The 114,167-nt window shown below is 66.5% G+C and carries 103 protein-coding genes, 2 pseudogenes and 1 riboswitch (1 of these 106 running past the window's edge); of the genes and pseudogenes, 67 read left to right on the top strand and 38 right to left on the bottom strand.

Annotated features, from left to right (window positions below):
* Positions 1–123, bottom strand: the 5' portion of a protein-coding gene (gene secG, locus VAE54_RS09250; protein ID WP_322801671.1) for a preprotein translocase subunit SecG. The gene continues 114 nt to the left of window position 1, outside the view; 123 of the gene's 237 nt are visible here — the first part of the coding sequence; it begins with the start codon at positions 121–123; its stop codon lies beyond the left edge, outside the window.
* 488 nt (positions 124–611) lie between these two features.
* On the opposite strand from secG, the gene VAE54_RS09245 reads away from it, so the two are divergent.
* Both VAE54_RS09245 and moaA read left to right on the top strand, forming a co-directional pair.
* The gene (locus VAE54_RS09245; protein ID WP_322801670.1) at positions 612–1,853 is read left to right on the top strand and encodes an MFS transporter; all 1,242 of its coding nucleotides are present in this window, start codon (positions 612–614) and stop codon (positions 1,851–1,853) included.
* A gap of 209 nt (positions 1,854–2,062) precedes the next feature.
* Positions 2,063–3,043 (top strand): GTP 3',8-cyclase MoaA, encoded by a 981-nt coding sequence (gene moaA / locus VAE54_RS09240; RefSeq protein WP_322801669.1) that lies wholly within the window; start codon positions 2,063–2,065, stop codon positions 3,041–3,043.
* Positions 3,044–3,100: 57 nt separating this feature from the next.
* Here the strand turns inward: moaA and VAE54_RS09235 are convergent, their stop codons facing one another.
* A complete protein-coding gene (locus VAE54_RS09235; RefSeq protein WP_322801668.1) occupies positions 3,101–5,269 on the bottom strand; it encodes a glycosyltransferase family 39 protein in 2,169 nt (722 codons plus the stop codon).
* A gap of 14 nt (positions 5,270–5,283) precedes the next feature.
* Positions 5,284–6,450, bottom strand: a complete 1,167-nt coding sequence (locus tag VAE54_RS09230; RefSeq protein WP_322801667.1) for a glycosyltransferase — start codon at positions 6,448–6,450, stop codon at positions 5,284–5,286.
* Between the two features lie 210 nt (positions 6,451–6,660).
* Here VAE54_RS09230 and VAE54_RS09225 point away from each other — a divergent pair, with 210 nt between their 5' ends.
* From VAE54_RS09225 to VAE54_RS09200, 6 genes are all read left to right on the top strand, one after another.
* Complete coding sequence (locus VAE54_RS09225) at positions 6,661–7,344, top strand: glycosyltransferase family 2 protein (RefSeq protein ID WP_322801666.1); 684 nt, start codon at positions 6,661–6,663, stop codon at positions 7,342–7,344.
* Between the two features lie 3 nt (positions 7,345–7,347).
* Positions 7,348–7,959, top strand: a complete 612-nt coding sequence (locus VAE54_RS09220) for a sigma-70 family RNA polymerase sigma factor (RefSeq protein WP_322801665.1) — start codon at positions 7,348–7,350, stop codon at positions 7,957–7,959.
* A 116-nt stretch (positions 7,960–8,075) separates the two neighbouring features.
* Complete coding sequence (locus VAE54_RS09215) at positions 8,076–8,708, top strand: zf-HC2 domain-containing protein (RefSeq protein WP_322801664.1); 633 nt, start codon at positions 8,076–8,078, stop codon at positions 8,706–8,708.
* 160 nt (positions 8,709–8,868) lie between these two features.
* Complete coding sequence (locus VAE54_RS09210) at positions 8,869–9,519, top strand: HAD family phosphatase (RefSeq protein ID WP_322801663.1); 651 nt, start codon at positions 8,869–8,871, stop codon at positions 9,517–9,519.
* Entirely contained in the window at positions 9,494–9,721 is a 228-nt protein-coding gene (locus tag VAE54_RS09205) for a DUF951 domain-containing protein (protein WP_322801662.1), read from the top strand. The genes VAE54_RS09210 and VAE54_RS09205 overlap by 26 nt, the downstream gene beginning before the upstream one ends.
* Positions 9,722–9,795: 74 nt before the next feature.
* Positions 9,796–12,036, top strand: a complete 2,241-nt coding sequence (locus tag VAE54_RS09200) for a parallel beta-helix domain-containing protein (RefSeq protein ID WP_322801661.1) — start codon at positions 9,796–9,798, stop codon at positions 12,034–12,036.
* A gap of 161 nt (positions 12,037–12,197) precedes the next feature.
* On the opposite strand, the gene VAE54_RS09195 is transcribed toward VAE54_RS09200, so the two are convergent.
* From VAE54_RS09195 to VAE54_RS09145, 11 genes are all read right to left on the bottom strand, one after another.
* Entirely contained in the window at positions 12,198–13,784 is a 1,587-nt protein-coding gene (locus VAE54_RS09195) for a glycosyltransferase family 39 protein (RefSeq protein WP_322801660.1), read from the bottom strand.
* On the bottom strand, positions 13,775–14,992 hold the full coding sequence (amrB, locus tag VAE54_RS09190; protein WP_322801659.1) for an AmmeMemoRadiSam system protein B: 1,218 nt from the start codon (positions 14,990–14,992) through the stop codon (positions 13,775–13,777). Before amrB ends, VAE54_RS09195 begins: the two co-directional genes overlap by 10 nt.
* Before the next feature lie 54 nt (positions 14,993–15,046).
* Positions 15,047–17,032 carry a molybdopterin biosynthesis protein gene (locus VAE54_RS09185; RefSeq protein ID WP_322801658.1) on the bottom strand — a complete coding sequence of 662 codons (1,986 nt, stop codon included), beginning with the start codon at positions 17,030–17,032 and terminating at the stop codon, positions 15,047–15,049.
* Between the two features lie 46 nt (positions 17,033–17,078).
* Positions 17,079–18,308: a 23S rRNA (uracil(1939)-C(5))-methyltransferase RlmD gene (gene rlmD, locus VAE54_RS09180; RefSeq protein ID WP_322801657.1), complete on the bottom strand. Its 1,230-nt coding sequence runs from the start codon at positions 18,306–18,308 to the stop codon at positions 17,079–17,081.
* Between the two features lie 131 nt (positions 18,309–18,439).
* On the bottom strand, positions 18,440–19,234 hold the full coding sequence (locus tag VAE54_RS09175; protein WP_416223792.1) for a TrmH family RNA methyltransferase: 795 nt from the start codon (positions 19,232–19,234) through the stop codon (positions 18,440–18,442).
* A gap of 156 nt (positions 19,235–19,390) precedes the next feature.
* The gene (rplT, locus tag VAE54_RS09170) at positions 19,391–19,753 is read right to left on the bottom strand and encodes a 50S ribosomal protein L20 (RefSeq protein WP_295452854.1); all 363 of its coding nucleotides are present in this window, start codon (positions 19,751–19,753) and stop codon (positions 19,391–19,393) included.
* Between the two features lie 247 nt (positions 19,754–20,000).
* On the bottom strand, positions 20,001–20,213 hold the full coding sequence (locus tag VAE54_RS09165) for a bL35 family ribosomal protein (protein WP_322801655.1): 213 nt from the start codon (positions 20,211–20,213) through the stop codon (positions 20,001–20,003).
* The gene (gene infC / locus VAE54_RS09160; protein WP_322801702.1) at positions 20,179–20,781 is read right to left on the bottom strand and encodes a translation initiation factor IF-3; all 603 of its coding nucleotides are present in this window, start codon (positions 20,779–20,781) and stop codon (positions 20,179–20,181) included. Before infC ends, VAE54_RS09165 begins: the two co-directional genes overlap by 35 nt.
* A 285-nt stretch (positions 20,782–21,066) precedes the next feature.
* Positions 21,067–21,309: a DUF2007 domain-containing protein gene (locus VAE54_RS09155; RefSeq protein ID WP_322801654.1), complete on the bottom strand. Its 243-nt coding sequence runs from the start codon at positions 21,307–21,309 to the stop codon at positions 21,067–21,069.
* A 66-nt stretch (positions 21,310–21,375) separates the two neighbouring features.
* The gene (locus VAE54_RS09150) at positions 21,376–21,702 is read right to left on the bottom strand and encodes a YtxH domain-containing protein (RefSeq protein ID WP_322801653.1); all 327 of its coding nucleotides are present in this window, start codon (positions 21,700–21,702) and stop codon (positions 21,376–21,378) included.
* A 62-nt stretch (positions 21,703–21,764) separates the two neighbouring features.
* Positions 21,765–22,154, bottom strand: a complete 390-nt coding sequence (locus VAE54_RS09145) for a hypothetical protein (protein WP_322801652.1) — start codon at positions 22,152–22,154, stop codon at positions 21,765–21,767.
* A 674-nt stretch (positions 22,155–22,828) separates the two neighbouring features.
* Between VAE54_RS09145 and rpoC the strand changes: the two genes are divergently transcribed.
* The 3 genes from rpoC to VAE54_RS09130 all read left to right on the top strand — a co-directional run bounded on the left by rpoC (position 22,829) and on the right by VAE54_RS09130 (position 30,881).
* Positions 22,829–27,082 (top strand): DNA-directed RNA polymerase subunit beta', encoded by a 4,254-nt coding sequence (gene rpoC / locus VAE54_RS09140; protein ID WP_322801651.1) that lies wholly within the window; start codon positions 22,829–22,831, stop codon positions 27,080–27,082.
* Between the two features lie 182 nt (positions 27,083–27,264).
* Positions 27,265–30,171 (top strand): helicase C-terminal domain-containing protein, encoded by a 2,907-nt coding sequence (locus tag VAE54_RS09135; protein WP_322801650.1) that lies wholly within the window; start codon positions 27,265–27,267, stop codon positions 30,169–30,171.
* 104 nt (positions 30,172–30,275) lie between these two features.
* On the top strand, positions 30,276–30,881 hold the full coding sequence (locus VAE54_RS09130) for a macro domain-containing protein (RefSeq protein WP_322801649.1): 606 nt from the start codon (positions 30,276–30,278) through the stop codon (positions 30,879–30,881).
* Between the two features lie 80 nt (positions 30,882–30,961).
* Here VAE54_RS09130 and argF read toward each other — a convergent pair whose 3' ends face one another.
* The 7 genes and pseudogenes from argF to rfbD all read right to left on the bottom strand — a co-directional run bounded on the left by argF (position 30,962) and on the right by rfbD (position 35,835).
* Positions 30,962–31,891 carry an ornithine carbamoyltransferase gene (gene argF, locus VAE54_RS09125; RefSeq protein ID WP_322801648.1) on the bottom strand — a complete coding sequence of 310 codons (930 nt, stop codon included), beginning with the start codon at positions 31,889–31,891 and terminating at the stop codon, positions 30,962–30,964.
* A 119-nt stretch (positions 31,892–32,010) separates the two neighbouring features.
* Positions 32,011–32,202 carry a hypothetical protein gene (locus VAE54_RS09120; RefSeq protein WP_322801647.1) on the bottom strand — a complete coding sequence of 64 codons (192 nt, stop codon included), beginning with the start codon at positions 32,200–32,202 and terminating at the stop codon, positions 32,011–32,013.
* Positions 32,199–32,342 (bottom strand): annotated as a pseudogene (locus VAE54_RS14625) (hypothetical protein); the annotation flags it as partial. The gene VAE54_RS09120 and the pseudogene VAE54_RS14625, both read right to left, overlap by 4 nt.
* A 15-nt stretch (positions 32,343–32,357) precedes the next feature.
* Positions 32,358–32,507: a hypothetical protein gene (locus tag VAE54_RS09115; protein WP_322801646.1), complete on the bottom strand. Its 150-nt coding sequence runs from the start codon at positions 32,505–32,507 to the stop codon at positions 32,358–32,360.
* A gap of 11 nt (positions 32,508–32,518) precedes the next feature.
* On the bottom strand, positions 32,519–33,922 hold the full coding sequence (locus VAE54_RS09110; protein ID WP_322801645.1) for a hypothetical protein: 1,404 nt from the start codon (positions 33,920–33,922) through the stop codon (positions 32,519–32,521).
* 114 nt (positions 33,923–34,036) lie between these two features.
* Positions 34,037–34,990 carry a glycosyltransferase family 2 protein gene (locus VAE54_RS09105; protein WP_322801644.1) on the bottom strand — a complete coding sequence of 318 codons (954 nt, stop codon included), beginning with the start codon at positions 34,988–34,990 and terminating at the stop codon, positions 34,037–34,039.
* Entirely contained in the window at positions 34,987–35,835 is an 849-nt protein-coding gene (gene rfbD, locus VAE54_RS09100; protein ID WP_322801643.1) for a dTDP-4-dehydrorhamnose reductase, read from the bottom strand. The genes VAE54_RS09105 and rfbD overlap by 4 nt, the downstream gene beginning before the upstream one ends.
* A gap of 211 nt (positions 35,836–36,046) precedes the next feature.
* Between rfbD and VAE54_RS09095 the strand changes: the two genes are divergently transcribed.
* Positions 36,047–36,466, top strand: a complete 420-nt coding sequence (locus VAE54_RS09095) for a DUF393 domain-containing protein (RefSeq protein ID WP_322801642.1) — start codon at positions 36,047–36,049, stop codon at positions 36,464–36,466.
* Positions 36,467–36,623: 157 nt separating this feature from the next.
* Here VAE54_RS09095 and thrC read toward each other — a convergent pair whose 3' ends face one another.
* The gene (thrC, locus tag VAE54_RS09090; RefSeq protein WP_322801641.1) at positions 36,624–37,898 is read right to left on the bottom strand and encodes a threonine synthase; all 1,275 of its coding nucleotides are present in this window, start codon (positions 37,896–37,898) and stop codon (positions 36,624–36,626) included.
* 208 nt (positions 37,899–38,106) lie between these two features.
* On the opposite strand from thrC, the gene VAE54_RS09085 reads away from it, so the two are divergent.
* From VAE54_RS09085 to paaD, 13 genes and pseudogenes are all read left to right on the top strand, one after another.
* Positions 38,107–38,352: a hypothetical protein gene (locus VAE54_RS09085; RefSeq protein ID WP_322801640.1), complete on the top strand. Its 246-nt coding sequence runs from the start codon at positions 38,107–38,109 to the stop codon at positions 38,350–38,352.
* A gap of 12 nt (positions 38,353–38,364) precedes the next feature.
* Positions 38,365–38,730, top strand: a pseudogene (locus VAE54_RS09080) (DsbA family protein); the annotation flags it as partial.
* A 51-nt stretch (positions 38,731–38,781) separates the two neighbouring features.
* Entirely contained in the window at positions 38,782–39,321 is a 540-nt protein-coding gene (locus tag VAE54_RS09075) for a peptidylprolyl isomerase (RefSeq protein ID WP_322801701.1), read from the top strand.
* 146 nt (positions 39,322–39,467) lie between these two features.
* The gene (locus VAE54_RS09070; protein WP_322801639.1) at positions 39,468–40,676 is read left to right on the top strand and encodes a PrsW family glutamic-type intramembrane protease; all 1,209 of its coding nucleotides are present in this window, start codon (positions 39,468–39,470) and stop codon (positions 40,674–40,676) included.
* 5 nt (positions 40,677–40,681) lie between these two features.
* Positions 40,682–42,034, top strand: a complete 1,353-nt coding sequence (locus tag VAE54_RS09065; RefSeq protein ID WP_322801638.1) for an MFS transporter — start codon at positions 40,682–40,684, stop codon at positions 42,032–42,034.
* A 111-nt stretch (positions 42,035–42,145) separates the two neighbouring features.
* The gene (locus VAE54_RS09060; protein ID WP_322801637.1) at positions 42,146–42,934 is read left to right on the top strand and encodes an alpha/beta hydrolase; all 789 of its coding nucleotides are present in this window, start codon (positions 42,146–42,148) and stop codon (positions 42,932–42,934) included.
* A gap of 34 nt (positions 42,935–42,968) precedes the next feature.
* Positions 42,969–43,349: a holo-ACP synthase gene (acpS, locus tag VAE54_RS09055; protein WP_322801636.1), complete on the top strand. Its 381-nt coding sequence runs from the start codon at positions 42,969–42,971 to the stop codon at positions 43,347–43,349.
* 24 nt (positions 43,350–43,373) lie between these two features.
* Entirely contained in the window at positions 43,374–44,339 is a 966-nt protein-coding gene (gene hutG / locus VAE54_RS09050) for a formimidoylglutamase (protein WP_322801635.1), read from the top strand.
* 117 nt (positions 44,340–44,456) lie between these two features.
* On the top strand, positions 44,457–45,065 hold the full coding sequence (locus VAE54_RS09045; protein ID WP_322801634.1) for a TetR/AcrR family transcriptional regulator: 609 nt from the start codon (positions 44,457–44,459) through the stop codon (positions 45,063–45,065).
* Positions 45,066–45,092: 27 nt separating this feature from the next.
* Positions 45,093–46,124 carry a 1,2-phenylacetyl-CoA epoxidase subunit PaaA gene (gene paaA, locus VAE54_RS09040; protein WP_322801633.1) on the top strand — a complete coding sequence of 344 codons (1,032 nt, stop codon included), beginning with the start codon at positions 45,093–45,095 and terminating at the stop codon, positions 46,122–46,124.
* Positions 46,096–46,419: a 1,2-phenylacetyl-CoA epoxidase subunit PaaB gene (gene paaB / locus VAE54_RS09035; RefSeq protein WP_322801632.1), complete on the top strand. Its 324-nt coding sequence runs from the start codon at positions 46,096–46,098 to the stop codon at positions 46,417–46,419. The genes paaA and paaB overlap by 29 nt, the downstream gene beginning before the upstream one ends.
* Positions 46,391–47,185, top strand: a complete 795-nt coding sequence (gene paaC, locus VAE54_RS09030) for a 1,2-phenylacetyl-CoA epoxidase subunit PaaC (protein ID WP_322801631.1) — start codon at positions 46,391–46,393, stop codon at positions 47,183–47,185. The genes paaB and paaC overlap by 29 nt, the downstream gene beginning before the upstream one ends.
* Entirely contained in the window at positions 47,182–47,676 is a 495-nt protein-coding gene (paaD, locus tag VAE54_RS09025) for a 1,2-phenylacetyl-CoA epoxidase subunit PaaD (RefSeq protein ID WP_322801630.1), read from the top strand. The genes paaC and paaD overlap by 4 nt, the downstream gene beginning before the upstream one ends.
* A 94-nt stretch (positions 47,677–47,770) precedes the next feature.
* Here the strand turns inward: paaD and cytX are convergent, their stop codons facing one another.
* Positions 47,771–49,081: a putative hydroxymethylpyrimidine transporter CytX gene (cytX, locus tag VAE54_RS09020; RefSeq protein WP_322801629.1), complete on the bottom strand. Its 1,311-nt coding sequence runs from the start codon at positions 49,079–49,081 to the stop codon at positions 47,771–47,773.
* 79 nt (positions 49,082–49,160) lie between these two features.
* Positions 49,161–49,291: riboswitch (TPP riboswitch) on the bottom strand.
* 188 nt (positions 49,292–49,479) lie between these two features.
* Positions 49,480–50,583, bottom strand: a complete 1,104-nt coding sequence (locus VAE54_RS09015; protein WP_322801628.1) for a Xaa-Pro peptidase family protein — start codon at positions 50,581–50,583, stop codon at positions 49,480–49,482.
* A gap of 289 nt (positions 50,584–50,872) precedes the next feature.
* On the opposite strand from VAE54_RS09015, the gene VAE54_RS09010 reads away from it, so the two are divergent.
* From VAE54_RS09010 to prmA, 7 genes are all read left to right on the top strand, one after another.
* Complete coding sequence (locus VAE54_RS09010) at positions 50,873–51,943, top strand: amidohydrolase family protein (protein ID WP_322801627.1); 1,071 nt, start codon at positions 50,873–50,875, stop codon at positions 51,941–51,943.
* A 140-nt stretch (positions 51,944–52,083) separates the two neighbouring features.
* Positions 52,084–53,001 (top strand): aspartate carbamoyltransferase, encoded by a 918-nt coding sequence (gene pyrB, locus VAE54_RS09005; RefSeq protein WP_416223793.1) that lies wholly within the window; start codon positions 52,084–52,086, stop codon positions 52,999–53,001.
* 15 nt (positions 53,002–53,016) lie between these two features.
* Complete coding sequence (pyrF, locus tag VAE54_RS09000; protein WP_322801625.1) at positions 53,017–54,411, top strand: orotidine-5'-phosphate decarboxylase; 1,395 nt, start codon at positions 53,017–53,019, stop codon at positions 54,409–54,411.
* Between the two features lie 85 nt (positions 54,412–54,496).
* Positions 54,497–55,459: a dihydroorotate dehydrogenase gene (locus VAE54_RS08995; protein WP_322801624.1), complete on the top strand. Its 963-nt coding sequence runs from the start codon at positions 54,497–54,499 to the stop codon at positions 55,457–55,459.
* A 79-nt stretch (positions 55,460–55,538) separates the two neighbouring features.
* Positions 55,539–56,144: a nucleotide exchange factor GrpE gene (locus VAE54_RS08990; protein ID WP_322801623.1), complete on the top strand. Its 606-nt coding sequence runs from the start codon at positions 55,539–55,541 to the stop codon at positions 56,142–56,144.
* Between the two features lie 46 nt (positions 56,145–56,190).
* The gene (gene dnaJ / locus VAE54_RS08985; protein WP_322801622.1) at positions 56,191–57,315 is read left to right on the top strand and encodes a molecular chaperone DnaJ; all 1,125 of its coding nucleotides are present in this window, start codon (positions 56,191–56,193) and stop codon (positions 57,313–57,315) included.
* 49 nt (positions 57,316–57,364) lie between these two features.
* On the top strand, positions 57,365–58,285 hold the full coding sequence (gene prmA, locus VAE54_RS08980) for a 50S ribosomal protein L11 methyltransferase (protein ID WP_322801621.1): 921 nt from the start codon (positions 57,365–57,367) through the stop codon (positions 58,283–58,285).
* Here the strand turns inward: prmA and VAE54_RS08975 are convergent, their stop codons facing one another.
* Positions 58,286–58,447 (bottom strand): hypothetical protein, encoded by a 162-nt coding sequence (locus VAE54_RS08975; protein WP_322801620.1) that lies wholly within the window; start codon positions 58,445–58,447, stop codon positions 58,286–58,288.
* Positions 58,448–58,509: 62 nt separating this feature from the next.
* Here VAE54_RS08975 and VAE54_RS08970 point away from each other — a divergent pair, with 62 nt between their 5' ends.
* Positions 58,510–59,247, top strand: a complete 738-nt coding sequence (locus tag VAE54_RS08970; RefSeq protein WP_322801619.1) for a class I SAM-dependent methyltransferase — start codon at positions 58,510–58,512, stop codon at positions 59,245–59,247.
* 557 nt (positions 59,248–59,804) lie between these two features.
* Here the strand turns inward: VAE54_RS08970 and VAE54_RS08965 are convergent.
* Positions 59,805–61,598 carry a GAF domain-containing sensor histidine kinase gene (locus VAE54_RS08965; RefSeq protein ID WP_322801618.1) on the bottom strand — a complete coding sequence of 598 codons (1,794 nt, stop codon included), beginning with the start codon at positions 61,596–61,598 and terminating at the stop codon, positions 59,805–59,807.
* A gap of 359 nt (positions 61,599–61,957) precedes the next feature.
* On the opposite strand from VAE54_RS08965, the gene ppc reads away from it, so the two are divergent.
* A complete protein-coding gene (ppc, locus tag VAE54_RS08960) occupies positions 61,958–64,687 on the top strand; it encodes a phosphoenolpyruvate carboxylase (protein WP_322801617.1) in 2,730 nt (909 codons plus the stop codon).
* 49 nt (positions 64,688–64,736) lie between these two features.
* On the opposite strand, the gene ade is transcribed toward ppc, so the two are convergent.
* On the bottom strand, positions 64,737–66,449 hold the full coding sequence (gene ade / locus VAE54_RS08955; protein ID WP_322801616.1) for an adenine deaminase: 1,713 nt from the start codon (positions 66,447–66,449) through the stop codon (positions 64,737–64,739).
* Positions 66,450–66,904: 455 nt separating this feature from the next.
* Here ade and hemA point away from each other — a divergent pair, with 455 nt between their 5' ends.
* The 10 genes from hemA to hemH are packed head-to-tail and all read left to right on the top strand — an operon-like array spanning position 66,905 to position 77,452.
* Positions 66,905–68,176, top strand: coding sequence for a glutamyl-tRNA reductase (gene hemA, locus VAE54_RS08950; RefSeq protein WP_322801615.1), 1,272 nt, complete (start codon positions 66,905–66,907; stop codon positions 68,174–68,176).
* A gap of 52 nt (positions 68,177–68,228) precedes the next feature.
* Positions 68,229–69,137 (top strand): hydroxymethylbilane synthase, encoded by a 909-nt coding sequence (hemC, locus tag VAE54_RS08945; RefSeq protein WP_322801614.1) that lies wholly within the window; start codon positions 68,229–68,231, stop codon positions 69,135–69,137.
* Positions 69,134–69,925 carry a uroporphyrinogen-III synthase gene (locus VAE54_RS08940; protein WP_322801613.1) on the top strand — a complete coding sequence of 264 codons (792 nt, stop codon included), beginning with the start codon at positions 69,134–69,136 and terminating at the stop codon, positions 69,923–69,925. Before hemC ends, VAE54_RS08940 begins: the two co-directional genes overlap by 4 nt.
* A 10-nt stretch (positions 69,926–69,935) precedes the next feature.
* The gene (hemB, locus tag VAE54_RS08935; protein ID WP_322801612.1) at positions 69,936–70,934 is read left to right on the top strand and encodes a porphobilinogen synthase; all 999 of its coding nucleotides are present in this window, start codon (positions 69,936–69,938) and stop codon (positions 70,932–70,934) included.
* 45 nt (positions 70,935–70,979) lie between these two features.
* Positions 70,980–71,660: a chlorite dismutase family protein gene (locus VAE54_RS08930; RefSeq protein WP_322801611.1), complete on the top strand. Its 681-nt coding sequence runs from the start codon at positions 70,980–70,982 to the stop codon at positions 71,658–71,660.
* Between the two features lie 13 nt (positions 71,661–71,673).
* Positions 71,674–72,702: a radical SAM protein gene (locus tag VAE54_RS08925; RefSeq protein ID WP_322801610.1), complete on the top strand. Its 1,029-nt coding sequence runs from the start codon at positions 71,674–71,676 to the stop codon at positions 72,700–72,702.
* 10 nt (positions 72,703–72,712) lie between these two features.
* Entirely contained in the window at positions 72,713–74,008 is a 1,296-nt protein-coding gene (hemL, locus tag VAE54_RS08920) for a glutamate-1-semialdehyde 2,1-aminomutase (RefSeq protein ID WP_322801609.1), read from the top strand.
* Positions 73,995–75,047, top strand: coding sequence for a uroporphyrinogen decarboxylase (gene hemE, locus VAE54_RS08915; protein ID WP_322801608.1), 1,053 nt, complete (start codon positions 73,995–73,997; stop codon positions 75,045–75,047). Before hemL ends, hemE begins: the two co-directional genes overlap by 14 nt.
* A gap of 16 nt (positions 75,048–75,063) precedes the next feature.
* On the top strand, positions 75,064–76,518 hold the full coding sequence (hemG, locus tag VAE54_RS08910; protein WP_322801607.1) for a protoporphyrinogen oxidase: 1,455 nt from the start codon (positions 75,064–75,066) through the stop codon (positions 76,516–76,518).
* A 10-nt stretch (positions 76,519–76,528) separates the two neighbouring features.
* Positions 76,529–77,452, top strand: a complete 924-nt coding sequence (gene hemH / locus VAE54_RS08905; protein ID WP_322801606.1) for a ferrochelatase — start codon at positions 76,529–76,531, stop codon at positions 77,450–77,452.
* Positions 77,453–77,462: 10 nt separating this feature from the next.
* Here the strand turns inward: hemH and VAE54_RS08900 are convergent, their stop codons facing one another.
* Positions 77,463–78,230, bottom strand: a complete 768-nt coding sequence (locus VAE54_RS08900; protein ID WP_322801605.1) for a tetratricopeptide repeat protein — start codon at positions 78,228–78,230, stop codon at positions 77,463–77,465.
* Positions 78,227–78,883, bottom strand: a complete 657-nt coding sequence (locus VAE54_RS08895; RefSeq protein ID WP_322801604.1) for an MBL fold metallo-hydrolase — start codon at positions 78,881–78,883, stop codon at positions 78,227–78,229. The genes VAE54_RS08900 and VAE54_RS08895 overlap by 4 nt, the downstream gene beginning before the upstream one ends.
* A 233-nt stretch (positions 78,884–79,116) precedes the next feature.
* Here VAE54_RS08895 and pdhA point away from each other — a divergent pair, with 233 nt between their 5' ends.
* The 3 genes from pdhA to VAE54_RS08880 all read left to right on the top strand — a co-directional run bounded on the left by pdhA (position 79,117) and on the right by VAE54_RS08880 (position 82,573).
* Positions 79,117–80,184, top strand: a complete 1,068-nt coding sequence (gene pdhA, locus VAE54_RS08890) for a pyruvate dehydrogenase (acetyl-transferring) E1 component subunit alpha (protein WP_322801603.1) — start codon at positions 79,117–79,119, stop codon at positions 80,182–80,184.
* A 96-nt stretch (positions 80,185–80,280) separates the two neighbouring features.
* Positions 80,281–81,252: an alpha-ketoacid dehydrogenase subunit beta gene (locus tag VAE54_RS08885; RefSeq protein WP_322801602.1), complete on the top strand. Its 972-nt coding sequence runs from the start codon at positions 80,281–80,283 to the stop codon at positions 81,250–81,252.
* 58 nt (positions 81,253–81,310) lie between these two features.
* Positions 81,311–82,573: a dihydrolipoamide acetyltransferase family protein gene (locus VAE54_RS08880; protein ID WP_322801601.1), complete on the top strand. Its 1,263-nt coding sequence runs from the start codon at positions 81,311–81,313 to the stop codon at positions 82,571–82,573.
* A gap of 330 nt (positions 82,574–82,903) precedes the next feature.
* Here VAE54_RS08880 and VAE54_RS08875 read toward each other — a convergent pair whose 3' ends face one another.
* The 9 genes from VAE54_RS08875 to VAE54_RS08835 form a co-directional block, all read right to left on the bottom strand.
* Positions 82,904–83,635, bottom strand: a complete 732-nt coding sequence (locus VAE54_RS08875) for a hypothetical protein (protein WP_322801600.1) — start codon at positions 83,633–83,635, stop codon at positions 82,904–82,906.
* A gap of 22 nt (positions 83,636–83,657) precedes the next feature.
* On the bottom strand, positions 83,658–84,377 hold the full coding sequence (rph, locus tag VAE54_RS08870; protein ID WP_322801599.1) for a ribonuclease PH: 720 nt from the start codon (positions 84,375–84,377) through the stop codon (positions 83,658–83,660).
* 70 nt (positions 84,378–84,447) lie between these two features.
* Positions 84,448–85,767 carry a hemolysin family protein gene (locus tag VAE54_RS08865; RefSeq protein WP_322801598.1) on the bottom strand — a complete coding sequence of 440 codons (1,320 nt, stop codon included), beginning with the start codon at positions 85,765–85,767 and terminating at the stop codon, positions 84,448–84,450.
* A gap of 283 nt (positions 85,768–86,050) precedes the next feature.
* Positions 86,051–86,899 (bottom strand): ABC transporter permease, encoded by an 849-nt coding sequence (locus tag VAE54_RS08860; protein WP_322801597.1) that lies wholly within the window; start codon positions 86,897–86,899, stop codon positions 86,051–86,053.
* Positions 86,899–87,717, bottom strand: a complete 819-nt coding sequence (locus VAE54_RS08855; protein ID WP_322801596.1) for an ABC transporter permease — start codon at positions 87,715–87,717, stop codon at positions 86,899–86,901. The genes VAE54_RS08860 and VAE54_RS08855 overlap by 1 nt, the downstream gene beginning before the upstream one ends.
* Entirely contained in the window at positions 87,714–88,727 is a 1,014-nt protein-coding gene (locus VAE54_RS08850; RefSeq protein ID WP_322801595.1) for an ABC transporter ATP-binding protein, read from the bottom strand. Before VAE54_RS08850 ends, VAE54_RS08855 begins: the two co-directional genes overlap by 4 nt.
* Before the next feature lie 659 nt (positions 88,728–89,386).
* Positions 89,387–90,355 (bottom strand): lipoyl synthase, encoded by a 969-nt coding sequence (gene lipA / locus VAE54_RS08845; RefSeq protein ID WP_322801594.1) that lies wholly within the window; start codon positions 90,353–90,355, stop codon positions 89,387–89,389.
* 89 nt (positions 90,356–90,444) lie between these two features.
* On the bottom strand, positions 90,445–92,670 hold the full coding sequence (metE, locus tag VAE54_RS08840; RefSeq protein ID WP_322801593.1) for a 5-methyltetrahydropteroyltriglutamate--homocysteine S-methyltransferase: 2,226 nt from the start codon (positions 92,668–92,670) through the stop codon (positions 90,445–90,447).
* A 56-nt stretch (positions 92,671–92,726) separates the two neighbouring features.
* Complete coding sequence (locus VAE54_RS08835; protein ID WP_322801592.1) at positions 92,727–93,323, bottom strand: sulfite oxidase-like oxidoreductase; 597 nt, start codon at positions 93,321–93,323, stop codon at positions 92,727–92,729.
* A 138-nt stretch (positions 93,324–93,461) separates the two neighbouring features.
* Between VAE54_RS08835 and VAE54_RS08830 the strand changes: the two genes are divergently transcribed.
* From VAE54_RS08830 to VAE54_RS08735, 20 genes are all read left to right on the top strand, one after another.
* Positions 93,462–94,289, top strand: a complete 828-nt coding sequence (locus tag VAE54_RS08830; RefSeq protein WP_322801591.1) for a DUF92 domain-containing protein — start codon at positions 93,462–93,464, stop codon at positions 94,287–94,289.
* A 76-nt stretch (positions 94,290–94,365) separates the two neighbouring features.
* Entirely contained in the window at positions 94,366–94,863 is a 498-nt protein-coding gene (locus VAE54_RS08825) for a hypothetical protein (RefSeq protein WP_322801590.1), read from the top strand.
* Between the two features lie 41 nt (positions 94,864–94,904).
* The gene (gene recN / locus VAE54_RS08820; protein WP_322801589.1) at positions 94,905–96,665 is read left to right on the top strand and encodes a DNA repair protein RecN; all 1,761 of its coding nucleotides are present in this window, start codon (positions 94,905–94,907) and stop codon (positions 96,663–96,665) included.
* Positions 96,666–96,929: 264 nt separating this feature from the next.
* The gene (locus VAE54_RS08815) at positions 96,930–97,343 is read left to right on the top strand and encodes a Fur family transcriptional regulator (RefSeq protein ID WP_322801588.1); all 414 of its coding nucleotides are present in this window, start codon (positions 96,930–96,932) and stop codon (positions 97,341–97,343) included.
* Positions 97,344–97,358: 15 nt separating this feature from the next.
* Complete coding sequence (locus VAE54_RS08810; protein ID WP_322801587.1) at positions 97,359–98,324, top strand: metal ABC transporter substrate-binding protein; 966 nt, start codon at positions 97,359–97,361, stop codon at positions 98,322–98,324.
* A gap of 34 nt (positions 98,325–98,358) precedes the next feature.
* A complete protein-coding gene (locus tag VAE54_RS08805; RefSeq protein WP_322801586.1) occupies positions 98,359–99,192 on the top strand; it encodes a metal ABC transporter ATP-binding protein in 834 nt (277 codons plus the stop codon).
* 3 nt (positions 99,193–99,195) lie between these two features.
* Complete coding sequence (locus VAE54_RS08800) at positions 99,196–100,044, top strand: metal ABC transporter permease (RefSeq protein WP_322801585.1); 849 nt, start codon at positions 99,196–99,198, stop codon at positions 100,042–100,044.
* Positions 100,045–100,106: 62 nt separating this feature from the next.
* Positions 100,107–100,805: a response regulator transcription factor gene (locus VAE54_RS08795; protein ID WP_322801584.1), complete on the top strand. Its 699-nt coding sequence runs from the start codon at positions 100,107–100,109 to the stop codon at positions 100,803–100,805.
* Between the two features lie 188 nt (positions 100,806–100,993).
* Positions 100,994–101,236 (top strand): FitA-like ribbon-helix-helix domain-containing protein, encoded by a 243-nt coding sequence (locus VAE54_RS08790; RefSeq protein ID WP_322801583.1) that lies wholly within the window; start codon positions 100,994–100,996, stop codon positions 101,234–101,236.
* Positions 101,237–101,332: 96 nt separating this feature from the next.
* Positions 101,333–101,638: a type II toxin-antitoxin system VapC family toxin gene (locus VAE54_RS08785; protein ID WP_416223791.1), complete on the top strand. Its 306-nt coding sequence runs from the start codon at positions 101,333–101,335 to the stop codon at positions 101,636–101,638.
* 633 nt (positions 101,639–102,271) lie between these two features.
* Entirely contained in the window at positions 102,272–103,087 is an 816-nt protein-coding gene (locus VAE54_RS08780) for a PDZ domain-containing protein (RefSeq protein WP_322801582.1), read from the top strand.
* Between the two features lie 35 nt (positions 103,088–103,122).
* A complete protein-coding gene (locus VAE54_RS08775; RefSeq protein ID WP_322801581.1) occupies positions 103,123–104,703 on the top strand; it encodes a HAMP domain-containing sensor histidine kinase in 1,581 nt (526 codons plus the stop codon).
* Between the two features lie 191 nt (positions 104,704–104,894).
* On the top strand, positions 104,895–106,298 hold the full coding sequence (locus tag VAE54_RS08770) for an efflux RND transporter periplasmic adaptor subunit (RefSeq protein ID WP_322801580.1): 1,404 nt from the start codon (positions 104,895–104,897) through the stop codon (positions 106,296–106,298).
* 95 nt (positions 106,299–106,393) lie between these two features.
* Complete coding sequence (locus tag VAE54_RS08765) at positions 106,394–107,635, top strand: ABC transporter permease (protein WP_322801579.1); 1,242 nt, start codon at positions 106,394–106,396, stop codon at positions 107,633–107,635.
* 123 nt (positions 107,636–107,758) lie between these two features.
* Complete coding sequence (locus VAE54_RS08760; protein WP_322801578.1) at positions 107,759–108,475, top strand: ABC transporter ATP-binding protein; 717 nt, start codon at positions 107,759–107,761, stop codon at positions 108,473–108,475.
* Positions 108,476–108,486: 11 nt separating this feature from the next.
* The gene (locus tag VAE54_RS08755) at positions 108,487–108,903 is read left to right on the top strand and encodes a class I SAM-dependent methyltransferase (RefSeq protein WP_322801577.1); all 417 of its coding nucleotides are present in this window, start codon (positions 108,487–108,489) and stop codon (positions 108,901–108,903) included.
* Positions 108,904–108,986: 83 nt separating this feature from the next.
* Entirely contained in the window at positions 108,987–109,718 is a 732-nt protein-coding gene (locus tag VAE54_RS08750) for a YceI family protein (protein ID WP_322801576.1), read from the top strand.
* A gap of 540 nt (positions 109,719–110,258) precedes the next feature.
* Positions 110,259–111,407 carry a hypothetical protein gene (locus VAE54_RS08745; protein WP_322801575.1) on the top strand — a complete coding sequence of 383 codons (1,149 nt, stop codon included), beginning with the start codon at positions 110,259–110,261 and terminating at the stop codon, positions 111,405–111,407.
* On the top strand, positions 111,352–112,110 hold the full coding sequence (locus VAE54_RS08740) for a hypothetical protein (RefSeq protein WP_322801574.1): 759 nt from the start codon (positions 111,352–111,354) through the stop codon (positions 112,108–112,110). Before VAE54_RS08745 ends, VAE54_RS08740 begins: the two co-directional genes overlap by 56 nt.
* Before the next feature lie 384 nt (positions 112,111–112,494).
* On the top strand, positions 112,495–113,847 hold the full coding sequence (locus VAE54_RS08735) for a hypothetical protein (protein ID WP_322801573.1): 1,353 nt from the start codon (positions 112,495–112,497) through the stop codon (positions 113,845–113,847).
* Positions 113,848–114,167: the final 320 nt, after the last annotated feature.

The following is a 114,167-nucleotide window of genomic DNA, read 5'->3' as shown; positions in this document are numbered from 1 at the left end:
GGGCACTCCCACATCGCCCAATCCAAAGACCCCTCCCAGCTGGGAGGATCCGGCCTGAAGCAGGATGATGGCGATCAATGCGATCGCCAGCAGGATCTGAGCGATATTCAGGGCAGTGATCACGCTCCTTTCCTCCGAGCGGAGTTCCTGTTCATGATAACGCAATTCTCCTCTGTGCGCCGGACAGTTGCTTGGTCCGGTCAGGAGTTCGTAATGCCGGCTGGCCCGGATTCCGGCAAGAGAGGATGTTTCCTTCCTCAGCCCCGTAGGCTGTGAAAATGGGGAGAGAAAGGATGGGGGTGAGGAGACCGTTGAAGGCAGCCGACCTCTACTTAAAAAAACATTATACCCGAGCAGTTGCTTCTTTGTCATGATGCGGGACGAGGATCCGCTTATGCCGTTCTTACAGAGGCCCCGTAAGATTGGACGATGGCCCCCGGAGGATAGCAAGCTGGAAGGCTGCGTCTGGGAACCCGGCCTCCCCTGCCGCGCCCTGGATGAGTAGCGCCCCGGATGGTTGTTCCCTGGTCGGTGGGACCCCGTCGTTCTCTCCAGGGGTGGTCCGCGCCACTCCTTCATTCCATACCTGTCTCTTCGAAGGAGGGAGAGGGATGCGGACGTTACAACGATCCCTTTCCATGCGGAATGTCCGGCTCTTCCTCATCGCCCTGGCGCTGCACGGGTTGAGCAGCGCCATTTATGGGCTCTGGTTGAATCTGCACCTGCTGGATCTGGGGTATCCCCGGGGGCTCATGGGCGCGTTGAACGCCCTGCCTTCGGCCATCGCCCTGGGGATCGGCCTGCCAGCCGGATGGTGGACGGATCGCATCGGCCGCCGGCCGATGCTGATTCTGGGGAGCCTAATGATGGCGATCGGGACCGTGGGGGTGGGTCTGGGGATCTCTCCGGTATGGGTCGGCGTAGGGGTCGGCCTCATTGGAGCCGGATACAACCTGTTCTTCATCGCCTACGCACCGTTTCTGGCTGAAAACGCATCCGGAGCGGAGCGCACCCAGTTATTCGCCCTTGCCTCCGCTGTCCTGTTCTGGGCAGGCTTCGTGGGCGAGGGGATCGGCAGCGTGCTACCGGATCTGTTCCGGGCCTTCTCGCCCCTGGGCCCCACGATCTACGCCGGGCCGATCCTGTTCTCCGCCCTTCTGGACTTCCTGGCTGCCCTTCCGCTTCTTGGGATCCGGGAAGCTCCGCGCCGGTCGCAGGGGAATCCAACCATGGGATGGCCCAAACAGGCCCTGTGGATTCCAGCGCTTCCGATGGCTTTCCCTAATCTTATGCTGGGGATCGGCGCGGCGCTGAGCATTCCTTTTTTGAACGTTTACTTCCATGAGCGTTATCGGCTGGATGATTCCATGCTGGGCGTTTTATTCGCGTTGACCTCGGCGTTCACCGGATTGGCTACGCTCCTTGCCCCGCGGATCGCCCGATGGATCGGCCGGATCGCCACTGTCGCGCTGACCCAGGGGCTATCCATCGGGTTCCTGGTCGGCATGGCCCTTACGGATCAGGCTGCCCTGGCCGCGCTGGCCATGGTGTTACGGGGAGCGTTGATGAACATGGCTTCTCCCCTCTACACGGAGTTCTGCATGGAGCAGGTCCCGGCCGCGGGACGGGCCGCGGTGAGCGGGATCCTGAACCTGACCTGGGAAGCGGGATGGATGATCGGGGCGGCGCTCTCGGGTTTCCTGCAGCAACAATACGGGCTGGCTTCGATGCTCCTCGCTACGGCTGTGTTCTACGGGGTGGGAACTCTCTATCAATATCTGGCTTTCGCTTCCCGGGATCGGGTGGAGGTCGCTTATGCTCAGAGGGCTGTCCGACAGCAGGTCTCCTGCTGAGCCGGAGCCGGCCATGGAAGGTGTCCCCCACGCCTCCCGGAAGGAGAACATGGGAAGCGCGATCGGCTTCCCGGTGGATCGGAGCGGCGTCGCTCCGAGGAGAGCACCCAATTTTGGACATGCTCGGGGTCGCTGCCGTAAAATGTCCCTGAGGTGTTTCGGCATCGTGGGTTCAGAGCTGTTTCTGGACCCCGGCGAAGGGGGCCCGAATGGTGTTCGATCAATTCGGACGGCATATCCGATACCTGCGGATCTCCCTGACGGATCGCTGCAATCTCCGCTGTGTTTACTGTATGCCAGAGAAGATGGTCTTTCTCCCCCGCGAGGAGCTCCTCACGGATGAGGAACTGATCCGATTGACCCGCCTCTTCGCGGAACTGGGTTTCGACAAGATCCGCCTGACCGGTGGCGAACCGACGGTTCGCCCGAACCTCGTGGAGCTGGTTGCCCGGATGGCGGCCCTCCCCGGGATCCGGGAGATTTCCATGACCACCAATGGCCTGCGCCTGAAGGCCCTCGCGGAGCCCCTGGCTCGGGCGGGCCTGAAGCGGGTGAACGTCAGCCTGGATACCCTGGACCCGGAGAAGTTCCGACGGATCACCCGATGGGGCCGGCTGGAGGAGGTCTGGGAGGGCATCCTCGCCGCGGAGGCGGCCGGGCTCACCCCGATCAAGCTGAACGCCGTGGTGGTGCGGGGCTACAACGATCAGGACCTGGTGGCTCTCGCCGCCCTGACCCTCACCCGTCCCTGGCAGGTCCGTTTCATCGAGGTAATGCCTTTCGCCGACGTCGCCCCCTTCGCCCAGCAGGTGGTGGTCCCCACAGCGGAGATGATCCGGATCCTGGAAGGGGAATTCGGTCCCCTGGAGCCGGTCAACGATGGCCATCTGGACGGCGAGGCGCGGGTGTATCGAATTCGGGGCGCGGTGGGATCGGTAGGCTTCATCAGCCCGGTCAGCGAACCCTTCTGTGCCCAGTGCAATCGGGTTCGTCTCACGGCGGAAGGTCGGCTTCGTCTGTGTCTGCTGCGGGACGACGAGGTGGATCTGCGGGAACCGTTGCGCAGCGGCGCGAGCGATGAGGAGCTGAAAGCGCGGATCCGATCCGCCATCTGGCGCAAGCCGTGGGGCCATGGCCTTCCCGACGGGGTTATCCCCATGGCCCGGGTGATGAGCCAGATCGGGGGATGAAATCTGAATGAGCCGGCCGTGCTTCGTCCGGTTACGAGTTCAGGATACGGGTTGCCTTCACGGTTTGACCTCCACGGTAATCACGGATTGCCATTGCAACGGAAGGCCTTCTCCTCCCCCTAACGCGACCTCCAGCGCATAACGGCCGGGCGTGCATGGCATCTGGATGCGATAGCGCCCGCGCCATCGTTCCCCGGGACCCCAGGCCCGGTCGGGATGGGCGGGGTTCCATGGTTCCGTGATGACCATCTCTCCGATGCGGAGGCTCACCCGGTTCGAGGCCGGATGTCCTTCCACTCGCCACCACAGCGCCAGGGTGAGGGGCTGGCACGCCCGGGGCTCCCCCTCGAGGTCCACATGGGTGAGCGCCAGGCCAGGCCATTGCGCTCGTGGAGGACCTTCCCATCGGGGATCCGTATATGGCCTCTCCGGAGGCGAGAGGTCCACCGGATTCAGCTGCGCGGCCAGCCACACCCGATCGCCCTGATACACCACGAGACGGGGCCGATAGCGGCCCGGTGGAGTGCCTGCCTGCGCCTCGACAGCATACCGCGTGAGAACGACCCGTGGCCACGGCCATCGGGCGGTGTCCCATGTCTCACCCCCCAGCGCGCCATCCCATTGCCCCCACAGGGTGCCGTTTTCCTGTTCCAGTCGGAGGGAGACCCGGAGTCCGGGGGGGAGGGGCCCCCTGGTCTGCCATCCGGCGATCACGAAAAGGGGGCGATCCGCCGGCAGCGCTCCTCCCGGAAGGCCATACCCCAGCCAGATCAGGTGAGGGCCAATCGGCTGGCCCGGATGGCCGAAAAGGGCCCGGGGGTCCTTGGGCAGCGGGCGAAATTCCCCCCATATGAAATGCCGGACCCGGATCCCGCCGGCAAACGTGAAGGTCTCGATCTCATCGCCGATCCAGTCGAGGGCGGCGGCGGTGACCTGGGCCGGATCGTTGATCTCGTCGCCCCACTGCACCAGCCATGCCCCATGCACTCCCCTGAGCGCTTGGTTCAGAACCGGCGCCACCGCTTCGTAATCCAGCACATACCGCACATCCGCCACCGGGATCGCCGGCAATGGAATGGGCTTGGTCGTGGCCGCGTAAACCTGATAGGCCGGGAGCGCGAATCCGCTGGTCAGTATCACGACCTCCTGAGACCCCTTACGGGCCTCCACTGTCCGAACCGCGCTTCGCCAGTCGTCCTTGACCTGCTCCGGATGGCCCAGGGTCCAGCTCAAGGCCGGCAGGACGAAGAGCCCCCATGCCGCCAGGGCGGGCAGGAGAGCCCCCCGCGCGCGTTGAAACCCATCGGCCCAGCCCAGCGCCACCGGCAGCCAGAACCCGATGGCGGCGCCGATGAAGTAGTGGGGATGGAACTTGGGGCTTCCATACAGAAGGCCCAGGCCCACGGTTAAGGGGAAGAGGCCGAGGGCCAGAAATATGGAACGCGCCGCTCGCCGGCGAAGCCCGTGGATCAGCCCGATCCCAGCGATGCCCGCGCCCGCGATCAACCCTGGGATCCAGGGGAATCGATCCGGGGGAACGAACCCGGCCATCCGGGCCTGCAGGCCCTGGGCCTGCCAGAGGACCGTCAGGGTCCGCCCCAGATCGAGGGTTCCTGGCCAGAACGCCCCCTGCGTCCGCCCCACCCACAGCGCGTGGACTGCGCCGGGGACCGCTCCCAGGAGAAGGGCCACCGCCCAGGGGATCCAGGCGGATCCCCATCGGAGCCCGAGGAGCAGGATCCCCGGGATCATCCAGAGCATCGCATAGTGCGTGTAGGTCCCGACCAGGGCGGCGAACAGGGTCAGGCGCATGGAGCCCCGGGCCATCCCGTAAAGGGCCAGGGCGGTCCAGAACCCCAGCGCCGCATACATCCGCGCCTCCCGCGATTCCCAGATCCAGAACGGGAGGGTGGCGGCCAGGCCCAGCGCGGTGATCCGGGCCATCGGTGAACGCCCGATCCGTGCGGCAGTGGCGGCGAACATCACCACCGTCAGTGTTCCGGCCATTGCGGAGGGGAAGCGGACAGCGAACTCAGAAGATGAGCCGAGGGCCATCCAGAGCCGGAGCGTTAGATAGAAAAGGGGGGGGTGGGCCTCCTTGGGTTGCCAGATCTGATGACGGGCCAGGTCGATGCTGAAGGCCTCATCATACCACAGGCTGGCGGCGCCCAGCCGGTAAACCCGCAGGCCGAACGCCAGCCCGATCAGGGTCAGAGATAGGGCCATCCACTCCTCTCGTTTCATCTTTGTGACTTCACGCTCAGGGATTGGAAGACCCTTTCCACCTCAGCGGCAATTCGTTCCCAGGCGAACCGCTCCGCCAGCATCCGCGCGCCGCGCTCCAGCCGAAGGCGCAACGCGGGATCCTCCAGGACACGCCGGATGGCGTGGGCCAGCGCTCCGGGATCTTCTGGAGGGGTCAAGAGGATCGGATCTCCGGTCTGGAGCTCCGGGATCGGGACGCGGGGGAAGGTGCTGATCACGGCCCGCCCGTGGGCCAGGGCGGCCATCAGCGTCCCCCGCCGGAAGGAAATCCCATCGCGATACGGCAACGCGCAGAGATCCACCGCTGCGAAGGCGAGGGAGATCTCCCCGGGCGGTCGGTAACCGGTCTCCCAGACGCGTCCCTCCAGCCCCAGCTCGCGGATCCGTCGGTGGCACCAGGCTGCGTAATCCCGCTGGGAAGGATCGCTGGGCGCCACCGTCGCGCCGATGTGCACCAGGCCGACGGCCATCCCTTCTCGCGCAAGCATAGCGATGGCCTCCAGCAAAACATCGAAGCCCTTCGATGGATGCAGGAAGCCGAAAAAGCCCACCAGGGGGAGATCCTCCGGGAGCCCCAGGTGCGTCCGGGCGGTTCGAGGGGGTGGGAGATCAGACGGGGGGGTGATGTTGCTTCCGATGGGGATGCGCCAGAGGGAGCGGATCCCAGCGGCGCGCAGGGCCGCTTCATCCTCGTGGTTGGTGACGATCACCCCATCCGCCCGGCGGGCCAGGAAGCGGATGCTCCACGTTCGCAGCGGGCCGGCCTTCGGGAAGAGATAAGGGACACGCAGATCATGGAAAGTGACCACGATGGGGATCTTCCCCAGCCAGAGCCGTGCGATCGCCGGCCAGAGGTTCATCGCCCCGCCCAGCCCATAGGCTGCCGCCTGATACTGGAGCAGAACGCCGTCTGGCTGCCAGGCGCGCAGCGAGCGTCCCAGCGTGAACCAGGCCCGGGCATCCCAGCGTCGAACGACCCGGAAGACCGGGAAGGGGGAGGCGTCCTCCCCTTCCCCCCGGCGATCGGTCCATACCGCCACGGCATGGCCCCGGGCCTGCATAGCTCGAGCCAGTTCGCGGGTGTAATCGCCGACGCCCCCGGGAAGGGGCGGATACTCGCCGGTGATCAGCGCCAGCCGCAAAAGTCTCCTCCTGATCTGGAAGCTTTCCGGGAAGCTACACACCCGGGCATAGAAAGCCCTTCCACACCAGATATAATAGGATTCACATCTGGTTGGGCCTCGGATTCAAAGGATGGGGCGGCCCTCTGATTTCCAGAGGGGCTTTGGAGGACTATAGCAGGCGCCCCAGGTTTCCATGCATGGAACGAAACCCGGAGGAGCAAACAGGCCATGCGGCTTTCCGTGATCATCCCAGTATATAACGAGCGGGCCACGATCCGGGAGATCCTCAGACAGGTGCGGGCAGTTGGCCTGGCGGATGAGATCATCGTGGTGGACGACGGCTCCACGGATGGGACACGGGAGATCCTGGAGGAAGAAGCCCGGAGTGGGGACATCCGGGTGATCTACCACGAGCGGAACATGGGGAAAGGGGCGGCGGTGCGCACCGGCATCGCCCACGCTACCGGAGACATCCTTCTGATCCAGGACGCTGATCTGGAATACGATCCGCGGGATTATCCGCGCCTGATCCGCCCCATCCTGGAGGGGCGGGCCTCGGTCGTTTACGGATCCCGCTTCCTGGGACCTCGCAAAGCCATGCTCTTCTGGCATATGATCGGCAATAAGTTCCTGACCCTGGTCACCAACCTGCTTTACGACGCGATCCTGAGCGACATGGAGACCGGCTACAAGGTGTTCCGGGCGGAGGTGGTGCGGGGCATCCCGCTGCACGCCCGGGGGTTTGAATTCGAGCCGGAGATCACGGCCAAAATCCTCAAGCGGGGCTATCGGATCTTTGAGGTGCCCATCTCTTACTACGGGCGGGAGTTCCGGGAAGGAAAGAAAATCCGCCCCATCCGCGATGGGCTCAAGGCCTTGTGGACCCTGATCAAGTATCGGTTCGTCGATTGACCCATGAGCTTGTCTGCCCCGTCTCCCGATGAGCTGCGCCTGATTGAGGCGGCCCGGTCCGGCGACCTGGAAGCGTTCAATGAGCTGATCCGCCGCTACCAGGATCGCCTCTATCATGTCGCCTATCGCATCATGGGCGATCACGATTCGGCCGCCGATGCGATGCAGGAGGCGCTGATCGCCGCTTTTCGGGGGATCCGGGGGTTCCGCGGCGGCTCCTTTCTGGCGTGGCTCACTCGCATCGTCACCAACGCGTGTTACGATGAGCTGCGCCGCCGTCGTCGCCGGCCTCAGTCCTCCCTGGAAGCGCTGTTCGTGGTGGATCAGGGGCCGGAAGCGGAGATGCTCCTTCCCCCGGTAGAGGGGCCGGAATTTTACGCGGAGCGCCAGGAGCTGGCCGACTGGATCCATCGCGCCATCCAGAGCCTCCCGGAAGATCAGCGGGTGGTCCTGGTGCTTGCGGACATGGAAGGGTATTCCTACGAGGAGATCGCGGAGATCCTCCGGGTGCCGCTGGGAACTATCAAATCCCGTCTGAGCCGGGCCCGCGCACGGGTCCGGGATTTCCTGCTGGCCCGCCGGGAACTTTTCCCCGGGACGATACGTCCCTCTTAGAGGGTTGATAGCGACTCCGCCTTTCTGGTCGTGAGGCCGGAGGACTTTCGGGCGGGTTGGGGCGTCGAAGACGCCTCCTCGCCTCTTGGAGATCTCAATTCTCAGCGTGGTTCAGCATGCCGTTCTTCCAGCTGAAAGCGGACGAACATCAGTGGGTTCAGGATCGGCTTTCCCTGTATCTGGATGACCGCCTTGAACCCGAAGAACGGGCGCGGGTGGAAGCGCATCTGCGCGGATGTGAAACATGCGCCCGATCGTGGGAAACCCTCCGCTGGACGGTTCAGGCGATCCGGGCGCTGCCGCCCGTGCGAGCGCCCCGTTCCTTTGCGATCCGGCCAGAGCAGGTCGCCTCTGCGTCCCCTGGGGCCGGCTGGCTCCGGCGAGCGGCGTGGGCGATGGCCGCGGCGCTGATCCTGGTTCTGGGTCTGGATCTCGCCCTGTCGCGGGGGGCCGCAGGGCCTCAACCGGCGATGGCGCCTGCTGGCGCCCCAGCGACCGAGGCGGAGCGACAGGCGCTGCGGGCGCTGAAAGATCATACGTTCACTCCCTCCCCGGCGCCGATGTTCGGTCTGATCGTTCCCCAGCCGACCCCAACGGAGACGGCCGAGCGCCGGCCCGGGGCTGAGGAAGCTCCGCCGCCGGCTCCAGCACCCCCGCTTCCCCCATTGCGGATCCTCGAGTTCCTTCTCCTGCTGGGCGCGATCGGGTCCCTGGCGCTGGATCGATGGCGCAGCGGGCGGCTCCGTTAGCCAGGAACCCGGTTGCCGCTTCCCGACGAGAAGGAGTATGCTGAGTTTTGCGTCCTCCACCGCAAACCCGCGCAGGCCATTCAACGGGGGTGGAAAGGCGCGCGATCCTCATCGGGCGTATATCCGCCGTCGGAAGTCTTCCCATGGAGGCACATCCCGGATGCAGCGTGCGGTGATCGTAGACTTCGGAGGCGTGCTGGTGCGCAGCGAGGATCCTTCCCCCCGGGAGGCGCTGGCCCGGGAGCTCGGGCTGGCCGTGGAGGATCTGGAGCGGCTGATCTTCGCCAGCGATCTCTCCCTGCGAGCCCAGCGGGGGGAGCTCCCGGAACCGGAGTTCTGGAAAGCGATCGGGGAACGGTTGGGGATCCGATCCCCGGAGAAGATCCAGCAGGTGCGTCAGCGATTCTTCGCCGGAGATCGCCTGAATGCGCCCCTGGTCGAGGCGCTGCGCCAGTGGAAAGGCCAGGTCGCCCTGGGCCTGATCAGCAACGCCTGGTCTGGATTGCGGGAGGTCCTGAGGCACCTGGGCCTGCTGGACCTTTTCGATGCGGTGGTGATCTCCGCCGAAGTTGGGCTGCTCAAGCCGGACCCCCGCATCTACCTTCTGGCTCTGGAGCGCCTGAGGGTCCCACCCCAAGCCACGGCTTTCGTGGATGATCTGCCGGAAAATGTGCAGGCCGCCCGCGCGCTGGGCCTTTGCGGGATCCATTTCCGCGACACGCGGGAGGCTTTGCAACGGTTGCAGGAATGGTTGAACGGATGGCGTCCCATGGAGGAGAGGGATCATGCCGCTGGAGATCCATCTGGATGATGTGGTGCAGCTCCGCAAGCCCCATCCATGCGGGGGGACGGAGTGGCAGGTCGTCCGGGTGGGAGCGGACATCGGGATCCGTTGCCTGACCTGCGGCCGCCGGGTGTTGCTGCCGCGCCGGGAATTCGAACGCCGGGTGCGACGGATCGTCCGCTGCACCCGTCCTCCTCCCACGCTGTCTTCCTCTTCCCCGGATCGCTGAAAAGAGGCCGATCCCACGGGATGATCTGCACGGCCCGATCGGGAATCCCTGCAGGACGAAGAGGAGGGGTGATCATGAAACGCATCGGACTTTACCTGGGTGGTGGGGTGCTGCTGGTTCTGGCTCTGCTGTTCCTCATCGCGGCCTTCTGGCCGGTCCCCCCGGATTTGCCCCCAGGTGGCCTCTCCGATGGGATGCCGGGCGCCACCGGGGCGCTCCGGCGCCCCTTCCCCCCGATGCCGGTTCCCCCGGATAACCCCCAGACTCCGGAGAAGGCGGAGCTGGGCCGCTTGCTGTTCTATGACCCTCTTCTCTCGGGGGATAACCGTCGATCCTGCGCCACCTGCCATCATCCCGATCTCGGATTCACGGATGGGAAGGGACGCTCCATCGGTGCCGACGGCCAGCCCATGCGCCGGGGCGCCCCCACCCTGTGGAATGTGGGCTACCTCAGGCGGCTGTTCTGGGATGGCCGGGCTTCCTCTCTGGAAGAGGCGGCCCGCATGTCCCTGACGGATCCCCAGGAGATGGCGGAACAGCCGGACCGACTGGTTCAGGAGCTCCGGGCGATCCCGGAGTATCGGGAGCGGTTCGACCGGGCCTTTGGGGGGCGGGATGGCTCGGCGGTGACCTTTGAGAACATCGCGAAGGCCATCGCGGCCTTCGAGCGCACCCTGGTCAGCCGGAACGCTCCCTTCGATCGTTTCGCGGCAGGCGATGAGGGGGCGCTCACGCCGGCCCAGCGCCGCGGCCTGAACCTGTTCCGTTCCGGGCGCACCCGGTGCTTTGAATGCCACACCCTCCCCCTGTTCGGCTCCTCGGACTTCCGGGTGATCGGGGTGCCGGATCTCCCTGGGATGCCGGCGGATCGCGGGCGGGCGGAGATCACCGGCTCGCCCCGGGATGAGCGGGCTTTCAAGGTGCCGACCCTGCGCAACGTCGCCCTGACCGCTCCCTATATGCATAACGGGGCCTTCGCCACCCTTGAGGAAGTGATCGATTTCTACAAAGACGGCGGCGGCCGCGGGCGGGGGATGGATCTCCCCAACCTCGACGCCAAGATCCAGCCGTTCCGCTTAAGCCCCGAGGAGCGGGCGGATCTGGTGGCGTTCCTCTACGCGCTGACGGATGAATCCGCCCTTCCGCCGGTTCCCGAGGCCGTGCCCTCGGGCCTGCCGGTGGTCTCCCGTCTGGAGAACCCGGCGCGAGCGATCGCGGCCCGTTTCAACACCGGCATGGCAGGCTCTTCAGAGCCGCACCGCGAACCCCGGACCTGGATGGTGCGTCCCGGGGAATCGATCCAGGCCGTGCTCGATCAAACCGGGCCAGGGGATACGGTCCTGATCGAGCCGGGTCTTTATCACGAGGCCCTGGTGGTGGAGACGGAGAACCTCACCCTGCGGGGGATCTCGCGGGATGGCCAGCGGCCGATCCTGGACGGACGGGGCACACTGGGGGATGGCATCATCGCCACCCGGGATGGCTTTACCGTGGAGAACCTGATCGTGCGCAACTACACCAACAACGGGATCGTGGTGCCGGGGGCGCGGGGGATCGTGATCCGGGATGTGGTGACGGAGAACACGGGCGCCTACGGTGTGTATCCCGTCGGGAGCGAGGATATCCTCGTCGAGCGGGTGGTGGCCACCGGGGCGTGGGACACCGGCATCTACATCGGCCAATCCCGCAACGGCATCATTCGCGATAGCGAGGCCTATGGCAACGTCAGCGGCATTGAGGTGGAGAACTCGGTGGCCATCACGGTGGAGAACAATTACGCCCACGACAACACCGCCGGCGTCCTGGTCTTCGTCCTCCCCAACCTCGAATCCAAAGTGGGCTCCCATAACCGGATCGTCGGCAATCGCATCATCCGGAACAACGGGCCCAACTTCGCGAAACCGGGCGCGATTGTGGGGAACGTGCCCTCAGGGACCGGGATCCTGATCATGGCAGCGGATGAGACCGAGGTGACCGGCAACGAGATCCGGGACAACGCTTCCGTGGGCATCGCCGTGGTTGGGCTATACCAGGTTTTCCCGAAGGGAACGGTTTTCGATGTCGGTGCTATCCCCGAGCGGAACTGGATTCACGACAATATCCTGGCGAACAACGGCTGGAGCCCGGATCCCAAAGTGCGGGCGGCGGGGTTGCCGGGGGCCGACCTGCTCTGGGATACGAGCGGCTGGGACAATCTGTGGCGGCAGCCTGGTGCCCGCGCCTTCCCTCCGCTACTCCCCGGGCCGGACTGGCCCTGGCCGTTCCGCCGCGCCTACTGGCGGTCGCTCCAGTTGCTGATTCGGTTGCTGGGATGAGGTGATCCTCCGTCGCTGGATGCGCGGATCAGTTGGTCGATGGGAGTGATGGAATGTGAGCCACTCAGGTAGCCTGCGCTCCGTGGAAGCCCTGCCAGGGGATCCGCGCGCGAGCGGAGGGGCCACCGGGAATGGACTTGGGGGAAAAGGCCATGGGATCTTTACGGGAGCGCATACCGCCGCACTTCCACCTGCTGGAACACCCAGCGCCCGGTCAGCCGGCCGTGGGCGTCCAGCCAGCGTCGGACCAGGTCCCGATCGTCCCACATCGAAGCTTCCGAATAAATCAGCCAGACCACTTTCCGGCCCTGCACCAGGGCCGCCATCCGGGACGCCACCTCCGCTTCCCTCAGCAGATACCCCCCTTCGGGGGTCCGGAAGTTGGTGGCCGGTGCCCATACCCCTTCGTAAGGCTGGCGGAAATAATAGTCGAACACATGCTGGATGTAGCCGATGTGGAACAGGATGAGCTCCCCCGGGCGGTAACCCGCGGCCACGATGCGCGCTGCCGACCGAAAATCCGACTTGATGGGTATGGCGGCCTGCGCCCACAGGCCCATCGTCATGGGGGCCAGAACGAGGGCCAGGGCCATCGCCCGCTTGACGCGACCCGGGATCCGCTCCCAGCCGATCGCCGCCAGAGCGAACCAGGCGGGCATGGCCGCGATGAGATAGCGCTCCACGAAGAGCGGACGGCAGAGGGAGAGCAGGGAAAGCAAGGCCCACGGACCCAACGCCCACAGTATCAGCACGCCGCGCACCCGCCTGGATACCCGGCCCGCCAGGACCCCCAGGATCATCCATACGCTCAGGGGAAGAAGCCCCCAACCCGGGAACCCACCCCACACCCCGACCGCTGCCCCCCAAGCCAGCATCCCCAGCCCATCCCACGGGGCCACCCGCGGAAAGCCGGTCTCCCCGCAGATCGGGCGGATCCCTCCATCCCACTGGAGCACCTGATGGATCTGCCAGCGCAGCAGGGGAAGATCCGCGATCAGCAACAGGAGACCGGCTGCTGCTGCGCCGGTCAGCGCTTTCCAGGGCCATCCTTTTCGGATCCCGATTAGCGCGAGGAAGGCGGGGAGGAACATGGCGAAGAGGATATGGCTGTAAAGCCCCAGGAGCAGCCAGAGGGCGGCCTCCACCCATCCCAGCGGATCCCGACGGGCGGCCTCCTGGGCGCCCCAGGCAGCCAGGAAGAGGAGCACCAGGAGGGCATACATCTTGGCCTCCTGGCCATACCAGACCAGGAAGGGCGCCGTCGCCAGGAACCATGCGGTGAGCCGCGCGGCAGGGGCCGGCAGGTATCGGCGGAAGAGGGCAAACCCCAGGGCCACCGCCAGGGTTCCCAGCCAGACCGATGGGAACCGGAGGGCGAATTCCGAATCGCCGGCCAGGCGAACCCATTGGAAGAGCCCGATGAAATAGAGCGGCCCATTGAAGCCCGGTCGAGTCAATATCGCGGCCAGCCGTTCCCATCCCGCCCGATCCCCCTGCCGGAAGGCCTCCGCGATCTCCCTCGAGAGATCCCGCCCGAACCGCAGGGCATCCACCTCGTCTCGCCAGAGGGACTGGGCAGTCAGGGAACCCGCCCGTAACGCAAAGGCGAGGAGAACCAGGAGCAGCATGCGGGGATCCGGGCGCCGGCGGGAGGGCCGGAGGAGGGCCTGGAGCATCCGCCCGAGGCCGAAGCTGAGCCCCATGCCGGCCAGGAACGGGAAAAGGGAAACCTCAATGCTCATCGCCATATGAGGCCGCAGATGGAAACCACCGAAGTGCCCTGCTCATCCGCCGGGCAGAGGGCGTAATCGACCTTCTCCCCTGTGGTGGGCTCCAGGATACGCAGGGCGAGGTAGATCGGGGAGACTCCGCACACGTTGTTGCGGTCTTTGGTCCGCCGGATCTCCTCGAAGAAACCCGCAGCGTCCCCGGCGGCCATGCGTTCGATCAGGGCCTCGTCGTCCGCCTTCAGGCGAGCCTGCCCTGGAAGATCCAGCGGGCGGCCGCCGAAAGCCGGGCCGACATGCGCCAGATCCCCCGCGGCCACGATCACCGCCCGGCGTCCGGCGATGGCGGCGCGCATGGTCTCAATGAAACGGGCGATCACCGGATCGGAGATCGGATCCCGGTCTTCCTGGATGAAAGACATCAGGGGGCCGCAGAGGATGGGCACTGTTTCCACCGGTTTCCCCTCGCGTGTCGCATGCAGCCACACGGCGGCCAGCTCGATGGAGTGTTCCCCCCGGTGGCGGAGCTCGCCGGCGAAGGCGGCTTCCTCCCCCAGCGCCTGAGCCAGGGCCTCCACGATCGACTGGGCCGTGGGGAGCACGCCGAAGGGCGTGGCGTAATGTTGACGGGTCAGCGTGATCGATCGGTCCTCCCCGTAATGATCCGTCCCCAGGATGATCGCCAGGTCCGCCTCGCGCACAAACGGGGCGGCCCGCCGCCAGACCCGGGCATAAACCCGCCCGCCCCGCGCATAATCGATGTGGGGGCTCACCAGTCCGCGTCCATCCTCCTCGGGATCCTCTCCCGGGGCTTCCTCTTCGAAACGACGGAACAGCTGGCGCAGGGCCGTCGGGTCCTCTGGATAGACCTCCTCCGCGAGCATGGGCGGGCGGAAGGGGGCCCGGCGATAGATTTCCAGAGCCCGGGCCTGGGCTTCCCGGAACCGTTCGTTCTCCAGCAGGCACAATTCATCCAGGGTGGCGATCAGTGAGCGAAGGGCCTCCTCGTCTACTCGAACGCCGTAGCGCACCATCAACGCCGCGCGAATGGCTCGCAGATCCCGCGTGCCGTCACACAGAGCCAGCACCGGCGCCAGGGGTTGCGGGATCATCACCATCTGTTCCGAGAGCCGGAGGGGATCTCGCACCACCACATACCGGCGGCCATTGCGAACGATCGGGCGCAGATCCACCGGGCGAAGCCGGGGATACCGTGTCGGATCGCCCATGATGATCCTCCTTCTAACCGCAGGGAGTTGCCCCGCCGGGCTCCAGATGATCGATTACGATCCAGCGAATCGGGCCACTTCCCGTCCCATTTCCCGGACATCATACCCGGGCAGGGCGGCCACCGCGGCCTGGAAACGGGCCTCGTGCAGGAGTTCCAGCACCGGCTGGAGCCAGGGATCCTCATAGAGGGCCAGCGGGATTACCAGGTCGTAACGCTCGAGGGCCAGGGGGATGAACTCAAGCCCCATCGCCGCGGCCGCCGCGCGGATCCCCAGGCCGACATCTGCCCGGCCGCTGGCGACCGCCGCTGCTACGGCCAGATGGGTGAGCTCCTCCCGTTCGTAGCCCGGGATCGCCCGGGGGTCGATGCCCAGACGCTGGAGGTGATAATCCAGGAGGATCCGAGTTCCCGCTCCCCGCTGGCGGTTCACGAACCGCACATCCGGCCGGGCGAGATCCCGCAGATCCCGGATCCCCTTGGGGTTTCCCCGAGCGACGATCAGACCCTGCTCCCGGTGCGCCAGGGTGACCACTGCCACCGGGATCCCCGCGAGATATCGGCGGACATAGGGCAAATTATATTCGCCGCTTTCGGGATCCAGCAGGTGGGACCCGGCCAGATGGCATTCTCCTCGACGGAGGGCGATCAGGCCTCCCAGACTGCCCGCGTTCGCGCTCTGGAGCCTCCGGCCGGGATACCGTTCCGCCAGAAACTGGGCCATCAGATCCAGGGCCATATCATGGCTGCCGATGGCCAGGACGGTGCCTTCGATCTCCTCTATGCGGGTGTAAAGTTCAATGGAAACCACCTGGCCCTGATCATATCCTTCCACGAATCGGGGGATCCGCAGGATCCCATCCGCTCGCACTAGCGAGGACAGGACTCCTGCTCCGCGGGGGAGGGGCGCCGCCACATAGCGCTCGCCCACCCGTCCCACGGTCACCCGAACCCACTCCTCATCTCCCAGCGGGGAGAGCAGCTTGCGGGTGAGCACGGCGGAAAGGCGCGGTCGCCGCGAGGGCGGGCGGCCCAGCCAGCGGGCGAGCAGCGGTTCCACGAAGATCTCCCCGGTCAGGGCTGCGGAGACCGGGAACCCTGGAACCCCAATGACTGGGATGGACCGCCCATCCACCTGGAGCATTCCCAGGATCACCGGGTGGCCTGGGCGCACCGCCACCCCGTGGACCAGGAGGGTGCCCAGGGTGGAGACGACCCGGGCGGTGAAATCCTCGCGCCCCGCGGAGGAGCCAGCGTTGATGAGGACCAGATCATGGGTGCGAGCCGCTTCCTGGGTGGCTTCGAGGAGACGTTCGAAGTCGTCGGGGATGATCGGGAAACGGGTGGCGAGCCCGCCCCACTCGCGGATCTGAGCGGACAGCACCAGGGAGTTGAACTCGATGATCTCCCCCGGCCGCACCCCTCGCGTCGCCGCCTGTTCGGGGGGGATCAGCTCCGTCCCGGTGGGCAGGATCGCCACCCGGGGCTGACGGCGCACGCAGACATCCGCATAACCACATGCTGCAATGACGCCCAGATCCACGGGCCGCAGACGATGGTTGGCGGGCAGCACCAGCTCGGCCGCGGCGATATCCTCAGCGACCGGGCGGACATTGGCCCAGGGGGCGACCGGTTGATACAGGGTGATTTGAGTGGCCCGCTCAGGGGCTTCTGCGTCGAATTGCACCTGCTCCACCGGGACCACCGCGTCCGCCCAGGGCGGAAGGGGATCCCCGGTATCCACATAACAGGCTCCCCCCCCGGCATCGGCCGGGTGGACGAGCAACACCCGCGGCTGAGTTTCGGTGGCGCCTATCGTATCCTGAGCGCGGAGGGCGAACCCATCCATCGCCGCAGCCGGATAGGGAGGGACTGACAGCCGGGCCCAGATGGGTTCCGCCGTGATCCGCCCCAGCGCCTGATCCAGGGGAACCCGCTCCCCTGGGAACGGCCCATCCAGGCCGGCCTCTGTCAGCGCTCGAAGGAAGCGCGCCCAGGCTTCCTCCAGAGGGATATCTTCCAGATAGATCCGACGGCCCATCGGGGAACCCCCGGAGGGAATCCAAACCAGAAAGTATTTTATCCGCTCACTCCCCTTTCTCGAACAGCGATACGGTCTCAATGTGATAGGTTTGTGGGAACATATCGAACGGCTGCACTTCTCGCAATTGGTAACCTGCATCAAGGATCCGGCGGGCGTCGCGGGCCAGGGTGGCGGGATCGCAGGAAACGTAGATCCAGCGCCGGGGCGCCAGCCGCAGGAGGGCCTCCAGGGCCTCCCGGGAGCATCCGGTTCGGGGGGGATCTACCACCAGGACTTCGAAGGGCTCCTCCAGTGTCGGCGCGACCGCCTCCACGGTCCCGGCCCGGATCTCGACGTGGGGGAACCGGGCCAGGTTATGCTGGGCGTCGGCTACGGCTGCCGGATGCGCTTCGATGCCGACCACCCGTCGGGCGAAAGGCGCCAGGTGCGCCGTGAACAGCCCGACCCCGCAATAGGCATCCAGGACGGCCTCTGTCCCATGCAGATCGGCCCACTCCACTACCCGATGGACGATTTGTTCCGCTATCGCGGTGTTGGTCTGGAAGAAGCTGGAGGCCGAGATGCGGAAGAGGAAACCGCCTACCTCTTCTGTGAGATAGTCCAACCCGATCAGCGGGATGATCCGCTCGTCCTCGGTGAGCAGGACCAGGGAGACCCGCAGGTCGGTCTCCAGGACGGGCAGCTCATCCCCCTCGGTTTCGAAGATCACCATTCGATCCCCGGTGCGAACGCCGCAGCGCAGCGTGAGCCGCCGCAGGGCCAGCCCCTCGATGTCCAGGGCCTCATACAGTTCCTGGAGCATCGGATGGGCGATCCAGCAGCGGGTGATGGGGACCACCCGATGGGAGCGCATGGCCTGAAAGCCCAGGCGGCCATCGGGGGTTACAGAAAACTGGACCTGATTGCGATAACCCAGAGGATCGGGGCTGGGGATGGTGGGACGCACCGGCGGGTCCTCGATCTTCCCGATCCGGCGCAGCTGATCCCGAACGATCTCTGCCTTAAATTGCAGCTGGGCCTCGTAGCTCATATGCTGGAGATGACAGCCGCCGCATTCCCCGAAATGGGGGCAGGGGGGCTCCCTTCGCGCCGGGGAGGGGGAGATCACCTCCCGGATCCGCCCCCGGGCGTAGGAGCCCCGATCTTCCACCACTTCGATGTCCACGGTCTCCCCCGGGATGCCGAAGGGAACAAACACCACCTTGCCCTCATGACGGCCGATGGCCTCGCCCCCATGAGCCATTTGTTCCAGAATCAAGCGAATCCGGCTCATTTCTCTTCTCAGCTGGATTTTCCCCGGACGGTCAAGCGGGCCCTTGCAGGCGGCCCGCCTGGCCCTTCACGCCTCCGGATAGGACCTGGGAGAAAAGGAGATTCCGCCTTCCACGGTGCAGGGCCGGCGGGTCATGGGATCCATCCCCGCTGGCGGGCAACCTCATAGAGGAGAAGGGCCGCGGCGACGGCGACGTTGAGGGACTCCATCCCCCGCGCCATCGGGATCCGCACGGTGCGATGGGACAGATGTTGCGCCTCCGGCCCGGGGCCTGCCGCTTCACCCCCCAGGATCAGCGTCACGGGCTCCCGCCAGTCGACCTCCAGGTAGGTGTGCGTGCCTCCGGGTGTCGCGAGCCAGATGGTGGTGCCCTTCACGAGAGAAGGGATTTCCGTCCAGGAGGCCGGGCGCACGGGCAGAACGAAATGGGCGCCCGCGGCCGCCCGCACCGCCTTCGGATGCCACGGATCGGCGGTTCCCGGCGGGATGATCATCCCTTCCGCTCCCGCCGCCGCCGCGCTGCGCAACACAGCGCCCACATTCCCGGGCTCCTGAACCCGATCGAGGAGGACCAGGAAGGTCGGCGAGGCGGGCCAGGGAAGTTCCGGGATCGGCGCTACGGCGATCACCCCCTGGGGGGTCTCCGCCTCCGTGCACATCCGAAGGATCGCGGGGGTGACCTCATAACAGGGTACCCCGGCTGCCTGAAGGCGGGCCAGGGTCTCCTGAGCGCGGGGGGTGGGATCCGCATAGAACGCGAAAAGGAGGCGGTATTCCGGATGATGGGCGTTGAAATGCAGGGCCTCGTCGATCAGGCGCGGGCTTTCCAGAACCATCTGCCGGTAGACGCGACGAGCTTTCCGCTGTTCCAGGAGCGCCCGCACCCGCTTGACCTTCTCATTGGAGGGACTGGTGATCCGGAGCATATGGAAATTGGATAAGACTCCTCCGCCGGGCTTTCCGGCCCTCCTCCGCTGGTGAGAAGGCGATGATGAGACGAAAGGAACACCCTGGAAGGCATGGCAGAGCGCCGGGGTTGCTCCATCCTCCCCCCGAAGCTTTCGGCAGGGGAATCCGAACCCTCAGGCAAGGCCCAGCGCCTGACGAGCGGTTTCGACCAGCCGGGCGAAGGCGGCCGCATCCCGGACGGCCAGATCCGCCAGGATCTTGCGATTGATGGCGATCCCGGCGGCCCGCAGCCCAGCCATCAACCGGCTGTAGGAGAGGCCGTTCTGACGGGCTGCGGCATTGATCCGCATAATCCAGAGGCGGCGGAAATCCCGTTTGCGCTCCCGCCGATGGCGATAGGCGTAAGCGAGGGATTTAATCATCGCCTCGTGAGCTCGCCGGTAATGCCGGCTGCGGGATCCCCGCTGGCCTTCCACCATCTTCAGAACCTTCTTGTGTCGACGGCGATTCGTGACGCTGCTTTTCACACGAGTCATCGCAACTTCCCCCTATATGCGCGAAAAGATATCCGGCTGAGCGTAGGGTGCCGGAGACACCCCCACCGGAATTCAGGACTGGCGCGGCTGTGCTCCCATATTTGGGAGATGAGGCACTCTCTCCCCAAAAGACCTCACCAATAGACTAGTGACGCGACTTCCACTTCATCGGGAAAGCTGGGGCGCCCCGTTCAGCAGCGCCCCAGCCCGTAAATCTCTTCGCTGAAGGATGGAACAACTGGCCCCATTAATCTTTCTTGTCCAGATAGGGGGCCAGCCGCTTCACCTGCTTATAAACGAAGGGCTCGGTCACGGTGAGCATCTCATCGTAGAGCCGCTTGGTGCGTTTGGCGCGCTTGCGCCGCAGGTGGCTGCGGCCGATCTTCGCGCGCACCAGCTTCCCGCTCCCGGTATAGCGAAGCCGCTTAGCGGTCGCCTTGTGGGTCCGAATCTTGGGCACCTTCGATCACCTCCGGGCTGGATTCCGCTTTCCGTTCCGCCGGCTGCCCTCCCTTCCGACGCAGGGGGGCCAGCACCATCACCATGCTCTGGCCCTCCATACTGGGTGGGGTCTCCACCATTCCCACATCGGCCACCTGCTCCGCGAAACGCTGGAGCATCTCCGTGGCCAGCTGCAGGTGCATCATCTCGCGCCCCCGCATCCGAACCTGGACCTTGACCTTGTTGCCATCGTTGAGAAAACGCCGGGCATCCCGCACCTTGAATCCAACATGGTGGGGATCCGTGGTGGGCCGCAGGCGGATCTCTTTCACGACAATCTGTTTCAGCGCCTTACGGGCCTCCCGTTCTTTCTTCGCCTGCTCGTAGAGGAACTTGCCGTAATCCATGATGCGGCAGACCGGCGGGTCGGCCTGGGGGGCGACCTCCACCAGATCCAGGCCATACTGGCGCGCCGCAGCGAGCGCCTCCATCAAGGAAACCACACCGATCTGCTTTCCATCCGGGCCGATCAACCGGACCTGGCGCGCCCGGATTGCCTCATTGACACGATATTTCCGCGCGGAAATATGCTCCTCCTTCCTGGGAGAGGATGTCGGAGAAGATCATAACATGGGGCCGCCTGAACGTCAACCCGGAAATCCCAGCGAGGCTTTTCCATAGGGTTCAGGGCTTGCACGTTCGCGGTTCGGCTTGGATAGGGACTTTGAGGTCATGGAGATTTGGAGTTGCCCATGGAGGATTTGACGCAAGGCTTCGGGGGGCCAAAGGAAGCACACAGGGGCGCTCCCCTTGACCCCCAGGGAGAAGGGGATTCGCTCTTTCGCAGCTCCGTCGGGCTCCCAGGCTCTTGGCTAATCGGGTCGATCGGAGAGGGGAGGGAGAGATCCTGGCGACAGCAGCTCTCGGGCCTGCTCCGCCCACTCGGTCGGGACCAGGACCTCGACCCGATGGAAGGTGGACGCGATCAGCGTATGAATAGCTTCGTAGCGAAGCCGGGCGGGGATTCCTTCCTGCTCCAGTCGGGCCTGCACCATCTGGCCCTCGATCAGGTTCCCCGCCTCATAGACCAGCACCCAATCCTCCGTTGAGCCCAATCGCGCGCTCCTTCAGGATGCGGTTCCCTCTGTGGACGATTCGCCGGTGGCTGGAGGCGTGGCGCCTTAACGCTGGGCCATCATTTGCTCAAATCGGGCCCGGCTTTCCTCCAGCCATTTGCGAAGCTCCTCCGCGCGGCGGCGCGCTTCCGCCGCGGCCTCCTCCGCCCGTCGGCGGGCCTCCATCAGTGCAGCCTCCGCCTGGGAACGGGCCTGCGTCGTCAGTTCCTCTGCGTGCGTTTTCAGTTCAATCCCCCGTTCTTGCAGCAGCCGTCGGGTCTCCTCGCCTGAGCGGGGCGCAAACAGCAAGGCCGCCACGGCGCCCACCAGGGCCCCGGTCAGGAACCCGGCCAGAAAAGCCCCGAACGCTCCACCCTGCTCCCGCTCCGCCATAAGTCACCTCCATCATCATAAAGATTGGGGGCTTGATCGTTAACCTCATCCTTGCCATCCCATCAATTCGATCGGCCGCGCAGCAGGCGGATCAGCGTTCGCAGCGCATGAGCGACGCCAGCCGCCACACTGGCCGCTTCAATGGTCGGACGGGCCAGACGCCGGCCCAGGAAGGCGCTGGTCCCATATACGGTATCGACCGTCTCCCGGGCGCGCTGGAGGATTGGCTGGACCTCCTGCTCCAACCAATCGACGAGGCGGATGAGACGGTAAATCAGAACGATTGTCACAGCGCCAAGCAGAATCAACTGGAAGGTGAGGGCGATGATCAAAATATCCCGCAGGACCGCGGCGATGGCCGGGTGCATGTAAAGAAAGACTAGGAAGGCCACAAACAGGGCTATGGCCACCAGACCCAGCAGGATCCAGCCGATGGGAGGCCAGCGACGCATCGGAAGCCTCGGTTCTCCGATTTGCGGATGCCAAAGCCGCTCCCCTCCCATTATAACGGAAGTCGCGCCCGGCTGGACCCTAAAAGATATTTCCTCACATTGCCGCTGAAGCGGCCCCCGCTGGTCACGAGGGACACCTCCTCGGGCAGGCGGTGCTTCCGCACCAGCCTTCCGCTACACCGGTGGGCGATTCGGATCCCTCCATACCCGCCGGGCGGGAAGGGGCGTAAATTTGACAAAACCCCCCCTTCCCGCTATAGTGAGAAACAGCCCTCATGAAGACCCAGTTCCTGTGCGAACCCTGTTGGAGAGGATCCAATCCCTGGCTTGGAAGCGTCAGGGGGGGATCTTTTGTTGTCTTTTATAAGGAAGAGCTATCGAGGATCGCCTCTTTTTGATCCAGCCAGGGCGGAGAATCCCATCTTCCCATTGTATGGAAATCATGGTGTGATCTGGACGCATGATCCCCATTCCAATCCCGCTCGGTTTTCATGGTCATCGAGAGGTGGGAAGATTTTGCCTGCATTTGGCCGACGGTCATGGCTTTTGATCGTCTTCCTGCGGTCTTCTGGACAGGAGATCAAGATGGAGGAATGGGTAGCCTGGCCGCTCCACCCCTGAATTCGCTGTTGAAGCTGAAATAGGGATGCGACTTGTCCTCAGAGGAGGCACCTGTGGAGGCTAAGGAATTTCGCGCCCTGCGGATCTCGCTGGCATCGCCAGAGCAAATCCTCTCCTGGTCCTACGGCGAGGTGACCAAGCCGGAGACCATCAACTATCGCCGGTTGCGGCCGGAGAAGGATGGTCTGTTCTGTGAGGTGATCTTCGGTCCCACCCGGGATTATCAATGCTACTGCGGCAAGTATAAAGGTCCCCGTTATAAGGGCATTGTCTGCGAGAAATGCGGCGTGGAGGTAACCCGCGCGACAGTGCGCCGCGAGCGGATGGGGCATATTACGCTGGCCGCCCCGGTGGCCCACATCTGGTATACCCGTCGCGTTCCCTCTTACCTGGGGTTGCTGCTTGACATCTCCCGCCGTAACCTGGATCGGGTTCTTTATTTCGCCCAGTATGTGATTACCTTCGTTGACGAGGAGGCCCGGCAGCGGGCTCTGAAGCGCCTGGAGGAGGACTTCGAACGCGAACGCCGCGCCATTGAAGCGAAATACCAGAAAGAAATCGAGGTGCTCCTCTCAAAGGTTCAGAAGCTGGAGGAGCGGGAGCGGCAGAAGCTGGCGGATCGGGAAGCACGCATTGAGGAGAAATGGGATGCCGAAGTAGAAGCACTCATGCGGGAAGCGCAGCGCACTCAGGCCCGGCTGGAGGAACGGCTGGGCAAGACGATCCGCGCTCCTGTTGTCTTCGAGCCTACCGGCGAGGTGATTGCGGACGCCGGGGAGACGGTGACCCGGGAGCATCTGGCTGTCCTGAAGCGGATCCTGGAGGAGCAGCTGAACCGGATTAAGGAGAAGGAGGCGGCGGAGCGCTCCCGGGCTCTGGCGAAAACGGAGGAAACCCTGAAGGCCCTGCGGGAGGCCGCGGAGGAGAAGATCGCTGCTTTGAAGGATCAGGCCGCCCGTGAGGTGGAGGCCCTGCGTCAGCGGGTTCAAGCGGAGCGCGATGAGCTGGTGAGCCTCGCCCCCCTCCAGTTCTTGGGGGAGAACAAGTACCGCGAGTTGAAGAGCAAGTGGGGCCAGGTCTTCAAGGCGGAGATGGGGGCGGAGGCTTTCCTGGAGATCCTGCAGCGCCTGGATCTGGAGCAGATGGCCAAGGAGCTGTGGCAGGAGATCCGGCAGGCCAAATCCAAGCAGCGTCGCAAAAAGGCCATCAAGCGCCTTCAGATTGTCCGCGCCTTCCTGCGAAGCGGCAACCGTCCCGAGTGGATGATCCTGAGGGTCCTGCCGGTCCTCCCGCCGGATTTGCGGCCCATGGTTCAGCTGGACGGCGGGCGCTTTGCCACGTCGGATCTGAACGACCTCTACCGCCGGGTGATCAACCGGAACAACCGTCTGAAGCGCCTGCTGGAGCTGGGTGCCCCTGATGTCATCATCCGCAATGAGAAGCGTATGCTCCAGGAGGCGGTGGATGCCCTCATTGACAACTCGCAGCGGGGCAAGGCGATGTCCCGCCGCGGGCGTCGCGAGCTGAAATCCCTCAGCGATATGCTGCGGGGGAAGAAGGGGCGTTTCCGCCGGAACCTGCTGGGCAAGCGGGTGGATTACTCCGGGCGTTCGGTGATCGTGGTGGGGCCGCAGCTGAAGCTCCACCAGTGCGGTCTCCCCAAGTCCATGGCTCTGGAGCTCTACAAGCCGTTCGTGATCGCCAAGCTCATCCAGTATAACTATGCGGCCAACATCAAGGGCGCCCGACGGCTGATCGAGCGCCAGCGGCCGGAGGTCTGGGAGGTGTTGGAGGAGGCGATCAAGGAACGGCCGGTGCTCCTCAACCGGGCTCCCACCCTCCACCGCCTGGGGATCCAGGCGTTCGAACCGGTGCTGGTGGAGGGCAAGGCGATCCAGATCCACCCGCTGGTGTGTGCGGCCTTCAATGCCGACTTCGACGGGGACCAGATGGCTGTCCACGTCCCGCTTTCCGATATGGCCGTCTGGGAGGCCCGGAACCTGATGCTGTCCAGCAAAAACCTGCTGCTGCCGGCCAACGGTGAGCCGGTGGTCGGCCCCACCAAGGATATGGTGTTGGGCTGCTACTATCTGACGATGACCCCTCCGAACGGCCAGACGGAGACCCACAAAGTCTTTATGAGCCTGGAAGAGGTTGAGCTGGCCTATCATCTGGGCAAGATCTCGCTGCATACCCCGATCCGGGTCTACACGGATACGGTCTACGATGAACACGGCCAGCGGTATCCGGATGGCAAGCCTCGCCGGCGCCTGATTGAGACCACGGTCGGGCGAGCCCTCTTCAATCTGGTGTTGCCTGAGGGGTTGCGCTTTGTGAATGAAACGATGGACAAGGGCCGGCTCAAAGATCTGGTGGCCCAGTGCTTCCAGTGGCTGGGACCGGAGGCCACGGTGGAGATGGTGGACCGGCTGAAGGACATCGGCTTCCGGTATGCCACCCGCTCGGGCGTGACCATCGCTGTGGCTGACCTTCCCATCCCGCCGGCCAAGCGGGATGTGCTGGCCCGTTATGAGGCTCTGGTGGCCGAGGTGGAGCGCCAGTATCGGCGGGGGCTGCTGACGGAGGAGGAGCGCTATAACCGGGTGATCGACTTGTGGCAGCGGGCGACCAATGAGATCGCCGAGGCGGTGAAGCAAACGATGAGCCCGGATAACAACGTGGCGATCATGGCCCTCTCGGGCGCCACCAAGGGCGGCTTCCAGCCGGTGGCGCAGCTGGCCGGGATGCGCGGCCTGATGGCCGACCCCACCGGCCGGATCATCGAGCTTCCGATTCGTTCGAATTTCCGGGAGGGGTTGACCACGATTGAATATTTCATCTCGACGCACGGCGCCCGGAAAGGCCTGGCCGACACGGCTTTGCGCACCGCCGATGCCGGCTACCTGACCCGCCGCCTGGTGGATGTGGCTCAAGATGTGATCATCAATGCCCACGATTGCGGCACTCGCTCTGGCATCTGGATCCGAGCCACCGACGATGTCGGCGGCCAGACCATGCGGGAGCGCATCTTCGGCCGCGTCCTTGCCGCGCCGGTTTTCGATCCCCGGACCGGCGCGCTGATCGCCGATACCGGCGTGCTCCTGGATGAAGGGCTGGCGGAGCGCATTGAGAAGGCGGGCGTCCAGGAGGTGTATGTCCGCTCGCCCATGACCTGTCAGCTGCGCTACGGGGTCTGTGCCCTTTGCTATGGGCGCGATCTCGGGACGGGCCGGCTGGTGGAGGTGGGCACGGCCGTAGGGATCATCGCCGCCCAGTCCATCGGCGAGCCCGGGACCCAGCTGACCCTGCGGACCTTCCACACGGGCGGCGTGGCGGGCGTGGCCGATATCACCCAGGGTCTGCCGCGGGTGGAAGAGCTCTTCGAGGCTCGCCGGCATCCTAAGGGCGAGGGCCTGATGGCGGACATCGATGGCATCGTCCACATCTACCGCACGGAAGAAGGAGGGCGGCGGATTCGCATCGTGAAGAGCGAGCGGAAGGAAGACCTCTATGAGATCCCCGGCAACTGGTCGATCAAGGTGGAGGATGGCCAGGAGGTCGTCGAAGGCCAGCTGCTGGCCAGCCGGGGGGATCAGCAGATCACCGCCAGGCACAGCGGGCGTGTGGTTTACCAGAAGGGCGAGCCGCTGAAGGTGGTCTATGAGCTCCGGGAGGAGCGGGAATATGAGGTGCCCGCCACCGCCCGCTTGCTGGTGGAGGAAGGGCAGCGGGTGAAAGCCGGGGACGCGCTGACCGAGGGGCCCAAGAACCCGCATCGGATCCTGCGGCTGCTGGGGCGTGAGGCCGTGCAGCTCTACCTGCTCAGCGAGCTCCAGAAGGTTTATCGCTCTCAGGGCGTGAACATCAATGACAAGCACTTCGAGATCATCATCCGCAAGATGCTGAGCAAGGTCCAGATCATCAACCCGGGCGACACCGATTTCCTGCCCGGCGATCTGGTGGATCGTCTGATCCTCCAGGACATCAACGCCCGGCTGGTTGCCGAGGGCAAGCGCCCGGCCACCGCCCAGCAGGTCCTGCTCGGCATCACCAAAGCGGCCCTGGCGACGGATTCGTTCCTGTCGGCTGCTTCCTTCCAGCACACCATTCGGGTGCTGGCCGGGACGGCTCTGGAGGGCAAGATCGATGAGCTGCGCGGTTTAAAGGAGAACGTGATCATCGGTCGTCTGATCCCGGCCGGGACCGGGTTCCGGTATTACGCCGAGAAGCGTGGGATAGAGGCCATGTCCCGTGGCGGCGCAGGGCCCACGCTGGCGGAGGCGGTGACCACCGCCATCGACCTCTGAAGTCGGGAAGGCCAGAAGATGGGCTCAGGGGGTTGGGGATGCTGCGCCGGTTCGTTCCCAACCCCCTGTTTTTTGGAGGCAGGATAGGACCTGCCCTGCGGGATTTGCCCAGCCCGGCTTTCATGCAGGGGTTGAATGGCTCTTGAAGCCCGCGGAGGAGATCAACCGGGGTTTACGGGATCATGGCTTCGATCTTTGTCGCCCTGGATCTGGAGACCACGGGTCTGGACCCGGAAACCGATGCCATCATTGAGATCGGGGCGGTCAAGTTCCGGGGGGAAACCGTGCTCGACGCCTGGAGCACCCTGGTTCGCCCGGAGCGGCCGATCCCTCCCTCCGTGGTCGAGCTCACCGGGATCCGGCCGGAGGAAGCCGAGCAAGCGCCTCCGCTGCGCGCCGTCCTGCCCCGCCTCCGGGCGATGGTGGGGAATGCGATCCTGGTCGGTCACTCCATCGATCAGGATCTGGCGTTCCTGCGCCGTCATGGCCTCTTCCTGGAAAACGATGCCCTGGATACCTATGAGCTGGCGGCCATCCTGGTCCCCTTCGCCGGCGGCCATGGGCTTTCCACCCTGGCCCAGGAATTGGGGATCCCGGTGGGGGTGATCCACCGGGCGCTGGAGGATGCCCGGCTGACCCACCGGCTGTTCCTGGCCCTGTTCGAGCGCGCCTGCCAGCTGCCCGAGCCCATCCTGGAGGAGATCGTTCGCCACGCCGCTCATCTTCCCTGGCCGCCCCGGCGCTTCTTCGAAGAAGCGCTGCGGACCGTGCAGCGGGGCCGCTTCACGGATCAGAGCATCGGCGCCCAGCTGCGGGCGAAGGGCCTGGCCACCCCGGAAGCGTATCTGACCCCTCCTCCCGTGCGGGCGCGGCCGCTGCGCCCCCGGTCCCAACCCCAGCCGATCGATGGAGAGGCGCTGGCCCGGCAGCTGGAGCCCGGTGGCGCCCTCTCCCGGATCTTCCCCGAATATGAGCATCGCCCTCAGCAGGTGGCCATGCTCCAGACCGTTGTCCAGGCCTTTAACGAGGGGAAGCACTGGATGATCGAGGCGGGAACGGGAGTGGGCAAGAGCCTGGCCTATCTGATCCCCGCCGCTCTCTGGGCCATACGCAACGGCGAGCGGGTGGTGATTTCCACCAACACGATCAACCTTCAGGAGCAGTTGCTTCAGAAAGATATCCCTATCCTCCAGCGTTTGCTCTCCGAATCCGGTCTGGCGGATGGCTCTGCTCTGCGCGTGGCGTTGCTGAAAGGCCGGGCGCATTACCTGTGTCCGGCCCGGCTGATGCAATGGCGGCACGTCGGGCCGGCGAGCGTGGAGGAGATGCGGGTGCTGGCCAAGATCCTGGTCTGGCTGCCCACGACGCAAACGGGCGATGGGGATGAGCTCTACCTGCCCACGCCGGTGGAGCGGGCGCTGTGGGCTCGCCTCTCCGCGGACAACGAGACGTGCACGGCCGAGGTCTGCGCCGCGTGGGGCGATGGAGGATGCTTCCTCCATCGGGCTCGAAAGGCCGCGGAGGCTGCTCACCTGATCATTGTGAACCATGCGCTGCTCTTCGCCGACGCGGCAACCCAGAATATGGTGCTTCCGGAATATCGCCATCTGATCATCGACGAAGCGCACCATCTGGAGCAGGCAGCCACGAAACAACTGACCGTGGAAATCGATCGCTTCGGATTGTTACGGCTGCTCCAGGAAACCGGCAGCGCCCGGGAGCAGCGGGGCGGGCTGGTGGGAGCGTTGCGGGGCCTGGAACGGAGCCTGCCCCCGGCCCTGCGCAACACCCTGGCGGGCATGACCCGCCGTCTGAGCGATGCGGTGGAGTCGGCTCGGACCGGCGTGGACCTCTTGATGAACGCCCTCACCGCTTTTCTGGAGGAGACGGCTCCGGGCAGTGGGGAATACACCCGCAAGGTGCTGCTCACGGGCACCGAACGGAGCCGCCCCGCCTGGGCTGCTGTGGAGCAGGCCTGGGAGCTCCTCGCGGTTCGATGGGGGGCCGTCCAGGAAGCCCTGAACACGATCCGGGCCGCGCTCACTGAGCTGCTGGATCACGGGTTTGCGGAGGTGGAAGAGGCGCTGGGGCTGGCCAACGGGCTCAGCCATGACTTCGAGAAGATCCATCAGGCCCTGGAGGCGGCCATCCGAAAGCCGTCGCCCGATACCGTCTACTGGCTGGAGGGCCATGGGGGCGAGGGGGACTGGGCCCGGGTGGGCCTGTATGCCGCGCCTCTGGATGTGGGGCCGCTGGTGCGGCGGCATCTGCTGGAGCCCCGGCGATGCGTGATCATGACCTCCGCCACCCTGCGGACAGTGAATCGAGAACGCCAGGAGCCGTCCTTCGCCCATCTCAAAAACCGGCTGGGAGCCTGGGAGATGGAGGAGCTGGCCCTGGATTCCCCCTTTGATTACCAGCGAAACGCGCTGCTGTATCTGGTGACGGACATCCCGGAGCCCGGCCAGGCCGGCTATCAGCGGGCGGTGGAACAGGCGATTCTGGAGGCGGCCCGGGCGATCGGGGGACGCACCATGGCGCTCTTCACCGCGTATGCCCCCCTGCGGCGGGCCGCCCGCGCGTTGACCGCTCCGCTGGCGAAGGCCGGGATCACCGTATACGAACAGGGTGATGGGAGCTCCCGCCGACAGCTGGTGGAGCGCTTCCGGTCCGCGGAACGGGCCGTTCTGCTGGGGACCCGAAGCCTGTGGGAAGGGGTGGACATCCCGGGCGAGGCGCTCTCATGTCTGGTGATCACCCGGCTTCCCTTCGAGGTACCGGACGAACCCGTTTTCGCCGCCCGAAGCGCCCAGTATCGGGATCCTTTTCTGGATTATGCGGTCCCGGAGGCCGTGCTGCGGTTCCGCCAGGGGTTCGGGCGGCTGATCCGCAGCCGCTCGGATCGGGGGGTGGTGGTGATCCTGGACCGGCGGATCATGAGCCGTACCTATGGCGCATGGTTTCTGATGGCGCTTCCTCCCTGCGCGATCCACCGGGGCCCTCTGACCGAGATCGGGGCGGTGGTGAAGGCGTGGCTGGAAGGCGCGACGGGGCTGACCGAAAACGCATCGGCTGGGATTTCGGGCTGAGGAAAACGGGAGGGGAAGGAGGCCAAGCCGCCTTGCCGATTCCAGTTGCCCTTACCCTCCCGGGAGGCCTATCCCGGAACTTCGAATAGCGGGACGGTTTCCCTATGGTGGCTTCTCGCCAGGTGGTTGCCGAAGCGATCCTTCCCTCTGGTCATCGCGTGGCGCTGGTGCATGGGGACCTCACGGAAGAAGAGGCGGACGCCCTGGTGAACGCGGCCAACACCTACCTGAAGCATGGAGGGGGCGTCGCCGGCGCGCTGGTGCGGAAAGGTGGCCCCCAGATCCAGGTGGAGAGCGATGAATGGGTTCGCCGTCATGGACCGGTACCGGTGGGTGGGGTGGCGATTACCGGGGCTGGACGTCTCAAGGCCCGCGCCATCCTGCATGCGGTCGGGCCGATATGGGCGGGCGGGACCCAGGAGGAAGATCGCCTGCTGGCGGAGGCGATTCATAACGTTCTGAGGATCGCCCGGGAGCAGGGGTATGAGCGGATCGCGATGCCGGCGATCAGCACCGGCATCTTCGGCTTTCCGAAAGAGCGGGCGGCCCCGATCTTCTGGAGGACAATTTCCTCCTTCGCCGCCGCTCATCCTGGGGAGCCGCCCCGGGAGATCCGGGTGGTGATCCTTGATGAGGCGACCCTGCGCCCTTTCCTGGCGGCCTTCCAGGAGCAGTTTGGATCCCTGGCGAAGCAGGCCCCGGGGCCGTGAGGAGGGGAAGAGACATAGGGGGGGCCAGGCTCCCCATACGGCCTGACCCAGTCCCCCCATCCTCATAGAGGGTGATCCCCTTATCCGCTCAGCAGGCGGACCAGGAGCGCCTTCTGGGCGTGGAGGCGGTTCTCCGCCTGATCGAAGATCACCGAATGCGGGCCGTCCGCCACATCGTCGGTGATCTCCTCGCCGCGATGCGCGGGCAGACAGTGCATGACGATGACATCCGGCTTCGCCTTCGCCACCAGCGCGGCATTGACCTGGTAGGGGGGAAAGACGCGACGCCGGATCTCCGCCTCCGCTTCCTGCCCCATGCTCGCCCATACGTCCGTGTAGATCACATCAGCGTCCCGCACCGCCTCAATTGGATCATGGGTGAACAGCAGACGGCTGCCGCTGCGGGCGGCGAAGGCTTTCCCGCGTTCGATGGCTGGTTCTTTCAGCATATAACCTGGAGGCGTGGCGATGGCGAAATCCACTCCCAGCATGGCGCAGATGTAAAGCAGAGCCGTGGCCACGTTGTTCCCATCCCCCACAAAGGCCAGCTTCAGCCCCCGCAGGCGCCCTTTCTTTTCATAAACGGTGAGCATATCCCCCAGGGCCTGGCAGGGATGTTCGTCGTCGGAGAGCCCGTTGATGACAGGGACCGTCGCGTAGCGCGCCATCTCCTCTAGGATGGAGTGGGCGAAGACCCGGGCCATGATGGCATCCACATAACGGCTGAGCACCCGGGCCACATCGGCCACGCTTTCCCGCTTGCCCAGGCCAACCTCCTGCGGAGAAAGATAGATGGCGTCCCCGCCCAGGTGGCGCATGGCCATCTCGAAGGAAACCCGCGTGCGCAGGGAGGGCTTTTCAAAGAGCATCCCCAGCGTCCGGCCCGCCAGGATCGGCGGCCGAACCCCCGCTTTCCAGTCCGCCTTCATTCGGGCGGCTTCCATGATCAATCCTTCGATCTCCTCCGGAGACCAGTCCGCCAGGGAGATGAAATGTCGCAAAGGGCTCATGGAGCTCCTTCCTCCTGAAGGATTGGATTTGTCGATCGGGCTTCGCCCGACATCTCGCCCGGCCCCTAAATCCTACAGCCGCACCTATCGAGGGAGTGGGGCAACTGCTTGCAGTTGCCCTACACACACCACCCAGGGATCCTCATCGGCATGGATATCGCATGCGCCTCGCATGCGCCGGTTGAGGCCGCGGAGGCCAGCATGGCCTCATGGGCTTCCGCGTAGCTCCGACCGACCAGCCGCAGGCGGGCTTCCATTGCTTCCAAGGCCCGGATCTTGTTCCGGGCACCGGTTTCCGGCATGAAGATCATGGTAGGGATCCCCCCCTTAGCAGCCGGGCGGCGGACGCCACGGCCAGGCCATGATTGCCGGCGGAGGCGGTGACCACTCCCCGCTCGCGCTCCTCGGACGTCCGATGCGCCAGCCGGGCCAGAGCGCCGCGAACCCCAAACGAGCCGGTCGGCGGTTAGGCTTCGAACTTCAGCCCGACCTGGCCCTCCAGCATGCGGTTCAATACCGGAAACATCCGCAAGGGGGTCGCTGGAAGCACCTTCCGCAACGTCCAGTAGGCCTCCAGGATCCGGGCAAGCGATGGAGCGCCCCATGGGAGGTCCATGGGCTGCCGCCTCAGCGTGGCCACGGAATGCGAGCGCGGACCCGAGCCACCAATTCCTCGCTGGGCCCACGGAGGATCAGCGTATCCGTCCCCTTCCATTCCAGCCATAATACGTCCTTCCCGACCCAGAGGGCCTGTCCGGCGGTCTCCCGGACAGGGCCTTGCCCATAGCGAGCGGCCGCATAGGCCCGGTAGGCTTCCACGAACTCGCGGGCCTCCGCCTCATTATCCCAGGCCACGGCGAGCACCAGCAGGTCCTGACCGGTCGCCTCATTCCCATAGACTGCATAGCGATCTCCACCCCATCCGGCGGCTGCTTCCTCTGCCTGAGATGCGGGAAGGCGTTCCTCCAGATAAACCCGCAGGAAGAACTCCCCCAGCACATTCTCATCGATCAGCCGCCAGCCGCTCCCGAGCGTATCGGTGAGGGGTGGCAGTGTCACCCGGATGGGCGGCTCGCGGCTCCGGAACTTCTCCGGATGCAGGATCTGTTCGGTGGAAGCGGGGGGATCCCGGAAGGCGGCGTTGACCGCATCCCATCCCCCCTGCTCATACAGCGTTCGAACGAATGCGAAGCCCGCGTCGTAGGGGAAGGTGAGCTCCTCCCGGATGACCCGGGGAGCGCGGTCGAGGACTTCACTGGGCTGACGCTGGATGGCCTCCAGCCATTCCCGTTGCTCGGCCCGGGAGAGGCGGCTCAGATAGAGCATCTGCGTGAGGGTCGCATCCCCTTCTACCAGGGCCCGCCGGGCGAGCATCGCGTCATCATCCAGGTCCTTCGGCCGCTTGCTCGGATCATCCGTGAACCCGAGGGCGACGAGATCGAAGTGCTGATCCTGCAGAAGGTGCGTGTATTCATGGGCAAAGGTCACCCGCTCCAGGATCCCCGGCTGCTCCTGCTCGCTGATCACGAAGAATTGTTTGGTGTCCGGGTCGTAGAAGCCCGCGATCTGTTCGGTGTAAAGATCGAGCAGGAACTCCCGCAGGTTGAAATCCCGGGGCAGCAGATCGAAGGCGGCCAGGGTCAGGGTATCCTGACGGGCCTCTTCCGGTGTGTAATCGTTCTCAAACTTCCTCTCCTGATAGGCGCGCAACTCCGCCGGGGTCATCAGGGAGCGCGTGTAAGGCCCTGTCGCCTGCAGTCCCCGGATCTGTTCCACCACCCGGGCGATCTCATCGAAAACCTTCAGGCTCGGGGCGGCGGTCCCCGGAGGGGACGGGGGAGATGAGACGGACGGGAAGGGAGTGGCGCTTGGCGGCGGAACGGTTGCGGTCGAAGCGGGTGGAGGCGAGAAAGGGGGGGTAGGGAGAGCGGGTCGGGAGGCCCAATGGGCAGCGGTCCAGACCAGCGCGATAGCCCCCGCGCTGCAGGCCAGAACCAGCGTGATCAGCAACACGATCCCCAATCGACGCATGATCGCTCCTGAGCGGGAGTTATGGGAATTGTCTATCGGAGTGAAAGAAGGGTCAATCATCCCGGGTTTGTGGCCTATCGATGAAGCGGTCACGCGGATGAGCGGCGCGGCTCTTCAAGCGGGAGCCCGCATCAGCCGTTCCAGCAGCGCCTCATCGGAGCGGCGGCGGCGGGCGAAGACCTGGGGCCGCTTCCGGGCGGCGCGCGGCCAGGTGAGAAGGCCGGCCAGCATCCCCCGCAGCCGGGCTCGCGCGGCCGTTCCCCTCCACGCCCGGAGGGCATTCCATGCGATCTGGAATTGCGCCCGCAGAATCTGTGGCCAGAACCGCCTCAGCAACCCCGCCGGGTAATCCTTGGCGATCAGGTAAATGAAATTCCGCCCATCATAGAAGCTGGCGATCGGGCCGCCGCCGGTGGCGCTCAACTTGTGATAGACCACGGCGGTCGGGACATACCAGCAGTTCCATCCTGCGATCTGAGCCCGCCAGGCCAGATCCACATCCTCACACGAGTAAAAGAAATCCTCATCGAAGGGCCCGATGTCCTGGAAAAGCTCCCGCCGATAGGCGGCCGCTGCCCCGCAGGCGGAGAACACTTCCTCTTCCCGATCATACTGCCCCCGATCCGTTTCCCAGACCCCACGGTTTCCCGGAATCCCGTCCACCCGGTAGTAATCCCCGGCGGAATGGAAAACATCCCGGCGATCGAAGAGGAGGATCTTGGAGGCCAGAAGCCCGGCGTCCGGATGGCGTTCGAAGGCCGCCACCAGGGCCTCCAGCCAGGTGGGGGAGGCCTCTGTATCATTGTTCAGGAGCACGAGGATCTCCCCATGGGCGGCGCGGATCCCTGCGTTGACGGCCCCCGCAAAGCCCCGGTTGCATCCCAGGGCCAGGACCCGAACCTTGGGGTAGCGGACGAGGAGCTTCAGGGAATCATCGGTGGAGCCGTTGTCCACCACCAGCACTTCCCGTCGGGCATAGGTCTGTCGGCGCAGCGCCTCCAGGCAGGTGGGCAGATGGGCCGCGCCGTTCCAGTTGGGGATGATCACCGAGACCAGCGGCTCGCTCATTCGGATAGCCATCCTTCTTCCGCCAGGTAAGCCCGCAGCGCCTCCGGCCACGGGCGCAGGGTGATCCCCATGGTGGCCCCGCACAGGTTGCGCAGCGGGGTGAACGGAGGGACCCGGGAGGGACGAGGGAACTCCGTCAGCGAGATGGGGGTCACCGGGATGTGGGATCGGCCGGTGCGACGGAGGATTTCGATGGCATACTCATAGCGGGAGCACATCCCCTCATTGGTGAAATGATAGATCCCATAGGCTCCGGTCTCGATCAGGCGGGCGATCGCCGCCGCCACATCCCGGGCGTAGCTGGGCGAGCCCACTTCATCGTGGACCACCCGGAGGGCCCCCTGTTCGTCGGCCCGCTGGAGGATCTTGCGGATGAAGTGATGGCCTCCCGGGCCGAAGACCCACGCCGTTCGGACGATGTAAAAGCGGCGGAGGAGGTGGGAGACGAACCATTCCCCGGCCCACTTGCTGCGACCATAGGGGTTGATAGGGTTCGGGGGATCGAATTCCAGATAGGGCTCGGTTTTGGTCCCATCGAACACCTCGTTGGTGCTGATGTAAACCATGGTCGCTCCGGCCGCCCCGCAGGCCATCGCCACGGTCTGGGTGCCCAGGGCGTTCACCTGAAAGGCCCGCTCCGGATCCCGGGCGCAGCCATCTACATCGGTCATCGCGGCGGCGTGGATGACCACATCGGGCCGATAGCGAAGGATGGCCCGGAAGACTGCCGCCCGATCGGTGATGTCCAGATCGGCGCGAGTGAGCGGAATCAACGAATGAGCCGCCAGGGCCTCCTGCAGGGCCCGTCCCAGCTGACCGCCTGCCCCTGTGATCAGGATGCGCATACCCTTCCCCAAGGGCGAAGGATGGCTTCTGCGCTTGCCATTATAGAGCTTCATGGGACCCGCGAAGCAAGCCTCGAGCCGCGGTTCCGAAAGGGATCGTCCCTCTTCGGAATCTCGCCATCGTAAGGCGAAAGGCAAGCGGAGGAGGGGCGCTCGGGCGATCGGGTATACGGACGGTCTCAGGATCGCATCGCCGGAGGGGTGTGAAACGATGGAGGAGGAGAGGACAGTCCTGATCTTCGATGGGAGCTGTGGCTTCTGCACCTGGGCTGCGCGATGGGTGAAGCGCTGGGACCGAAGGCATCGCGTCCGGCTGGTGCCTTTTCAACGTCCGGGGGCTCCGGAGCGCTATGGCCTGACCCGGGAGGCGTGCGAACAGGCAGCGTGGGCGATCACGCCCGATGGCGCACACCATCGGGGCGCCGCAGCGATCCTGGTCGCCTTCAGCGAGGCCCTGGGCTGCCCAGGGATCCGAGTGCTTTATCGGATCCCCCTTTTCCGGAGGATTGCCGACGCCCTCTACGAGTGGGTGGCCGCTCACCGGGGACAGCTGCCGGGAACCCGTCCGTATTGCGAAGAGCATCCCGAAGAATGTGCAGGGGCTCGCTCGGATGGGGTGGAGCTTGCGTAAAGGGGGCGACCCACCGGGTGGGCGACAGCCCCTCGCCGAAAGTTGACAAACGCCCATTTTCGAGATAAATTTCACAAGGCCTGCCTGGCCGGGGAGTGGCAGGCCCATGGCTCACCTCCTGGCGCAGTGGGGCACGGGGCATCCCGTGCCCCACGCGTCATGTAAGGGGATGGAATCGGATCGCCTCCTGCAATTGCCGAAGGGCGGCTGGAACTTCCGGGGAGATCCGGTAGGCCTGCCCCACCGCGCGCATCGCGCTGGCGATATCCTTCAGGCCGTTGCCGGTGATCATCACGACGACGGTTTCCGTTTCCCCGATCAAGCCTTCCCGAACCGCCTTCTCCAGCCCGGCGAAAGCGGCGGCGGCCGCCGGCTCGGCGAACACCCCGACCTCCCGGGCCAGGGTCCGCATCGCGGTCAGGATCTCCTCGTCGGTGACTGTGAGAAATGCCCCGCCGGTCTCCCGCACCGCTTGCAGGGCGAAGCGTGCATCCCGGGGCTGGCCCACCGCGATACTGTCGGCGATGGTGCGCGGCGGCTCCGGCTGGATCTCCTCCCTCCCCTCCGCCCAGGCCCGGGCCAGCACGGCGGCTCCTTCCGCCTGGACGCCCATCAGGACAGGGGGGCGTTCGATCCAGCCCAGCGCCGTTAGATCTCGAAAGCCCTTCCAGAGCCCGCTCAGGATGTTGCCATCCCCGACGGAGACGAACACGCGATCCGGAACCCGTCCCTGAAGTTGCTCCCAGATCTCATACGCAGCGGTTTTCTTCCCTTCCCGCGTGAAAGGGTTATACGCCGTGTTGCGGCAATACCAGCCGAAGGCTTCGGCCGCCGCCAGGGTCAGATCGAAGGCTTCATCATAGGTGCCTTCCACCAGGAAGACCCGCGCGCCGTAGATCAGCAGCTGGGCGACTTTGGCCTCCGGAGCCGTATGGGGAACGAAAATGATCGCGGGCAGATTCAGGGCCGCCGCCATGCCCGCCAGGGCCGCCGCGGCGTTCCCGGAGGATGCGGTGGTGATCGCGGAGGCGCCTTCCTCGATGGCTTTCAGAGCCACTACCGCGCTGGCACGGTCCTTGAAGGAAGCGGTGGGGTTGCGCCCGTCGTCCTTGATATAGATCGCCCGTAACCCCAGCCGCCGCGCCGTCCGCTCCGCCCGATACAACGGAGTCCACCCGACGGCCTGAAGAACTCCTGCCCCCTCCACCCGTTGCAGAGTGTCCGGGCGCAGGGGGAGCAGCGGCGCATAGCGCCAGATGGAGCGGAAGGGATGCCCCCATAGTTGCTCCGGGCTGACGGCGGCCCGCAGACGATCGTAGTCATACAGCACGTCGAGGGTCCCCTCCGCGCCGTCTCGGGGGCAGACATAGCGAACCTCCCCCAGATCATACGTTGCGCCACAACGTCCACAGCGAAAGCCGATGGCGAACATCGACAGGCCTCCGGGAGGGGATATCGGGGTCTCCACTCCATTACAAGCGCGCGCCGGATATTCCGGTTGGGATTTTCGATCGCAGCTGGCCCAGGTCCCCAGGAGATCTCCCCGCCTGTGTTATACTGAGGCCAGTTCTTAGCAGCAAGCAGCCGGGGTGCATCCCGATGTGCTTCGGAGGATATCTTTTTAAAGAAAGGAGCGTTCGATGCGAAAGCGCTTTCTGATGATCGTGACATGGCCGCTGCTCATGGTAGCGGCATGCGCTCATCCAGCGCCGGCGCCCTCCCCGACGGCCTCGCCGTCGCCCAGCCCATCGCCGGAGCCCCCCTCCAGGGCGACCCCGGCGGCGACGCCGGATCTCCAGCGCATCCTTTTCCCGACGCCGGAGGACTGGAGCAAAGGAGCCTCAGAGGCACGGGTCACCTTCATCGAATGGGGCGATTTCCAGTGACCCTACTGCGGGCAGCTTGCGCCGCTGCTCCGGCGTCTGGTAGACGCCTATCCCGATGAAGTGCGTGTGGTATACCGGCATTTCCCCCTGCGGACCATCCACGATAAAGCCATGATCGCTGCGGAGGCGAGCGAGGCCGCCGGCGCCCAGGGGAAGTTCTGGGAGATGCACGACTGGCTTTACGATCATCAGGCGCAATGGATCGCCAGCCCGAACATCACCGCCACCCTGATCTCGGCCGCTCAATCTCTGGGCCTGGACGTGGAGCGATTCCGCCGGGATCTGGAGGAGGGCCGTTATCGAGCGAAGGTCGAAGCGGCCTACGCCGAAGCGGTGGCCCTGGGGCTCCCCGGCACGCCCTTCCTGCTGGTGAACGGCCGACCATGGCCCCAGACCCTGAACTATCTGGAATATGCCCATCTGGAGGCGATGGTGAAACTGGCCCGGCTGCAGGATCGGCAGTTCAAGGCCCCACCCCCGATGAGCATCGATCCAGCCCGTCGCTACCGGGCCGTGCTGAAGACCGAGAAGGGGGATGTCGTGATCGAGCTTTTCGCCGACCGGGCACCCCTCACCGTCAACAATTTTGTCTTCCTGGCCCGACACGGGTGGTATAACGATATCACCTTTCATTATGTGATCACCGATGTGGTCGCCATCACTGGGGATCCCAGCGGAACGGGGTTCGGGGGCCCTGGCTACACGATCCCGGATGAGATCACGGCAACCCTGACGTTCGATGCGCCGGGCATGGTCGGGATGCTGAACGCGGGCCCGAACACCAATGGGAGCCAGTTCTTCATCACGATGGCGCCGCTGCCTCAATTGAACGGCCGCTACACGCTCTTCGGGCGCGTGGTGGAGGGATTGGAGGTGGTCCGGATGCTGCGTCCGCGGAATCCGGAGGCGGAGCCGGGGGCGCCGCCCGGCGATCGGCTGCTGGAGGTGATCATCGAAGAGCAGCCATAGGCAGGTCGGGTGCCCATGGTTGGGCTGGAGCCCAGAAGACCAGAGGGCTTCTCTACTCCGCGGCTCGAGGACGCTTCAGACAGGGAAACTAGGGGGGATCTCTCAGGAAGCCCGTGGCGTAAATTCCAGAAATGTTGAACTCGGAGATGAACCCTTCGCGCCCCGAGGTCTCTTCACCGATCGTTCGGGCAGGCATTCCCGCATACGCTCCATCCGTAGGGCTCCTGTGGATGGGGGCCGGGGTGCTGGCGGGGGGCTTGTTGTTCAGCCTCTGGCTGGGCCTGGCCGCCCTTGCGGCGATGCTCCGGCTGCCGGTCCCCTCTCCCGGCTTGCCGGCGCTCGGCCTGCTCGTCGGGGGCGGGCTCTTCCGGGAAGGGAGGCGGATCGCGCGGGGCGAGCCGGATGGGCCCTGGCCGGGAGGGGAGGCCTGGACCCTGAGGCAGACGTTGATCTCGCTGTGGATTCTGGTCGGGTGTGGGGCGATGGTGGAAATCTTCAGCCCTCGCCTGTCCATCTTAATCCTGCCATTTCACCTGGGGGTAGCCACGCTGGGGTCCTTTCTGGTGTTCAACCTCCTGTGCTGGCGTTTACAAGCCCCGTGGTCCCGTCGCGCCGCGTGGTGGGCGCTGGGCCTGGGCAGCCTCCTGGTCCCGGCCCTCGCCATATTTCTGGAAGGCATCGTGGGGGTCGCGCTGGGTCTTCTCATGCTGGCGTTGCGAATCCTGGTGGAAGGCCCCGGGTTCCTCAACCGGTGGTTTCCCCAGGGCTTCGCCCCGGAGCGGCTCTCGATGCCCCCGGAGGGCCTGGTGAGGGATCCATGGCTGTGGATCGGGATCCTGATCCTGGCCGTTATCGGAGTCCCTGCCATTGAGGAAGCCCTCAAGTCCCTTCCCGTCGGGCTGCGGATGCGGGATCCGGCTGCCTCCGGGGTTTCGCTGATCCTGTATGGTGCGATGGGGGGAGCGGGCTTTGCCCTGGCGGAGAGCATGTTAAGCTGGCAACCGGGGATCCCATGGACCTTCACGGCGATCGGCCGCCTGGGGGCGACCGCGCTCCACGTTTTGAACGGTGGGCTCATGGGATGGGCCTGGGATCGGGCGCGCCGAGGCCGCTTCCTCGAAGGAGCGGTCGTCTATCTGTTCGCCTGGCTCCTCCATGGCCTGTGGAATGCAGGGGCCATCGTCCTGAGCGGCCTGTTCATCGCTCCCCTCTCCCCGGAAGCCCGCGCTCTGGCGCTTCCCCCGGCGATGGTCGGAATGGGGGCGGTATTGCTTCTGGTGATCGGTGGGCTGGGGTGGGCGCTGCCGATGCTGGGGAAGGCAGAAGCGTCTCGCCATCCTCGATATGGGGAATGAACGCCATGCAGGTCTGGCGGGATTGGCGGATACGATCGGCACGGCTTCGGGTTTCCCTGCTCTCACCTGAGGAGGCCCACGATCCCCATCTCCGCCGGAATTTCACCGCGGGGGTGGTGAACGGGGCGTTTTTCATCTTCGCGGAGACCATCCTGGATCCCAATCTGGTGCTGGTCTGGTTCCTTTCCCGTCTGGGGGCCCCGAATTTCCTGCTGGCGCTGGTTTCCCCGATGCGGGATGGGTTGTGGTTCCTCCCGCAATTGCTGGTTTCCCGATGGATGCGCTATCAGGTCTACTACATGGGCCTCTACCGGTGGATGGCCCTGGTGCGCGCCCTCGGCGCCTTCGCCATGGCGCTGGGGGTCTGGCTGACCGCCCCGCATCCGACGGGGATGCTCCTCGCCTTCTTTATTCCATATTTCGTGATCTCCTTGGCCTCCGGGATCTCCGGCCTGCCGTTCATGGAGATCGTGGGCAAGACCATCCCGCCTCGCCAGCGCGGGGTGTTCTTCGCGGCCCGGCTCTTTTTCGGCGGGCTCCTGGGGCTGGCCGCCAGCGGCATGGTTCGTCTCCTCCTGGAAGAGCAGGCCGGCCTGTCTTTCCCCCACAATGTGGCCTTCTTATTCCTGATTTTCGCGGTATTCACGTCCATCGGGATGGCTGTCTTCGCCATGGTGGTGGAACCGCCCAGCCCCGTGCCGGATGGGCGCGCTTCCCTCACGCCATGGCGGGAGGCCATCCAGGCCCTGTGGCGACGGCCTTCGTATCGTCTCTTTCTGGGAGCTCGGATCGCCCTGATGTGGGCCGCCCTGGCCATGCCGTTCTTCACCGCTTATGCGGTCCGAGAGCTCGGGGTGCCTGACGCGATGATCGGGCTCTATCTGGGTTTCAACGTTGGGGCTTCCCTGCTCTCGAACGTGCTGTGGAGTTGGATCAGTCTTCGGCAGGGGCATCGGGCCGTGCTGGAGAAAGCGGCTCTGTGCGGCATGCTCGGCGCGCTGTGGGCGCTGCTGGTTGGGCCCTTGAGCCTGCTATGGCACACCCTGTCCGCCTGGCTGATGCTTCCGGTGTTCGTCCTGAGCGGAGCGTATGCTTCGGGGGCGGCCATTGGAGGGATGTCCATGCTGTTGGAGATTGCCCCTGGCCACGACCGGCCCCTCACGATTGGCCTCACGAACACGCTTCTGGGGATCGCTCTGCTCTCTACGTCCCTGGGCGGCCTGATCGCAGATCTCATCGGCTATCGGGGCCTGTTTGCTCTCTCCTTCGGATTCTATACGCTGGCCCTGGTGTTGCTGTGGGGGCTGAGGCGGACGGAGGAGGTCGCGCAGGCGGATGAAGGCTCGCCCAGCCTGTGAAACAACCGTCGTCAGCGATCTCAGAGGGGGTTCATGAGTTCATGCTCGGGGCCCGGGGGCCAACCGGAGGCGCCCGCCAGGCTTTCAGATCCCCATAGGAGCTGAAAGAAGATGCCCGAGCAAACGATCGGCGAGGATGTGATCTATTACGCGGTCCACCGGGATCCGGAGGCGCGTCATACCCTGGTTTTGATCCACGGGGCGGGGGGATCCCATCAGGTGTGGCCGGGGGCCCTGCGGAACCTGCCCGGGGCTACCGTTTATGCCCTGGATCTTCCGGGCCATGGCCGCTCTCGCGGGCGTGGGCGATCCTCCATCGCCGAATACGCGGATCGGATTGTAAACTGGATGGAGAAGGTTGGGCTTTCCCGCGCCGTGTGGGTGGGGCACTCTATGGGCGGCGCCATCGCCCTGTGGGCCGCCCTCCACAACCCGGAATGGGTCACGGCGCTCGTCCTGGTGGCCACGGGCGCTCGACTCCGGGTCAGCCCGTTGATCCTGGAGGGACTGCGGACGGATTTCCCCCGCACGGTGGAGCTCATCCTGGAATGGAGTTGGGGAGAAAACCCGCCGGCCCGGCTGGTCGAGGAAGGGCGTCGTATGCTGCTCGCTGCGGATCCGGCGGTCGTTGAGGGGGATTATCAGGCGTGCGATGCCTTCGATGTGATGGATCGCCTGGGGGAGATCCGGGCGCCCACCTTGGTCATCGGCGGCACGGCGGACCGGATGACGCCGATTAAGTATGCGGAATATCTGTCGGCCCATATCCCGAAGGCCGAGCTGGTGCGGATCGAGGGGGCGGGACATATGGTGATGCTGGAGCAGCCGGAGGCGGTGGCGAAGGCCGTGCGATCGTTCCTGGATCGCATCGGTTGTTCATGCGACCGCCCTGGCCTCTAGAAGGATCCCCTTTGAACCAGCGAGAGATCTGCAGATGGTGGCGATCGGGATTGATATCATCGAGATCCAGCGGGTGGAGCGGGCGGTGGCCCGATTCGGCGAGCGCTTCCTCCAGCGGGTGTTCACGCCGGCGGAGCGCCGCGCCTGTCGGGGGAAGGTGTTCGAATACGCCGCGCGGTTCGCCGCGAAAGAGGCGACGGCGAAGGCGCTGGGGGTCGGCCTGCGGATCATGGCCCGCGAGGGCATTGGGTTCCACGACGTGGAGATCCTGCCCGACCCCCGGGGGCAGCCCCACGTGCACCTGCACGGATGGGCGGCGGAGCGCGCCCGGGTGCTGGGTTTGAAGCAGTGGGCGGTGAGCATGACCCACGATGGCGGTTTCGCCATCGCGGTGGTGGTCTCGACCGGCGCATGATCTTCCATTCCCCCAAAACACCCGATGAGCCCATTCGCCTGGCTTCGCCCACCGGATCAATCCCCCGTCCCCCCGGATCCCCACGATGTGCGGATCGCCGACCTGATCCAGGCGGATCCGGCGGGAGCCCATGTGGCGCTGATCGGCATCCCCTTCGACACCACGGTCATCGGCCGGCGGGGCGCCCGCGAGGCCCCCGGGGCGATCCGGCGCGCCCTTTACCGGATGACGGCTTTCGATCTGGAGAGCGGGGTGGATCTCACCGGGATCCTGCGCATGGTTGATCTGGGGGACGTGGCTGTGGTCCATACGGATGTTCACGAAACCCACCGGCGGGTCGCCGCCGTCATCGCTGAAGCCGTCCGCCAGGGGTTGCGCCTTCTGGTGCTGGGTGGAGATCACGGGCTCTCTTATGCCACCATCCGGGGCGTGCGCGAGGGCCTGGGAGGGAAGCCCATCGGCGTGATCCAGTTCGACGCGCATCATGATCTGCGAGCGCCTCTGGAAGGGGAGATCACCAGCGGGACGCCGTTCCGGCGCCTGCTGGAGGAAGGTCTCCTGCAGGGCTCCCATCTGGTGCAGATCGGGCTCCTCGGGGGGCGGAACAGCCGCGCTTACTATGAGATCGCCCGACAGCACGGCGTCCATATGATCCCGGCAGCCCGGGTTCATCCAGCGGATCCGGAGTCCATCGCCCAAACCGCGCTGGTGCATGGGGCCGTTGGGACCTCCGGGTTCTGGATCAGCCTGGATATGGATGTGTTCGATCCGGCATATGCCCCCGGGGTCTCCGCGCCGAGCCCGGGCGGGCTGACCGCCTTTCAAGGGTTGGCGATGGTGCGCCGGCTGGCCGCCCATCCGGCATGTCTGGGGATGGAGCTGATGGAGACCGCGCCGCCTCTGGATCCCGACGGCCGCACCGTTGCCCTGGCGGCCGCCCTCGCATATCGGTTCCTGGTCGGGCAGGGGGAGCTCCGTCGGCAGCGGTGAGGGACCGGCATTGCGCGGCGGATCTCCTTCGGAGTTCGGACGCTGCCGGCACCCGGCCCCCATCTTGACAAGGCTGAAACAACCCCATATAATTTAAGCAAACGTTTGTTAGCAAAAATGGCGCGACGAAGTCATGGGGATCGACGGAAAACCATCCTGCGGGTAGCCGGGCGGCTTTTCAGCCAGCGGGGCTATTACGGCACCTCCATCCGGGACATCGCGTCGGCGATCCGCCTGCAGGGCGGGAGCTTGTATGCCCACATCGCCTCGAAGGAGGAGCTGCTCTGGGAGATCGTGGATGAAGCCGCCCAGGCGTTTCTATCCAGTCTGGAGCCCATCGTCCGCTCCGAGCGTTCCCCTCTGGAGAAGTTCCGACTTGCGGTGGCCGTGCACCTGCGGGTGGTGACGGAGCGCCAGGATGCGGCGGTGGTGTTCAATCACGAGTGGAAAGCCCTCAGCCCCAAGCGCCGTGCGGACGTCCTGGCCCGTCGGGATGCCTATGAGGCGCTGTTCCGCGAGATCCTGCGGGAGGGAATCGAGGCTGGGGTGTTCCGGGCGGACCTGGACGTGCCGTTGATCACCCGGTTCATCCTGACGGCGCTGAACGGCGTCGCCGTCTGGTATCGCCCGAAGGGCCCCCTTTCGCCGGAGCAGATCGCGGAGGCCTTCGCCGATTGGGCGGTGCGGGGGCTTCAGAGGTGGGAGCCTGCGGAAGCAGTCAGGTGATGCCATCGGAGCAGAAGGAGGGGCGTGATGCTCACATATCGCATTCACGGTCACACGGTCCCGGTTCCGGAGCAGGCGCCGCCGCCTCAGGAGGGCCCGGAGTATGAGGCTCGCCTGGCGGAGTTCGAGGCGCGCATCGCCCGGGGGGAGAAGATCGAGCCCACGGACTGGATGCCCGAGGAATACCGGCGGCAGCTGATCCGCATGATCTCCCAACACGCCCACAGCGAGATCGTGGGCATGCTCCCCGAGGGGAAGTGGATCCCCCACGCGCCCACCCTCCGGCGCAAGCTGATCCTCATCGCCAAGGTGCAGGACGAGGGCGGCCACGGCCAGCTGCTGTATCGAGCGGCGGAGACCCTGGGGATCACCCGGGAGGAGATGGTCGAGGCGCTGCTGGCCGGCAAGGCGAAATATTCGGTGGTGTTCAACTATCCCACGCCGACCTGGGCGGATGTGGCGGCCATCGGCCTGCTGATCGACGGCGCGGCGGTGGTCAACCAGCTGATGCTGGCCCAGGGCTCCTACGGCCCCTACGCCCGGGCGATGAAGCGGATCTGTTACGAGGAGTCCTTCCACATCAAGCAGGGCTACGATGCCTTCGTGGCTCTGGCCACCGGCACCCCTGCCCAGCGACAGATGATTCAGGAGGCGGTGAACCGCTGGTGGTATCCAGCCCTGATGCTCTTCGGCCCGCCGGATCGGGATTCGGTGCACACGCCTACTCTGTTGCGCTGGCGGATCAAGACGAAGACCAACGATGAGCTGCGCCAGGAGTTCGTGGATCAATACGCGCCGATGGTGTTGCGCCTGGGCCTGACGATCCCCGATCCGAACCTGCGCTACGACCCGGAGACGGGGCACTGGCGGTTCAGCGAGCCGGATTGGGACGAGTTCTGGCGGGTGATCAAAGGCGACGGCCCGTGCAACGCCGAGCGGATGGCGGCCCGGCGCCGGGCCCACGAGGAGGGCCGCTGGGTGCGGGAGGCCCTGGCGGCGAAGGCCGTGCAGCGGATCAACGGAGGGGGCGATGGGCGATACGCAGTGGCCGGTTTATGAGGTTTTCCTCCAGGAGAAGCGGGGCGATCCCCACGTGCACGTGGGCGCGGTCCACGCCCCCGACCCGGAGATGGCCCTCATCTTGGCCAAGGAACAGTTCGCCCGTCGGGGCCGCTGCGTCAGCCTGTGGGTGGTCCCCGCGGAGGCGATTTATGCCTCCCGGGCCGAGGAGGCGGAGGAGCTCTTCGCCTCCGCCCTGGAGAAGGAGTATCGGGAGCCCCGGGGCTTCCGGGTGGCGGAGCGGGTGCGGAGGTGGATGGAGCGCCATGGCCAGTCCCTTCCCGAAGCCGAATGAGACCGTTGCCCTCCCGGATCCCCTCCGGGAGGCGGTGGGCCAGTTGCTTCTGGCGATGGCCGACGATGAGGTCCTGCTGGGCCATCGGGATTCCGAGTGGGTGGGCCACGCGCCGATCCTGGAGGCGGACATCGCCATGGCCAGCATCGCCCAGGATGAGATTGGGCATGCGGTCCTCTGGTATTCCCTGCTTCAGGAGCTGGGGTGGCCGGATCCGGACCGCATGGCCTACTTCCGGGATCCCCCGGAGTTCCGCAACGCGACGCTGGTGGAGCTCCCTAAAGGGGATTGGGCCTTCACCATTATCCGACAGTTCCTTTTCGATTTTGCGGAGAAGGTCCGGCTGGAGGCCCTGATGGCCAGCGCCTGGACGCCGCTGGCGGCGGCGGCGGCCAAGGTGCGGCGGGAAGAGACGTATCATCTGATGCACAGCCGGGCATGGGTGCTGCGACTGGGGGATGCGACGGAGGAGAGCCATCGCCGGATGCAGGCGGCCCTGGAGCAGGCATGGCCCCATGCCCTGGGGCTCTTCGAGCCGACGCCCGGCGAAATCCTGCGGGTGGAAGCCGGGATCCAGCCCCCGGAGGCCGAGCTCCGGGCCCGCTGGGAGGCGGAGGTCCGGCCGATCCTGGAGGCGGCCTCTTTGAGGATCCCGGAGGCGGAGCCTGTTTACGGCGGGCGGCTCGGCCGGCATACGGAGCACCTGGCCGCGCTGCTCGCGGACTTCCAGGGGGTGGCCCGTTCGGGGTTGGGGGAGACATGGTGAGCGAGGGCGCGGCGCTGACGCGCGAGGCGGTCCTGGCAGCCCTGGAGGCGGTGAAGGACCCGGAGATCCCCACGGTCTCGGTGGTCGACCTGGGGCTGATCTATGAGGTCCGGGTGAAGGGGGATGAGGTGGAGGTGGATTTCGCGCCCACCTTCGTGGGATGCCCGGCGTTGCACGTCATGGAGCAGGAGATCGTGGCGTGCATCCGGGCCCTGGGGGCTCGCAGCGTCCGGGTGCAGCGGGTCTATCGCCCGCCGTGGACTGCGGATCGGATGAGCGCGCGCGCGCGGCAGGCGTTGCGCGAGCTGGGGATCGCGCCGCCCCGGCCGGTCCCGGCGGAGATCACGCTCACGGCGTTTGAGAAATTGCCCTGTCCCTTCTGTGGATCCACCGATACCCGGATGGAGAACCTGTTCGGCCCGACTTCCTGTCGGGCGCTGTTCTACTGCAACACGTGCCAGCAGCCCTTCGAGGCGTTCAAACCCCTGTGAGGCCGAAAGGGCTTCCTTTCTTCCCCAGGATCTAACAGGCGGGCGAGGCCATCTCCGGCGGCCTCGCCCGCCCCTCCGGATCTTCTGTCCGGGCTTACGCGGCGCGGGTGATCCGGCCTCGGGCTATGGGGATGATCCCGTAGATCGCAAAGGACACGATGAAGGTGGGGAAGGTAGCCCCTACCGAGGGGGCCAGGCGGGTGAGAGCCTGGTAAGTGGCCACCCCGGCGGCCCAGGCCGCGAGGCCCTCCCACCGGATGGCGGCCGGTCGATACAGATCCGCCTCGGTGTAGGAGCGGCGCACCACGAAATAATCGGCCGCCAGCACGCCGAACAGCGGGACGAAGGCTGTGCCGATCAGGAGCAGGAAGTTCTCATACTGGGCGATGGGGACCGTGAGGGCCAGCAGGAGGCAGATCGCTCCGATCGCTCCGGCGAAGAGCGCTTGGCGGACCCCCGGCCAGATGTTCTGCAGGGATACGGCTGCCGAATAGATGTCGGCGAAGGCGTTATCGGTCTCATCCACCAGGATGATGGGCAGCACGATCCAGCCGATGGCCAGCGCCCCGATGGCTTCCACCAGCTGACCGGTCTGGGCGGTGAGGAGCAACAGGGCGCCCAGCCCGTAGAACCACACGTTCGCAATGAGATAGCCGATGTAAGTTCCCCAGAAGGCAGGCCCCGCCCGCCGGGCGAACCGGTTGTAATCGGCCACCAGAGGCATCCATGAGATCGGCATCGCGGCCACCAGATCCACGGCCAGCCAGAAGGGCATCTCCCCGGTCCCCGGTCGCCGCCACACAGCTCCCAGGTCATACGTGAGGGCGATATAAATCGTCAGCCAGATGGTGGTCAGCAACACCACCCAGACCGCAAATTTCTCCAGCCACTGGCGCACCACCACCAGAGGCCCTCCGATGGCCATCAGGGTGCACCACAGGGCGAAGAGGATCGCCCAGAAGGGGTAGCTGGAGAACCCGAGGAAGCGGGCGCTGATGAAATCCGCCGCCTGAGCCATGATAATGATCTCGAAGGCGCCCCAGCCGATCAGCTGGAGCACGTTGAGGGCGGTGGGGAGGAACGACCCCAGACGCCCGAGGGAAGGTCGAAGCAGCACCATCGTGGGTGCGCCCGTTCGGCTGCCGATGTATCCCGTGGCGGCCAGCAACAGGTTGCCCAGCAGCGTCCCGATCAGGATGGCCAGCAGGGCCTGGGGAAGCCCCAGGCCGGGCACCAGCAGGGCGCCGGCGGCCATCACCAGCAGCCCCACGCCGAGATCTCCCCACAGGACCGCGTAATCGAGGAACCCCAGGCGCCGTGCTTCCACCGGCACCGGCTCGATGCCCCATTCGGGGGGCGCCTGGATCCGTGGAAACGCGCGAGCCCATGCTTTGAGGATCGCCATGGTGAACCTCCCTGAAGAGGGTGTGGAAATGAAGCGGCGTGGGGGAACAAAAAAGCCCGCCGACGGGCGGGCGAGGAGATCGAAGCGGTCGCGACGGTCCCTCCGCCGGTATGACCCGGATCAGGTTCGATGGGTCGGCGCCAGGGCCGGCCTCCGGCCGGCAAGGCACCCTCTCAGCCCGCTTCCCCGCGGACTCCCCACGTCGCTTCGAAACGCGATTTTAGCGTTGCAAGACGACGCTGTCAAATTCCAGCGCTCTGCCAGGGCTTTTCGAAGATCTTACCCATCCCGGCAGGAGGTGGAGGGACACCCCCCGCAGCCTCCCGGCAGGGGGCAAAAGCCCCCTGCACCCCCCGATCTCTCAGAACATTGAAAAGCCCCGCGCTCTGCTGGAGATCTCATCCTCCCAGGCACATCAGTTCGCGGGGGAACGTGGTGAGGGATTCCGCCCCGGATTCCGTCACCACCACATCGTCCTCGATGCGGACGCCGCCCTTCCCCGGCAGGTAAATCCCGGGCTCGATGGTGAAGGTCATGCCGGGCTGAAGGAGCTCGGTGTTCCCCGCCACAATATACGGGGGCTCATGGACCTCCAGCCCGAGCCCGTGGCCTGTGCGATGGGTGAAGTGGGCGCCATAGCCGGCCGCCTCAATCACCGAGCGGGCCGCCCGGTCCACCGCCTCCGCCGGGATCCCGGGCCGCACGGCGGCGCGGCCGGCGGCGTTGGCCTCCTGAACCCGCTCGTAGATCCACCGCAGCTCGGGGTCCAGCTCGTCCACCGCAAAAGTTCGCGTGAGATCGGAGACATAACCTTCCACGATCACCCCGAAATCCACCAGCAGGAGCTCCCCGGTCCCGATAGGGCGGTCCGTCGGGATGGCGTGGGGGAGGGCCGTGTTTGGTCCGGCCACCACGATGGGCTCGAAGGCCAGAGCGTCCGCCCCGGCCGCGAAGCACGCCTGGATCAGCCGCCGGGTCGCCTCCCGTTCGGTCATCCCCCTTTGAACGTGGGGCAGCCATATCCGCAGCGCTTCCTCCGCCACTGCGACGGCCCGTCGAATCGCGGCGATTTCGTCCGGATCTTTCACCATCCGCAGCCGGGCCAGCAACGGCTCCGCCGCGATCGGTTCGGGGGAGGAAAAGACGTGGGCGAGCATGGACCATTCCAGCACGCGCATCCCCAGGGTTTCCACGGCGATGGGACGTCCGCGCTGGCCCACGGCTGCCGCCGCCGCCTGGAAAGCCCGTGCGGGCCCTTCCTCGTCGGTGTAAGGGAACAGGCGCCATGGGATCGGCGCCTGCCGGGCCTTCTCGATCTCGAAGGCCGGGAGGATCAATACGGGATCGCCATCCAGGGGAAACAGCGCCACGATGGGGCGCTCCATCCGATGGAAAGAGAGGCCGGTCACGTAGAACAGATTGGCGCCGGGGACCAGGGCCAGAAGTTCGATCCCTTCCCGGTTCATTTCCTCTCGCAAGCGCAGCCAGCGTGGGTGGGACATCGTCGCCTCCCGCCTTTCCGTCTCCGGGTCCTTTCCAACCCCCACCGCCTTTCAGGCCCGGGAAATTGGGAAAGCTCTCCTGATCAGTTTGACAAATTCTCCCGCTTGTGGCAACATAGAACCCCGGCATGGGCCGGGAATCGGTTCGACTCTTCCTTCAATACACGAGCTCTGGCGCTCCGCCGATGCCCTCATCGGTGGGGCGCCGGTTGTGCTTTTCAGGCACCGGGAAGGCGATCTCGCTCCCGGTGCTTTTTTTATATAGCCGCCATGCGGGAGGGCCCTCCGCATGACCACCATCCGTCTGCCTGGAGCGGCGGACATCCATGTGCACCTGCGGGAGCCAGGGGAGACCCATAAAGAGGATTTCGCCAGCGGGACGGCGGCGGCGCTGGCCGGCGGGGTGGTGACGGTGCTGGCCATGCCCAACACCCGCCCGCCCCTTACGGATCCCGCGGCCTTCCAGGAAGCTGTGCAGCGCGCTCGGGCGGGGGCGCGCTGCGAGGTGGGCCTCTTTGTCGGCGGCACGCCGGAGAACCCCGAGGTCGCTGCGGCCTTAGCCCCCCAGGCTGCCGGGCTGAAGCTTTATCTGGATGCGACTTACGGCCCTCTTCGGCTGGAAAGCCTTGCCGCGATCCTGCGCCATTTCGAGGCCTGGCCCGGCCACCGCCCCATCGCGGTCCACGCGGAGGGGCGGACCGTGGCGATGGTATTGGGGTTGGCCGCCCTGTTCCGCCAGCCGGTCCATTTCTGTCATGTCAGCCGGCGGGAGGAGATCCTCCTCATCCGCCGGGCGAAGGAGCGGGGCCTTCCGGTCACATGTGAGGTCACGCCGCACCACCTGTTCCTGACGGAGGCCGATTTGCCCCGCCTCGGCCCGTTCGGTCTGATGCGACCGCCGCTGGCCACCCGGGCCGATCAGGAAGCCCTCTGGGCCAACCTGCCGGTGATCGATGCGGTGGCGACCGATCACGCCCCGCATACCATCGAGGAAAAGCAGAGTCCCCACCCTCCCCCCGGGGTGCCGGGCCTGGAGACGATGCTGCCATTGATGCTTACCGCCGTCGTCGAAGGCCGCCTGTCCCTGGAGGAGGTCGTCCGCCTCACCGCTACCGGCCCGCGGCGGGTCTATGGCCTGCTGGAGCCACCGGAGACGTGGGTGGAGATCGAATGGGGCGGGCCCTGGACGATCTCCCGGGAGGGCCTTTTCACCCGATGTGGATGGACGCCCTTCGAGGGGATGACAGTGCGAGCCCGGGTGCGCCGCACCCTCCTGGAGGGACGGGTGGCCTTCGAGGACGGAGAGGTCCGCGCGCCCCCCGGCTCGGGGCGGGTGCTGTTCGCCGATCCATCCTGTTGACCCGATCCATTATTGCAGCGGCGATGATGCCGCCGCGAAAACGATCCGCAAGGAGGTGAACGATGGTGAGCCGACCGCGCCTGTTCCAGTTCGATGGCGTCGCTTCGCGGGAGCCGGTGAACCCGAACAACGGCTTCTACATGCAGGATATCCTCTCTGTCTCCCAGTTCAACCGGGAGAACCTGGCCTACCTCTTCGACATCGCCGAGGAGATGCGGGAGCTGGTCCGCCGCGTGGGCGCCTGCGATCTCCTCAAGGGCTATGTGATGGCCTGTGTCTTCTACGAGCCCAGCACCCGCACCAGCTCCTCCTTCATCGCCGCGATGGAGCGCCTGGGCGGGGCGGTCATCCCCATCACCCAGGGCGTCCAGTTCTCCTCCGTAGCGAAAGGGGAATCCCTCCCCGACACCATTAAAACCCTGGAGCAGTATTCCGACGTGATCGTCCTGCGCCACCCCGAGGTGGGCGCAGCGAAGATCGCCGCCGATGTGGCGGAGGTCCCGGTGATCAACGCCGGCGACGGCATCGGCGAGCATCCCACCCAGGCCCTGCTCGACCTCTTCACCATCCAGGAGGAGCTGGGCCGCATCGACGGCCTGCACATCGCCATGGTGGGGGACCTCCGCTTCGGGCGCACGGTGCACTCCCTGACCAAGCTGCTCACCATGTATGACGTGCGGCTGTCCTTCGTGTCGCCGGAGATCCTGCGGCTGCCGCTGGACCTGATGAATGAGGTCCGGGCGAAGGGGATCCCGGTGTATGAGACCTACGATGTGGCCGATGTGATCGAAGACGTGGATGTGCTCTATGTGACCCGGGTGCAGAAGGAGCGTTTCACCGACCTCAACGCCTATGAGCAGGTGAAGAACTATTATGTGATCACGCCGGAGCTGATGAAGCGGGCCAAGGAGCGGATGATCGTGATGCATCCGCTCCCCCGGGTGGGGGAGATCGACCCGGCGGTGGATCGGGATCCGCGGGCGGCCTACTTCCGCCAGGTGGCCAACGGCCTCTACATCCGGATGGCCCTGCTGGCCGCCGTGCTGGGCAAGGCATGAGCTGGAGGATCGGCCATGGAGTTCTTCGACCGATTGCGCGCGCGGACCGGGCCAGCCCGGCTGGGCCTGTGCGTGGGCCTGGATCCGGTGTCGGCGCGCCTCCCGGAATGGGCGCGCTGGCATCCGGATCCGGCCCTGGCCTTCCTGCGCTGGGTGATTGAGACCACGGCGGAGGTCGCTGCGGCCTACAAGCCCAACCTGGCCTTCTACCTGGCGCTGGGCCCCTCCGGTTTGGAGACCCTGCGGGCGGTTCGGGCGGCGATCCCGCCGGAGATCCCGGTGATCCTGGATGGGAAGTTCGGGGATATCGGGTGGACCGCCGAGGCCTATGCCCAGTTTGCTTTCGATGTCCTGCGAGCGGACGCGGTGACGCTGAGCCCTTTCCTGGGCCCGGAGGTGTTGCGCCCATTCCTGAGCCGGGAGGGCCGGGGGATCTTCTTTCTGATTCGGACCTCGAACCCGGGCGCGGAGGCCGTGCAGGAGCTGCAGGTTGGGGGGGAGCCCTTCTATCAGGCCCTGGCCCGTCAGGTCCAGAGCTGGCCTGGGAGCGAGCGGATCGGCTTTGTGGTCGGGGCGACGGCTCCGGGGGCCCTGGCTGCCCTTCGCCGTATGGCCCCCGATCGCTGGTTCCTGATCCCGGGGGTTGGGCCTCAAGGGGGGGATCCGGAAACCGTGCGGATCCTCGCCGGTCCCCCGGCGCTGATCGCCGTCTCCCGGGAGATCCTGGAGGCGGCGGACCCGGGCGCAGCGGCCCGATCCCTCCTCGAGCGCCTGCAGGGGGCGTCCTCTCCTTCCGCTGTCGCCCGCACCCTGGCCCGGTGGCTGTATGAAACCGGGTGCATCCGTTTCGGGGAGTTCGTCCTCAAGTCGGGCCAGCGCTCCCCGATCTATCTGGATCTGCGTCGGCTGGTGGCCTTTCCCCAATTGCTGGAGAGGGTGGCTGGAATGTATGCGGCCCTTCTGGAGCGCCTCACGTTCGATCGCCTGGCGGCCATTCCCTACGCTGCCTTGCCGATCGGGACCGCGGTGGCGATCCGGACCGGGCGTCCTCTGCTGTATCCGCGGAAGGAGGCGAAGACCTACGGAACCGCCCAGCGGATCGAGGGGGACTTCCGGCCTGGGGAGACCGTGGTGGTCCTGGACGATGTGCTGACTACCGGGGCCAGCAAGCGAGAGGTGATCCAAGCGCTGGAGGAGGCGGGCTTACGGGTCACCGACATTGTGGTTCTGGTGGATCGAGAGCAGGGCGGGCGGCAGGAGCTGGAGGCCGCCGGGTATCGGGTCCATGCGGTTGCCACCCTCACCGCTTTGCTGGATGCCCTGGTCATCGAGGGGAAAATCCCTTCGGCCGAAGGGGATCGGATCCGAAAGGCCCTGGGGCTGACGCCAGCCCCTTCGGCCTCGGGGTGAGGAACGCGATGGATGAAGCCGGACCGCGGCCTGCGGATGTCCGGTCAGGCAGATCGTTACGAATCCCCAGCATGGAGCGTCCTGGATGGGGGATCATCCGGTGGAATCCGAGTGGGCGTCCCCGCTGGATCTTTCCTGCGAGATCGCGGGGGTGCGTCTGCCGAACCCGCTGGTGCTGGCCTCCGGGATCCTGGGGACCAGCGCTTCGCTGATGGTCCGCCTGGCCCGCCTGGGGGCCGGGGCCATCACCGCCAAGTCGGCTACCCGGCTCCCCCGGGCCGGGCATCCCAGCCCGATCCTCTTCGATTGGGGACACGGGCTGATCAACGCGGTGGGCCTGACCAACCCGGGGGCCGAGGGGATGGCCGCTATCCTCCGGGAGGCCCGGGCCGAGCTGGCCGCCATGGGCGTTCCCCTGATCGCCAGCATCTTCGCCGCCAGCGTGGAGGAGTTCGTGGAGGTCGCGCGGATCCTGACAGCGGCCACGCCGGATATGATCGAGCTGAACCTCTCATGTCCCAACGTGGCCACGGAATACGGCGAGATTTTCGCCGCCAGCCCGAAGGCCACCGCCGAGGCTGTGGCCGCGGTGAAAGCAGCGGTCTCCTGCCCGGTGATCGCCAAGCTGGCTCCCAACGTGCCGGACATCGCCCGCATCGCCCGTGCGGCGGAGGAGGCGGGCGCGGATGCCATCACCGCCGTCAACACCATGCCCGGCATGGTGATCGACATCGAGGCCGGGCGGCCGGTCCTCTCCAACCGCGAGGGGGGCCTCTCGGGGCCCGCCCTCAAGCCCATCGCCGTCCGGTGCGTTTACGAGATCGCCCGGGCGGTGCGCATCCCCATCATCGGCACCGGCGGGGTCCTCACCGGGGAGGATGCCATCGAGATGCTCATGGCGGGCGCGACGGCGGTGGGCGTGGGCTCGGCGGTGGCCTATCGCGGGCTGGGAGCCTTCCAGGCCATCCGGAGGGAAATGGAGGAATGGATGAACGCCCACGGCGTCCGGTGCCTGCAGGAGATCCGCGGCCGGGCGCATCGGGAATGAGGGGGCCGGATCCGGATAAAATTAATTAAGAGTTGTGCTGCCTACGGCGCTGGATAGCCCGAAGGATGGAGGTGGAACCGTGGAGGAGCATGGCGTGGTTCAGCAACCGCAAGAGGGACAGGTTTCGCCGACGCCGCAGGAGGCGGCGGTGGCGGAAGCCGAGGCCTCTCTGATGGAGCAGCTCGAGGCGTTAAAGAAGGAGCTGGAGGCGGCGCGGGCGCAGGCCCAGGAATACCTGGAGGGCTGGCAGCGGGAGCGGGCCGCCTTCGCCAACTATCGCAAGCGGGTGGAGGCCGAGCGGGCGCAGTTCGCCGCGGAGGCGACGGCGCTGTTCATCCGCAAGCTCCTGCCGATCATGGACGACTTCGAGCGGGCCCTGCAGACCCTTCCGGACAACCTGCGTCATCTGACCTGGGTGGAAGGGGTTGCCCTGATTTACCGCAAGCTGCAGCTGGCCCTGGAGTCCGAAGGGGTGCAGCCCATCGAGGTGAAACCGGGCGATCCCTTTGATCCCATGCTGCATGAAGCGGTGCTTTACGAGCCTGTGCCGGGCTTCGAGGATGGTCAGATCGTGGAGGAGCTGCAGAAAGGCTATAAGCTGGGCGATCGGGTGCTCCGCCCTACCCTGGTGAAGGTGGCCCGCAAGGTCGAGCCTGTGCCCGAGGCCCCGGGGGACGAATCATAAAAGCAGGACAACGGCTTGCGGTTGTCCTGCATAAGAGTGAGGCCCCATGAGCGCATCCCGCAAGGACTACTATGAGATCCTCGGCGTCCCGCGAAACGCCACGCTGGAGGAGATCAAACAAGCCTATCGCCGTCTGGCCCGCCAATACCATCCGGATGTGAACAAGTCTCCAGACGCCGAGGAGAAGTTCAAAGAGATCAATGAGGCCTACGCCGTCCTCTCCGACGAGGAGAAGCGGCGGATCTACGACATGTATGGCCACGCCGGCCTGGAGAGCCGGGGGTTCCGCCCGGAGCCGGCGGATTTCACGGATTTGTTTGCGGACCTGTTTGAGGATCTCTTCGGCTTCGGGCCGCGGGTCCGGACGCGCCGGGCCCCCCGGCGGGGGGCGGACCTCCAGACGGAGGTGACGTTAACCTTCGAAGAGGCGGCGCTGGGGGCGGAGAAAGATATCGAGGTGATGCGCAACGAGCCATGCCCTCGCTGCCGGGGATCCGGCGCGGAGCCCGGGACAGGCCCCACTCGCTGCCCTACCTGTGGAGGGCTGGGGGAAGTCCGGCGGGTGAGCCAGTCGTTCCTGGGCTCCTTCGTCCAGGTCACCTCGTGCCCGACCTGCCGGGGGATGGGGGAAGTGATCGCCTCCCCATGTCGGGAGTGCAGCGGGGAAGGGCGGGTGCTCACCCGCCGTCGGATCGCGGTGCGGATCCCGGCGGGGGTAGACGATGGGATGCAGATCCGGCTGCCGGGCGAGGGAGAGCCCGGGGAAAACGGCGGGCCGCCGGGCAACCTCTATGTTCAGGTGAAAGTCCAGCCCCATCCGTATTTCCGCCGCCGGGGGGATGACCTGATCGTCCAGGTCACCGTGAACGTCGCCCAGGCCGCGCTGGGGGGTCGAATCCGGGTGCCCACCCTGGAAGGGGAGGAGACGGTGGAGATCCCGCCGGGCACCCAGCCGGGCCATGTGATCCGCCTGCGGGGCCGGGGCATCCCCCACCTGCGCCGCAACGGGCGAGGGGATCTGCTGGTGGTGGTCCAGGTGGAGATCCCGACGCGTCTGACCCCGGAGCAGCGGAAACTCTTCCAGGAGCTGGCCCGCACGCTGCCGGAGGGCGGCGTGCAGAAACCGGAGAAAGGGTTCCTGGAGCGCCTGCGGGAGCTTCTCGGCGGGTAACGATTCCGCGCTCTGTGGGGTTGGCGGAAACCGGTGGAGGATCTGTTCGATGCGCTGGCTGGAGATCTCGGTGCGGGTACCCACGGAGCTGGCGGACAATATCGCGGAGGTGCTCTCCCGCTATGCTCCTCACGGCATCGCCTATGATTATGGTCCCATCGAGACCGATGATACCGATTGGGAGCGTCCCTGTCTCCCCCCACCAATCCTCACCCTGCGGGTCTACCTGCCGATGACCGGGGACTGGGAAACGGCGCGGCAGCGCATCGAGGAGGGGCTCTGGCATCTGCGCCAGGTCCTCCCTTTCCCGCCGCCCCAGTTCCGGGAGCTGGATGAGACCCTGTGGGAGGAGGCATGGAAGGCCCACTATGACGTCCTGCGGGTGGGCCCCTTTGTGATCCGGCCCAGCTGGCGGACCGCGCGGCTGGAGCCGGGGGATCTGCTGATCGAACTGGATCCCGGGATGGCCTTCGGGACGGGCACCCATCCCACCACGCGGATGTGCCTTCAGGCCATCGCGAAATGGGTGCGACCAGGAGATCGGATCCTGGATCTGGGCACGGGCTCCGGGATCCTGGCGATCGCGGCGGCCCGGCGGGGCGCCGCCCGGGTCTGGGCTCTGGACATCGATCCGGTGGCCGTGCAGGTGGCGCAGGAGAACATGATCCGCAATGGAGTGGCGGATCGCGTGGTGGTGATGCGGGGTTCCCTGGAGGAGGCCCGTGCCCTGGGCGAGCGCTTCGATGGGGTTGTGGCGAATATCGTGGCCCCGGTGCTCTGCGGCTTCTGCGAGCGGGGGATCGGGGAGCTGTTGCAACCGAGGGGCTGGCTGGTGGTCTCCGGGTTCTTCCACGGGGAACAGGAGGAAATCGTCCGCCGGGCCCTGGAGGCCGCCGGCCTTACCGTGACGCGCCGCTGGATTGAGGAAAGCTGGGTCGCGCTGGGAGCCCGACGGAGGCGCTCTGGATGATTAAACGCCCGCCTCTGAGCCAAGCCGCCGGAGCTCTTCCCGAATCTCCCCGATGACCTCCTCATTCCAGATGCGCTTCCCCCCACCCTTCTTCGTGATCGAGAACACCACGAAGACCTTCCCGCCCTGCTCGCGCTGGAAGCGTGTGTGGGATTCATGCATCTGAGGAAAACCTCCGGATCATCATCGCCCGGGGATGGGTTCAAGGAGGTTTCGGGCTCCATATGGGATGGATCTCCGCCTGGATGCAGGCGTTCTTCCGCTGGCTCTATCACGAGGGATCCTGGGCCTATGAGGGGATCGCTGCCCTGGTCTCGGTCGGGCGCTGGACGCAATGGGCGATCTCGGCGCTGGAGCACGTGGAAGGGGTGCGGGTGCTGGAGATCGGCCATGGCCCGGGTCACCTGCTGGCGGCCATGGCTCATCGGGGCCTCCGCCCGGTCGGGCTGGATCTTTCCTTCCCGATGGCCCGCCGGGCACAGCGGCGAACGGGCTTTGCGATCCCTCTGGTCCAGGGTCGAGCGCAGGCCCTTCCCTTTTCCGACCAAACCTTCGATACCGTGGTGAGCACGTTCCCGGCCCCCTTCATCCTGGAGCCCGCCACCTGGCAGGAGGCCGCCCGCGTATTGCGGCCGGGCGGTCGGTTCGTGGTGCTGCTCGGCGCCTGGCCCCACGGGCCAGGCCTTCTCATGGGAATGCTCCGGATCCTCTACCGATGGACGGCCTGCCCCCGGGGAGAGGGTTCCTTCCTGGATGTTTTCCGCCTCCGGGCTCAGGAGGCCGGCCTGGCGTTTCGAGAATGGTCCGGTTGGGATGGGCCCTGGCATTTACAGGGGATGATCGCGGTCCGTAAGGATGGGGAAGCCCTGGGGGGCGAAAGACGTTTTGGGCCCGGCGAGCAGCGCGGCGACCAGGGCATGGACCGCTGCGCTGAGCCAGAGATGGCCGGTGAGCCCGAATAAGGCCGTGGCCGTTAGCGCGCCCCCCCAGATCGCCGGTCCCTGGGCTGCCTCCCGATCGCCTCCGAACTTCCACCGCGCGCCCCACCAGATTCCGAAGGCCATCCAGGCGGCCGGAAGGGGACTTTGAGGGAACCACGCCGCGATCAGGATCCCTCGCCCCAGGGCCAGCAGCGCCTCCCGGGCCAGGGCCGTGAAGGCTTCTTCCAGCCTTTCGCTCCACGGGACCGGGCATGGCCTCCAGAGGCCAGAGCTCCAGAGGGCCAGCAGCGTCAATCCTCCATAAAGGCCAGCCAGCCCGATCCCCCGGACCCAATCCGCGGGAGGCCATCCCAGAAACGTCCCAGGGGCGAAGCGAAGCGGCCCCACCAGCCCCGCTTCCCGCAGGCTGATCCATCCCACCCCCAGCGCAAGGCCCAGCGGAAGCGGCCCCGCGATGAGCGGCGCGCTGATCTCCACGAGGGGTTTTCCCCTTTGAGGGGTTCGACGCCGGAGGGCCGGGAGGGCCGTTTCCGCTATCAACGCCAGTATGCCCAGCAGCAGGGCCGGGATCCAGCGGCTCATCGGGTTTCCTCCCGGGCGGAAGCCTTTGCATCCAGGGCGGCGCCGGGCAACGGAACCTGAAGCCGGACGCGGGTGCCCCGGCCGGGGGCGGATTCCACCTGCAATTCCCCCCCGAGCAGCTCAGCCCGCTCCATCATGCTGAGCATCCCCAGGCTGCCCCGACGGCTGTAGTCCGCCCGCAACGCCTGGGGGTCGAATCCCCGCCCATCATCCTCCACGGTCACCTGGAGTGCGGAGCTTAGGCTCCGCACTCCTTCGCCCTCCACCTTCACGCGGATCCACACATTCCGAGGCTCGGCATGCTTGCGGGCGTTGTTCAGGGCCTCCTCAATAATGGAAAACACCAGTCCCTTCGCGTTGGGATCCAGGACCTGATCCACCCGCGGGTCTGCCTCGACGTGGATGGCGAAGGGCTCCGTCTCCTGAAACCGTTCAGCCAGATGGGTGAGGGCTGCCACCAACCCCTGGGATTCGAGGATCAGCGGCCGCAATCGGAAGAGGAACTGCCGCAGCTCCTGAACGGCCTGGCGGGCCATCCGTTCCGCTTTCTCCAGCTCGGAGGGAAGCTGTGCGGGATCATGCTGGAACAGCTTCTGGAGGAAATTCAGCCGCATTGCCAGGGCGGCTACGCTCTGAGTGGGGCCATCGTGCAACTCCCGGGCCAGCCGTCGTCGGGCCTCTTCCTCCACATCCACCAGGCGCTCCTTCTCCCGCTGGAGCGTATGGTAAAGCAGGGCGTTCTGCAGCGCAATGGAAGCCTGGATCGCGATGAGCCGTAGCAAATCCCGACGCTCGCCAGTGAAAGCCTGGGGGTCCAGGCTGCCGATCACCAGGACGCCATAGCGCTCCGGGCCGATCCCCAGCGGAAGAAGCAGAGCTGCCCGGGCGATGCGCATCACCACCAGCCGCCCGAGCTCTGGATCCTGGGCCGGATTCGAACAGAGCGTGGCCTCCCCGCTTTCCAGAGCCTCCCGGATCGCCCCGGCGATGCCATGCAGGCGGATCCGCTCATCCCGGGGCGGCAGGCGTCGAGCGGCAGCCACCTGCAAGCCCTCCGGGTCCAGGAGGGCGATGAACATCGGCGGAGCGGGATGGCCGCTTCCCCGGAACAGGCTCTCGCTGACCTCGAGGGTGGCGTGGAGGATCTCCTCGGTCCGCCGCATCTGCCCCAGGGCGGCGGCCAGCTCAAAGATCCCCTGGAGCTGCTGACGGGCCTGGGCAAGCAAACGCCGCTGGGCCAGCTCCCGCAGATGAAGCTCCCGCAGGATCTCCCGTTTCAAGCGATCGCCCACCGCCCCGGCCAGCAATGCGCCCAGGGCCAGAACGCTGCCCTGGACGAAAAAGGAGGGGAAAACCGAGACGGACCGGGTCCGGATCCATTCCCAGAGGACCAGTCCTCCCACCAGGCCAAGGGTGACCAGCTCTCCCGCCCACCAGTGGAACCGGAGGGCCGCGGTGAGGATGGGGAGGAAAGCGAAGAAGAACAGGGGGCTGTTCAGGCCGCCGGTGATCGCGATGAAGGAAAGGGTGATCAGCACATCGCCGGCCAGTGTGATGCCCGGGAGGGGCAGAGGGGAGCGCGCGAAGACCAGGGCCAGGAGGACCAGGAGATTGTAAAGGCCTGTAAGCAGGAGGAGGGCGATGAAGGCCGTTTCGGACGTCTGCCATGCGCCCCGGTTCAGGGCTGCTGTGATGGCCATCGCCACGATCAGCAACCAGCGCAGGTTGCCCAGCACCCATTCCACCTGGGCGGCATCCGTGGGCGCGGACGACACCGGTCGTGTTTCCATAGATCCTCAGTCCTCTCCTGGCGCCGGGGTTCGTCGGATGTTGTTCTAAGCTAATCGTAATCGAAAGCGGCGGAATCGGCCAGGGGTTTCGAAGGGAGCGCATCTGCGCTTTCCTCAGCAAGACCCCAGTGGAGGTTTGAGAGCTGCTTGGCGTGGCTCCTCAATCTCCAGACGGATTCAGCCGAAACTCGATACAATAAGTGTCATGATCCCAGCGACGTGGTCTGAACCTTCAGGCGGGGAAGATCATTCCCCTCCGGTGCGGCCCTGTGGCGGGCGGAGGAAGGATAGTAGAGCGGCGTGGGGACTCTTCCCCCCTGAACATTGCATCCCCAAGTTAGGGAGGAGTTCAGGCCTCGATGATCAGCGATCAGCCGCTTCGACGGGACATCCATCTTTTAGGGGATCTGCTCGGTGAGGTGATCCGGGAGCAGGCCGGGCTCGAGGGCTTTGAGCTGGAGGAACAGGTCCGGCAGCTGGCCCGGGCCCGCCGGGCCGGGGATGCGGAGGCGGAGAGGGCGCTTCGGGCGCTCCTCGAGGGATTGACGCTGCCCGAGCTCCATGTCATCGCCCGGGCGTTCACGATTTTCTTCGACCTGGCCAACCTCGCGGAGGATCGTCATCGGGTGCGGGTGCTGCGGGCGCGGGAGCAGGCGGTGCACCCCCAGCCTCGGCCCGAATCGATCGTCGAGGCGTTCCACCGGCTCCGATCCGCCGGGATCCCTCCCGCCTCGGTGCGCGCGGTCCTCGAGGCGCTTTCCATCGAGCCGGTGTTCACCGCCCACCCGACGGAAGCCAAACGGCGGACCGTGCGGGGCATCCTGGGCCGGATCCGGGGGATCCTGACCGAACTGGATGCGCCCGATCGATTGCCCCGGGAGCGGGAGGAGCTGCTCCGGCGCCTGCGGGCGGAGCTCACCGCCTTCTGGCAGACGGACCTGACTCGGGTGCGCCGTCCCTCCGTGATGGACGAGGTGGAGAACGGCCTGTCCTTCTTCGTCCGAACGTTGTGGTCCCTCACCCCTCGTCTGTATCGGGATGTTCGGGAGGCCCTCCGGGCCACCTATCCGGAGCTGGAGGATCGGGTGCCGATCTTCCTGCGCTTCGGCTCGTGGATCGGAGGGGATCGGGATGGAAACCCCCGGGTGACCGCGGAGGTGACCGCGCAAACCCTGAAACGCCACCGCCAGGTCGCTCTATCCCTTCATCTTCAGCAGGCTCGTGACCTCTTCATCGCCCTGGGGGTCTCCACGCGCCAGGCTCCGATCTCCTCCGCGCTCGCTCAAGCCCTGGCGGAGGCGGAGGCGCGGTGGCCGGCCCTGCAGGAGCGCCTTTCCCGTCTCTCCCCGTATGAGGGATATCGCCGGTGGATCGGTGTGATCGCCTGGCGCCTGGAGCAGACGCTGCGCTGGGACCCTCTAACGGGTGATCCGCCTCCGGAAGGCGCCTATCGGTCCGCCCGGGAACTGGTGGAGGATCTGGAGCGGATGCGGGAGAGCCTCCGGGAAGGCCGTGGGGAGCGCATCGCCGAGGGCTTCCTGTGGGACTGGTGGATCCAGGCTCAGGTGTTTGGGTTCCATATCGCCCGCCTGGATGTGCGTCAGGAAGCGCGACGCCACGCGGAAGCGATCGCCGAGGTGCTTCGAGCGGCAGGGGTGGCGGACGATCTGCCGTGTTCCGAGGAAGAGCGGATCGCCCTTCTGATGGAGACTTTCCCTCGCGCGGCGGAGCTGGTGGAGCGGATGGCCCCATCGCCGGAGACGACGGAGGTCCTCGCGGTGTTCCGCCTGATCCATCAGGCCGCTCAGGCCTATGGCCCCGAGGCCCTGGGGCCGTATATCATCAGCATGGCCCACAGCCCGGCGGATGTGCTGGCCGTGCTCTGGCTGATGGCCGGCGCCAACGGCCTTTCAGCCCCTCCAGCGTTCTTCCAGGTTGCGCCGTTATTCGAGACCATCTCCACGCTGCGGGAAGCGCCCGGGATCCTGGATCGGATGCTTTCCCTGCCTCCGTATCGGGAGCATCTGAGCCGCCAGGGGGATCATCAGGTGGTGATGATCGGCTACTCAGATAGCACCAAGGATGGCGGATATCTGGCCGCTGTCTGGGGCCTTTATCGGGCCCAGGCGGAGATGGTCCGGGTGGCCCGCGCCCATGGGGTCACCCTCACCTTCTTCCATGGGCGGGGCGGGGCCCTGGGGCGGGGCGGCGGCCCGGCGGCCCGGAGCATCCTGGGTCTCCCGCCCGACGCGGTGGGCGGACGCCTGCGCATGACCGAGCAGGGCGAGGTGCTGGCGGAACGTTACGACGATCCGCAGATCGCTTACCGCCATCTGGAACAGGTCCTGTGGGCGACGCTGCTGGTCTCCGCCCTGCCTTCCCCGGAGCCGGAGGCGGCATGGGTGGAAGCGATGGAGCGGATGAGCGAGGCGGCTTACCGAGCATATCGGGAGCTCCTGGAGATCCCCGGCTTTCTCACCTATTTTGAACATGCGACGCCCATCGATGGCATCGAGGAGCTCCCCATCGCCTCCCGCCCTGCCCGCCGACGCCCGGAGCGGCGACTGGAAGATCTGCGGGCGATCCCCTGGGTGTTCTCCTGGACCCAGAGCCGCCATCTGCTTCCGGGGTGGTTCGGGTTGGGGACCGGCGTGGAAGCCTTCGTGCGGGCGGAAGGGGCCTCCGGCTGGTCGCTTCTGGAGGAGATGGCCCGCCGCTGGCCGTTCTTCCAGGTGGTCCTGGCGGATGCGGCGCTGGCCCTCGCGAAGACTGACCTGGGGATCGCCCGGGCCTACGCCGAGCTGGTCCCCGACGAATCCGTCCGCGAGGCGATCTGGTCCCGGATCGAGAGGGAATACGATCGAACGCGGCGGGCGATTCTGCGCATCATGGGTTTGCCCGATCTCCTGGAGGATATCCCGTGGCTGAAGCGCTCGATCCAGGTGCGAAACCCTTATGTGGATCCCCTGAACTTCATCCAGATCCTTTTGCTTCGGCGCTGGCGGGGACAGCCGGAGGCGGAGGGACTGCGGGAGGCCCTGTGGCTCACCATTCAGGGGGTCGCGGCCGGGTTGCGCACCACGGGGTAAAGGAAGGCCCGGGTGGGCGGGCGCCTTCGCAGTCCGCCCACCCTTCCCTTTATGATTCTTCTACGAACAGGGGGATCCGCTCGAACCGGTTGACATCCACCAGGCCCACGTCAGTGATCTTCAGCTCCGGGATCACCTCCAGAGCCAGGAAGCTCATGGTCATCAGGGGATTGGGGAGCTCGCTCCCCAGAGCCCGGGCGGCCCTTAGCACCTCTTCCATCTGCTGGCGGACGGTTTCAATGGGCCGATCGGACATCAGCCCGGCGATGGGGAGCGGAACCCGGGCCAGCACCCGCTCGCCGTCGGCGACCGCCACACCCCCGCCGGTCTCCGCCACCGCCCGAACCGCTGTCATCATCGAGGGATCATCGGCCCCGATCACCACGATATTGTGGTGATCGTGGGCCACCGAGGAAGCCAGCGCGCCCCGCCGCAATCCCATCCCCTTCACGAACCCGAGGCCCATCTGCCCGGTGGCCCGGTGGCGTTCGATCACCGCGATCTTCAGCAGATCCCGCTCCGGATCCGCCACCGCATCGCCGTCGAGGATGCGGGCGTCCTCGATCAGGTGCGGCGTGATCAGCTGATCCGGGATCACCCCGATCACATGGATCCGGCGACCCCGGGCTGGGATCCGAAACTGGATTCGATCCCAGGCGATGTTCATGGTGCTCCGCAGGTCCACCCTCCGGCTGACCGGCTCCCAGAGCGGCCGTCCATTCTCTGCGACCAGGACCCCGTGGCGGAAAACGAGCTCCGGGCGGAGGTCGTAAAGATCGGAGAACACCACCAGATCGGCGACCCGACCCGGAGCGATGGCGCCCCGATCGTGGAGCCGGAAATGCTCCGCCGGGTTCAGGGTGGCCATCTGGATCGCCGTGACGGGATCCAGGCCCAGGCGCACCGCTTTGCGGATCAGGAAATCGATGTGGCCTTCGTCCAGCAGATCGAGGGGATGGCGGTCGTCGGTGCAGAAGCAAAAGCGGCGGCTGTTCGCCGGGGTGATGGCGGGGAGGAGATCCGCCAGGTTGCGGGCCACGGAGGATTCGCGGACGAAAATATACATCCCCAGGCGGGCTTTCTCCCGGGCCTCCTCCGCCGTCGTGCATTCGTGATCCGAGGTGATCCCCGCCGCCACATAGGCCACCAGGTCCCGGCCGGTGAGCTGCGGGGCGTGGCCATCGCGGACCACGTGGGCGAAGGCTCGGAGCTTGTCCAGCACCGCCGGGTCGCCGTTGATCACCCCCGGATAGTTCATCATTTCCGCCAGCCCCAGCACCCAGGGGCTGGAAAGCAGCGGCTGGAGATCATACCAGTAAAGGGCGGCCCCTGCCGTCTCCATAGGGGAGGCCGGGACGCACGAGGGCAGCATCACGAAAACGCTCAGGGGGTTGTATTTGGCGGCGTTCAGCATATAGCGGATGCCATCCAGGCCCAGGACGTTGGCGATCTCATGGGGATCGATGATCACCGTGGTAGTGCCCCGGGGGACGACGGCGCGGGCGAACTCGGGTGGGGGAACCATACTGCTTTCGATGTGCACATGGGCATCGATGAACCCTGGAGCCACAAAGCGGCCTTTCAGATCAATGACCTCCCGGGCCGTGTAGCCCTCGCCGATGCCCACAATCCATGAACCGTGAATCGCAATATCCGCCTCATAAACGTCCCCGGTAAACACATTGATCAGGCGTCCTCCTTTGAGGAGCAGGTCGGCCGGCTCCTGACCGCGCGCCAGGCGGATCCGATGGGCGAGCTCCATAGGCGATCCTCCTTCGGGAAGGAGAAGTTGCGCGCCAATCCGGGGGGGCGGCCCTTCCCCCTGTATCCTCTGTATCCCTCCAATGTCCTCGAAAGGGGATCCCCGCTTGACTCCGACGGAATGTCGGATTCCCTCGGGGATCCCACGTGTTTGGAAACATTATAGTCGAGGGCGAAGAAGGGGAAAATGCGGGATCGGAGGCGAGCAGGGCTTTTCCATCGCCCGGTGGACAGCCAGGGTTCGGCCGGGCCAGCGGACCGCTCCTTCCGCTCGAGGAACCTCCCCCGTTCCCTCCATCAACCCTCAGCCCCGCGGGCGCCATGCGGGCATCGGAGGGCTCTGGAATCTGGACCACGGAATCTGAATAATTCTTAGCGATCTTGACGCAAACACTAATTAAAACGTAGAATTTTGTCTGATTCGTAGGGAAGGGACGGCCTGGGAGGTCCGGAACGGTGGCGGACGCCGGGTTATTTGGGATCGGCTTTCATCGACGGGAGGGGCTCGAGGGTTTGGCGGCGTGGCTGGGGCTTCCGCCGGAGGAGGTGCGGGAGCGGCTGGCGGCCTTTCGGGCCCTGGGGATGAGGGAAGGGGTCGTGCTGAGCACCTGCGAGCGTCTGGAGATCTACGGTGTCGGCCCGCTGGAGGAGGCCGTGGCCTTCCTGCGTCGCTCTCTTCCCGGCCGGTTCCCCGTTCTCTGGGTGGGTCGAGCGGTTGCCGTCCATTTATTTCGGGTCGCCGCTGGCCTGGATTCCACGGCGGTTGGGGAGACCGAGATCCTCGGTCAGATCCGGAGCGCTCTGGCCATCGCCCGGGAAGTGGGAGCGGCCGGGCCGATCCTGGGCCCGCTGCTGGAGCGCGCCCTGGCCCTGGGCCGGGCGGTTCGCGCCCGGACGGAGCTCGGCCGCCTCCCCGTATCGCTGGCCACTCTGGCGGTCCAAGAAGTCCACCGTCGGATCTCCCTGGAAGGAAAGCGGGTCCTGGTCGCCGGGGCCGGAACGATGGGCACCCAGATTGCGCATGCCCTCCTCCGCTATCGACCCGCTCCGATACGGGTGCTCAGCCGGACGCCGGAGCGAGCCCGCGCCCTGGCCGAGCAGGTGGGCGGGGAAGCGGGCACATTGATGAATCTCACAGCGGACCTGATCCGGGTGGATGTGGCCTTCCTCGCCCTGGCCACCCCTCGACCGATCCTTTCGGCGCCGGATCTGCAAGGGATCATCGCCGCTCGCGGTGGAGCACCGCTCTGGCTGGTAGATCTGGGGGCACCGCCCAATGTGGGCCTCGATGGACCGCTGACGCCGGGAGTTCATTGCATCCGTCTGGAGGATCTGCAGGCCCTCAACGCCCGGTATCGGGAACGGATGGCGGAGGCCATCGCCCGGGCGGAGGAGATGGTGGCGGAAGCGGTGAGGGAGTGGGAGCGATGGTGGCGGGGCCGCCAGGTCGGGCCGGTGATCGCGCAGCTGCAGCGGCGCGCCGATGCGCTCCGGCGACAGGAGCTGGAATGGCTCTGGCCCAAGCTCGGGGAGCTGACCCCCACCCAGCGGGCCCGGATTGAGCAGTTCGCCCATCGCCTGGTCCAGAAGCTCCTCCATTTGCAGATGATGGGCTTGAAAGGGATGGCGGAGGATCCTTACGCGTTTCAGCGGCTGCGAGTGCTTTGGGAATGGGAAAAAGAAGGGGATGGGGGTGGCCCGATCCCACCCGCCTGGGGGGAGTCGTAGTTCCCGGCGGTTGCCTCCAGGCGGGGGGAGATTTCCCGCGATGGAGTGTCCCATGCGCGGCCCACGACCGTTGCGCATTGGCACGCGAGGCAGTGCCCTCGCCCGGGCGCAAACCGAGCAGGTCCTCCGGAGGCTGCGGGCGCTGGACCCGGAGCTTCCCCTGGAAACCGTGATCATCCGCACCAGCGGCGATCGTGGGCAACGGGAGGTGCGGGGGGCTTTCGTCAAGGAGCTGCAGCATGCGCTTCTGAAGGGGGAGATCGATCTAGCGGTGCACAGCCTGAAGGATCTCCCTACGGATCCGGTGTCCGGGCTGCGGCTGGCCGCGGTGCTGGAGCGGGAGGACCCCCGCGAGGCGCTCATCGCCCGGAACGGATGGACCTGGGCGACGCTGCCATCGGGCGCGCGGGTGGGAACCGGCAGCCCCCGCCGCACCGCCCAGCTGCGGGCGCTGCGGCCGGACCTGGTTTACCTCCCCCTGGTTGGCAATGTGGATACCCGGTTGCGGCGATTGGAGGAGGGACATTACGAAGCCATCGTGCTGGCGGTGGCCGGGCTGATCCGCCTGGGCCGGGGCGGGGAGATCGTGGAGATCTTCCCCCTGGAGCAGGTGCTTCCCGCCCCTGGCCAGGGCGCCATCGCGGTGGAGGTCCGGGCGGACGACGCCCCAACCCTGGCCCTGGTGGGGCACCTGAACCATCTTCCGACCTGGTGGGCCGTAACCGCGGAACGGGCGTTCCTGCGGGCCCTGGGAGGTGGCTGTCGCGTCCCCATCGCGGCCTATGCGGAAGTCCACGGGGAGCGCTTAACGCTGGAAGGACGGGTGATGGCGCTGGATGGGACGCGGGGGGTCCGGGGGCAGATCGAGGGGCCGGCCGAGGCAGCGGAGGCGCTGGGGGAAGCGCTGGCGGAACGGATGAAGGCCACGGATGGATCCATGCTGCTGGAGGAAGGGGAATGAAACGACTTCCGCTCGCCGGATGCCGTGTGCTGATCACCCGTCCGCGCCGTGCAGGGGAGGACCTGGCGGAGCGCCTTCAGGCGCTGGGGGCGATCCCCCTGCTGTTCCCGGCCATCGACATCCGGTCCCCTGAGGATCCCCGGCCGCTGGAGGAGGCGGCCCGACAGGCCCCGGCGTTCGACTGGATCCTCTTCACCAGCGCCAATGGGGTTCACGCCTTCATGCAAGCCCTTCAATCCACCGGCGGATCGCCGCGGGATCTGGCCCGGGCGCGCCTGGGGGCGATCGGTCCGGCGACCGCCCGGGCCCTCCAGCGTTACGGCCTGACGGTGGATTACCTTCCCCCTGTCTATCTTTCCGAGGCGATGGCGGAAGGACTGGAGGAGGTGAGGGGGCGACGCATCCTGCTTCCTCGCGCGGACATCGCCCGTCGGGACCTGGCGGAGCGGCTGCGGGCCCGCGGGGCGGAGGTGGTGGAAGTGACGGCTTACCGGGTGGTGCTGGGCGGAGATCCGGAGGCCTTGCAAGGGATCCTCACCCCACGGCCCCATCGGGTGACCTTCACCAGCCCCTCGACAGCCCGTGCCCTGGCCGAGCTCCTGGAACGTCTGCCGGAAGCCCTTCGACCTGCGGATCTGCCGGCGGTATGCATCGGGCCGATCACGGCGGCGGAAGCCAGGGCCCTGGGCTTCCCGATCGTGGCGGTGGCCCGGGAGCACACCCAGGCCGGGCTGATCCGGGCCCTGGTGGAAAGCTGGGCAGGCCATCTTTCGGATCCTCCGGGATAGGAGGCCGCATATGGCTTCGATCTCCCTGCGAACATCCGTGGAGCCGATGGATCGATTGCGGCGCCTGCGCCGCACGGAGGGGCTGCGGGCGCTGGTCCGGGAGACCCGGCTGTCGCCGGCGGATTTCATCTATCCCCTCTTCGTCCGGCCGGGGCGGAACATCCAGGAGCCGATCCCTTCGATGCCAGGTCAGTTCCGCTTCACTGTCGATCGCCTGGAGGCGGAGATCGAGGAGATCGTCCGCCTGGGGATCCGGGCGGTGCTGCTCTTCGGGCTGGCCGAGCGAAAGGATCCCGAGGCCCGGGAGGCTTACGCTGAGGACAGCGTGGTTCCTCAGGCGATCCGCCGCATCAAGGCGCTCGCCCCGGAGCTCGTGGTGATCACGGATGTGTGCGTGTGCGCTTACACCGACCACGGGCATTGCGGCCTCGTGCGGGACGGGGAGGTGGACAACGACGCCACGCTGGCCCTTCTGGCCCGGATGGCGCTGGCCCATGCGGCCGCCGGGGCGGATCTGGTGGCCCCCAGCGCCATGATGGACGGCCAGGTCCGGGCGATCCGGGAGGCCCTCGACGAAGCCGGCTTCCTGCATGTGGGGATCATGGCCTACTCCGCGAAGTTCGCCTCCGCCTTCTACGGACCGTTCCGGGAGGCGGCGGACTCCGCCCCGCGCTTTGGCGATCGCCGGAGCTATCAGATGGATCCCCCAAATGCGCGGGAGGCCCTGCGGGAGATCGAGCGGGACATCGCCCAGGGGGCAGACATCGTGATGGTCAAGCCGGCCCTGGCCTATCTGGACGTGATCCGCCGGGCCCGGGAGCGCTTCGATCATCCCCTCGCAGCCTACAACGTGAGTGGGGAATACAGCATGGTGAAGGCGGCGGCGCAGATGGGCTGGCTGGATGAGAGGCGGGTTGTGATGGAGATCCTCACCGCCATCAAGCGAGCAGGGGCTGATCTCATCATCACGTATTTCGCCCGGGAGGCGGCGCGCCAGTTGCGCGAGTAGGGATGCGTGCCGCGGCATTTCCACCTTTCCATCCGGAGGGACACGATGGAGAAAACGGTCCTCGGGCATTTCGCCTTCTTCCGGCTGAGCGATTCCTTCTGGGCACTGCCGGCGGCCCAGCGTCGATCTCAGGCTTCCGCCTGGTGGGAACGGCTTCAGGGCATCGCCGCGCGCGTGGAGCTGTATCAGGTCTTCCCCAGTCGCGTGGAGGCCGATTTGCTGGTCTGGAGCGCGGATCCGGTGGAGGCGACGGACCTTCCTGCCCGCTTCTTTGAACGGTTTGCCCGGGCTGTCAACGGCTGCCGGACCCTCTTCCAGCCCGTCCTCACCCTCTGGGGTTTCACCCGCCCCTCCATCTACGCCGCCGGACGCTCCCCTCAGGAGATCGATCCCTTCGATGGGGACCGCAAGACCTATCTGATTGTATACCCCTTCGTGAAGACGGCGGACTGGTATCGGATGAGCAAGGACGCCCGTCAGGGGATGATGAACGAGCACATCCGGGTGGGGAAGCAATATCCGGCGATCCGCCAGTGGCTGCTTTACGCCTTCGGTCTTCAGGATCAGGAGTTCGTGGTGGTCTATGAGACCGAGGACCTGGTCCTGTTCTCCGATCTGGTCCAGGCTCTGCGGGGCACGGAGGCCCGCCGATACACCATGCGGGACACGCCGATCTTCACCGCCCTTCACCGGCCGCCGGAGGCGGTCCTGGATCTGCTGGGCTGAGGGAGGGCCCCCCATGCGCTATACAGAACGCCCCCTGCTCATCTACTGGGAGTTGACCCGCGCGTGCGATCTGGCCTGCCATCACTGTCGAGCGGAAGCGATCCCCTGGCGGGATCCGCGGGAGCTTTCCACGGCCGAGGGGTTCGCGCTGCTGGACCGCCTGACCGCCTTCGGAGAGCCCCGACCCCATCTCGTGCTCACCGGTGGGGATCCTCTGAAGCGCCCGGATCTGTTCGAACTCATTGCGGAAGCTCGACGCCTGGGCTTTCCGGTGGCCCTCACCCCCAGCGGCACCTATGCCCTCACCGAGGACGTGATCGCTCGCCTGAAGGCAGCCGGGATCTGGATGCTGGCCCTGAGCCTGGATGGATCCACGGCGGAGCGCCACGACGCCCTGCGCGGGGTGCCGGGGAGCTTCGCCCAGACGGTGCGGGCCGCTCAGTGGGCGGTCGCCGCCGGCCTTCCCCTCCAGATCAACACCCTGGTCTGCGCGGAAACCATGCCCGATGTGCCGGCGATCGCCGAACGGGTGGTCGCCCTGGGGGCCCGCCGCTGGAGCCTCTTTTTCCTGATCCCCACCGGCCGTGGCCGGCTCCTCCGCGAGATCTCGCCGGAGGAAAGCGAGCAGCTGATGCACTGGTTGATCGATCTGGCCCCCCACGTGCCCTTCGAGATCAAGACCACGGAAGCCCCTCACTACCGGCGGGTTCTGGTGGAGCGGGCGGGCGGGCGCCTCCCCCCCGCCGCGCGCCGCGGGTTCGGAGTCCGGGACGGCAATGGGGTGATGTTCATCTCCCACATCGGAGAGATCTATCCTTCCGGCTTCTTGCCGATCCCCTTGGGGCACGTGCGCCGGGAGGATCCGGTGGCGATCTACCGGGAGCATCCCCTGTTCCGTGCCCTGCGGGATCCGGATGCGCTGAAGGGGAAGTGCGGGCGCTGTCCCTTCCGGGCCATCTGCGGCGGATCCCGGGCCCGCGCGTATGCGCACACCGGAGATCCCCTGGAGAGCGATCCCCTGTGTCCCTATCTTCCGGCCTGAGGAGGCGGCGATGCGCACCGAGCGCTCCGAGCAGCTTTACGCCGTGGCCCGGATGCGGATGCCCGGCGGGGTATCCAGCCCGGTGCGGGCCTTCGGGGCGGTGGGCGGCACGCCCCGCTTCATCGCCCGCGGGCGCGGCGCCATCCTCGAGGATGTGGACGGCAACCGCTACATCGACTACGTGGGCTCATGGGGGGCGCTGATCCTGGGCCATGCCCACCCCGCGGTGGTCCGCGCATTGCGGGAGGCGATCCGCCGGGGCACCAGCTACGGCGCGCCCACGGAGGCCGAGCTCGAACTGGCCCTGCGGATCCAGGAGGCGTTCCCTTCCATTCAAAAAATTCGATTTGTGAACTCAGGGACCGAGGCGACGATGAGCGCCCTGCGGGTGGCCCGGGCGGCCACTGGCCGCTCGAAGATCATCAAGTTCGAGGGCGGCTATCACGGCCATGCGGATTTCCTCCTCGCCCGGGCCGGCTCGGGCCTTGCGACGTTCGGGCTCCCGGACAGCGCGGGGGTTCCCGAGGCCTGGGTTCGGGACACCCTGGTGGCGCCCTATAACGATCTGGACGCTGTCGCCGCTCTCTTCGAGCAGTTCCCCGATCAGATCGCGGCGGTGATCGTGGAGCCGGTGGCCGGGAACATGGGTGTGGTGCCGCCGAAGCCGGGTTTTCTGAAGGGGTTGCGGTCGCTCACGCGCCGCTACGGGGCGCTGCTGATCTTCGATGAGGTCATCACCGGCTTCCGGGTGGCGTGGGGAGGCGCTCAGGCCCTTTACGAGGTGGAACCGGATCTAACCTGTCTGGGGAAGATCATCGGCGGCGGGCTCCCGGTTGGGGCCTATGGAGGCCGGGCGGATCTGATGGATCAGGTGGCGCCGGCCGGGCCCGTCTATCAGGCGGGCACGCTCTCGGGCAACCCCCTCTCGATGATCGCAGGGCGGGTTACCCTGGAGCAACTGACCCCTGCGCTCTACCGGCAGCTGGAGGAGCGATCCGCCGCCCTGGCGGAGGGCCTGCGGGAGGCAGCGGAGCAGGCGGGCGTGCCTGTTCACATTCACCGGGTCGGGTCCATGCTCAGCGTGTTTTTCACGGAGCGCGCGGTGGTGGATTACGCCACGGCCGCCTCCACCGATCGCGCCCGCTACGCCCGGTTCTTCCACGCCATGCTGGAGCGCGGGATTTATCTCCCCCCTTCTCCGCTGGAGGCCTGGTTCGTCTCCGCCGCCCACACGGAAGCCCACATCGAGCGCACCCTGCGGGCGGCCCGGGCGGCGTTCCGGGAGGTGGCCCGTGGGATCCTTTAACGATCGGTTTCTACGGGCCTGCCGTCGCGAGCCGGTGGATGCCACGCCGGTCTGGTTCATGCGCCAGGCCGGCCGCTATCTCCCGGAATACCGGGCGCTCCGGGAACGGTATGCCTTTCTGGATCTCTGCCGTCGGCCGGAGCTGGCCGCGGAGATCACGCGCATGCCCCTGCGCCGCTTCGCGGTGGACGCCGCCATCCTGTTCTCGGATCTGACGATCCCCCTTCTGGGCATGGGAATCCCCCTTGCCATCGAGGAGGGAAGCGGTCCGGTGATCGAAGCCCCGTTGCGCCGGGAGGCCGATGTATCTCGCCTGCGGCTGCTGGAACCCGAAACGGACGTCCCCTTCGTCCTGGAGGCCATCCGCATCCTGCGGGAGGAGCTTCCGGTGCCGCTCATCGGGTTCCTGGGCGGGCCCTTCACCCTGGCCTGCTATCTGGTAGAGGGTCGGGCCGCGCGGGATTTCGCCCGGACGCGGGCGCTGATGTTCGCGGCGCCCGCCACCTGGCATGCCCTCATGGAGCGCTTGACGGAGAGCTTGCGCCGCTACGCCATGGCTCAGATCGCCGCCGGCGTCCACGCCCTTCAGATCTTCGAGAGCTGGATCGGTATCCTCCATCCTCAGGATTACCGGACCAGCGTCCATCCCTACCTGCAGCATCTGATCGAATCCCTGCGCCCGATGGGGATCCCGGTGATCCTGTTCGGGACCGGAACGGCGGCGCTGCTGGAGGATCTGGCGGAGGCGGGGGGAACGGTGATCGGGCTGGACTGGCGGGTGCCACTGGATCAGGCGTGGGCGCGCCTGCGCCATGGCGTAGCCGTTCAGGGGAATCTGGATCCGGCGGTGTTGCTGTCGCCCTTTGAGGTGGTCGTTGTCCATGCGGAGCGGATCCTGCGTCAGGCCGGCGGCCGGCCGGGCCATATCTTCAACACAGGCCACGGGCTGCTGCCGGAGACCCCGCCGGACACGGTGGCCCGTCTGGTCGACTGGGTGCACGCCTATCGCTGGGATCCCTCCATGGAGCGGCAGGGATGAACCCGGAGGCAGCGCGATGCGGGTGGTGATCGTCGGGGGAGGGATCGCCGGGCTCAGCGCGGCGTATTTCCTGGAGCGCGCGATGGCGGAGGGACGGTGGCGTGGCGAGATCTTTCTGATCGAGCGGACGACCCGGCTGGGCGGGAAGATCCTCACGGTGCGCGAGGACGGGTTTGTGGTGGAAGGAGGGCCGGATTCCATCCTGCGGACGAAGCCGGAGGGCATGGCGCTGCTCCGGGAGCTGGGGCTGGAGGAAGAGGTCATTGCGCCCTGGTTTCGCACGGTGTATCGGCTTCATCGGGGCCAGCTCGTTCCGATCCCGGAAGCGCTCCTCGCTCTGCGCCCGGATCCCCGGGCGATGCTTCGGACGCGCGGCCTGCCGTGGTGGGGGCGGCTCCGGGCGCTCCTGGAGCCCTGGATCCCGCCGCGCCGGGATGAGGGCGATGAGCCCCTGGCCACCTTCCTCCGGCGCCGGTTCGGCCGCGCTTTCGCAGAAGGCATCGCCGAGCCGTTAACGGCCGGCATCCATGCCGGGGATCCCGAGCGCCTGAGCACGCAGGCGCTTTATCCCCACCTCCTCGCCCTGGAGCGGCGGTTCGGAAGCATCGCGCGCGGGTTGAGGGGCGCCGGCCCCTTCCCGCCTTCCGATCCTCTCTTCGTTTCATTGCGCTCCGGCATGGAGGCCCTGGTCGATCGACTGGTCGCTTCTCTCCAGCGAACGCATATCCGGATGGGGCGCACGGTCATCGGCCTGGCCCTGAGTGGCGAGGGCAATGCCCGTCGCTATCGGGTGGCGCTGGAAGATGGGGAAACCCTGGAGGCCGATGGGGTGGTGCTAACTGTTCCCGCGATGGAGGCCGCGCGCCAGATCGCCGCGTTCGCCCCGGTGGCGGCGGCACGGCTCCGGGAGATCCCCTTCGCCTCCACGGCGGTGGTGACCCTGGCGTTCCGTCGGGATCAGGTCGCCCACCCCCTGCAGGGGAGTGGATTCCTGGTGCCGCGGAAAGAGCCTTTCCCCCTGACCGGCTGCACCTGGTCCTCCTCCAAATGGCCGGGTCGGGCGCCGGAGGGGTTCGTATTGCTGCGGGCCTTTCTACGAGGAGAGGAGAATCGCGAGGCGATTGAAGAGGAGGACTCCGTTCTGATCCGGAGGAGCGTGGAAGCGTTGCGGTCCCTTTTGGGTCTGCGCGGGGATCCGGTGCGGGCGTGGGTGCACCGCTGGCCCCAGGGGATGCCCCAGTATACCGTCGGGCATCTGGAGCGCCTCCAGGCGATGGAGGAAGCGCTCCGGGCGTTCCCCGGCCTCCTGCTGACGGGGGCCTCGTATCGAGGGATCGGGATCCCGGATCTGATCCGACAGGCGCGGGAAGCGGCGACGAGGCTTCTCTCCGCTCAGGGGATCGACCGCCCGGATCCGCCGACCGCGGCCTGGGGGGAAGACCGGCCTCCCGTGGAAGAGATCATCCGGTGAGGGTCTGGACATGGCGCGCATTGGGGTGCTGCTGATGGCTTATGGGACGCCGCGATCGCTGGAGGAGGTGGAGGCCTACTACACCCATATCCGGGGAGGACGCCCGCCTTCTCCAGAGCAGGTGGAGGCGCTGCGGGAGCGCTACTGCCGCATCGGCGGGCGTTCCCCATTGCTGGAGATCACCATGCGAGAGGCTCAGGCCCTGGAGGCCCGGCTGGCCCGGCTCTCCCTCGGGCACTCTTTTTGCGTTCGGGTGGGGATGCGGCATGCGCCCCCCTTCATCGAAGAAGCTGTCGCCGGGCTGCTCGCGGAAGGCGTGGAGCGTCTGATCGCCCTGGCCATGGCGCCCCATTTCTCCCGCATGAGCGTGGGCGCCTACCATGCCGCCGTCCGGCGCGCGCTCGTTGCTCACGGCGCGGCGATCCCCGTGGTGGAGATCGGGGGCTGGGGTGCTCACCCTCTCTTCGTGATGGCGATGGCGGAACGCCTGAAGGAAGCGCTGGAGGATCTTCCGGAAGGGGAGACCATTGTGATCTTCACGGCCCACAGCCTGCCCGCCCGGTTGCGGGAGGAGGGGGATCCTTACGAGGTGGAGCTGCTGGATTCCGCGCGGCGGGTGGCGCGGATGCTGGGATGGAAGCGCTGGCGCTTCGCTTATCAGAGCATTAGTGCGACGGGCGAGCCGTGGCTGGGTCCGGATCTCCGGGAGGTCCTGGAAGGGATCGCACAGGGGAGGGAAGCGCGACATGTGGTGATCTGCCCCATCGGCTTCGTGGCCGACCACCTGGAGATCCTTTACGACCTGGACGTGGAGGCCCGGGAGGCGGCGCAAGGATGGGGGTTGACCTTCCGGCGCACCCGCTCTCTGAACGACGATCCCCTCCTCATTGAGTGTCTGGCTGCGCTGGTCACCGAGGCCGTCGCCGCCGGGTGAGCGCCTGATCTCACCGGGCGGGGGAGGCGCCTTGAAGCAGCTGGAGAAGGGCCTCCGCCTCCTCCCGGAACGGAGAGGGGCCGGGGCTCTCCAGAAAGGCCTGGAGGTGCTGCTGTGCTTCGTCCACCTCTCCCTGCTGGGCCAGCAGCCGGCCGAGCCAATAATGGGCCTCCGGCATCCCGGGGCGCTGAGCCAGAGCCCGTCGGAGATCCGCCTCGGCGCCGGTGAAATCCCCCTCCAGCAGGCGGGCCGCTCCGCGTCCGACGTAGGCTTCGGGGAAATCGGATCGGAGCCGGAGGGCCTGTTCGAAGGCCTGGTGGGCCTCCTGGATTCGATTCTGCTGAAGGAAAGCGGCGCCCAGCAGATAATAGGCCCGCGCCTCCTGCGGATGCCTCGCCAGAACCGCCTGGGCCTCGGCCACGGCCTCGCTCAGGCGGCCGCTTTGATACAGCACGGCCCCCAGGCCCAGGCGAGCGGGCGCGTGTTCCGGAACCCGCCGCAGCACCTCCCGATAGGCCTGCTCGGCCTCCGCCATCCGGCCCGCCATCGCATAGGCGTCCCCCAGCCAGACCCGGGCGTCAAGGGCTTCGGGATGTTCCCGGACGAAGGGCTCCAGCACCGCGAGGGCGGCGATGCCATCGCCCCGTTGCAGCGCCTCCCGAGCCTGGAGCAGCCGGGGCTCCAGGGTGGGGACGGGCGCGGGGGTCGGGGCGGGGCGACAGGCTGCGGGGCCTCCCATCCACGCCAGGGCCAGCGCGAAAAGAAGCGCCCGCCTCATCCTTCCTCCTGCGCCTGGAGGTTGAGCACGATGACCTGCGTCTCCTCCGGCAGCTCGTTCCGGGAGATCTTCAGAACATCCACCGTCGGGGCTTTCTCGCTCCCCATCTCTTTCAGGAACTTCTGGACCGGATCGAGCTTGAGGGCCAGCCCGGGCACCCGGTAATGCATCGGGATCACCACGCGGGGCTCGAGGAGGCTGACGACCTCAGCGGCCTGGGCCGCGTTCAGCGCCCCTCCTCCGCCGACCGGGATGAGCAATACATCTACCTCCCCCAGTGCCTCCTCCACCTCAGCCTGGGAGGGCACATGCTGGAGATCCCCGAGGTGGCAGATCCGCAGATCTTCCAGCTCGAAGAGGAAGATCGTATTCCGCCGCTCGCGATCCCGCTTGCGGCGGTTCTCCGGCCGGATATCCAGGCCGGTGATGAACACCCCGCTGATTTCGTATTCCCCCGGCCCGCTGAGAACGTGCGGCTCGCCCTTCACCAGGCGAACGGCGTTATGGCCGGGGGCGTCATGGCTGACGGTGACGATATCCGCTTTCAGGCGGGGCAGGTTGAGCCCCACGCTTTTATCATACGGATCCGTCACAATCGTCGCCGTCCGGCTGCGGATACGGAAGCAACTCAGGCCGAACCAGGTGATCTCCATCGCTCCAGCACCTCACCTTCAGGATGCATTTCAAGGAGACCAGCCCCATGGGCTTGGCCCCACTGCGGATCCATCGTATCACAGAGAGATTGGTCCGTCACCCTGAAACCCTTCGATTGGATCCCAGAGAAAAGACCCTCCGCGCTGAGCGTGTTATAATCATCAAGAATGCTGAAAATTGGTGTCTGTGCGATCATCTCCCTCCGATCCGGAGCGCTGTGAGGAGGTCACCGATGAGCGGTCGAGGGAAGGGAAATGCCCCGAAGGCGGCCGCGGCGGCGGGCGTGCAGCTGGATACGGCGACCAAGCTCTCGTTTTACCGTCAGATGGTCCTGATCCGCCGCTTCGAGGAGCTGGCCCGCATCGCCTATCAGCAGGGGAAAATCGCTGGCTTCCTGCACCTTTACATCGGCGAAGAGGCTGTAGCAGTAGGAGCCATCGCCGCTTTGAAGCCCGAGGATCATCTCCTCACCCATTACCGGGATCACGGCCATGCGATCGCCAGGGGCCTGGATCCCCGCATCCTGATGGCGGAGCTCTTCGGAAAAGTGACCGGGTGCAGCCGGGGCCGCGGCGGTTCGATGCACTTCGCCAGCCGGGAGCACAATTTCTGGGGCGGCCATGCCATCGTGGGGGGGCATCTCCCGATGGCCGTGGGCCTGGCTTTTGCCGCCAAATATCTGGGGGAGCCCCGGGTGACGATGGCCATCTTCGGGGATGCGGCCACCGATATCGGGGAATTCTATGAGTCGTTAAACATGGCCGCTCTCTGGAAGACCCCGGTGGTTTTTCTCTGCGAGAACAACCTCTACGGGATGGGGGTGGCCATCGAGAAGGCCTCCGCGGTGACGGAAGTTTACAAGAAAGCCTGCATGGCCAATATCCCGGCGGAACGGATCGACGGGATGGATGTCCTGGCGGTCTATGAGGCGGCCGCTCGGGCGGTGGAGTGGGCCCGCGCCGGGAACGGCCCTTACTTCCTGGAGGCTCTCTGCTACCGCTTCCAGGGCCATTCGGTTGCTGACCCTGAGCTCTATCGCACGAAAGAAGAGGTCGAGCAGTGGAAGCAGCGAGATCCCATCCAGCGCTTCCGTCGGCATCTGATCGAGGTGGAGGGGATCCCGGAGGCGCAGCTGGATGCGATCCACGAGGATGTGGAGCGGGAGATGGAGGAGGTCATGCGCTTTGCGGAGGAAAGCCCGGATCCCCCGCTGGAGGAGCTTTACGATTTTATCTACGCCAACCCGGTGGGGGCCTGGCGTGGCGATGAGCGATTCCTCCGCGAATGGGAGAGCGCATGATCGGGAGGCCTCGCTGACAGGACAGGCCATCCAGAGAGGCGTCCCTGCGGTTCTATACTCTGCATCCCAGCGGAAATCCGAGGAGGAAAATCCACCATGCCGGTCATGACCATCCGGGAGGCGATCCGGCAGGCCCTGCGGGAGGAGATGCAGCGGGATCGCCGGGTCTTCATTATGGGAGAGGACGTCGGGGCTTACGGTGGAACGTATGCCGTAACTCGCGGCCTTTACGAGGAGTTCGGGGAGGAGCGGGTGCGCGATACGCCCATCGCCGAATCCGCCATCGTGGGGGTGGCCCTGGGGGCGGCCCTGGGAGGGCTGCGCCCGGTCGCTGAGATCATGACCATCAACTTCGTCCTCCTGGCGCTGGATCAGATCGTCAACCATGCTGCCAAGATGTCCTACATGTTCGGCGGCCAGTTCAAAGTGCCCCTGGTCATCCGCGTGCCTGCCGGCTGGGGTCAGCTTGCGGCCACCCACTCCCAGACCTTCGAGGTTTACTTCGCCTATGTCCCCGGGCTGAAAGTGGTCTACCCGGGGACGCCCTATGACGCCAAGGGGATGCTCAAGGCCGCTTTGCGGGACGAAGATCCGGTGATCTACATTGAACATACCGCCCTGTATCCGGTGCGGGGCGAGGTGCCGGATGGCGATTACGTGGTCCCCATCGGCAGGAGCGAGGTCAAGCGGGTGGGGCGGGATTGCACCATCGTGACGTATGGGCGGATGCTGCAGGCCAGCCTTCAGGCGGCGGAACAGCTGGCCCGGGAAGGCATCGAGGTGGAAATCGTGGATCTGCGCACCTTACGCCCGCTGGACATGGAGCCGGTTTATGAGTCCATCGCCAAAACCCATCGGGCCCTGGTGGTCACCGAGGAGTGGCGCTCCTTCGGCGTGGGCGCCGAGGTGGCGGCCCGTATCCAGGAACACGCCTTCGATGAGCTCGACGCCCCAGTGATGCGCCTGGGGAGCCGGGAGGTTCCCATGCCCTATAACAAGCACCACGAGCGGGCGGTCCTTCCCTGGCCGGAGGATGTGGTGAAGGCGGTCAGGATATTGCTGCGCTGAAGCGAAAGGATCATCGCCCCGATGATCGCGCCCTCAACTCAGGCGGTGGAGGCAAGAGATGGCCACAACGGTCACAATGCCCAAGATGGGCTTCGATATGGTGGAGGGGAAGCTGCTGCGCTGGCTGAAGAAAGTGGGGGATCCGGTTCGGGCCGGGGAGCCGTTGGCGGAGATCGAGACGGAGAAGGTCAACATCGAATTCGAGGCGCCGGCCTCCGGCGTGTTGAAGGCGGTGCTGATCGAAGAGGGGACCACGGTGCCGGTTGGCACTCCCATCGCCATCATTGGAGCCCCCGATGAGCCGGTGGAGGTTCCTGGAAAGACCCCGGCGCAGGCCCCCACACCGACCCCCGCGCCGGCTCCAGCGCCTGCCGTCCCCACGCCGGCCCCCGCCCCGGCCCCCTCCCCGGCGGCGACCCCGACCCCGATGCCGGAGGGGCGGGTGAAGGCCTCCCCCCTCGCCCGGCGGCTGGCCCGCGAGGCCGGGATCGACCTCCGGGAGATCCCTGGAACGGGCCCCGGCGGTCGCGTGGTGAAGCGGGATATCGATCGCTATCTCCAGGCCCGGGCTCCTGCTCCGACGCGGGCGGTGGCCCCTGCTCCGGCCGTTGCCCCCACGCCTCCACCCCCTCCACCGCCGACGGCGATCCCCGTCAGCCCGCTCCGTCAGGCCATCGCCCGGCGGATGACGGCCAGCAAGCAGACCGTGCCGCATTTTTATGTCACCGTCGAGGTGGATATGGACGAGGCCATGGCCTGGCGGGCGCGGATCAACGAGGCGCTGGGAGAGCGGGGCAGGGTCTCGGTGAACGATATGGTCGTGAAAGCGGCGGCCCTGGCTCTGCGGGAGTTCCCCGCGTTGCGCTCTTCGTATCAGGAAGGCGGGATCGTGCGCCACGAAGCCATTCATATCGGGATCGCCGTGGCGCTCGAAGAGGGGTTGATCACCGTGGTGCTGCGGGACGCGGATAAGAAGCCGCTGGCCCAGATCGCACGGGAAAGCAAGGAGCTGGTGGAACGCGCGCGGAGCGGAAAGGTCCGGCCGGAAGACATTGAGGGAAGCGTGTTCACGGTGAGCAATCTGGGGATGTATGAGGTGGAGCATTTCATCGCCATCATCAACCCGCCTGAAGCGGCCATCATGGCTGTGGGCAGCGTCCGCGAGGTGCCGGTGGTGAAAAACGGTCAGCTGGCCGTGGGGCGGCGGATGAAAGTGACGGTCTCCGCGGACCACCGGGTGACGGATGGTGCGGAGGTCGCCCGGTTCCTCCAGGCCTTCCGTCGATATCTGGAGAACCCCCTGCTTTTGCTCATCGAGTAGATCGGGAGCTGTGAATCGATCCCGCGGAAGATCCCCGCGCGATGCTTCAGCTTTCTCCATCACCCGCGATCTCGAGGGGTTGGGGGCTCCCGAAGGCGGCCTCCAACCCCTCACCGGCGCAGCCACCGGAGCAAGGCCACGCAGAGCAGTAGACTCCGCACCGGCGATCGCAATGAATACATCGAAAAGCGATGGCGAGGCGGGGGAAGCCCTCTGGTTGTGAGGAGGCCCCCGAAAGCCGCGCCCCACAGCCCGGGCGCTCTTTCCGATCCGCCGCCGGCATCGCCCGGCAGCGAGGACACCCGAGCACCGGAAGGACGCGGGCGTTCCTCATCCATACCCGTGACCCCCTTTTCTGAACGAATAGCCCCATCGGATCGCGCCCCCAACGGCCAGCAGGCCGATCCACCCTCCGATGCAGCCGGGAACCGGGCGCACCGGGCGCCATGTCACCTGGAGCGAGATCGCCGGCTGATCCGGGCTGAGCGGGACCATCCAGCGAATCCGTCGGCCTTCCACCTGGGCGCCGCTCCGGGGCGAGTAATCCACAATCGGGCCGGGGAGCTCTACCTCATAGAGCATCCGGAGCTGGGCTGCGCGCAGCAGGGAGAGCTCCTCCGTCGAAAGCGGCGGCTCCCCGGCGGCGATCCGCAGGCGATCCAGGATCCCCGAGATGGATAACGTCACGCTCAGGGTCTGAAAGCCCCTCTCTTCCCCCAGAGCCACCTGCTCCAGCCCGGCGAGGGGATCTCCTTCGGGCAGGCGGTTCAGGTCCTCCAGCGCGCCCAGCGCACGACGCAAGCGAAGCCCCTCCTGTTCCCGTGTGGGATCCTGATAGCGTTCCACCTGCCATCCGCTTGCTTCGGATTTCGCGCGGAGCGCCTCCAGAGGGTCCACGGCCGCGGTCTGCAGGAGAACCGAATCCACGGCGATCACCACCGTCCGCTCCACGGAGCCGTCGTTCCGCAAACGGGTTCTCACCTCCAGGGTGAGACATCCGCTGAGCCCCAGAAGGGCCAGCGCCATCAGGATGATCCGGGGGATCTTCTCTCTCGGGCTCATGGTCGGTTCTCCCCGGCGTGACTTATGGGATCCCCTGGAGCGCGCGGGCCTGCGCCTCCAGCAGCTCCGCAATGCCCTTGCGGGCCAGGCTCAGGAGCGCCTGAAGCTCTTCCCCGCTGAAGGCCCGACCTTCCCCCGTCCCCTGGATCTCCACGAAACGCCCTTCGCCGGTCATCACGATGTTGAAATCCACCTCGGCGATGCTGTCTTCCGCGTAACAGAGATCCAGTCGGGGCTCTCCCTCTACGATCCCCACGCTCACCGCCGCCACCGGCGTCCGCAGGACCTCTGGAGGAACCGTCCCGGCTTCGATCAGGCGGCGCAGGGCCAGGACGACCGCCACGTAGCCGCCCGTGATCGCCGCCGTCCGGGTGCCGCCATCCGCCTGGATCACATCACAATCCACGATCAGGGTTCGCTCTCCCAGATATTCCAGGTTCAGAGCGGCCCGCAGGCTCCGGCCGATCAGCCGCTGGATCTCTTTGGTGCGCCCGCTCTGCAGCCCCGCCTCCCGCGGCGTCCGCGTATGGGTGCTGCGGGGCAGCATAGCGTATTCCGCTGTGAGCCAGCCTCGCCCCTGACCCTTCAGCCACGGGGGCACGTTTTCCTCCACGGTGACGTTGCACAGCACGCGGGTGCGCCCCATCTCGATCAGCACCGATCCCTCGGCGTATTCGGTGAAGCCCACATGGAAACGAACCGGGCGCAAGGCGTCATTCAAGCGCCCATCCGGCCGTGGCATCCGATCACCTCCAGAGCGAGACTCCGGCTTCCTTCAGGCTTTGGGGATCGGGCAGGGCGCTAAGGGGTCCTCATCGCCCCGCCTGAGGGATGAGACGAAGGCGAGCGATGCGCAGGCCGTCCATCGCCTCCACCCGCAGGCGGACCGCCCCGGCGTCCACCTCGTCGCCCACCCGGGCGATGCGCCCCAGGCGGCCCAGCACGAACCCGGCGATCGTCTCATAGTAAGGATCCCGCAGGTCCAGTTGGAACCGTTCGTTCACCTCCTGGATCGGAAGCAGCCCGCTGATCAGATAAGAGCCATCGGGCATGGCGACCACATCCGGCTCTTTGGGCTCCATTCGTTCATGCAGCTCTCCAACGAGTTGTTCCAGCACGTCCCGCAGTGTGACCAGGCCGGAGGTGCCTCCGAACTCATCCACCAGGATCGCCAGGTGCTCTTCCCGCTCCTGGAACTGGCGCAGCAGATCATCCACCCGGATGGAGTCCGGCACCACCATCACCTCGCGGCACAGGTCCCGCGCCTGGACCGGGCGGCCCTCCCGCCATGCGCGCAGCGCCTCCCGGAGATGCACCACCCCGATGATCCGATCCAGATCGCCCTCATAAACCGGGAACTTGTCGTAGCCGGTCTGGATAGCGGCGTCGATGATCCGCTCCACGGGGGCCTCAGCTTCCACCGCCACGATCTCCGTCCGGGGCACCATGATCTGGCGGGCCGGGATCTGACCTAGGTCGAAGACCGCTTCCAGGATCTCCCGGGCTTCCGGCTCCAGGATCCCCGCTTCCCCGCTCTCGTCCACAATCCGCTTGAGCTCCTCAATGGTATACATCATCCCATAGCCGTCCCCTGAGATCCGGAGGGCCCGCAGGGTGAAATCGGTGACCCGATGGAGTGCCCAGACCAGGGGGCGCAGGAGCCAGTAGATCGCCCGCATCGGGCCCAGGGCCGTTAGCAGCACCCGTTCGGAGGCCCGCAGGGTGGCGATCTTGGGGACCTGTTCGCCCAGCACGATCTGGAGGCCGAGGATGAAGGTCAGGTTGAGCGTAAGGGGGAGGAGCTGCAGAGCCTGTCGAACCAGCGGGGTAGGGGGAGGAAGGACCAGTATACGTTCCAGGGTCGCCGACAGGGTGCGTTCCCCCAGCCACCCCAGCGCCAGCCCCACCATGGTGATCCCCACCTGCACGGTGGCCAGGATCTCATCCCGATGCCGCGCATCCTCCAGCCAGCGCAGCGCAATCCGTGCGGCCGGGGAGCCCGACTCGGCCAGCACCGCGATCCGGCTCCGGCGGGCCGATACCACGGCATACTCCACCGCGGCGAAGAAAGCGTTCAGGCCGATCAATCCGAAAACCGCCAGCCATTGCAATAGCAGAGAACTATCGTCCATCGCGGATCCCTGACGGCAACCCCACCGTTTGGGGCCACGAGAAGCGCCGAAAGCGTTCGTCCGGCCCCCGGCTGAAAGGCGTTCAACGGCGTGACCTGCGGGAGCATCCGAGGCGGGGCTGCTTTTCCAGAGCAGTTATTATAGCGGCGGCCCGCGCCTTGTGAAAGCCATGCCGTGCGCCGATGGAAATCGGCCTCGCGAGGCGCTTTGCGTCAGGCGTCGGCCTGCGCCGACGTAACAGCCGGCGAAGGCCTCTTGAGGTCGAATTCCTTCGACGCGTCTCTTAATATCCGGTCTCCCGGTCGATGGCTCCATGCTGTCGGGCTTTCCGCTCCGCCAGCCGATACAGCCCAAACCCCAGGCCCAGGGAGAGCAGGGTCATCCCTCCCAGAATCGACAACAGCTGTCCATCCGACCATCCGGCGAAGGTCGGGAAGCGGGCAGCCGAGGAGCCCAGCAGGGCCCGACGGACGCTTTCCAGCCAGTAGGTCAGGGGAAGCGCATATCCGATCGGGCGCAGGAAGGGCGGGAGGACCTCCAGGGGGAACACGGCGCCGCAGAACAGGTAGAGGGCGCCGGCCACCGCTTCCCCGATCACCCAGACGTGGCGGGCGGCCAGAAGGGTGGCTCCTGCCAGCCCCACCCCCAGGCCGATCATGGCCAGCATCCCCAGCATCATCGCAATGAGGAAGAACCCCCCGCCCGCCCCGGAGACGCGCAACGGGAGCCGGAAAACCAGCAGCCCGAACAGGAGCGTGATCGCCACGGCGATGGTGCCAGTGGCCATGCGGGCGACCCCTCGCCCCACCAGGTAGGCTTCCGTGGGGATGGGAGCGATGTAGAAGTATTTCAGGATCCCATATTCCTCCCGGTCGATGATCAAAACCTGGCTGATCCCCGTCAGGACGGCGCCCACGTAGATATAAAAGGCGTTGCCCAGGTAGAGGTAAGCAAAGAGGGGGTGGCTGAAATCCGCCCGGGCCACCACCTTATACATCAGGATCAGGATGAGGACGCTGGCGATGGGCTTGGCGACGGAGTAGATCATAAACAGGAAGGGATCCGTCCAGTTGGACTCGATCTGCCAACCCAGCCAGGCGGCGGTCCGCAGGGTGTGCCAGAGGGTTCGCATCAGCGCCTCCGCTCCGTGAGTCGACCTTCCCGTCGGGCCAGCCATTCCAGCGCATCGAGGGCGTGCTTTGCGGCGAGGAGGAAGATCGCGCTCAGCACCCCCAGGCCCCCGATCTCCCATCCCACCGGGAAGAGGCCGTTGGCGGCCCTTGGGAACAGCAGCTGCCGCATCGCATCCAGGCCCAGGGTGAGGGGGATCAGAGAGGCCAGTGCGCCGATCCAGAACCCCAGCGCCCGGATGGGGAAGTAGAACCCGGAGAGCAGGTAGATCGGCTCCTGCAAAAGGTTCGAGAGGTGCCAGGCCTCCCGGCCCCATATCAGGAAGAGAGAGGCCAGCAGCATCCCCAGCCCGTAAAGGGCCAGCAGGGTCAGCAGGAAGGTCCCCCCCAGGGCCAGAGGGTTCGCCGGGGCGTAGCGCACCCCGAAGAGCAGGGAGCCGGCCAGGACGATCACAGTGGCCCGCAGGGCGGTCGCCAGCATCCCGCCCAGCGCCATCCCGGCCAGGATCCCCATCATCGGCCCGGGGGCGATGATGAACAGGGGAAGGTTCCCCGATTCTTTTTCCCAGTAGAGCTGGCTGGACATCGACCACAGGACGTTGAGCCAGAAGGCGGTCATGGCCCCGCCCAGGATCACGAAGCCGATGTATTCCTCGGGGGCCTGAAGGGCGCGGTAGATGAACACATAGGCGGAGGTGCCTAGCAGCGGCAACCCGATATCGAAGAGGATCCAGCTGGGCTCCCGGTTCTGGCCGATGATCCGCGGGTAAGCCCGCGCGATCATCGTTCGCAAAAAGAGGGCCACAGCTTCCCGGCTCATCCTGGCTCCTCCTCGCCGGTTTCCGAAAGCCCTCGCCCCACCAGGCTGACAAACACATCCTCCAGGGTGGGCTCCCGTTTGCGGAGGGCCCGGATGTGGGCGCCGTTCGCGGTCAGTACCGAGATCACCGGCCCGATCACTCCCTCCTCCTCCAGGATGAGGTCCAGCTCCAGATGCCCGTCATGATGGCGATGGTGGACCTGGCGCACTCCGGGGATCTCTCCGAGGAGCTGGGCGTGATGCGGGAACTCGGTCACCTCGATGGAGAAGATGGCATCCCGTTGGAGGCGACGCTTCAGCCCCTGGGGGGTGTCGCAGGCCAGGATGCGTCCTCGATCGATGATCGCCACCCGATCGCACAGCTCCTCCGCTTCCAGCATGTAGTGGGTGGTCAGAAGGATCGTCCGCCCCGGCCGATCCTGGATCCACGCCCGGATGAACGAGCGGATCTGCCGCGCCGCGTTGACGTCCAGCCCAAGGGTGGGCTCGTCCAGGAACAGGATCTCCGGGTCGGTGAGGAAGCCCCGGATGATGTTCACCTTCTGCCGCAGCCCGGTGGAGAGATCCGACATCTTGGAATCCCCGCGATCCCGCATGTCGAAGCGCTCGAGCAGCTCCTCGATGCGGCGGCGCGCGGTCCGGTTATCCAGGCCGTAGAACTGGGAGAACATCCACAGGTTCTCGCGCACCGTGAGCAACCCGTAACCGCAGGATTCGCCGCCCGCCACCATATTGATGCGACGTCGGATGGCCTCCGGCTGGGTGGCCACATCGTAGCCGGCGACCCATGCCCGGCCGGAGGTCGGCAGGAGCAGGGTGGTGAGGATCTTGATCAGCGTGGTCTTCCCGGCCCCGTTCGGCCCCAGCAGGCCGAACAGCTCGCCGGGGCGGATCTCCAGATCCACCTCCTGCAAGGCGACCCGCTCCTGAGGCGGCTGCCCCCGTTTCCGGGCCACCCGATAGACCCGGGTCAGCCGCTCGGTGCGCACCGCCCAGACTGCTCCCTCCATATGATCGCTCCTTGTGAATTCACGTCCTGCCTGTGGGCTGACGAAGGGAATTCCCCGGGCCAACGGCAGGCCTCTGACCCCCGGTTGGCCCACCCCCAATTATTTTTCCTCTCTTCTCTTCTCTGCGGGAAGGGCTTAGGAGGGAAGGGCCCAGCGATCCGTGCTCCACCAAACTTCCATACTCCGCGGGACAACCTGCCGCCTGACTCCTGCCGGGCTGGGATGCGGGAAAGCGGGACGGTCCTTTCCCCGGCGTTTCGAGGCGGAACTGGCCGTTGAAGGCGGCCGGCCCAGCCCCGAAAGCCCCCCAGCGGGGAAGGGAACGAATGACGGAGCTCCGACCTGATATGGGAATGGCGCTGTGGGAGGGGCCAGGGGGTTCCCCCCCGAAGGCCCGGTCCAGGGGATCGCCTCCGACGTCGAGGAAACGTCAGGGAAACGTCGGATTTCCGTCCAGCGGAGAAGCCGGCCGTGGCGTATCCTGTAAAGTGAGCAGCGGGCGGAACCTCTTCTCCTCCTTTTAGCCGAGCGCCGGGGATGGCGGCCCCCGGCGCTTCGCTTTTTATGCGGGACGGACGCCGCTAGGCCTGGATCCGGGGGGGGGCGGGATGGCCCTTCCCCCCGCCGGGGATCCGACGGCGCTGGGGAACTCACCCGGATCACGGCCGGATCGGGGGGTCTGGCGCGGCTTCCCCTGCCGCCGGCCGGGGCACCCGGGAGAGGGCCCGGGCCTGGGCCTCCGCCCGGTAGCTGCTGCGCACCAGCGGGCCGCTTTCCACCCATCGGAACCCCAGCTCGTAGCCGATCCGTTTCAGCTCCTCGAATTCCTCCGGCCGGTAGAACCGCTCCACCGGAAGATGGTTCCGGGAAGGCTGGAGATACTGACCGATGGTGAGGATATCCACGCCCACCGCTCGCAGATCCTTCATCACGTCGATGATCTCCGCCCACGTCTCCCCCAGCCCGACCATGATCCCGGATTTGGTGACGCATTCCGGCCACAGCTTCTTGGCGTTGGAAAGCGTGGCCATCGCCCATTCGTAGCGATCCTGAGGTTGCACCTTCTTGAAAAGCCGGGGCACCGTCTCCACATTGTGGTTGAAGATGTCCGGCCGCGCCTCGATGACGATGCGCAGGGCATCGATCGATCCCTTGAAGTCCGGCGTGAGCACCTCCACCGTGCAACCCGGAACCCGCTCCCGGATCCGGCGGATGGTCATCGCGAAGAGGGTGGCACCTCCATCCGGCAGCTCGTCCCGGTTGACCGAGGTGATCACCGCGTGGGAAAGCCCCATCGCCCGGACGGCCTCCGCCACGCGGTTCGGCTCATCCCAATCCACGGCGAGCGGGCGGCCGGTTTTGACTGCGCAGAACCGACAGGAACGGGTGCAGACGTCCCCCAGGATCATAAACGTCGCCGTGCCGCGCCCCCAGCATTCCCCGATGTTCGGGCAGTGGGCCTCCTCACAGACCGTGTGGAGGCGCTTGCTCCGCATCAGCCGGAGCACGAATTCATAGGTCTCCCCCTGGGGGGCCCGAACTTTCAACCACTCCGGGCGCCGCGAGAGACGGGGCGGGGAGACCGGGGCCGCTTCCAGGGGGATGGGCTCGCGGATCGTGGAAGCCATTCGCTCACCTCGTTCCGGAGGTTGGCCGATGACGCGTTCATCCTAACACAAAAGCGGGCCGGGATGCAAACTCTGGCCCCCTTTCCGTTTCAGGGCGTCGGCACGGCCGCCCCGTGGCGCTCGCGGAGGCGCCGGGCCGCCGATACCATATGGCGCAGGGAGGGGATCACCTCCTCCCACCGTCGGGTCTTAAGCCCGCAGTCCGGGTTCACCCAGATGTTCTCCGGAGGGATCACCCGGATGGCCCGTTCGATGATCGCTTCCATGGATTCCGGCGTGGGGATGGCGGGGGAATGCACGTCGTAGACGCCCGGGCCGATCTGGCGCTCATAGCGGTGGCGCTCGAACGCGTGGATGACCTCGCCCCGGCTCCGCGTGGCCTCGATGCTGATCACATCGGCGTCCAGGGCGTCGATGTATTCGATGATCTCATTGAACTCCGAGTAGCACATATGGGTGTGGATCTGGGTCTCCGGCCGGGCCCGGGAGGCCAGACGGAAGGCCTTCACCGCCCAGTCGAAGTATTCAGGCCACCGCCGCCGCTTGAGAGGTGCCCGCTCCCGAAAAGCCGGCTCATCGATCTGGATCACCCGGATCCCCGCCGCCTCCAGATCCCGCACCTCATCCTGAATGGCCAGGGCCAGCTGGAAGGCCACCTCCTGCACCGGGATGTCCTCCCGGATGTAGCTCCAGGCCAGCATGGTCACCGGCCCGGTGAGCATGCCCTTCACAGGCTTCGCGGTCAGGGATTGAGCGTAGGCGATTTCTTTCAGGGTCATCGGCCGGGGCCGATGGACATCCCCATACAGGATCGGCGGCCGATACACACGGGTGCCGTAGGAGAGGATCCAGCCGTGCTGGGTGATGGCGAAGCCCTCCAGGCGCTCGGCGAAGAATTCCACCATGTCCGAGCGCTCGAACTCCCCGTGGACCAGCACATCCAGGCCCAGCTCTTCCTGGACCTGGATGACATACCGGATCCGCTCCCGGATGAGGGCTTCGTATTCGGCCTCCGGAAGCTTCCCCGCGCGATAGGCCGTGCGGGCCCGGCGCAGATCCTCCGTCTGGGGGAAGCTGCCGATGGTGGTGGTGGGGAAGAGGGGAAGAGGCAGCCGTTCCCGCTGCCGTCGGGATCGCTCTGCGTAGGGGAGGTCGCGGGAGAAATCCTCCGGCCTTAAGCGGCGCACCCGCTCCTGGACCTCCGGGCGATACCAGTGATCGGTGGGGTGGGCTGGGGCATTCCATCGCCGCACCGCTTCGGTCTCCCCTTCGGTCATCAGGGTTTTGAGCAGGTGGAGCTCCTTGAGGCGTTCCGTGGCGAAGGCGATGCGCTCCTGAAGGGCCGGATCGAGACGGGATTCCAGCTCGACGGTTACGGGGAGGTGATAGAGTGGCCCGGCGTTGGAGATCCAGATCTCGGCGGAAGTCCACCGGCGGAGCGCCTCGATCTGCCGCGCGGCCTTCCGGAGATCCGTCTTCCAGACGTTGCGGCCGTCCACGATCCCGGCGATCAGGATCTTGTCGGAGGGGAAGCCCGCCCGCCGGAGCGTGTCCAGGTTCTCCGCGCCGTGGATGAGATCCAGCCCGATGCCCCGCAACGGCATATCGTAGAGTTGCTCGAGGAAATCCACGCTATCGTAGTAGGTGAACACCAGGAGCTCCGCCTCCCGGCCCAGGGCGGCGTAAGCCTCGCGGATCAGCGCGATGTGCTCGGGCGGCACGTCCGTCACCCATGCAGGCTCATCGACATGGATCATGGCGGCGCCGGCCGCTTTCAGGGATCGGAACAGCTCGGCATAGGCTGGGATCAGCGCGCGGAACAGCGCCCCGAAGGCCTCCGGGGGATATCCCTTGCTGAGCCGGAGGAACGTATACGGGCCGATCACATACGGGATGCCGTCCGGGGTCTTCCGGAACGCTTCGAGGGGTTTGTTCCAGGCGACCCGGAAGGCCGGAGGTTGCCCCCCCGCAAAGGGGATCTCCGGGACCAGGTAATGATAGTTGGTGTTAAACCATTTGGTGAGCTCCAGGGCCTTCTCGCCCCGCGCCAGCGCGAAGTAATCCTCCAGCCGCTCGCCGTTCAGGTAAAGCCCCAGGATCAGGGCCGTGTCCAGCATCGGGTCATACAGGGAGAGCTCGCCGACCGGGAAGCGATCCACAAAGCGTCGATAGGTCTCCAGGCGCTCCGCCTCCAGGGCCTCCAGGCCAGCGACCAGCTCCGCCTCCTGAAGCTTCCCGGCCCAGAAGCCCTCGATCAGGGATTTATATTCCCGTTTGCGCCCCAGGCGGGGATAGCCATACGCGTAGGTGTGCATCGGTCCCTCCTGCGAGGAGAGTATTGAAGGATCCCAGGCCCATCCCGGCCTTCCGCTCACCATTCCCGATACCGTTCCTCCCGCCACGGGTCCCCCCGCATATGATAGCCGGCCTGCTCCCAGAAGCCCGGCCGATCCTCGGCCATGAACTCCAGCGCCCGGAGCCATTTCGCGCTCTTCCAGAAATACAGGCGGGGCACGATCAGGCGGAGGGGGTAACCGTGCTCGGGCGTCAGCGGCTCCCCGTTGTAATGGGTGGCCAGCAGGGCGTCTTCCATGTATTCCATCGGGATGTTGGTCGTGAACCCGTATTCGCAGTGGGCCATCACGTAGCGGGCCTCAGGCTTCACCCGAACGAACCGCAGCAGATCCCGAAAGGCCACCCCGGTCCAGGTGGTATCCAGCTTGCTCCACCCGGTGACGCAGTGCACATCGATGGTGATGGTGGTCCGGGGGAGCTGCTGGAACTCCTCCCAGGTCCAGCGCTTCTCCTCTTCCACCAGCCCGAAGACCCGGAAGTCCCAGGTCGCCGGATCGAACTTCGGGATCGGCCCGTAATGCAGCACCGGGAATTTCTCCGTCAGGACCTGCCCGGGCGGCAGGCGCCGGGCGAACCGGGCCGCTTCCTCATGAATCTTCCGTTCGAACCGCATTGCCCCCTCCATTGGATGATCGGATTGTGGGTTCCCGGAGCGCCATAAGAAAGGATAAAGGATAATGGAAACCACGCAGTCTCCGGATATCCCCGGGCCGGATGCTGTGCGGCCCGGTTACTGGAGATTCTACACGGAATGGCGCCCGGAATCGAGAATGGGCAGATCGCCCAGCGCCTGATCCTGGGCCTGGCGCTCAGCGGCCTCACTGGGGGCATCGCCTTCCGGCTGGGCATGCTGGCCGGGAGCGGATGGCTGGGAGCGGTGCTGGTGGGCACGGCGGTCTTCGGTTTCGGAGGATGGCCGTGGGCGGTGCTGCTGATCGCGTTTTTCATCTCCTCCTCGGCGCTGACCCGCTATGGATCCCGGCGGAAGGCGGAAGCGGCCCTGGACTTCGCCAAGGGCGGGCGTCGGGACCTGGGGCAGGCGCTGGCGAACGGGGGGGTCGGGGCGATGCTGGCGATCCTCTGGGGGTTCTCTCCGCATCCGGCGTTCTGGTGGATGTTCGCCGGGAGCCTGGCGGCCGTCACGGCGGATACCTGGGCGACGGAGGTCGGGCTGCTCCGTGGACGTTCCCCCTGGGATATCTGGAGGGGGAAGCGGGTTCCTCCGGGAACCTCCGGGGCGATCACGCGGGAGGGGACGATCGCCGGCGGGCTGGGGGCGCTGGGGATCGGGATCCTGGCGGTCGGGCTGAGCCCGGTGGGCGGATCCCTCGGGATGGCCCTGCCGGTGGGGCTGGCCGGCTTCCTCGGGATGCTGCTGGACAGCCTGCTGGGCGCGACGGTGCAGCAGATCTACTGGTGCGATCGGTGCGGGAAAGAAACGGAGCGTCGGATCCATCGCTGCGGCCAGCCGACCCGCCCGCTGCGGGGATGGAAAGGGCTGAACAACGATGGCGTCAACGCCCTGGCCGCCCTCGCCGGAGCCCTTGCGATGGGTCTGTGGATCATCGTCCGGGGATAATCCATCCGGTTGGGACACCTGTCTTTCCCATCGGAGATCAGCGGCGTAGGTCTTATCATGATAAAGGAGGCCATGGATGGCCGGGGAGGAAACCCTGTTCTGCGCCTTTCATCCCGGCACCCCCACCGCGTTGCGTTGCAACCGATGCGGGCGGCCGATCTGCATCCGGTGCGCGGTTCAGACGCCGGTGGGATATCGCTGTCGGGCATGTGTGGCCGGCCAGCAGGCGGTTTTCTTCAACGCCCGCCCGCTGGATTACGGCCTGGCGGCCCTGGTGGCGACGGCGATCGGCCTGCTGGCCGCTCCCATCGTCGCCGCTCTGGGCTTCTGGGTGATCTTCATCGGCCCGCTGGTGGGGAGCCTGGCCGCGGAGATCGTGCACCGGCTCATCGGGCGGCGTCGGGGGCGCTGGATCTGGCTGGTGGTCAGCGGGGGATTGGTCGCTGGGCTTGCGCCCTTTCGCCTGCCGCTCCTGCTGGCTTTTCCCCTGTTTCTCCCACGCCTCCTGTGGGATGGGATCTATCTGGCCATGGCCATCAGCACGGTGATCGGCTACCTTCGGTTCTGGCGATGAGAGGATCGACAGGCCGCGAGTCTATCGATACGGGAGACGGGATGCTTATTGAGCTGCACGTTCGGGATTTCGCCATCATCGATGAGGTCACCCTCCGCCTGGAACCCGGGTTGAATGTGCTGACCGGGGAAACTGGAGCCGGGAAATCCATCCTGGTGGATGCGGTGGCGGTGCTGGTGGGCGGCCGGGCGGATGTGGAGATGATCCGGGCCGGCGCGGAACGGGCCCTGATCGAGGGGCTGTTCCAGGTGGACGCCGCGGTGGGTGCGCTGCTCGCCCCGATCCTGGAGCAGCATGGCCTGCTGGAGGCGGAACCCCCAGGGGAAGTGGTGTTGAGCCGGGAAATCCGTCCGGGGGGTCGACATGTGGCCCGGGTGAACGGCCGGCTGGTTCCCCTGCATGTTCTGAGGGAGATCGGGCAGATCCTGGTGGATATCCACGGGCAGACGGAACACCTCTCGCTCCTGCGCCCCCGGGAGCAGCTGGAGCTGCTGGACCGATACGCGGGGGTCGGGGAGTTGCGGGCCGCGCTGGCGGAGCGGGTTGCCCGCTGGCGGGCGGTGCGCCGGGAGATCGAACAGCTGCGCCAGGACGAGCGGGAGAAGGTCCGTCGGATGGATCTCCTCCGCTTCCAGATCGAGGAGATCGAGGCGGCCCGGCTCCGGGAGGGCGAGGAGGAGGCACTTCTCCAGGAGCGAAATCGCCTGGCGAATGCGGAGCAGCTGGCCCATCTCGCGGATGCCCTCTATCGAGCCCTTTACGAGGGGGAGGAAGAAGCGCCCTCGGCGCTGGATCGTCTGAGCGAGGCGGCGCGTTCCCTTCAGGCCCTGGCGCGCATCGATCCCCTCTTCCAGCCTTATATCGAGACCATCGGAAGCCTGATCGCTCAGGTGGAGGACCTGGCCCACATGGTCCGGGATTATCGGGAGGGGATCGAATTCAACCCCCGGCGGCTGGCCCAGATCGAGGAGCGGCTCGATCTCATCCGGCGGCTCCAGCGGAAATACGGGGATACGATCCCGGAGATCCTGGCCTATGCGCGGCGTGCGAAGCAGGAGCTGGAGACCCTGGCCCACGCGGAGGAGCGACTCACGGCCCTGGAGGAGGAGGCCGAGAGCCTGCTGCGGGAGATCGGGGAGCTGGGGCTGCGGCTCTCCCGTCAGCGCCAGGAGGCCGCGGAGCGGCTGGCGCGGGAGGTGGAAGCCCAGCTGGCCGATCTGCGGATGGCCGGGGCGCGGTTCGCGGTAGCCCTGGAACGGGTGCCGGACCCGGAGGGAGCTTATGCGGATGGCACCCGCTGGGCGTTCGACGCCACCGGGCTGGATCGCGTCACCTTTCTGATCGCTCCGAACATCGGGGAGGGATTGCGGCCCCTGGCTCGCATCGCATCGGGGGGTGAGACCTCCCGGCTGATGCTGGCGCTGAAAGTGGCCCTGGCCCAGGCGGACCCCGTCCCCACGCTGATCTTCGATGAGATCGATCAGGGGATCGGGGGACGGGTGGGGGCGGTGGTCGGGGAAAAGCTCTGGCGCCTGGCCCGCCACCACCAGGTCCTCTGCGTCACCCATCTCCCTCAGCTGGCCGGGTTCGGGGACACCCATTTCAAGGTGGAAAAGCATGTGATCGGCGATCGCACGGTGGCCCGGGTGGCCCGGGTGGAGGGGGAAGAGCGGGTGGCGGAGCTGGCGCAGATGCTGGGGGGAACCGGCCGGGCAGCGGTGCAGAGCGCCCGGGAGATCCTGGAATATGTGGCGCGGGTGAAGACCGGGGAGACCGCCCGTTCCGCTTCCCGTCGCCGGTGAATCCGAAGGATGGATCAGGCCCTCTTGTCTTCTCCCGGGGCGGGCGCGCCGAAGGCCTGCCCCCCTATTGCCCCAAAATCCTCCCGTCCTCCGGCTATCCATCGTTCGCCTCCCGCCCGGAAGCAAGAACCGCCTCTCCGATCGGGAAGCGACCCGGAAGGCCCATGGGGGGAACACCCTGCAGCGCAGCTCCGAATTTTTGACAGAGAGGCTTCTTCCCGCTACGATATTATTGAAAAATTTTTTCAGTAAGCGAGGGGCGGCGTGAGCTGGGAGGAGCGGTTGAATCGGGCCGGGTGGCGCGTCACAATGCCCCGTCGGGTGGTGCTGCGGGTCCTGCAACAGGCCAGGCGTCCGCTGTCCCCTCAGGAGATCCACGCCCGGGGGCGGCGGATGCATCCCTCGCTGGGGCTGGTGAGCGTCTACCGGGCGCTGGAGGTGCTGGAGCAGGCCGGGCTGGTTCGCCGGGTTCATCAGGAGGCGCGCTGCGACGGTTATATCCTGGCCTCGCCGGGCCACCACCACGTCCTGATCTGCCGCCGCTGCGGGCGCGCCGTGGAGTTTCCCGGCGCGGAGGACCTGAGCGGCCTGATCGCCCAGGTCGAGCAGCGGACGGGGTTTCGCGTGGAGGATCATCTGCTCCAGCTGATCGGTCTTTGCGCGCCATGTCGGAAGTAGAGAGAGGAGGAACCTATGCCTGGGTTTCCACGCCTTCCTCACATCGGGCGGATCGCCGTGGCGCTGACGATCCTCCTGACGGCGTGCGGAGCGCCGGCGGCCGCTCCGATCCCCACGCCTCGCCCTCTGACGGTCGCCGCTACGACCCCTATCGTGGGCGACGTGGTGCGCCGGATCGGCGGCGAGCATGTGCAGGTGACGGTCCTTCTGCCCCTGGGAGCCGACCCCCACGCCTTCGAGCCCAGCCCTCAGGATATCGCCCGGGTGGCCGACGCGGACGTGGTGTTCGCCGTCGGGGCGGGCCTGGAGGTCTTCCTGGAGCCGCTGTTGCGGAGCGCGGGGGGGAAAGCCCTGCGCGTGGAGCTAACCGAGGGGATCCCCCTGCGTCCATTCGAGGTGGAAGCCCATTCCGAGGGACAATCCGCGGGGGGGACCGAGCTTCACGCCCACGGGGAGTGGGATCCCCACGTCTGGCTGGATCCGAACAATGTGATCACCTGGACCCACACCATCGAGGCCGCGCTGAGCCGGGCCGATCCGGCGCGGGCGGATCGGTATCGGCGCAACGCTGAGGCCTATCGGGCGCAGCTCCGGGAGCTGGATGCCTGGATCCGGGAGCAGGTATCGCAGATCCCTCCGGAGCGTCGGAAGCTGGTCACCGATCATCAGGTCTTTGGCTATTTCGCCCACCGGTATGGATTTGAGCAGGTGGGGGTCATTCTCCCCGGCGTGAGCACGGTCGCCCAGCCGTCGGCCCGGGAGATCGCTGCCCTGGAGGAAACCATCCGTGCTCTGGGCGTCCCGGCGATTTTCGTGAGCAGCACGGTGGATCCAGCCCTGGCCCGGCGCATCGCTCAGGATACGGGAGCGCGGCTGGTGCAGCTGTATGTGGATTCCCTCAGCCCGCCGGGGGGAGAGGCGGATTCCTACATCCAGATGATGCGCTATAACGTGCGGCGGATCGTGGAGGCGCTGCGCTGAACCGGCCAGCATTCCGGTCCAAAGGGAGGGGGCGATGGGGCTGGTGAATCTGTGGCGGAAGGCCACCTTGCGGGAGCGAGATATCGATCATCCCCCGGGAGAACCGATTGTGGAAGTCTCCCATGTGTCCATGCGCTATGATCGCGTGGTGGCCCTGGAGGATGTTTCGTTCACCGTGGAGGCGGGGGAGCGGATCGCGATCGTGGGCCCCAATGGAGCGGGCAAGAGCACGCTTCTGAAGATCATCGCGGGGGTGCTGACACCGACGACGGGCTCGGTGCGGATCTACGGCCGTGGCCCCGGCGGGCATCTCTGTATCGCCTACATCCCCCAGCGGAACCAGGTCGACTGGAATTTTCCCCTGACGGTTGCCGATGTGGTGATGATGGGTCGGATCGGGAGGATGGGCTTGTTGCGCCATCCCGGACCCCGGGACTGGGCGATCGTTCGCCGCGCCCTGGAGCAGGTGGGTATCGCGGATCTGGCCGATCGCCCCATACGGGCGCTCTCCGGCGGGCAGCAGCAGCGCATGTTCATCGCCCGGGCCCTGGCTCAGGAGGCGGAACTGCTGTTGATGGATGAGCCGTTCACCGGCCTGGATCTGCCGGCCCAGGAAGGCATCCTGGAGATCCTGGAGCACCTCCGCCGGCAGGGGGTCACTATCCTCCTCACCACCCACGATCTGGAGCAGGCGTCATCTTCTTTCGATCGCGTGTTGTTGCTGAACCGGCGCCTCATCGCCTTCGGGCCTCCCGATATGGTCTTCACCCCAGAGGCCCTGCGGGCGGCTTATGGGGGGCACCTGCGCCTGATCCCCGTGGAAGGAGAGCTGGTCGCTATCGGGGATACCTGCTGCGAGGGAGGATAAGCGGTGGGGGAGGTGCTGCGCGTCCTGCTGGATCCTCTGCAGTATGCCTTTATGGTGCGGGGGTTGATCGCCGCGGTGGTGACCGGCGGGCTTTGCGCGCTGGTGGGGACGTATGTGGTGTTGCGGGGGATGGCGTTCTTCGGTGACGCCCTGGCCCACTCGATCCTTCCCGGCCTCGCCCTGGGTTACCTGCTGGGAGGCGGCTCCCGGGATTCCCTGTTCTGGTGGGGCCTGGGCACGGCGATCCTCGCGGCGCTGGGGATCGGGAGCCTCAGCCGGGGAGGCCAGTTGAAGGAGGATACGGCCATCGGGGTGTTGTTCGCCGGGGCCATGGCCCTGGGGGTCCTCCTCATCTCCACCTCCCGAAGCTACGCCGTCGACCTCACCCATCTGCTCTTTGGGGATGTGCTGGGCGTGGGGGAGAGCGATTTGATCCGCCTCGGGATCTTCGCCGCTTTCGTGTTCGCTTTCATCATTTTCTTTTACAAAGAGTTCCTGGTGATCTCTTTCGACCCCACCCTGGCGATCACCCTGCGGCTTCCTACCCGCCTGCTGGAGGACCTGCTGCTCATCCTGATCGCGGTCACCATCGTGGTGGCGCTGCAGACGGTGGGGGTGGCCCTGATGGTGGCGATGCTGGTGACCCCGGCGGCGACGGCGTATCTGCTGGCCCGCCGCTTGCCGACGATGATGGCCCTCTCTGTCGCCCTGGCGTCCTTTTCCGCCGTCGTCGGACTGTATGCGTCTTACTACGCCGGCGTGGCCTCCGGAGCCGCCATTGTGCTCACCGCGACAGTGGTCTTTCTGGTGGTCCGGCTCCTGCAGATCGTGCGGGGATCGTCCCGGGCGTGAGGGAAGGTGTGCGCCGTTGATCCTCCTGTACCGACCTCTCGTGAGCGAAGAGCTCGGGCGTTATGGCGGGGGAACGGATCCTGATTGTGGAAGACGAGGCGGCGGTCGCCCGGGGCCTGGAATACGCTTTGAAGAAGGAAGGATACGAGGTCCTCTGGGCGGATACCGGGGAGAAGGCCCTGGAGGCGGCCCGCCAGTGGGATCCGCATCTGATCATCCTGGACATCCGGCTGCCGGACCTCAATGGCTTTGAGGTTTGCCGCCGGATGCGCGGCGAGGGCCTCCGCCAGCCGATCCTGATGCTCACCGCCCTGGACGAGGAAGTGGATCGCGTCGTGGGCTTGGAAGTGGGGGCTGACGACTATGTGGTCAAACCCTATCGGCTGCGGGAGCTGATCGCCCGGGTGCGGGCGCTGCTCCGCCGCGCCTACGGCGAGCTGGCCATGGTCGCTCCCGGGGAACGGATCCGCTTCGGGGACATCGAGGTGGACCTGGGGCGGCTCCAGGTGACCCGGGCCGGCCAGCTGGTCCCCCTGACCCCCACGGAGTTCCGATTGCTCCGGTTCCTGGTGACCCATCCGAACCGCCCTTTCTCCCGCGAGGAGCTTCTCGAGGCCGTCTGGGGCTACGACCGTGAGGTCCTGGATGATCGCACGGTGGACGTCCACATCCGCCACCTGCGGGAGAAGCTGGAGGAAAACCCCTCCGCCCCTCGCTGGATCGTCACCATACGCGGCGTGGGCTATAAGTTCCAGCCGTAGAGGAAGGCGAGCATCCAGTCGCCCACCAGGAAGCGCCGGTCCAGCGGCGTGATGCGTCAGGTATTAAATGCCAGGGAAGTATAGCATGGGGTGGAATAAAGGCAAAAGGGGAGGGGACAAGGCCAGGGGATGCTCTCCCGTGGGAAGACCAAAATGGTTACAAAGCGGTATCCTACAGAGGTGTTTCCATGCCCACATTGACCATCAAGAACATGCCAGAAGACTTGTACCGGCGGTTGAAGCGTCGGGCCGAAATGCATCGCCGCAGTCTGAACAGCGAAATTATCTTCTGTTTGGAACAGGCGGTGGGCGCTTATCGGGTGGATCCGGAGATCTTCCTGGTCCGGGCCCGGCAGTTGCGGGAGAAGACGCGCATGCATCCCCTTGACGAGGCAACTTTGAACGCGGCCAAGCGGACAGGGCGGCCATGATTGTTGTGGACATCAATATCATCGGGTATTTGTACCTAAACCAGCGAGTACTCTGCTCTGGCGGAACGGGCTCTGTTGAAGGATCCGGAGTGGGCGGTGCCCTTGCTGTGGCGGAGCGAGTTGTGGAATATCCTCGCCCTCTACATGAGGAAGGGGTGGTTATCCCTGGAAGATGCTGTGAGTATCATGGATGAAGCCATGCGCCTGATGGCGGGGCGGGAGTACATGGTGAACTCCCTTCACGTTCTGGAGCTGGTGGAAAAGAGCACATGTTCGGCATATGACTGCGAGTTTGTGGCCCTGGCGCAAGAGCTGGGAGTGCCTCTGGTAACGAGAGATCAGCAGATCCTGCGCGATTTCCCTCGGGAGGCGGTGTCCCTGGAAGCTTTCGCTCAAGGCTGACCTGGCCCAGGAACGTTGCGCTTCCCCCGCTCCTGACCGGCCCGCGACGCCTGCCGGTGGGTGAACCGTCTCCTCGAGCCACGGGAGGGTCAAAACGAGTATGGTCCTGAATTCACTGGTCGGCCCGCAACCGACACGTCCTGTACCCCCGCCGCAGCCGCCTCCGGATAAAGCGTTCGATGTACGGCCGCGCGGCCTCCGGGTCGGGAAAGCGCACGGGCGGGAGCACGCGCGCCAGGCTCCCTTGCGGCCGTGCACGCGGACAACGGCCGGGCCGAGGAGGGTGTTCGCGAAGTACACGGCGTAGAAGCGGCGCTCGTTCCTCTCCGGCCGGGTCCGTTCCAGGTAGGCGATGAGCATCTCAACCCCTGACGAGCTCCTGTTTCCCTCATTCCAGCACCCGGTGCTTTCTCATCTGCCTGGACAGAATTTTGAAATGACTTCCCAGTTACCGAAACGATAGCACCCGCTGGCGTTCCGATCAAGCGCCTGGAACAGAGGTTCGAGTGAGCGAGGCCCCATCGACACCTTAGCCGCCCTGTTAAGAAGCCTTAACAGGAGGACAACCGGGGCACAATGCTCCGGGCATAGCATGTTCCTCACGGACAGGCCTTCTGAAGAGGAGGGGAACCGATGCGCCGGTGGGTGTGGATCGGTCTGGGGGTTCTGGGAATCGCGGGGCTGATCGGCGTCGTTGTGGGGACGCTGTTCCTGCTCGCCCGCGGAGGGGTGCTCTTCCGGGTCATGGCCGCTCCGGCTCCCACTGCCTCTCCGACCCCGGCCCCCGCCCGGACGACCGGCCTCCTCATCCTGGAGGTGGAGCCCGGCGGTCCGGCGGATCGGGCGGGGCTGGTCCGGGGGGATCTCCTGCTGGAGGTGGACGGCGAGCTGGTCCGTTCCCTTATGGATTTGCGAGCCATCCTGGGCCGCCATCGGCCTGGGGATGCGGTGACGGTGACGGTGCAGCACGGGGATGAGCGACGCTCGCGGATGGTGATCCTGGGGGATCGGAATGGGCAGGCCTATCTGGGGGTGGTGATCGCCCCGGAGTCCGGTGAGCGCTTCCCCTTCCCATGGAATGGAAGGGGGTTCTGGGGTTGGGGTGGGCCGTGGGGGCGTTTCGGGCCCCCTGCGCCGGCGGCCCTGATCCTTTCCGTGGAGCCGAACAGCCCGGCCGAGCGGGCGGGTCTCCGTCCTGGAGACTGGATTACCGCTGTGGATGGGCAGGCCCTGGGCCCGGATGGGGATCTGGCCGTCCGCATCGTTGCCCACCGCCCCGGGGATCGCGTGACGGTGACGGTCTGGCGGCCGGGGGAGGGCGAGCGGGGGGTGGAGGTGACCCTGGGCGAGCACCCGCAGCAGCCCGGTCATGCTTATCTGGGGGTCCGATATCGCCCGTGGGGCTTCGGCCCCCTCCGCCGGCCCACCCCCACACCTTCCGGTGAGTAGGGCAACGGCAAGCCGTTGCCCTACGAGGAGGCACCATGCGGACGTTCTGGCGGATCCGTTCCATCCGCGGGTGGCTGATCGGAAGCTACCTGCTCCTGAGCGTGGTGGCCGTTGGGATCACCGGGGTGCTGACGGTGAGCCTGCTGCGCGCCTATGGGATCCGGCAGGAAGAGGCCGTGCTGCAGGCGAATGCGGAGGCGGTGGCCCGGCAGGCCCGGGCGTTCATGGAGCCGGCGCCGTGGCCCGAAGGGTTGGCCCGCCTGGCCTATGCCACCGCCTTCCTGGGGAACGCCCGGGTGCGGATCCTGGACGCCCAGGGCCGGGTGCTGGCGGACTCCGGCCCGCTGGTGGAAGGCGGCAGGGCGCTGTGGGTTGCGCCGGCTCCTCCAACCGCTCCCAGCACCGGTGCTACTGAGTCTCCACCCTGGGCCTCTCTGTATCTCCCGGGTCCGGAGATCCCCTCGGAGCCGGGATGGGGGCCTCGGGGCCTGCGCTGGATGCGCATCCGCCAGTTCCGCAGCCCGTGGGGAAGCCGGTTCCATTTTGAGAGCTTCCCCGGATCACCGGGGGCTGAGGCCGAGGGGACGGCGTTTGTCCTCCCCCTCATCGCGCGGGCTCCCATCGGGGATCCGCAGGCGCCCATCGGTTATGTGGAATTGCAGGCGGGGGTGGAGCCCAGCCTGGAGGTGATCGCTGCGACGACCCGCGCCTTCATCCTCGCCGGGCTGGGCGCGGCGCTTCTCGCCGGGCTGCTGGGCCTGGGGGTGAGCGAGGCCCTGAGCCGCCCGATCCGCCAGCTGGCCCGCGCGGCGGTGCAGATGGGAGAGGGAAACCTTCACATCCGCGCGCCGGAGGCGGGCCCGGTGGAGCTGCGCCATCTCGCCGCTGAGCTCAACCGGATGGCGGAGCGCCTGCAGGCGAGCTTCGACGCCCTGGCCCGGGAGCGGGATGCCCTGCGCCGCTTCATCGCCGATGCCTCCCATCAGCTCCGCACGCCCCTGACGGCTCTTCGAACCTTCCTGGAATTGCTGCAGGGGCCGGTGGCGGAGGACCCGGAGGCCCGGGTCGCCTTCCTCGCCGAGAGCCAGGCCCAGGTGGATCGACTCGCGTGGATCACCCAGAACCTGCTGGATCTCTCCCGCCTGGAAGGGGGGCTGATCCAGCTGGAGCGGGCGGAGCACCCCCTGGCGGATATCCTCCGCGCCGCGGTCTCCATGTTCCGGGAGGCCGCCGCGCGCAAGGGATTGACCGTGGAGCTCACGTTGCCCGAGGGGCTGGGGGAGATCTCATGCGATCGCTGGCGGATGGAGATGGCCCTTTCGAATCTGCTGGACAACGCGGTGAAGTTCACCCCGGCCGGCGGGCGGATCGTTGTCGGAGCACGCCGGGAGGAGAACCGGGTTCGGATCTGGGTGGAGGACACCGGCCCGGGGATCGATCCGGAGGATCTGCCCCACATCTTCGAGCGCTTCTATCGCGGGCGGAACGCCACAGCGGAGGGAAGCGGGCTGGGTCTGGCCATCGTGCGCTGGATCGCGGAGGCCCACGGCGGGCGGGTGGACGCCCACAGCCAGCCCGGCCGGGGCAGCCGCTTCGAGTTGATCCTCCCTCTATGAAGGGGGGCCCTCATGCCGATACCCCGAGAACCGACGATGGCTCGTGAGGATGCGGACAGTTGATCTGCCGCCGGCGCATGATCTGGCCACCCACCCGGAGGCGCGCCTCACCGATCTGGAGTAAGGAGGTGCCGATCCAGGGCGTCCAGGAGACGCTTTCGCGCTGAATCCTATGGGATGAGGAGGGTGTGATGCGAAAAGGATGGCGGGGGATTCCCATCCTGCTGATGCTCGCGCTGATCACCGCTTGCGCGGGGGCTTCCACCGCCCGGCCCCCCCAGGGCCAGAACGCGGTGGTCCGGGTGCGCCGGGGCACCCTGGAGGTCACCGTCAGCGGGTCCGGCAGCCTGCAGCCGCACACCCTGGTGAACCTGGCCTTCCCCCAGTCCGGCATCGTGCGCAAAGTCTATGTGGGGGTGGGGGATGCCGTGAAGGCCGGCCAGGTGCTGGCGGAGCTGGACACGAGGGATCTGGAGCTCCAGCTGCAGAACGCCCGCGTCAATCTGGAGATCGCCCGGATCCGCCTCGCCCAGGCCCAGGCCACGGCGCGCACGCGCCCGGCGGATCTCGCCGCGGCGCAGGCGGCCCTGGCCAGCGCCCAGGCCAGCCTGGAGGCCCTGAAGTCCGGGCCTGATCCGCGGGATGTGGAGATCGCCCGGCTGAACTATGAGGTGGCCAAAAACGCCCTCTGGCAGGCCCAGCTCAGCCGGGATAAAACGGCCGGTTCGCCCAGCGTCTCCCCGGTGGACCTGGAACTGGCGCAGGCGCGGGTGGGCCAATCGGATCTCCAGAAGGAGATCGCCCGCCTGCAGTATGAGAAGGCCCAGTCCGGACCCACGGAGCAGCAGCGGAAGGCGGCCGAGGCTTCCCTGGCGCAGGCTCGGGCGAACCTCGCCCACCTGCAGGCGCAGGATCCCAGCCTGGACGTCCAGCTGGCCCAGTATCAGGTGCAGCAGGCAGAGATCGCCGTGCGGCAGCTGGAGCTTCGGCTGGAGCAGGCCCGGCTGGTGGCGCCCATCGATGGGGTGGTGACGGCGGTGAACCTGGTGGAGGGAAGTCCGGCCCCCACCGGGATGCCGGCGGTGACCATAGGGGACCTGCGCCATCTGGAGGTGGCGGTGAACCTCCCGGAGGTCGATGTCGCCCAGGTTGCCCCGGGACAGGAAGCCGTGATCATTCCGGAGGCTGCGCCGGACACCCGCCTCAAGGGGAAGGTCCTCTCGGTGTCGCCGATGGGAACCCAGGTTCAGGGGGTGGTGAACTTCCCGGTGACCATCGCCCTGGAGGAGAACACGCCGGCGGTGCGCGCCGGGATGACGGTGCAGGTCCAGATCACCGTCGCCCGTCGGGAGAACGCCCTGCTCGTCCCGCGGCGGGCCCTGATCACCCGGGGTGGACAAACGTTCGTGAACGTGATGCGGGATGGTCATGCGGAGACGATCCCGGTGCGCGTCGGGCTGCGCGGGGACACCATGGCGGAGGTCCTGGAGGGGTTGCAGGAGGGAGATGGGGTGGTGATGCCGGCTGCCCAGGCCGGGGCCTCCAGCACCCGGGTTCCGGGGCCCGGGTTCTTCGGCCCGGGGATCTTCCGCTGAAGTCAGGCCAGCCGCCGGACCGCCGTCTTGCGGCGCCCCGACATCTCAACAGGCGCACCCTCTTACGGGAGCGGCCGGAGCGAAGGGAGGCGAGGATGAATCTGGTCGAAGGATTCCGGATCGCCATCGCCAGCCTGATGGCCAACAAGATGCGTTCCTTCCTGACGATGCTAGGGGTGATCATCGGGGTGGCCTCGGTGATCGCCCTGCTGAGCATCGGCCGGGGAACTCAGGAGGCCGTGCGCGCTCAGATCGAGCGCATCGGGACCAATCTGATTTTCATCACGCCCGGGTCGATTCGGGTAGGGGGCATCGCCCAGGCGCAGGGATCCGCTCCCACCTTAACGTATGACGATGCCCGGGCTCTGATGGATCTCCCGGGCGTTGCATCGGTGGCACCGGTGTTCCAGACCAGCGCCCAGGTGATCTACGGGCGGACCAACCTGCGCGTCTCCGTCCAGGGGGTGACGCCGGCGTTCTTCATCGCCCGCAACCTCCAGGTCGCCAGCGGCGATCCCATCGCGCCCTCCCACGTGGAGACCGGAGCCCCTGTGGCCGTTCTGGGCGCGAACGTGGCAGCCCAGCTCTTCCCCGATGGGGATCCCATCGGGGGCTTCGTCCGCCTCAACAACCTTCCCTTCCGGGTGATCGGCGTCCTTGCCCCGGTGGGCGGCACCGGGTTCGGCAGCCCGGACAACCAGATCTTCGTCCCGCTGCCCACGGCGGTTCAGCGGCTGGCCCGGGGCGGCCAGTTCCGGGGCAGCGAAGTGGTCTCCCAGATCCTGGTCCAGGCGAACGGAGCGGACCAGATACCAGCCGTGATGGAAGCGATCCGAGCGACCCTCCGGGAGCGCCATCGCCTGCTGGATGGCGATGAGGATGATTTCACCATGGTCAGCCAGCAGGATCTGATCCAGGCTTCCGCCCAGATCACCGGGACCCTCACGATCTTCCTGGGGGCCATCGCGGCCATCTCCCTGATCGTGGGCGGCATCGGGATTATGAACATCATGCTGGTCTCGGTGGCGGAGCGGACGCGAGAGATCGGCCTGCGCAAGGCGGTAGGGGCGCGGCGGCGGGACATCCTGCTGCAGTTCCTCACCGAGGCCGTCACCCTGAGCGGCCTGGGCGGGCTGATCGGCGTGGGCCTGGGGATCGGCATGGCGAACCTGATTCGCGGCATCCCGGTCGGCACCGGGACGCTCCGCCCGGTGGTCGCCGGAGATGTCATCGCCCTGGCCCTGCTCTTCGCCGTGGCGGTGGGCGTCTTCTTCGGCATCTACCCGGCCTTCCGGGCCGCCGCCCTGAATCCTATCGAGGCCTTGCGATACGAGTGAGCGGGGAGGGATCCCGGAGATCGCCGCGCCCGCTCGAATTCCAGGGCAAAATGGAAGGCGTGCGGAAGGCGGACCGCGATCGCTGCCGTTCTTCGTCATCCCATGCGAACGGGAGGATACAGGATGGGAGATCCGGTGATGGTGATGGAGAAGGTGGAAAAAATCTACCGGCTGGGAAAAGTGGAGGTCCCGGCCCTGCGTGGGATCGATCTGGTGATCCGGCGTGGGGAGTTCGTGGCCATCATGGGGCCGTCCGGCTCCGGGAAGTCCACCTTGATGAACCTGCTGGGCTGCCTGGACACGCCCACCCGGGGCCGCTATATCCTGGAGGGCCAGGACGTCTCCCGGCTCTCCGATGACCAGCTGGCGGAGATCCGGAATCGGAAGATCGGCTTCGTGTTCCAGCAGTTCAATCTGCTCCCCCGGGCCACGGCCTTGCAGAACGTGGAGCTGCCGCTGATCTATCGGGGGGCGCGGGATCGACGGGACCGGGCCCGGCAGATGCTGGAGCTGGTCGGCCTGGGGGACCGGCTACACCATCGCCCCAATGAGCTCTCCGGCGGCCAGCAGCAACGGGTGGCCATCGCCCGGGCCCTGGTGACGGAGCCGGCGGTCATCCTGGCCGACGAGCCCACCGGCAACCTGGACTCGAAGACCGGCCGGGAGATCCTGGCCCTCTTCCAGCGTCTGAACCGGGAGCGCGGCATCACCCTGGTGGTGGTGACCCACGATCCCTTCGTGGCCCGCCACGCCGAGCGCATCGTCCGCATCCAGGACGGCCTCATCGTGGGGGATGAGCCGGTGACGCCCGAGGAGCGCATCCTCGAGGATGGAGCGTGAAGGGGGACGCGATGACCGCCCATGAACGGCGTTTCGACCCGCACCATCGCGATCGGTTGCTGGATCCCGCCCGCTGGGCGAAGTGGGACCCGCAGCCCCCGCCATGGGTGCGCCTCTTGCGCTCGGAGCTCCCACGCATCGAGCTGCCGGACGCCTCCGTGGACGCTGCGTGGGGGGCTTTCATCGTCCACGAGGTGGAGCACCTCGACGCGCTGATGCGGGAGCTCCATCGGGTCCTGCGGCCCGGGGGACGAGTGGGCCTGCTGGACTGGCGGCCGGATGCCGTGAGCGAGGAGGGCCCGCCCCGATCCCACCGCGTGGCTCCGGAGATCGTCCGTCAGGCCCTGGAGGCCGTCGGCTTCCACATCCTCCCCACCAGGTGGCAGTACGAGGACGCCTACCTCATCCGGGCCCTCCGGCCTTCATAAGCGGGGGAGCGGCTCGTGGTTGCCCTCTTGCTCGACCCGCCATAAGGACAGGCAACAACGATCCCGTTGAGGAGGAGAAGGACATGGCTCCAGCCCATCGCCTGTGGAAAGGGTTTCTGCTGCTCTGGATCGCAGTCGGGATGGCCGCCTGCGCCGCCCCGGCCTCGCCCGAGCTGCCCTTAGCGGTCACGCCCACGACCGTTCCCACCGAAGCGGGCGCGCCGGCCACCCCGGCCATTGTTCCAACTCAGGCCCCCTCCACCGATACCCGGGGCGATCGCCTCACGTATCTCGTGATCCCGGAAGAAAGCGAGGCCCGCTATCGGGTGCGCGAGCAGCTGGTGGGGGTGGATCTGCCCAGCGATGCCGTGGGCGTCACCCGGGCCATCACCGGCGTGCTGGTTCTGGAGGGCAACCGGGTCGTCCCTCAGGCCTCGCGCTTCCAGGTGGACCTGCGCACGCTGACCAGCGATCAGGCGCGGCGGGACAACTTCATCCGGCGCAACACCTTGCAGGCCGACCGCTATCCGTATGCCGTCTTCGTCCCTCGCGAGATCCAGGGGCTGCCCTCGCCCCTCCCCACCTCGGGTGAGCACACCTTCCGGCTGATTGGGGATCTGACGATCCGGGAGACCACCCGTCCGGTGACCTGGGAAGTGACGGCGCGGGTGGAGGGGGATCGCATCATCGCCCGGGCGCGCACCCAGTTCACCTTCGCTGACTTCGGGTTGGAGCCGCCTCGCGTGCCCGTGGTGCTGAGCGTGGATGAGACCATCCGGCTCGAGGTGGACGTGGTGCTTCAGCGGCAGCCGTGATCCATAGGGCGTGGGGTCGACAACCGTCCAGGATTTGATTCGCATGCGTGACGGGGAGGGCCGGACCGAGCCGGGGAAAACCCGGTCGGCCTGCGGCCCTCCCTGCCTTTACGCGGAAGTCTCCTGATCCCTCCGCTTGAAACCCGTGCGCGGGTCGCCCGCCCAAGCCCGGCCGAAAGTCCCCCCCGGAGGCGCCGAACGACCCGCCGGATCGTCCCTCCCGCTCGTGATCTGCTCCAGAATTCTAACACACCGGGGCCCGGTTTTGTCACGATCTTGTCACGATCGGCATGGAGAATTCGAAGAGAGATCCCCCACCATAAGACGGCTCACCGGGTATTTCACATGGGAAGCAACAGCAAGGAGGATCGGATGGTCATCGGGATCGCGGAGCCCTGCCCCCTGCGTCGGAAAGCCCTCTGGAGGGCGCTATGGAGCGTTCTTTTCTGGTTATGCGGGATGCTTGCCTGTGCGCCTTCAGCCTCACCCTCTGCTCCTCCTTCTGAAAGTTTCCAAGCTCCCGGGCGCGAGGAGAGCCCCGTGGCTTCGTCTTCTCCTCTGCCAACCCGGGAGCCCCTGCAAGCCTTTCCGGGGTTCCAGCTGGAGCGGGTGATCGGCAAGGGCATCCTGCAGGAGATTGCCTGGAGCCCAGAGGGGTCCTGGCTGATCGTTGAGACTGCGAAGGGCCTGGAGGGCCTCGCGCCGGAGACCGGCGAAGGAGTGTGGCAGCAACCGCTTCCGGCCCGGCTGAAAGCCCTGGCCCTCTCCTCGGATGGCCGCTGGCTGGCCGCCCTGATGGGCCGGGACCTGTGGCTGTGGGCCCATAGGGGTCAGGGAATCGAGCGAATTCGGGTCCTCTCCGATGCCATCGATCCCGCTTTTGAATCCCCTATCCTGGCTTTCTCCCCGGATGGCCGTCAGCTGGCCTGGACCGTTTCGAACGCCGTGCGCCGGATCCGCGTCCCCGAAGGGGACGAGCTGAGGAAAATCTTCTCGCCCGGGGCCGGATGGGTTGCCTTCGCCCCCGATGGGGAGACGCTGATCCTGGCAGGTCCATCGGAGGTGGAATGGCGACGGATCGCAGACGGAGTGGGGATCCGCCGGGTGGCATGGGCCCTCCCGCCGGGGGAGAGGGCCAGAACCTTCGCCCTCTCCCCGGATGGCGCGTGGCTGGCGATCGGGATCGGGGAGGAGGTGCTTCTCTATTCCGGGCGTGATGGACAACTCCGCAGGAAACTCCCTATCGGCAGCCGGGGGATCATCCGTCGTCTGGCCTTCTCGCCGGATGGGCGATGGTTGGCAGCCGGCACCGAAGGAGGGACGGTGGCCGTCTGGGAAGGAGCCGGGCAGCGCCTCCGATGGAGGCACGAGATGGGAGAGGGCGCCGTGGTGGGACTGGCCTTTGCCCCCAGGGACTTGCGGCTGGCCATTGCCCACGCCGGCGGCATCCTGGAGATCCGGCGTCTCCCGGAAGGGACGCAGGAAGGCCGCTGGGAGGGATATCTGGAGCCGGTGCTGGACCTGGCCTTCGGAGAAGATCGCCTGTGGATCGCGACCTACAGTCAGCGACCCCTCGAGGCCCCTCAGTGGATCGTGTCGCTCTGGGGAGGCCATCGGCCCCACGGCCCGGCGGGTGCAGCGCCTGACCCTGCCAGCGGAGCCGCTGGGCGCCTTCGCGCTTTCCCCTGATGGACGCTGGCTGCTGGCCCCCGATCCCGGCGAGCTCGGAGAGGGCGGGTGGGGAATCTGGCGAACGACGGATGGACAGCGCGTGCTCTGGATCCCTGGAGGTGGCACGGCCGCCTTCTCCCCCGATGGCGAGGCCCTCGCCCTGAGCGATCCGGCAGGCGGTCTTCGGATCCTCCGCCGCGCGGATGGGCAAGCCCTGCGCCGGCTGGATGGACTCTCCGGGAAGATCCTCTCTCTGGTGACCTTCTCGCCGGATGGCAACTGGGTGGCCGCCTCCGACGGCCGGGAAATCGGGGTGTGGCGGGTCCCGGATGGCGCCCTGAGGCAGCGCGTGAAGCCGGGAACCGGAAAGCCGATCGAAGCGCTGGCCCTCTCGGAGGCAGGCGAGTGGCTGGCCATCGCGGAGGGCGGCAGCAACGGCCCCTGGATCGCCCGGTATTCCGTGGCGACCGGACGGCTCCTCGGGCGCTGGGCGGCGGACACCGCGGCGGTGCTCCGCCTGGCCTTCGGGCCGGGAGGAACCTGGCTGGCCTCAGGCGGTGGAGAGGGAACCGTGAAAATCTGGCGGGTGCCCGATGGGGCGCTGCTCCAGATCCTGGAAGGCCACACGGACGCCATCCTCACCCTCAAAACCTCCCCCGACGGCCGAACGCTGGCCTCCGGATCTCTAGATGGAACCGTGCGCCTCTGGTCCCTGCACTGAACCCACCCCAATGGAGACGTTGTGCGGATGGCGAGCGAAAAGGCGGATAGGGAGGTCGTCGGGTTCCCAGCCGCCCTGGGCTGGGAACCCGGAAGGCCACTCTGTGTCCTCCTTTAGAGGACCACGGCTCCTGCCGGCTGGATCGAATGAAAACCGAAGGCTGATCCGAGCGGAGGGGAAGCGAGGACCGAACAATGGCTGCTGTAGGATGCGGGACGTTCCATATGCGTCGCCCTGACCTGGGAGGTGGAAACGCTCAGCGGCGGGCGGCTGGGCGTGCGGTCGCTACGGGAGCCCGAGGTCCAGGCGCTGCTGGACCGCGCCCGTCCCGGCTGGCAGTGGGAGCTGCCTCAGCGCAGGCACTTCCCTTGTAGGAGGAACATTATGTTGAAAAAGCGATCCGAATGCATGGCCTTGCTGTTTATCGCGCTCGCGTCGGGCTGTATCTCCGCGCCGCCTCAGCGCCCGCCGATCGCCACGCCGCCGGCCGGCGAGGGCTTGCGGCCCACACCGTCCACCCCCTCCGCCGCCCGCCTGTTGCCGCACAGCTGGTCCCCCACCGGGGAGATCCAGGTGGACTTCCTGTATCCGCCGGGCCATCTCTTTTTCTACGATAGGACAACCGGCCGGGTGTGCCCTTCCCCGGTCCCCGTGACCTATCCCTACTTCGCCAGCACCCTGGCCTGGATGCCCGACGGAACAGCCCTCCTGCTCTCGGCGGAGAACCAGCTCGTCGAGTTCACGCCATGTCGTGACCGATCCCCCGAAGCCGTTCGAGATCTGCCGGAGCCCATTTGGAGCATTCAGCGGGCGTCCCACCACCGTCTCCTCCTCCGAACCGCCGCCGGGACGTTGACCGGGGTCGAAGTGTCAACCCCTGAAACCACCCTGATCCTGAGCGGGGAAAGGAGCGATTATCTTTACGACCGGGAGACGCATGCCCTGCGCCGGCAGGATGGCCGCCTGGTGGCCGGCAGCTTCTCCCCGGATGGCACATACCTGGCCGTTTCCGACGACACGGGCACCCGAGTCATCCACCTGACGACCGGAAAGGTGAAGGCGGAAGCCACGTGGCAGTCCCAGCCGGCGGAGGGCGCGCCCGGCCCCGACCTCTGGTTGAGCAACCGGGAAGTGCTCATCACGGCTCCCGTGATCGGAGGGCCTTTGATCCTGATGCCCGGGAAAGGAGTGGTGCGCGGGGCGCCGGAATATCTCGGCATGGGCTGTTCCAACCGGGTCTGCAGGGCCCTGGGCACCCGTTCCGCCGACACCTATCATCTCCTCGTGCAGGCCCTGGGGAGGGAGGGACACGACGTCTGGTATCTCTACCACGCCGAGTCGGGTCAGGCCGAGAACCTGGGGCCGCTGACCGATCCCCGTTTCTCTCCGAACGGCGAGTGGCTCGCCGCCCTTCAGGATCTCAACGGTCGGGAAGCCTCCGCCGCCTGGGTGCGTTCCACCGATCCGCCGGGCCGCGAACCCCTGGTCTTCGCCCCGGTGCGCCCGCACGGCTTCCTGGCCTGGTCCCCGGACTCCGGGAGGCTGGCCCTGCACCTGGACGACGGGGTGGCCGTTCTGGAGCTGGCCCACGAATGGCGTTGGGCAGAGCGCTGGCGCACGGCGGGATTCGAGCCCATTACGGCGCGGTGGTCGCCCGACGCTCGCCATCTGGCGATCCAGGGGGTATCTCCACAGGCGGGAGGAGACAACGCATTATTGGTTGTGGCGGTTCCATGAAGATCTCCGCTGCCTCCCGACTGGGATCGCGCCCCCGGGATGAGGCCCATCGCCAGCCCCTCTGGATCATCGGGCCACCGCCGGGCCCGCTGGCACGAAGGCCCATTCCCGGGCGTTCAAGCCGAATCCGATCCTCCTGGTCCACCCTTGATCCGAATGTATGAGAATCCTAAAGTAGAATCCGGGCGGAGGGAACGCCATGGCGATCGGCGTGGTGAGCGGATGCCCCCTCCGGGCCCTCGGCCTCCAGGCCCTGGCCGAAGCGGAGGGCTTCCCCCTGGCCTGGATCGCCCCCACCGCGGCGGAGGCCCTTTGCCGCG

The organism is Thermoflexus sp. (assembly GCF_034432235.1).
GTDB lineage: Bacteria > Chloroflexota > Anaerolineae > Thermoflexales > Thermoflexaceae > Thermoflexus.
This window is presented reverse-complemented; position numbering and strand designations above follow the sequence as displayed.

Excerpts from the sequence above, each read along its gene's own strand:
- VAE54_RS09010 (WP_322801627.1), top strand. The coding sequence starts at position 50,873 with ATGACCACCATCCGTCTGCCTGGAGCGGCGGACATCCATGTGCACCTG.
- VAE54_RS08750 (WP_322801576.1), top strand. The coding sequence starts at position 108,987 with ATGGCTCCAGCCCATCGCCTGTGGAAAGGGTTTCTGCTGCTCTGGATC.
- VAE54_RS08875 (WP_322801600.1), bottom strand. The coding sequence starts at position 83,635 with ATGAGCCCGAGAGAGAAGATCCCCCGGATCATCCTGATGGCGCTGGCC.
- VAE54_RS08775 (WP_322801581.1), top strand. The coding sequence starts at position 103,123 with ATGCGGACGTTCTGGCGGATCCGTTCCATCCGCGGGTGGCTGATCGGA.
- paaC (WP_322801631.1), top strand. The coding sequence starts at position 46,391 with ATGGCCAGTCCCTTCCCGAAGCCGAATGAGACCGTTGCCCTCCCGGAT.
- VAE54_RS09095 (WP_322801642.1), top strand. The coding sequence starts at position 36,047 with ATGGAGGAGGAGAGGACAGTCCTGATCTTCGATGGGAGCTGTGGCTTC.
- VAE54_RS08880 (WP_322801601.1), top strand. The coding sequence starts at position 81,311 with ATGGCCACAACGGTCACAATGCCCAAGATGGGCTTCGATATGGTGGAG.
- pdhA (WP_322801603.1), top strand. The coding sequence starts at position 79,117 with ATGAGCGGTCGAGGGAAGGGAAATGCCCCGAAGGCGGCCGCGGCGGCG.
- thrC (WP_322801641.1), bottom strand. The coding sequence starts at position 37,898 with ATGTTCGCCATCGGCTTTCGCTGTGGACGTTGTGGCGCAACGTATGAT.
- VAE54_RS08735 (WP_322801573.1), top strand. The coding sequence starts at position 112,495 with ATGTTGAAAAAGCGATCCGAATGCATGGCCTTGCTGTTTATCGCGCTC.
- VAE54_RS09065 (WP_322801638.1), top strand. The coding sequence starts at position 40,682 with ATGCAGGTCTGGCGGGATTGGCGGATACGATCGGCACGGCTTCGGGTT.
- VAE54_RS08855 (WP_322801596.1), bottom strand. The coding sequence starts at position 87,717 with ATGAGCCGGGAAGCTGTGGCCCTCTTTTTGCGAACGATGATCGCGCGG.
- hemH (WP_322801606.1), top strand. The coding sequence starts at position 76,529 with ATGGCGCGCATTGGGGTGCTGCTGATGGCTTATGGGACGCCGCGATCG.
- amrB (WP_322801659.1), bottom strand. The coding sequence starts at position 14,992 with ATGGGCGATCCGACACGGTATCCCCGGCTTCGCCCGGTGGATCTGCGC.
- rph (WP_322801599.1), bottom strand. The coding sequence starts at position 84,377 with ATGCCACGGCCGGATGGGCGCTTGAATGACGCCTTGCGCCCGGTTCGT.
- metE (WP_322801593.1), bottom strand. The coding sequence starts at position 92,670 with ATGCACACCTACGCGTATGGCTATCCCCGCCTGGGGCGCAAACGGGAA.
- VAE54_RS09150 (WP_322801653.1), bottom strand. The coding sequence starts at position 21,702 with ATGGCGGAGCGGGAGCAGGGTGGAGCGTTCGGGGCTTTTCTGGCCGGG.
- argF (WP_322801648.1), bottom strand. The coding sequence starts at position 31,891 with ATGAGCCCTTTGCGACATTTCATCTCCCTGGCGGACTGGTCTCCGGAG.
- pyrF (WP_322801625.1), top strand. The coding sequence starts at position 53,017 with ATGGAGTTCTTCGACCGATTGCGCGCGCGGACCGGGCCAGCCCGGCTG.
- VAE54_RS09110 (WP_322801645.1), bottom strand. The coding sequence starts at position 33,922 with ATGCGTCGATTGGGGATCGTGTTGCTGATCACGCTGGTTCTGGCCTGC.
- VAE54_RS09200 (WP_322801661.1), top strand. The coding sequence starts at position 9,796 with ATGAAACGCATCGGACTTTACCTGGGTGGTGGGGTGCTGCTGGTTCTG.
- cytX (WP_322801629.1), bottom strand. The coding sequence starts at position 49,081 with ATGGCGATCCTCAAAGCATGGGCTCGCGCGTTTCCACGGATCCAGGCG.
- VAE54_RS08810 (WP_322801587.1), top strand. The coding sequence starts at position 97,359 with ATGCCTGGGTTTCCACGCCTTCCTCACATCGGGCGGATCGCCGTGGCG.
- hemL (WP_322801609.1), top strand. The coding sequence starts at position 72,713 with ATGCGCACCGAGCGCTCCGAGCAGCTTTACGCCGTGGCCCGGATGCGG.
- rlmD (WP_322801657.1), bottom strand. The coding sequence starts at position 18,308 with ATGAGCCGGATTCGCTTGATTCTGGAACAAATGGCTCATGGGGGCGAG.
- hemC (WP_322801614.1), top strand. The coding sequence starts at position 68,229 with ATGCGCGGCCCACGACCGTTGCGCATTGGCACGCGAGGCAGTGCCCTC.
- VAE54_RS08970 (WP_322801619.1), top strand. The coding sequence starts at position 58,510 with ATGGGATGGATCTCCGCCTGGATGCAGGCGTTCTTCCGCTGGCTCTAT.
- VAE54_RS09215 (WP_322801664.1), top strand. The coding sequence starts at position 8,076 with ATGCCGTTCTTCCAGCTGAAAGCGGACGAACATCAGTGGGTTCAGGAT.
- VAE54_RS09185 (WP_322801658.1), bottom strand. The coding sequence starts at position 17,032 with ATGGGCCGTCGGATCTATCTGGAAGATATCCCTCTGGAGGAAGCCTGG.
- paaA (WP_322801633.1), top strand. The coding sequence starts at position 45,093 with ATGCTCACATATCGCATTCACGGTCACACGGTCCCGGTTCCGGAGCAG.
- VAE54_RS09015 (WP_322801628.1), bottom strand. The coding sequence starts at position 50,583 with ATGTCCCACCCACGCTGGCTGCGCTTGCGAGAGGAAATGAACCGGGAA.
- pyrB (WP_416223793.1), top strand. The coding sequence starts at position 52,084 with ATGCAGGATATCCTCTCTGTCTCCCAGTTCAACCGGGAGAACCTGGCC.
- VAE54_RS09085 (WP_322801640.1), top strand. The coding sequence starts at position 38,107 with ATGCGAAAGCGCTTTCTGATGATCGTGACATGGCCGCTGCTCATGGTA.
- VAE54_RS09075 (WP_322801701.1), top strand. The coding sequence starts at position 38,782 with ATGGTGAAACTGGCCCGGCTGCAGGATCGGCAGTTCAAGGCCCCACCC.
- VAE54_RS08790 (WP_322801583.1), top strand. The coding sequence starts at position 100,994 with ATGCCCACATTGACCATCAAGAACATGCCAGAAGACTTGTACCGGCGG.
- VAE54_RS08795 (WP_322801584.1), top strand. The coding sequence starts at position 100,107 with ATGGCGGGGGAACGGATCCTGATTGTGGAAGACGAGGCGGCGGTCGCC.
- VAE54_RS09105 (WP_322801644.1), bottom strand. The coding sequence starts at position 34,990 with ATGAGCGAGCCGCTGGTCTCGGTGATCATCCCCAACTGGAACGGCGCG.
- VAE54_RS09235 (WP_322801668.1), bottom strand. The coding sequence starts at position 5,269 with ATGGCCCTATCTCTGACCCTGATCGGGCTGGCGTTCGGCCTGCGGGTT.
- VAE54_RS09120 (WP_322801647.1), bottom strand. The coding sequence starts at position 32,202 with ATGATCTTCATGCCGGAAACCGGTGCCCGGAACAAGATCCGGGCCTTG.
- recN (WP_322801589.1), top strand. The coding sequence starts at position 94,905 with ATGCTTATTGAGCTGCACGTTCGGGATTTCGCCATCATCGATGAGGTC.
- rplT (WP_295452854.1), bottom strand. The coding sequence starts at position 19,753 with ATGACTCGTGTGAAAAGCAGCGTCACGAATCGCCGTCGACACAAGAAG.
- VAE54_RS09145 (WP_322801652.1), bottom strand. The coding sequence starts at position 22,154 with ATGCGTCGCTGGCCTCCCATCGGCTGGATCCTGCTGGGTCTGGTGGCC.
- VAE54_RS08925 (WP_322801610.1), top strand. The coding sequence starts at position 71,674 with ATGCGCTATACAGAACGCCCCCTGCTCATCTACTGGGAGTTGACCCGC.
- VAE54_RS08895 (WP_322801604.1), bottom strand. The coding sequence starts at position 78,883 with ATGGAGATCACCTGGTTCGGCCTGAGTTGCTTCCGTATCCGCAGCCGG.
- VAE54_RS09195 (WP_322801660.1), bottom strand. The coding sequence starts at position 13,784 with ATGGCGATGAGCATTGAGGTTTCCCTTTTCCCGTTCCTGGCCGGCATG.
- hutG (WP_322801635.1), top strand. The coding sequence starts at position 43,374 with ATGAGCCCATTCGCCTGGCTTCGCCCACCGGATCAATCCCCCGTCCCC.
- VAE54_RS08865 (WP_322801598.1), bottom strand. The coding sequence starts at position 85,767 with ATGGACGATAGTTCTCTGCTATTGCAATGGCTGGCGGTTTTCGGATTG.
- VAE54_RS08770 (WP_322801580.1), top strand. The coding sequence starts at position 104,895 with ATGCGAAAAGGATGGCGGGGGATTCCCATCCTGCTGATGCTCGCGCTG.
- prmA (WP_322801621.1), top strand. The coding sequence starts at position 57,365 with ATGCGCTGGCTGGAGATCTCGGTGCGGGTACCCACGGAGCTGGCGGAC.
- VAE54_RS08825 (WP_322801590.1), top strand. The coding sequence starts at position 94,366 with ATGGCCGGGGAGGAAACCCTGTTCTGCGCCTTTCATCCCGGCACCCCC.
- ppc (WP_322801617.1), top strand. The coding sequence starts at position 61,958 with ATGATCAGCGATCAGCCGCTTCGACGGGACATCCATCTTTTAGGGGAT.
- VAE54_RS09220 (WP_322801665.1), top strand. The coding sequence starts at position 7,348 with ATGAGCTTGTCTGCCCCGTCTCCCGATGAGCTGCGCCTGATTGAGGCG.
- VAE54_RS08850 (WP_322801595.1), bottom strand. The coding sequence starts at position 88,727 with ATGGAGGGAGCAGTCTGGGCGGTGCGCACCGAGCGGCTGACCCGGGTC.
- VAE54_RS08965 (WP_322801618.1), bottom strand. The coding sequence starts at position 61,598 with ATGGAAACACGACCGGTGTCGTCCGCGCCCACGGATGCCGCCCAGGTG.
- VAE54_RS09130 (WP_322801649.1), top strand. The coding sequence starts at position 30,276 with ATGGTGGCTTCTCGCCAGGTGGTTGCCGAAGCGATCCTTCCCTCTGGT.
- VAE54_RS08995 (WP_322801624.1), top strand. The coding sequence starts at position 54,497 with ATGGGGGATCATCCGGTGGAATCCGAGTGGGCGTCCCCGCTGGATCTT.
- VAE54_RS08835 (WP_322801592.1), bottom strand. The coding sequence starts at position 93,323 with ATGCGGTTCGAACGGAAGATTCATGAGGAAGCGGCCCGGTTCGCCCGG.
- acpS (WP_322801636.1), top strand. The coding sequence starts at position 42,969 with ATGGTGGCGATCGGGATTGATATCATCGAGATCCAGCGGGTGGAGCGG.
- VAE54_RS09070 (WP_322801639.1), top strand. The coding sequence starts at position 39,468 with ATGAACCCTTCGCGCCCCGAGGTCTCTTCACCGATCGTTCGGGCAGGC.
- VAE54_RS08885 (WP_322801602.1), top strand. The coding sequence starts at position 80,281 with ATGCCGGTCATGACCATCCGGGAGGCGATCCGGCAGGCCCTGCGGGAG.
- paaB (WP_322801632.1), top strand. The coding sequence starts at position 46,096 with ATGGGCGATACGCAGTGGCCGGTTTATGAGGTTTTCCTCCAGGAGAAG.
- rfbD (WP_322801643.1), bottom strand. The coding sequence starts at position 35,835 with ATGCGCATCCTGATCACAGGGGCAGGCGGTCAGCTGGGACGGGCCCTG.
- VAE54_RS08900 (WP_322801605.1), bottom strand. The coding sequence starts at position 78,230 with ATGAGGCGGGCGCTTCTTTTCGCGCTGGCCCTGGCGTGGATGGGAGGC.
- VAE54_RS09135 (WP_322801650.1), top strand. The coding sequence starts at position 27,265 with ATGGCTTCGATCTTTGTCGCCCTGGATCTGGAGACCACGGGTCTGGAC.
- VAE54_RS09060 (WP_322801637.1), top strand. The coding sequence starts at position 42,146 with ATGCCCGAGCAAACGATCGGCGAGGATGTGATCTATTACGCGGTCCAC.
- VAE54_RS09210 (WP_322801663.1), top strand. The coding sequence starts at position 8,869 with ATGCAGCGTGCGGTGATCGTAGACTTCGGAGGCGTGCTGGTGCGCAGC.
- dnaJ (WP_322801622.1), top strand. The coding sequence starts at position 56,191 with ATGAGCGCATCCCGCAAGGACTACTATGAGATCCTCGGCGTCCCGCGA.
- VAE54_RS09205 (WP_322801662.1), top strand. The coding sequence starts at position 9,494 with ATGCCGCTGGAGATCCATCTGGATGATGTGGTGCAGCTCCGCAAGCCC.
- VAE54_RS09045 (WP_322801634.1), top strand. The coding sequence starts at position 44,457 with ATGGCGCGACGAAGTCATGGGGATCGACGGAAAACCATCCTGCGGGTA.
- ade (WP_322801616.1), bottom strand. The coding sequence starts at position 66,449 with ATGGAGCTCGCCCATCGGATCCGCCTGGCGCGCGGTCAGGAGCCGGCC.
- VAE54_RS08975 (WP_322801620.1), bottom strand. The coding sequence starts at position 58,447 with ATGCATGAATCCCACACACGCTTCCAGCGCGAGCAGGGCGGGAAGGTC.
- VAE54_RS08940 (WP_322801613.1), top strand. The coding sequence starts at position 69,134 with ATGAAACGACTTCCGCTCGCCGGATGCCGTGTGCTGATCACCCGTCCG.
- VAE54_RS08805 (WP_322801586.1), top strand. The coding sequence starts at position 98,359 with ATGGGGCTGGTGAATCTGTGGCGGAAGGCCACCTTGCGGGAGCGAGAT.
- VAE54_RS08860 (WP_322801597.1), bottom strand. The coding sequence starts at position 86,899 with ATGCGAACCCTCTGGCACACCCTGCGGACCGCCGCCTGGCTGGGTTGG.
- VAE54_RS08765 (WP_322801579.1), top strand. The coding sequence starts at position 106,394 with ATGAATCTGGTCGAAGGATTCCGGATCGCCATCGCCAGCCTGATGGCC.
- lipA (WP_322801594.1), bottom strand. The coding sequence starts at position 90,355 with ATGGCTTCCACGATCCGCGAGCCCATCCCCCTGGAAGCGGCCCCGGTC.
- moaA (WP_322801669.1), top strand. The coding sequence starts at position 2,063 with ATGGTGTTCGATCAATTCGGACGGCATATCCGATACCTGCGGATCTCC.
- VAE54_RS08930 (WP_322801611.1), top strand. The coding sequence starts at position 70,980 with ATGGAGAAAACGGTCCTCGGGCATTTCGCCTTCTTCCGGCTGAGCGAT.
- VAE54_RS08830 (WP_322801591.1), top strand. The coding sequence starts at position 93,462 with ATGGCGCCCGGAATCGAGAATGGGCAGATCGCCCAGCGCCTGATCCTG.
- VAE54_RS09115 (WP_322801646.1), bottom strand. The coding sequence starts at position 32,507 with ATGGACCTCCCATGGGGCGCTCCATCGCTTGCCCGGATCCTGGAGGCC.
- VAE54_RS09245 (WP_322801670.1), top strand. The coding sequence starts at position 612 with ATGCGGACGTTACAACGATCCCTTTCCATGCGGAATGTCCGGCTCTTC.
- VAE54_RS09225 (WP_322801666.1), top strand. The coding sequence starts at position 6,661 with ATGCGGCTTTCCGTGATCATCCCAGTATATAACGAGCGGGCCACGATC.
- hemB (WP_322801612.1), top strand. The coding sequence starts at position 69,936 with ATGGCTTCGATCTCCCTGCGAACATCCGTGGAGCCGATGGATCGATTG.
- VAE54_RS08780 (WP_322801582.1), top strand. The coding sequence starts at position 102,272 with ATGCGCCGGTGGGTGTGGATCGGTCTGGGGGTTCTGGGAATCGCGGGG.
- VAE54_RS09175 (WP_416223792.1), bottom strand. The coding sequence starts at position 19,234 with ATGCTCCGGATCACCAGTCCCTCCAATGAGAAGGTCAAGCGGGTGCGG.
- hemG (WP_322801607.1), top strand. The coding sequence starts at position 75,064 with ATGCGGGTGGTGATCGTCGGGGGAGGGATCGCCGGGCTCAGCGCGGCG.
- VAE54_RS08755 (WP_322801577.1), top strand. The coding sequence starts at position 108,487 with ATGACCGCCCATGAACGGCGTTTCGACCCGCACCATCGCGATCGGTTG.
- VAE54_RS08760 (WP_322801578.1), top strand. The coding sequence starts at position 107,759 with ATGGGAGATCCGGTGATGGTGATGGAGAAGGTGGAAAAAATCTACCGG.